Genomic DNA, 84,110 nt, shown 5'->3' with positions numbered 1-84,110 from the left:
AAGTGTCTTTATTTATAGCTGTTAATCTGTGCACTTTTAAGCAGCTAAACTCTGCACTTCTATTATGCTATAAACACTATACATCAAGTAGTAAATTATAAAAAAGCAGATTTCATTATTACCACGGATAATAATGAGATAGATATTGAAAATGTTTATAATCTTCTTTCAAAATCTTATTGGGCTAATTCTCGCAAAAAAGATTCATAACTCATAAATACCCTATAGATTAGATTGTTTATATAATTAATCTATAGGGTACATTTTATCTTACATTGTTTTACTATTAAATAAGAAATATAAATATCTGATATGGTATCCTTTATTCACAATTTGTAATATGCAAGGTATAAGCACCGCGTTCTCTAGTGATATTTGCCACATACTTTGTCCCATTTAGTATAAAAGTCACCGGATTCATAGTACTTAAAAATGATATTTCTTTTTTATTATTAATTGCCCAATTCTGAATAGTATCCACAATAGTCTTTCCAGAGGGAATTATAGTGCAATCCTGCAAATCAATTACCCAGGATTTCGATGTTATAAAATACTTTTTAAGCTTCTTAATAATCTCCATAAATCTCATATCCCCTTAATTGATATTATTATTGATCTCAGAAACTACGTTATGAAATTCAAGTGTGTATGTCAAGGTTCCAAACATTGAGTAGTATTGTTCTAATTTCACAATATAAAGTACATTATTCATTTTAATCTTAGCTGGAATACCATGCTCTATGATTTCCAAGGAAAGATGGTTCTTTTTACAATAAGTTTCGATTTCTTCTATAAATATATCTTCTGTTTGAGGTCTCTCTTGCAAATCTTCAACTAATGTTCGATTGTAGTATGACAGATTGTAATTTAATTCTTTAGCAATGCTCTTCATATATATACAATTAAGGAACCATATAAGCAGCAGTGTAGCAATATTTGCCAAAACAATATACCGGATAACCTGAGGAATAAAAAAAGCACCGGCCATAAAAATTGCACTGAACATAGATATCCAGTAGACTACGGCAACACCTGTAAAAAGGTGGAAGCCTTCTTTTCTAATAGTGCTCCGATATAGCATCCACCTAATGAACATACCGAGCAGGCAATAAGCAAGGATGATTGGAATAAGGAAAGTGCCAACAATTTGTAGGTGCTGCATATCTTTATTGATTAGCAGCTCAATAATTGCACTTAGAAATAATATTAGCCCTAGGGAAAGCCCCTTTATTGAAATTTCTCTTATATCCTCCTTTGTCATAAATTTACACCTCCAATACTTGCTCTGAGAAGGCGGAGATATTTTCTGGAAATATACGTCTCCTCACCATTATAAAATGTTGCTTTCATAAGTCCATTTGCCAATGGACTGTAGTACTCCACCTGTTTTAGGTTCATTATGACAGACTTAGAGACACGAACAAATTGTTTTGGAAGCATCTCTTCAAGTTCATATAGCCGTTTCTTGGCTTCGTAGATCTTGCTTCCGGTATGAACAAATAAGAGTTCCTGTATAGTCTCAAAGTATAAAATGTGCTCGCAAGAAATAGAATATCTTTGTTCTCCTAGAAAGCAAGGAATAGCCATTGTTTGATAGTTGCCTTTTTCAATTATCTCCTTCAATTTTATAATTCCAGGATGGTTTTCATAAACATTCAATACAGCACATTCCTCTTCTGGAGAATTTACATACTGTAATTTTACTTTCATTGCATCATCCTCCTTTACTATATAATACATGTTTTTCCATATGAATTCTACAGACCGAAGGTTAGTGGTCTGAAATCAATGGTAAGTGGCAAATCCTATTATAGTATTGGTTTATAATTAATATATAAATTTGCACTAGATATAATAAGGGGTTATAAGAATATGATAAGAATAATGTTTGTTTGCCATGGGAATATTTGCCGAAGCCCTATGGCTGAGTTTGTATTTCGCCATATGGTGGAAGAAAAAAGTATATCGGACAAGTTTTATATAGCTTCATCTGCCACAAGTAGAGAAGAAATTGGAAACTCTGTACACAAAGGTACAAAAAATAAGTTAAGTGAAGTAGGAATTTCTTGTAAGGGAAAAACTGCAGTTCAACTTACCAAGAAAGATTATGACATGTATGATTATATTATTTGCATGGAAAGTTACAATATCAAAAATGTTTTACGGATTGTTGGTGACGATAACGAAGGAAAGATTTATAGATTGCTTGATTTCTCAACTAGTACTAGAGATATTGCTGACCCTTGGTATACAGGAGATTTTGAAGAAACCTATAAGGACATTACAGAGGGGTGCACATCATTGCTGAATTATATATTGAGAAATGATGTATTATAACGTTAAGATAAATTCAAAGTGCCATCAGTGTAGTTAACTATATTGATGGTATTTTGAATTTGTTAATAGAGGTACCCTAATTATATTATCAATGCAGTTATAATTGCTAAGCAAAAGCAATAGAATAATACCCCTCACCTTGACGGGTGAGTTTTTTATCTAGGAATATGTAATATTATGGGTTATAATCTATATATAGGCTAAATAAATAATAATTATAAACAATAATGCAGTAGCTAATTAGAGGTGGGTGGGTCAGACTGGAACATAATAATATTAAAATAATAGAATTTAATTCTACATATGCTGAGGACACAGTGAAAATGTGGAGAGAGAGTATGGAGGGGGCTATAGTGATAAAGCCATTACATACTTTTAATGAAGGCATATATTTTTTAAATAATGTATTAAGCAAGGATAATATAATTTATATTGCTTTAGATGAAAGCAAAGATAAAGTAATAGGTATGCTTGCCTTTAATGAAAATGAAATAAATCAGCTGTATATACACGTTAATTATCAAAGAAAAGGAATAGGCAAAAAATTTCTTGATATTGCAAAAGGTAATTCCGCAGGAAGATTGACATTATATACTTTTGAGGTAAATCAGAAAGCTCAACGATTTTACGAAAAAAATGGCTTTAAGATAATTGGCAGAGGATATGAGAATGAGGAAAATATGGATGATATTAAGTATGAATGGGTAAGAAGTGGTTTGTTAACCTAGGTGGTAGAAACTTTATCATAACCCACAGAGGAGATTCTACATTAAAGTTTCTTCGGCATTATGGAATGTTGAACTATTTTACAGAAGTAATTACTAAGAAGTATGGGTTTAAACGAAAGCCAGATCCAGAAGCATTTCTTTACTTAATTGAAAAGTATAATATTAATAATAATACTGCATTAGCAATAGGAGATAGAGAATTTGAAATATTAGGAGGAAAGGCTGCGGGAATTAAGGTATGTCTATATAATACAAATAATGTTAGCTTTACTGAAACGCCAGATTTTTATATAGAATCACTAAAGAAATTGATTGATATAATAAATTAAAACTCATTTCAATTGTTATTCTGGGGTATCGAAATAGAATGCCAATGGAGCTTCAACTGAAACAAGAAGGGAAGAGAAGAAATGACCACATTATTATTGATTATTATTTATATAGCTTTTATTAGCTTAGGCCTTCCAGATTCCATGCTAGGAGCCGCATGGCCAACTATAAGAACGAATTTATCTCTGCCAATAGCTGGAGCGGGCTTAATCTCCATGATTATATCTGGAGGAACTATCATTTCAAGTATAATGAGTGGTAAACTAATTCGAAAACTGGGGACGGGTAAGCTAACTCTCATAAGTGTTTTTATGACTGCAATGGCTTTGCTCGGATTTTCTTTCAGTAAAAATTATCTATGGCTGTGTATAATGGCAATACCATTGGGTCTAGGAGCAGGAGCAGTTGATGCTGGATTAAATAATTTTGTGGCTCTGCATTTTTCAGCAAGACATATGAGCTGGCTGCACTGTTTTTGGGGAATTGGTGCAACAGCTGGTCCAATAATTATGTCGGCCGCTATTACCTTAAAGGGTTCATGGCAAAAGGGATATTTAACTGTTGCAGTGATACAGATCTGTTTGGTTCTAATTTTATTTATTTCCTTACCACTTTGGAGAGCATTTCATGATAATGGACAGGAAAATACAATAGAAGAAGATACAAAACAAAATTTATTTAAATTACCTGGAATAGGACCTGCACTCCTTGGTTTCTTCTGTTATTGTGCATTAGAGAGCACTGCTGGTCTATGGGGTGCAAGCTACTTGGTACAGAACAAAGGTGTTGCAGCTAGTGTTGCAGCTGGCTGGATATCAATGTATTACCTGGGCATCACTATAGGAAGATTGATAAATGGATTTATAACAGCTAAATTCAGTAACCCTGATTTAATTCGAGGTGGTCAAGCTATCATAGGTATAGGGGCTGCTTTATTACTGATTTTCAGTCAAAGCTATGTTAACCTTTTGGGATTAATTCTTATAGGAATGGGATGTGCTCCTATTTATCCTTCTATGCTGCATGAAACGCCAGAGCGCTTCGGTAAAAATAACTCCAGTAAACTCATGGGTGTGCAAATGGCATTTGCTTATATTGGGACAACCATTGTTCCGCCAACTCTTGGTCTAATTTTTGGAAGAGTTGGAATACAGTTTTACCCAATATTTATTTTGGTGCTGCTGATTATTATGTTTGTAAGTAGTGAAAAAATAGATAAAATTGCTGCTTGTAGATCAGCTAATTAAGAGAGGTATATTTTGAGAATTAGGGATTTTATAAGTTTAAGCTGGTTTGGTATAAAAACCATTATATTTAAAATGAGAAAACCCATACTTGGCACAATAATACTTACAGATTATTGTAATTTGAGTTGTAAACATTGTGCGGTAAATAATATAAATAAAGTAATGTACCCTTATGAGGACATAGTTCAAGAAATAAAGTCATTTTACAATGAAGGTATAAGAATACTATTTTTTTGTGGTGGAGAAACCATGGTTTGGGAGGATGGCAGTAAAACTATTAAAGATTTAATTAATGAAGCAAAGAAAATTGGATTTTTAATTGTAAATATAGTAACCAATGGAACAATAGATTTAAATATTCCTGAAGCAGATGTTATTTTTTTAAGTATAGATGGAGCTCGTGATACTCACAATTTTATTAGAGGAAATACCTTTGATAAAATTATGGAAAATGTGGCTAAAGCAAATAACTCTAATATTTGTGTTTATATGGCTGTTAATAATGTAAACTTTGGTGATATAGAAGAGGTATGTAAAATAGTAAAAGAAAATCCAAACTTGAATTCGGTTTCTTTTAATTTTCATACGCCCTATAAGGGTACAGAAAATTTAGCTTTAAATAGAGAGCAGAAAATAATTTCTATAAATACAATTAAGACTATGATTAAGAAACAATATCCAGTATTCAATTTATATTCAGCCTTAGATTATTACTTGGCAAATGATTGGGACAGGCCTTGCTATCAATGTATTGTGTCTGAAAATAAGAAAAGGTATGTCTGCGGCAGATGTATAGAAATAGATGGGTTATGTGAAAATTGCGGATATCTTTTTGCAGTTGAATTTTCGCTTCTGTGTAAAGGGAAACCCAAAGTTATATTAGACATGATAAAAACCTACTTGAAGTATGTATAGGAGAATGAAATTATGGTAACCAGCATATTAAGAGTACTTCTTACAAGGTCATTGAAACCTTTAATGTTTACAGATAAAGCTAGCCATGAAATGGAATTCGATACAGAGGAAATAGGGATTTATGTACATATACCCTTTTGTAAAACCCTATGTTCTTTCTGCCCATACAATAGGATTAAATACGACGAAAGTATGATAAAGCCTTATAAGGAAGCATTAATAGATGAAATAAATATGGTTGGAAGACAATATAAGAACAAGAAAACTGTTACAAGTGTGTATTTTGGCGGTGGTACTCCAGCGCTTATGATTAATGAGCTTGGTGAAATTATAGCTGCACTAAAGGAGTATTTTAATATAAGAGGTAATATTGGTATAGAGTTACATCCAAGCAATATTACTAAGGATAGCTTACTTAAAATAAAGAATATTGGTTTTGATATGGTAAGCATTGGTATACAATCCTTTCAAGCAGAATGTCTTAATACCTTAGGCAGAAAATATATTGATGGTGCGGAAAAAGTAAGATTAGTTAAAGAAGCGGGATTTAATACCATAGACGTAGATTTGATTTTTGGTATAGCAAATCAAAGTGAAGAGGATTTAAGAAATGATTTTTTAAGAGCATTTCAATTAGGAGCTACACAAGTTTCAACATATCCATTTATCGATTTTTCCTATGCAAATAATGCAAGAAAACCTTTAGGAAAAGAAGAAAAAAGACAACTTTTAAGTGTACTTAAAAGGACTAGTGCTGAGATAGGCTGTGATAGAACCGCTGTATGGACTTTTGGCAAAAAAGACAAGACTAGGTATTCATCTATTACAAGAGACGCCTTTATTGGCTTTGGACCTAGTGCTACTTCCTTAACAAAGAAATTTCTAAAACTAAATACATTTGATGTAGAAGAATATATTAAGTGTATAAAAAGTGGTAAAATTCCTACTGCAATGACAATGGAATTTAGTGAGAGAAACCGAGCTCTTTATTGGATGTTTTGGAATGCCTATACTTTAGAATTTAATAATGACGAGTTTAAAAAGTTGTTTGGGTTCAATTTAGAAAAAATGTTTAAGATAGAATTAAGAATTGCTATAGTATTAGGCTTACTAAATAAAGTGAAAAATGGCTATCAGTTAACTGAAAGGGGAACTTATTATTATCATTTATTAGAACAGAAATATACAAATAGATATATAGATAAATCCTGGAGAATAGCAAGAGAAAATCCATGGCCAAAGGAAATAAGGCTCTATTAAGGAAGTTATATTATAATTATTTATGTTAACTTTAGAACTAAGAGTCTTTTGAAATTATTATGCAGCATGCAAATTTTAGATGAGAGGTCAAAATGAAAAAGAAAAGTATAGTAATAATTAGCCTAATAATAATATTATCATTTACTTTTTACTATGTATTTAAAGTAAACTATGATACCAGAGGCTATATTGGGGCTTTATTAAATAAAATCCAAGGTAAAACATTAAATAATAAATTTCAAGTGAAAATTAAATCAGGAGATTTATGTACAGACTATAATATTGATACAGCTCTTAAAGATATTGATAAATTAGGTCTTAATACTATAGATATCCCTGTTGTTATAAATATTGCAAGTCTAACTGCAAGTGATATGTCCATTGACAATTACAGTAAGGAACAGGCCATAAAGCTTATTAAAAAATTAAATGGTAAAAAAATAAATATTATACTGGATCCTTATCCGTGGATAGAAAATGGCAGCAAGTTTGAAACTGAATGGACTCCAAATAATTTATATGAATTTTTTTATAACTGGAAAACAAAAGTATTAAAACCTTTAATTGATGAAGTTGCTGTGCCCTATCATGTAGATGCACTTAACATAGGCACAAGCTTTACAAAAATAGAATCTGAGGAAGACCGTTTCTGTGACATGGTGGATTATGTAAGAAGCTATTACAAAGGACTGGTAACCTATAGAACAAGCTGGTGGAAAACAGCCATTTGGGATGATAGTTTCACTAGAGAATATGAGAAGAAATTAAATAATAAGCTGTTTTCAAAGTTAGACTTTATATCTATAGCAGCTTATTATGAGCTTACTGAAAATAATACAAATACAGTAGATAATTTAGTGAATGCCCTGCAAAGTTCAGAAATTTATAATAGAAAACAAAATGTAAAACAAGAGATTAAAAACTTTTATAGTAAGTGGAATAAGCCCATATTTTTCGGTGAATTAGGATTCCCGCCACTTGAAAAAGCATCTGTATCACCCTGGAATCCATTTCTACAAGAAGAATCAAATGGTAAGGAACAGGCTAATTGCTTTGAGGCTTATAGAAGGACTTTTGAAAATGAGCAATGGAATTTAGGGTTTTCAATATTTGCTATTGGCAATGAGGGACCTTCCAACCATTACTATCCAAGTGATGATAGCGGTAATGTTATTAAAGGATGGTATTCTAAATAGATAATTTAAACGTAGTATTGAGAGGTGTTGTAGTTTGAAAGTTTGTATTTTAATGGGAAGTCCAAGACTCAATGGTAATACTGCTGAACTTATTAAACCATTCATTGAGGAGCTAGAAATGAATGGTGTGGAAGTGAAATATATTACACTTGTTGATAAAAATATTTTCCCATGCCGCGGCTGCTATTCTTGTCAAAATGTGACTGGTGAGTATGGTTGTAAACATAATGATGATATGCAGGAAATTGTTTCACAAATAATTCAATCAGATTGTTTCATTTTAGCAACTCCTATTTACACATGGTATTGCCCGGCTGAAATGAAGGCAATGCTGGATCGTTTTTTTGGAATGAATAAGTTTTACGGGACAGGAAGCGGTTCCCTTTGGGTGGGTAAAAAATGTGCAATCATCGCAACACACGGATATGAGGCGCAATACGGAGCGGAGCCCTTTGAAACTGGAATAAAGCGTCTTTGTGAGCATTCAAATTTAAATTATATAGGAATGTATTCAGTAAGAGATGAGGATGACAAAGCTTCATTTCAAACAGCTGAAGCTGTTAACGGCGCTATAAAATTTGCTCATAAGCTCATGACATAATAGAATTCAAATGAATAGGAAGTGTTGTGTGAATTTGTAATTTATAATCTATTTATAGACTAAGCAATGGTATCAGCATAACTATCATTTGATTTGTAGGATAATATGTTATAAATAATTGCACTGGATACTATAAATGTCCCCCCAATAATACCTTTAATTCCAAGTTTCTCACCTAACATTAGGAAAGAAACTACAGCTGAAAATACAGGTTCGAAGGAATATATTATACCTATATTGGAAGGGGAAACCTCTGTCTGGGCAAAACTTTGTACTGTATACACGAAGGAAGTTGCTATTATGCCAGTAAAAATTAAGGATAATGAGCCTTGTAAACCTATGGAGTTTAATTTTGGCAAGGTCTCAAAAATAAGGCTTGCACAAAAACCCCAAATACTAACAAAGCCAATTTGCAATAAACTAATAATTAATGGATTATGTCTTTTTACATATAAAGCTGTAAAAATAATTTGTAGGGAATAAAATACAGCACTTAATAAACAAAGCAGGTCGCCAGTATTAAAACTCATAGTTCCAGAATCTGTGCTGATTAAGTAAATTCCTGCTACAATAATAACAACACTAATTAAAACTTCTTTTGCTATTGATTTCTTAAAAATTAACCACCCTAGAATAGGAGTGAATAGCACAACTAGGGAGATGTAAAAGCCACTATTTGTTGCAGTGGTATATTTAATACCAAAATTCGCAGTTAAAAACCCCATAAATAAAAAAATTGATAGAATAAGGGCAGGAATGATTATATCCTTTTTAAAGGCACTCTTTATACGATTGAAATAAAGAATAAATAATATTAAGCTGGCAAATAAAAAACGTATACCTATAAAGAGCAAAGGTGGAACTGTTTTAAGTCCAATTTTAATAACTGGAAACTCTGCTCCCATGACAAAAGTAACAATAACTAGTAGTAATATATATTTATAATTTTTCATAAAAATTTTTATATCCTCCATCTATAACAGTAATGATTTTAAGCTATATAACCTTCCTCCAAATATTGTTAATACCCAAATTTAATTATATCATATTTCATTGTGAAGCATGATTAAGATATTATATATTTATAATACAAAATAAGAATTGTAATTCCTTTATTAGAAAGGGTGTGGATTTATCTGGGTAATTCACAATTATTAGAGGACAGTTTATTAAAGACAGGATAAAAGTAATTATTGTAGGAAAGCAGTTAGGATATTAATGAAAGGAGAGCAACTATGAAACATGAATGGAAAAAAGAAGAAAAAAATTTATATATGCCAAAACAAAAACCTGAGCTTTTAACAGTACCAAAACAAAAGTTTTTTATGATAAATGGAAAAGGAAACCCCAACAGTGAAGAATTTGCAAAAAGGGTAGCTGTCCTTTATTCAATGGCTTATGCAATTAGAATGATGCCAAAGCAAGGATATACACCAGAAGGTTATTATGAATATACAGTATATCCGTTAGAAGGAATTTGGGATTTAACAGAAGAAGGTAGGAAGTTAGCTGCATTAAATAAGGATGAGCTTGTATATACCATTATGATAAGGCAGCCTGATTTTGTGACAAGAGAAATTGTAGATAGAGCATTTGAAAATGTAAGAAAAAAGAAGCCTCATCCTCTGCTTGATGATGTTTACTTTGATACTGTTGAAGATGGCTTATCTGTACAAATGCTTCATGTAGGGCCTTATGATGATGAGCCCCAAAGCTTTGCAGTAATGAAGGAATTCATAATAAAGAATAATCTTGAAATAACTACCTTAAAACATAGAGAAATATATCTTTCTGATGTAAGAAAGGTTGAATCTGCAAAATTAAGAACAGTACTGAGATATATGGTAAGGCCAAAAGGTGTCTAGTAAATGGAGTAAATGAAAATGATGAAATTGTGAGAGAAGTGGTGACTAAAGAACATTAATATATCTTATCAGATGAAAAAAGTGCTGTCCGCCTATATTGGTGGACAGTACTATTTTTATATAGCCATATGTAAATTTGTGGTTTATAATCTATTTATAGGGTAATGAGTTAAAGGGTGATAAATTATGGAAAATAAAGAAAGCTATAAAACTGCGTATGCTGCAGCATATGCTAGGCTTCTTGAACAGTACCAACCTAAGGAAATAAGATTATTTGAAGATCCATTAGTTAAAGACTTTTTTGGTAAAACCATTTATTGCTTACTGCAGAATAGTATTATGAGAAGAGTTTTAACTTTTATGTATAATAGCTCTTCAATAGGACTTATGGGATTACAAATATGCAGAACTAAATTCATAGATGATATTCTTAAAGAAACACTAGATAATGGGATTAAGCAGCTTGTTATATTAGGAGCTGGTTTTGACACAAGAGCATTTAGAATATCCGGTATTAATAGCATAAAGGTATATGAAGTGGACTTGCCATTTATACAGGATAAAAAGAAAAGTATTTTAAAAAAACATCTTGGAGAATTACCTGACAATATCATATTTACTCCTATAGATTTTAATATTCATACACTTGATAAAGTATTAGAGAATAATGGATTAGATTTTTCAGAGCCTATTGTTTTTATATGGGAGGGCGTGACTCAATATATTACTGAGGAAGCTGTTAAAAATACGTTGAAATTTATCTCGAAAGTTTCAATTGGAAGTGTAGTATTATTTTCTTATATTCTAAAAGAAGTAATTGATAGAACCTCCAATTCAGTTGATACAGACTTTCTAACGAATTATCTTGCAATGAGTGGTAAAAAATGGTGTTTTGGTCTTAATTCAGCTGAAGCTAGTGATTTTCTAAATCAATATAATCTTAAAATACTAAAAGATGTTGGAGCTTCATATTATAAGGAAAACTATTTGATTCCAATAGGGCGTAACATACCAGTATCAGAGATTGAAAGAATAATTTATGCAAAGATAGTTTAAGTTTTGCAGGTTATGGGGAGAAACATATGAGAAGACTTATGATTGGACAATTTGATAGATTTGATGTAAAAAAGCAGAATAGAGATTTTAGAGATTACTTTTTTGGAATTGAAATTAATCAAATAGAGTCATTTTCTGAATTGCAAGTATTGAAAGATAATATTAGGAGTAGAAATTTAAATATTGGTATTCATTTTCCGTTACTAAAAAATCAATGGAGATTAAGAGATCCTCAATATCTTTCTAAAGATAAAACTACTTATGAAGAGTCAATAAAATATATGGAGAATGAATTTGAGAGGGCAGAGGAATTTAATCCTGATTATATTTTGCTTCATTATCCAAAACCAGTAATTTTAGACGATAACGTTGATTGGTCAGCCTGGAGATTTTATGATAATACTGAATATTATTATGAATCAGAGATTTCATACGAGTATTTCAAAGAAAGAAGTAAAAATTTTTTCAAGATATTCTCTGAACATGGTAAGAATTATAACTTTACCCCTGTTTTGGAGTTGGATGGATTAAACAAATATATTTATGAAACAAACCTGCTTGAGGACTTACTAAAGGAATACCCTAACATCAAATTATGCCTTGATTTCGGAAGATTACACTTACAAGATTGTATTGATGATAATTTTTCATCTAGAGAAATAATTAGACGCTATGGGAAATACACATATTTAGTACACTTATGGAATGTAAAAGTGGATACAAATGTGACAGATGCTCATTATCCAGCACTTAAATCATTAAGAGTAAAAGATGGCTGGGGTGATATGGAGGCATTTTTTAAAATTCTTAATGAGGCAAACGATAATTATAAGATTTTATTTGAGCATAAATCCAACTTAATTAGTGATGAAGAGCTGGAAGAAATTTATCAATGGGTTGGTGAGCTGATTAGCAAGCCTACATTCAAATAGCTGTGGTAGGGAGTTCAAAGATGGGTATTGAAGAAATATTGAAGCTTCTTTCTTATATTACAATTGAAGAACTATAAATGAATACATTTAAAGCACAAATCTTGGAGGTTATACATGCTTAGATACCGTAAATTTGATAAAGAAAGTGATTATGATATTATGCGCAGCATCCTTCAGCATAATTGTATGAAAACTGGACATTTATATCCGCAGTTGCATATAGGAAATTTAGATTTTGAAAGATATTCATTTGAAGAAAGCCCAGATATATTGTATAAGACAGCTTGGCTTATTTCAGATGAAAAAATGGAAATCGGGTTTATTACAATTCAAGAGGAAGAGTTTTTTATTACCGTTCTTTCAGAATTTAGACACCTGACGAATAATATACTGGATTATATTGAAGGTAAATGTTTCATGAGTAGAACTACCATTACAACAGAAGCTAATAGCAAAGATAAGTTCTTAAGTATTATATTGAAAGAGCGAGGATATATCAAAACGGATTATTTTCGCTTTTGCGGCATATGTGATTTATCTAAAATACAATTATATCCTCCTTTGCCAGGTGGATTTATCATCCGCCTAACCCAGAGGAAGGATGTAGCAAGGCGTGTGGAATTATTCCCCATTGCTGCCGGAGGAAGAGGAACAACTTTAGAAAGATATGAAAGAATGATGAATTCTCCTTCGTATGGTGATGCAATGGATTTTGTAGTTGAGACGATCAATGAAGAAATCATAGCTTATTGTACAATATGGGACGACCCTTTAAGTAAGACAGCAATATTAGAACCTGTTGCATGTGTAGAGAAATATCGGCGAAAAGGAATTATGAAAAGTACTTTATTATATGGGATGAATTTGTTGAAAGAACGTGGAACTAAATTTATATATGTTGGTACAGGAGGCAAAAATAGCGCTTCACAGGCTTTGTATAAGAGTGTTGGTTTTTTAGAATACGGGGCCAATTATGAATGGCAAAAGTCACTAAAATATTAAAACTAAAAAATACCTGGAGTTTTCTAGACAATTACTAAAGTAATACAAATACCTTGAAGATAAAAATAAGCAATAAAAAGGAGATAAAAGAGATGGGAAAAATAGCACTTTTAGTTGTTGATTTTCAAAATGCATTAGTATTATCAAAGCCTTTTTCAGCAGAAGAAATTATTAATAATATAAAAAAATTGATAGAAACTTGCAGAGAAAATAAAGTAGAAGTAATTTATGTCCAGCACTATGACAAAGAGGGTGGCGAATTAGAGCCAAATACAGAAGGATGGAAAATTTATAAGGAAATAAGTCCAAATGCAGAAGAAAAGATAATAAGTAAGCAATATAATTCTGCTTTTAAGGAAACAGGCTTAAAAGAGTATTTAGACAATAAGGGTATAGATCAATTAATAATTACAGGAATGCAAACGGAGTATTGCATAGATACAACTTGTAAAGTAGCTTTCGAATATGGGTACAAGCTAATTATTCCTGAGAAAACTAATACAACCTTTAATAATGGGAATATGTCAGCTAAGGATTTATTTGAGTTTTATAATTATAACATTTTTAAAAATAGATTTGGCATTGTAGAAAGTGTAGAAAATACAATAAAAAGGTTAATAGTGAATAAATAAACACATGGGGGATAAGGGGAAGATGAATGTTATTAAGGCTATCTTATTTGATTCGGGACGTACTTTAAATATACCTTGTACAGGACATTGGTTTATTACACCTAATTTTTTGAACATAATTTCGAAACAAAAGTTTATTTATACAGAAGAACAATTAGAAGATGCAATGAGCAAAGCCTATGAACATATTAATAAAATACCATTTGTTAAAACGGAAGAGGATGAATTTTCTATGTTTAAGGAGTTTTATGAAATTGTTTTAAAGGAGATTCAATACCCGAATATTAATGATGAAATTATTGAACTTTTAGCTTATGATAATGTTTATAATGATGATAAGTTCTTATTTTTTGATGATGTGGAGCCATCATTAAAAAAATTAAAAGAAAAATATCTATTAGGGGTAGTTTCAGATACCTGGCCATCACTAGAAAGAGTATTCATAAATAAGGATCTAAAACAATATTTTTCTACTTTCATAATGTCATCCATCTTTGGATCAAATAAAGCAGAAAAGCTTTTGTTTAAATTAGCTATTGAAGAATTAAATATAAAGCCTGAGGAAGCAATATTTGTTGATGATAGTGAATCTAATCTTATAGCAGCAAAGGAATTTGGCATGGTTGCAATATTAATAGACAGATATGAAACGCTAGGCCTTAAAAGTGAGTTTCCTATTATAAGATCTTTAAATGAATTAATAGAACAATAAATATTTTATATTGAATATTAAATCAGATTTCTAAAAAGTTAATCTGTTAGTATTACCATCTCATATCATTCATATAATAAACAAGAAATAGGATTTCTAATAAGGGGGAAGGGAATGAAGATAGTATACCGACTATTATTTGGTCTACATTTGTTTGTAGGGATAGGTGCCTTAGCAGGTGGATTAGCTGCTATTACAAATCCTTTTGGGCCTATGGGAATGTCTCTAGAACCACTAAAAAATTCACCTTTTCACAATTATTTAATACCTGGAATAATACTATTTGTTATAATTGGATTAGGTAATATTATGAGTGCCATAATGTTCCGTTTCAAATCAAGATATCAAGGGTATATAAGCAGCATTTTCAGCTGGGCTTTAATGATTTGGATTATAGTACAATGTATTATGTTAAAATCTATAGTTTCTTTACATGTTATATATTTTATTATTGGATTAATTGAGGCAGTCCTATCCATGATTATTTTGTTTGAGCAGCGCTTATTTCCAGCAAATATTATTCAGAGGCTTTCTGAAAAAAATAAAATGAGGAATTAAATTAAGGAGCAGGCTTATGGATAACAAAGAAAATAAAAATTCAAGATTATCTCCAACAATTATGCTAGCTATAGGTATCATATTCTTAATTCCCTCAATATATAATCTAATTAAGAATTTTCACCTTTACTCACTTACTGTAGATTTAATGCCATTAATTATAGGTGGTATATTATTTGCTGGTGGAATTATTAGATTGTCTAAAAAATAGGATTAAAGCTAGGGACTACTGTTAAGATGACTTAACAGGGATCCCTAGCTTTTTAACTATAGAAATGTGTAAATTTATGGATTATAATTTATATAAAGCTGTTATTTAAAAAGGAGAAAAAAATTGAAGGTAAAGGTTTATACGCTAAATGCTTTTGCAAAGATAAATAATGGAGGTAATCCGGCAGGAGTAGTTCTTCATGAAAATGGATTAACTGAAAAATATATGAAGGAAATAGCTGCTAAAGTAGGATTTTCAGAAACGGCCTTTGTACAAGAATCTAAAAATGCAGATTATAAGTTACGGTTTTTTACACCTAATAAAGAAGTGGATTTATGTGGACATGCTACTATTGCAGCTTTTTATTTATTAGCAAGTATAGGAGAAATTCAAAGTGGAGAGTACACTGAGGAAACAAAAGCTGGGGTTCTAAAGGTTCAATGCACAAAGAATAAATCTATTTTTATGAATCAGTTGAATCCAGAATTCTATGAAGCATTGGACAAGAGATATATAGCAGATTCATTGAATATAGAAGAGGAACTTATAGCAGAGCAGTTTCCTATTCAAATTGTATCAACTGGGATCAGAGATATTCTTATTCCAATTAATTCTTTAGAAGCTTTATATAAAGTAAAGCCTGATTTTGATAAGATTGCAAAAATTAGTGAAAAGCTGAATGTTACAGGCTATCATCTATTTACCTTAGAAACAGAAAATAAAGCTATTGCAAATTGCAGGAATTTTGCACCTTTGTATGATATACCTGAAGAAGCCGCAACAGGCACTTCTAGTGGTGCTTTAAGCTGCTATTTATATAAGTACGGAGTTATTAATAAAGATAATAGTAAAAACATAATTTTTAAGCAGGGATATTCTATGGGAAGGCCATCTGAAATTATAGCCTGCCTAGAAATTTCAGATGAGAAAATTATAGAAGTGAAAGTTGGTGGAACTGCTTTAAATATTAAGGAAAAGCTGATAAGTATATAAATGTGGCACGAGAACCCTCCTCGTGCCACATGACACACACTAAAGGAGGTAAATAATGAAAATATATGAAAATAAAGATCTTGACTTAAAAGCCTATGCCTTAGATTCCACTAGATGGAGTGATTTTGAAGAATTATTTGGTGAAAGAGGTGCCTGCGGGGGATGCTGGTGTATGTCATGGAGATTAAAAAAAACGGATTTTGAGAGCCAAAAGGGTATTGGCAACAAAAGCGCAATGAAGAGCTTAGTAGATAACCACGAACCAGTTGGTATACTTGCTTACATAGGAGAAAAACCAATAGGATGGTGTGCTGCTGCACCAAGAGAAAAGTATATTAAATTAGAGAATTCACGGGTATTTAAGAGGATTGATGATGAACCTGTTTGGTCTATAACCTGTCTTTTTTTATCAAAATTAAGCAGAAGAAAAGGAATTTCTACAGAGTTAATTAAGGCTGCTATTAATTATAGTAAGTTAAATGGAGCTGAAATTATAGAAGCTTATCCTTCGGTTCCTTATGATGAGAAGGTTCCAGACCCCTTTCTTTGGACAGGCATACCTTCCTCATTTTTGAAAGCGGGCTTCAAGATTGCTGAAAGAAGGTCTAAATGGAAGTTGATGATGAGATATTATATCTAATATTCCATCCATAATATAGTTATTTTTTAAAAATGTTACTTTTTAATTTAAACTTATATAGAAATTCTAACTTTAAAATTAATAGGGATAGGCAAGTAGACCTATCCCTTATTCTATTTAACTTTTAATTTATTATTTATCTTCAGTTGTTTCTCCATTATTAATTTTCTCTTCAGAATTCTCAGCATTAGTATCTGATTCTTCAATAGGTTCCTCTGAAATTTCATCAGCCTCTTCAGAAGTTTCTAGTGCAGTTTCTTCTGATGCTTCCTTTGAAACTTCTTCAGAATCTTTTTTTGATATATTTCCATTACACAATGCAATTATAGCAGAACAACCAAAGGTTAAGGCTATTAAAGTATTGCTAATATTATCAAGTTCAACTTTTGGAACACTTTTAAAGAAATTAGTTGTTAAAGCAGCAATTACAACCGCAGCAGCAGCTACAATGAACATAACCCAATTTACAGTAGTTCTTCCAGCAGAAGCTGTTTCAAAGGAAGCAATAAGTACAAAAACAAAAGATATTAATGAGAATACTAAAAATACCATGGAATTAATTTGCATTCCAAAGAAGGCGAAAAGTATAATATTAACAAAAGAAAATAAAACTAATAATGCCGTAATTATAAAGCTGAAGCTAATGCTCCAGTGAGACTTAAACAGTATTGCCTTTAATGGGTTCAATGGTTTATTTATTTCAGTCATTTAAATGACCCCCTTGTGTTATAATATTCTAACCACTATTTTATGGCATTTTTTTAATAATGTAAAGCTAAATATTATGAAGCATAAGGTATATTTGTTAATAAATACCTTAAATTATTTATTTATTATTTCCTCCAATTTTTCCGTTAAATAAGTTCTTAAATCCTTATCTCCTATAAATGTGTTGTCATCAAAGTCACTTGGTTTTACTCTAAAGAAATTCACAATTAATTTATTATCTGATATTAGATACTCATCTAAATGAAGGGGAGAAAATATAACTTCAAGCTCCTGAAAGATTGAATTAGGATGCTTTATGTTTAAGCTTTCAAGCAAGGAATTTAAATTCAACTTTTTTAATGGAGCTACCATTAAATTTGTATATTCAAGGTCTTCCATCATCCAAAGGTTATTATTATAAAATCTTCCTTCTTTTCTATTGTTTGAAGTGAAAATTTCTCTATTTTTAATAGCGCTTAATGCTCTTCTGACGGATTCCTCGTTAAATTCAGAATCATAGGCTAAGGTAAGACCTGGCATTGTTGTCACATCGTAGATAAACATTTCGGATACATTTTCTCTGTCATTCACTGCCTGCCAAAAATATAACATGGCTTCTACGGCATTTAAATTCACTTTAATGGAATTTATCATAATTAAATCTCCCTTCAAGTTAAATAGTCTAGAGATATTATACCACTAATATATATTTTATAAAACTTATGGCCCTAATAATAATTCACTTCTACGTATATATAATTACAGAGGAATAATGAACCATAATTACTTTAATTATACTTTGAAATAAAAGCTTCATTATTTTATAATAGTTCATAAATGGAGTTAAGTGATTGATAAGCAGTTAATCCATTATTATCAGCACACAGTAGAAGCATTACTAGGAGCTCAATGATTAATAATCATTGAGGGCAGTATAAACATTGCTAGGAGGTATGATGAGAATGATTAAATATTTATCAAAGTATACAGATTTTAAAGAATTTTTTTCAGAGCTAAAAGAAAATGAAATATTTATGTACTCCTATTTGGACTTTAAGTGGGATGACATCTTAGAATTGGCAGAAGCAAATAGAGTTAGAATTGAGTATATAGAAAAAGGTACTGATGAATACAAAAAATATGGTGAATGTGCAGCAAAGGTAGTGAAATTTAAAGAAAAGATATATGAATATAAAATAAATTCTAGCGATTCAATTAAAATAGAGGCAAGAACTGAAGAATCTGCCCGTGAAAAGCTTTTGAGTTATTTATTTAATAGTAATATAATAAAACTAAATAAGGTTAGTTAATAAAAACTCATAATAAGTGAGAAAAACAAGTCTGCTTATTATGAGTTTTTTTATTTCAATAATTACATAATAAAGGTATAATTATTTGTAATAATTAGTGTTTATAAAGAAATACATAAAAACGGTGGAATTGTTATGATTAAAAAACCAAAGTTAAAGATGACCATAATTTTACTTGTTCCTATTATAATGCTGTTAAATATAATAACTGCTAAGTTTCCAGGTTTAGTAGAAAAATATTATTCAAATACAATAAATAAGGTTATAAGACAAGGGTTAAGCTATATTACAAGTCCCTTTCCTAGTTCCTTTGCAGAAATTTTGCTGCCTTTATTAATTATAATTCTTATTTTGTTTATTTTTCTTATTTTAATTAATGTAAGAAAAGCTGGGTTTTTTAATAGGGCAGTTAACCTTGCAGTATATGTTTCAATTTTATATATTCTCTTTATGCTGCTTTGGGGTTTTAACTATAACAGGTATTCCTTTGATAAAATTGCAGGCTTAAAAGTAGAAAACTCTTCTGAAAAAGAGCTTTATAATTTGTGTGAAGACCTAATAAATAGAGCAAATAATTTAAGAGCCAAGGTAATAGAGGATTCTAATGGCGTTATGACCTTTAGAGGTGGTTTTAATAATGTATTTAAAAGAGAGCAAATGGGTTTTGATGCTGCATCTAAAATTTATCCGGAATTAGGAGGCAGTTATGGACCTCCAAAGAGAATATTGTTATCCGAACCTATGAGCTACACTGGGATTACAGGCATATATATACCTTATACAGGAGAAGCAAATGTAAATATTAATGAAACTGATTTTATGCTACCATGTACAGCCGCACATGAAATGGCTCATCAAAGAGGCTTTGCTAGAGAGGATGAGGCTAATTATATAGCTTATGTAGTTTGCAGCATGCATCCAGACGTTGACTTTCAGTATTCAGGAACAATGCTAGCTCTTATATATTCTATGAATGCCCTCGCAGATACCAATTATAATGATTTTAAAGAGCTTCGAAGTAAATATTCTACTGGAGTTTTAAGAGATCTTAATAATGATAGTAAGCATTGGGAAAAATATAAAGGAAATACTGAGAAAATAACAAATAAGGTTAATAATACATACCTTAAGTCAAATGGTCAGCAGGATGGAATAGCTAGCTATGGAAGAATGGTAGACTTACTGCTTGCAGAATACAGAAGCAAGAAGCTTGTTTACCAGCAATAAATTTAGATGTAATAGCTTATTACCATAAGATTAAAAGAAAGATTGAAAGATTAAGGTATAAACTTATAAACACATAGGTAAGCCTATGTGTTTATAAGTATTTATAATCTTCACCATGGGAATTATATTTGGAAGAATCTTTTAAATGATTCAATGGTAAATTCATCATATTAAGATGTCTGGTATCAATAAAGTCTGAAGCATGCACATCTCTATCAATAAAGCCAAATAGTTTATGCATTATAGGTTCTTTTCTCATATTGTTCTCCCTTCTGCTATTACTGATATTGGCCAAATAGTAATGGCTTTTTTACAATTAATAATATATTGTGTAGTTTTCTAAAAAATTATACAAATGATTTATGTGAATATTGGTACTTTCAATAAAATAAAATATATAGTACACTTATATCAATAATATAAAGAGGGGGCTTTTATATGTATGAAGGTGGATTAAGAGAAAATTATGAGTATAGAGCTGAGGCAAGAAGACAGCTTAAGGGAAAATGGGGCATGGCTGTCCTTGTTATATTAATTTCTTGGCTTATTATTAGGGCATTTAGCTCAAATGGATTTTTATCATATTCCTATGTTAACGGACAGTTTGTAAGAGAATACAGCAACGTCAATAGTTTTGCATCTTTAGTAAGCTTAATATTATCAGGACCCATAGCTTATGGAGTTGCAACTTATTTCATGAAGGTTGCTAGAAATGGTGAGCCGCTTTTAGAAGATATGTTTGGAGGTTTTAAGTATTTTATTAATACTTTTTTAGTGAATTTAGTTACTGGAATTTTAACAATATTATGGACGTTATTATTTATCATTCCAGGCATAGTTGCTGCTCTTAGATATTCTATGGCTTATTATATTATGAATGACAATCCAGGGATAACTTGTATGGAAGCAATAAACCAAAGTAAAGAGATGATGAGAGGACATAAGGGCAAGCTATTTCTGCTTACCCTAAGTTTTATTGGTTGGGCACTACTTTCAATATTCACTCTTGGTATTGGACTCTTATGGGTAGGTGCATATTATAACACAGCAAAAATTAATTTCTATGAAGATTTAAAAAGAATTAACGGTGCAAACAATTTCACGGAAACAGTTTAATTAAAAGCCTCTATCATTGCTATGATAGAGGCTTTTAAATTATTGAGGTATTGCTAAGTTGTTAATCCACTTCTTAGAAAGTATTCTTGGAAGGCCAAGTATAAGCTTATAAACTTCCTCCATAAATACTAGTGTATAAACCCAATATACCGGCAGGTGCCAAACAAGACCCCCTAAAAAAGCTAGAGGAACTCCAATAAGCCAAACACCACTTGTATCTAAGAACAGGCAGAACTTTGTATCTCCGCCACTTCGAAGTATTCCTACAATTGTAGTGAAGTTAAATACCTTAACCCACAAAAATACTGAGAATACAATAAGGTTTTTAGCAGCGTAATTATATACGGTAGGAGAAACCTTATATGCTGATAAAATAAAGTGGGAATTAAAATAAACTAATATGCCTCCAATTATAGCAAGTGAAGGACCTAGAATAATAAAGCGTTTTGCATAGATAAAGGCTTCTTTATCATCACCTTCTCCAATCTTATTGCCAATCATAACTGCACATGCATTACCTAATCCCATAAATATAACCCAAGTAATTCTTTCAATGGTACTAGATATATTTGTAGAGGCAATTACCTCAGTACCCATTCGTGCATATACCACTGAATAAAGTGTGACTCCTAAGGCCCAGATAGATTCATTCATTATTACAGGTATGGTTACTTTGAAGAAATTCTTTATAAAATCAGCTGATAGGTCCAATAATTCCTTTAGTCTACCAGCTATAACATTTTTAGTTTTATATACAACTGAAAGTAACAATACCATTTCTACAATCCTGGCAATCAAGGTCGCCAGTGCCGAACCTTGAACTCCCATTTTTGGAAGACCAAAATATCCATATACCAGGGCATAATTTAATACAGTATTTATACCAAGTGCGGTAACGCTAACGAACATTGGGATTTTAACCTGTCCAGTACTTCTTAAGGTAAAGGAGTAGGCAAAGCTAATAGAAGTAATAATATAGCTAAAGGCAATTATTCTTAAATACTGGCCGCCAAGGACAATTACATCCCTATCCTTTGAGAAGATACCTAATATTTGTTCAGGAATTAATAGCCCGCCTATGGTAAATATTAGAGCACCTAACCCTCCGGTTATTATACAGATACCTAAAACTCTTTTAATATTTTTGATATCCTTATTTCCCCAATATTGAGCTGTAAAAATAGAAGATCCGCTGGTTATTCCAAATAGTAAGAGATTTAAAAGAAAAAAATATTGATTAGCTAAACCAACGCTTGCAATAGCTCTTTCACCTAAGCCACCTATAATTATGGTGTCAACTAAATTTAAAGATGATAGTACAAGGTTTTGCAATACTATAGGAACAGCTAGTCTTAGTAAAGCTTTAAAGAATTTTTTGTCCATAAATAAAGAAAATAAGTCCATACACCCCTCCAGAAAATTAAATAGAAAACAATCACAGAAATATTGTATATTATTTTTCTAATTATTTCTATATTCAAATAAAATAGTTTTGCATTTTGTAGTTTTTTACTTGTTTCTGTATTAGAATAGTATTTAGGTCTATTTTTATAGCCTGCTTTACTTTTTATCTTTGCTTTTTAAGGGGGGATTTCTATTAATACTTTTAAGATGATTAAGAAACTTGATATATATGGTGGACTACCTTCTACCATCTATATTTTAGCTATAGTTAGAGTTGTTAATGCTATGGGTAATTTTGTTTATCCATTCTTAACGTTGTTTTTAACAGAACATATAGGGCTCAGCAATAAAGACGCAGGTAAATATTTTATGTTTAGTGCATTTGCCCAAGCAGCTGGTTCCTTAATAGGAGGAAAACTAACAGATCACTTTGGCCGTAAAAAGCTATTTCTTACTTTTCAAGGCCTTGCGGCCTGCTGCTTTGCCCCTTGCGCTTTCTTAGGCAATTCTAGACTAATTCCTATATTATTAATTACCTCAGGTTTCTTTATGAGTGCAGCTCAGCCAGCTAATTCGGCAATGATGACTGACTTAACTAATAAGGATAACAGAAAGTCAGCCTTTTCACTTCTTTACTTAGGAATCAATGTTGGCTTCTCTATTGGGCCTATGATTGCAGGCTTTCTATATAGAAATTATACCAGCCTCATATTCTTAGGTAACACAGTTTCTATAATAATATCCCTAATAATTTTAACTGTGTTTATTGAGGATACAATGCCAAGTAAGGAGGATATAGAAGAAAGCAAAGTTGCAGCTAATGATGAAGCAGCAGAAGACTCCAGCGTATTTGAGGCATTTCTTAAGAGACCATCCTTAATGTTTTTTATGGTTGGAAAGACTATAAATGCCTTTGTTTATTCAACAATAGGTTTTGTTATTCCCCTGCAAATAACTAAAGCTTTTGGAAGCGGCCTAGGGTCCAAGTATTTTGGGTTTGTAATGGCTACAAATGGTATAACTATAATTATATTAACAACCTTTATAATTAAAATAACTATGAAAGTACCACCTGTTTTAAATATTGCATTAGCAAGTGTTTTTTATGCTATAGGCTTTGGCATGCTTGGGTTTATAAATAGTTTTCCACTGTATATACTTTCAGCAGTTTTGTATACTATTGGTGAGATTCTTGAAGCCACAAATGCAGGTGTGTATATTGCAAACCATTCACCTATGAATCATAGAGGAAGATTCAATGCAGTTATACCTCTTATTACAGGAGTAGGGGCATCACTTGGACCTTATGTCTTCGGAAGATTTATTGATGCTTATGGGATACCAAAGCTTTGGATAATATGCTTTATACTTCTAATAATTTCAAGTGTCTTTATGAGATGGCTTAGAGGCTTTGAAATAAAGCAAGAAAGTAAGAGCTTAACTAAGGCATAATAAAAATAGTTCAGGGGTTTTACCTGAACTATTTTTCGATATATAAAATTCCTATTGTATTTGGGCCGCAATGGCTGGAAATTACGCAGCCAGCTTCAGTTATAATAACTTCATTTATATTAAGATTCTTTTCAAGCTCTGACTTTAAGTAACCTGCATCACCACTTAAAGAATGAGTTACCATTACTCTAGCAGGGTCTATGTTTTCTTTTTCTTTTATAACATTTGACAGCATTGTATTAAGTGCCTTATCTCTTTTTCCCATAAGCTTTTGCGCAGGTACCATACTGCCGTCAACTACTTTAACCACAGGCCTTATTTTTAGCATACCACCTATCAGGCTTTGCAGTGCAGAGCACCTGCCACCCTTATATAGATAGTCTAGTGTATCTATTATAAATTCTGTTTTAACTTTAGGGACAAGTTCTCTTACCTTTTTAGCAATTTCTGCAGCCTCCAGACCTTGATTTCTAAAATCAACAGCCTTTAAAACTAATAGTCCTATTGCGGAAGATAAGTTTAATGAGTCTACTATATGAATTCTACCTTCAGGAAGGCCACTTGCGGCAAGAATGGCACTTTGAAGGTGTGATGAAAGTTTAGAAGATAAGCCTATAAAAACAATATCCATATCCGCATCAATAAATTTTTCAAACATTTTGTAAAAGTCAGCCGGTGAACCTGCAGCAGTTTTAGGCAGACATCCATATTTTTCAACCTTCTCATATAGTTCTTTTGTAGTGATATTAACACCATCAATGAAACTTTCATCATTAAAATTAACATATAAGGGCACAACTGAAATATCTAATTTTTTAATGATATCAGGGGTGAGATCACTGGTGCTGTCAGTTATGATTTTAACTTTATTCATTTTACCCTCCTGTAGTGCTCTGGGGTACAAAACTATTATTAATTGTTTTGCCTCCTGTAGTGCTCTGGGGCACAAAACTATTATTAATTGTTTTGCCTCCTGCAGCCCCCATAATATGTATAAATAAATGCATACATATTATTATATCCCAGTTGATTTGGAAGATAAAGTATATAACATGAAACAATTTGTGAATTTTATACTTTAAAACAAAATAGCTGTCACAAAAAACTTTGATACAGCTATTCTTAACTTATACAGTAATTATAATTTTCTACGTTTTGTATACTGTGTGTGAAGAAGCTCATGGGCTTTTTCACCATAAGGCTCACCTAGGAACTCATCATAAAGCTGCTTTATATATGGATTATCATGGGATTTTCTTAGAGATTTACTTCTATCTTCAGAATAGAGACCTTCCATACGCTTCTTAATTATCTCTACATCGCCATGATTGTAAGGCTGGCCACCCCCGTTTATGCAGCCTCCTGGACAAGCCATTATTTCAATGGCATGATAATTTACCTCGCCATTTCTTATAGCTTCAAGTATTTTTCTTGCATTTCCAAGACCGTGAGCAACTGCAATATTAACATCTAAGTCATTAATTTTTACTGTTGCCTCTTTAACTCCGTCCATACCTCTTAAAGAATGGAATTCTACACTTTCTAAGGTTTCGTTGGTTAGCCATTCATAAGCAGTTCTAAGAGCAGCTTCTATAACTCCTCCTGTTGTTCCGAATATTACAGATGCTCCAGTAGATTCTCCTAATGGATGATCAAAGTCACCTTCCACTAAGGAATTAAAGTCTATGCCAGCTTCCTTAAGCATTTTTGCCAGTTCTCTTGTAGTAATAACAATATCAACATCCTGCATTCCATTATTTGAAAGTTCAGGTCTAGCTGCCTCATACTTCTTTGCGAGACAAGGCATTACAGAAACCACAACAATATTCCTTGGATCTATTCCCATTTTATCAGCAAGGTAAGTCTTTGTAATAGCACCAAACATTTCATGAGGTGACTTACAAGTGGACGGAATATCTAAAAGATCTGGGAATTGATGCTCAAAGAATTTAATCCAGCCTGGGCAGCAGCTTGTTAGTATTGGCATTCTGCCTCCATGCTGAAGCCTGTGTATAAACTCAGAAGCTTCTTCCATTATTGTTAAGTCCGCAGCAAAGTCTGTATCGAAAACTTTGTCAAAACCTAAAGATCTAAGTGCTGCAGCCATTTTACCAGTTACCACTGTTCCTGGTGCAAGTCCGAATTCTTCGCCTAGGGCAACTCTTACTGCAGGTGCAGTTTGGACAACTACATATTTCTCTTTGTTTTTTAAAGCTCTCCAGACCTTTGGAACATTATTTACTTCTGTTAAGGCAGCCGTTGGGCATACTGCAACACATTGGCCGCAGAAGGTACAAGATGTTTCGGTCATTGGAAGTCCAAATGCCGGCTGCACTACAGTTTGGAACCCTCTATCTACTCCAGAAAGTACATTAACTGTTTGAACCTTATTACACATAGTTTCGCATCTTCTGCATAGTATGCATTTATCAAGATTTCTAACTATTGATCTGCTGGAATCGTCTATTTCATAGGTGGACATTTCACCTTGGTAGGGAATATCTCTAACACCTAAATCTGCTGCTAAGCTTTGAAGCTCGCAGTCAGTGTTTTTTGGGCATATTAAGCAGTCTTTAGGATGGTCAGATAAAAGCAGTTCTACTACTGTTCTTCTAGCTCTTATTGCCCTTATAGTATTTGTTCTTACCACCATGTTATTAAAAACAGGTGTAGCACAGGAAGGTGCAAGGTTTTTCTTACCTTCTACTTCAACCATACAAACACGGCAGGAAGCGGTTTGATTAACCATCTTGGTATCATGCAGGTTTAAATGGCATAGTGTAGGAATTTTTATATTCAATAATTTAGCAGCTTCTAATATAGTGGTTCCTTCTTCTACTAGAATCCTTTTATTATTTATTGTAACAGTTACTAAACTCAAAATATTCACCTCTTCTTTATATATTATAGAAACTACCTTCTTATTATGGCTTTAACAGGACAAGAAATTTGGCAAGCACCACATTTAATACACTTGTCTTGATTAATTACATGCATGGTTTTAACTTTTCCGCTAATACAGTTTGAAGGACACTGTCTAGCGCATTTAGTACAACCTATACATTTATCTGTTATATGATACTGCAATAATGATTTGCAAACTCCAGCAGGGCAGCGCTTTTCCTTAACGTGAGCCACATACTCATCCATAAAGTATTTCATTGTGCTTAATACTGGATTTGGAGCTGTTTGACCAAGTCCACAAAGTGAAGTATCTTTAATGGTTTCTGCTAATTCTTGCAAATCTTCAAGATCTTCTTCAGTTCCTTTACCTTCAGTAATCTTAGTTAATATTTCAAGGAGTCTCTTATTTCCAACACGGCAAGGCGTACATTTTCCACAGGATTCATCAACAGTAAATTCAAGATAGAACTTAGCTATATCAACCATACAGTTATCCTCATCCATAACTATCATTCCGCCTGAACCCATCATTGAACCAATAGCATTTAAGGATTCATAATCTATTTGAATATCTAAATTTTCAGCAGGTATACATCCACCAGAAGGTCCTCCGGTTTGAACGGCTTTAAATTTACGCCCATTTTTTATTCCACCGCCGATTTCATAAATTATTTCTCTTAAGGTTGTTCCCATTGGTACTTCAACTAATCCAACATTGTTAATTTTACCTGCTAAAGCAAAAACCTTAGTACCCTTGGAAGTTTTTGTTCCCATGGAGGCATACCAATTTGGGCCATTTAAAATAATAGGGGGTATATTTGCTAAGGTTTCAACGTTATTAACACAAGTTGGTTTTTCCCACAAACCGCTTACTGCGGGGAAAGGAGGCTTTGTTGTTGGTTCTCCTCTATAACCTTCTATGGAGTGAATTAAGGCAGTTTCTTCTCCACAAACAAAGGCGCCAGCACCATATTTTATAAATACATCAAAGCTAAAATCTGTTCCCATTATGTTTTTTCCAAGGAGACCAGCTTCTCTAGCTTCTGAAATAGCTGTTTTTAATCTTTCTATAGCAAGAGGGTATTCTGCTCTAATATAAATGTAACCTTCTGAAGCTCCAATAGCATAGCCTGCTATAGCCATAGCTTCAATTACTGTATTTGGATCTCCTTCAAGTACTGAACGATCCATGAAAGCACCAGGATCTCCCTCATCAGCATTGCAAATTATATATTTTTGATTAGCTTTACTTCTTTTTGCAAATAACCATTTTTGACCTGTTGAAAATCCTCCGCCTCCACGGCCTCTTAAACCTGAATCTATCATAGTTTGTATTACATCGTCTGCAGTCATTGTGGTTATAACCTTTCCTAGTGCCATATAACCATCGCTTGCGATGTACTCTTCTATTTTTTCTGGATTTATTACACCGCAGTTTCTTAGAGCAATACGATGCTGTTTTTTATAAAAGGACATTTCATCCTGCCTTGTTACAGTTTCCTTTAATGTTGGCTCTTCATATAAAAGCCTTGCTATGACTCTTTTTTTCATGATATGCTCTTCAATTATTTCTTTTGCATCTTCTGGTTTAACCTTTACATAAAATACATTGTCAGGACTAATTTTTACTATTGGGCCTTTTTCACAAAAGCCAAAACAACCAGTAATAGATACATGTACCTTGCTTAATAGACCATTAGCTTCAATAGCTTCCTTCATGTTTGCAAGTATCTTATCACTTTGCGAAGCCTTACAGCCCGTACCTCCACAGATATGAATTTCTATTTTATCTTCATTACTTATATCAACAAAATGCTTTCTAATATCTAGTAATGGTTTTAATTCAGAGTAAATATTTTTAAGATCTTCAAAAGAGCGAATTCTATTCAACATATTATCCTCCATATACCTATTAATTGTAATCAGCTAATATTTTATCAACATCCTCTGGTTTAACATTTCCATAAACCTTGTCATTTACCATTACTACTGGTGCAAGACCGCAGGCTCCTACACATCTAAGAGAACCAATAGTAAATTTACCATCTGGAGTAGTTTGTCCAGATTTGATATTCAACTTGTTTTCAAATTCAGCTAGCACATTTCCTGAACCTCTAACAAAGCAAGCTGTACCCATACAGATATTTACTACAAATTTACCTCTTGGCTCTGTTGTAAAATAGGAATAGAAACTTACTACTCCAAACACCTGAGAAGCAGGGATATTGAGCTTTTCAGCAACAAAAATCTGCACCTCCTCTGGAAGATATCCGAAGATATGCTGTGCCTTATGAAGAACTTCAATAACAGCACCTTTTTTATTTGATAGGCTTTTAATAAATTCTTCAAGATCGGTGAACTTCTCTTCATTTAGGACATTTTTACACATTTTGAAACCTCCTTTATAATCATTAATTGTTTGTTAATTAACAAGCTATCTACTACAAAAAAATAAACGCAAAATATCTACGCCAATGAGTCCGATTAAGATTACAATATCATTATACTAAATATTATTAAAAAAATTAAGTGGTTTTTCAAAATATTTATAAAATATTTTATAATTTTACATTAGTCTATTTTTTATACCTATATATATAGGTAATAAATTAATGAATTCTTTTTATAAGTTCTATTCAAATTTGTAAAACCTTTAAAAATCATTACATTAAATGATATAAATTTAACATACTAATCTTAAAAGTAAGCACTTATTTTTTTCTTAACTATTTTATAAAAAAATTATGGGGTGATTTAACATTCCGAACTTAATAATTAATATATTATTAATTATTCGTAAATAATATTGACTAGGTATAGTCTATTTGCTATTATTTTTTAGGGGAGTGATGCTTATGAATAATATATATGATGTGATTATAGTAGGAGCAGGAGCCAGCGGGATTTTTACCGCATATGAACTAATACAGAAAAATACGAACATTAAAGTATTAATGATAGAAAAAGGAAATAGTCTTAATAAAAGAAAGTGTCCAATAGATGGTAAGAAAATAAAATCATGTATTAATTGTAAGGTTTGCAGCATAATGAACGGCTATGGTGGCGCTGGAAGTCTTTCAGATGGGAAATACAATATAACTAATAATTTTGGTGGAGAACTTTACAGTTATGTAGGAAAAGAAGAAGCTTTGAATTTAATGAATTATGTAGATGAAGTACTCTGCAAAATGGGAGGAGCAGAAGCAAAGCTATATTCTACAGAGAATTCTGATCTCAAAAGCAAGGCTCTACAATATGACTTGCATTTATTAGATGCAAAGGTTAGACATTTAGGCACTGATAGAAATGTTGGTATCCTCCAAAATATTTATGAGTATTTAGAGACTAAGGTAGATATTCTATTTAATACAGAGGTTCTTGAAATAAAAAAAGAGGAGAATTTTACTGTTATTGCTAAGGATAAAAGCTTTACTGCTAAAAATCTAGTATTAGCTACTGGTAGATCGGGTTCTAAGTGGATTTCAAGTGTATGTGAAAAGCTTGGAATTGAAACTAAAAGTAACAGAGTTGATATAGGTGTCAGAGTAGAACTTCCTGCAGCAGTTTTTGAACATATAACCAGAGATGTCTATGAAAGTAAAATTATGTATAGAACGAAGAAGTACTCAGATTTTGTTAGGACCTTCTGCATGAATCCTCACGGCGAGGTAGTTAATGAAAATACTAATGGAATAGTAACTGTAAATGGACATAGTTATGCAAATCCAGAGCTTCATACAGAAAATACCAATTTTGCACTGCTTGTTTCAAATCATTTCACTGAACCTTTTAAGAACAGCAATGAATATGGTGAATCCATTGCTAAATTAAGCAATATGCTTGGTGGTGGAGTCTTAGTTCAAAGGTTTGGCGATTTGGTGAAAGGAAGAAGAACTAATGAGCATAGACTAAATAAAAGTTTTACAAGGCCTACACTTTCAGCAACTCCAGGAGATTTAAGTCTTGTACTGCCTAAAAGACAGCTTGATGATATAATTGAAATGATCTATGCTCTTGATAAAATTGCACCAGGAACTGCTAACGAAGATACTCTATTATATGGTGTTGAGGTAAAATTTTATAATTCTATGGTTAAAGTAAATACTAAGCTAGAAGCGAAGATAGAAAATTTGTATGTTTTAGGTGATGGGTCGGGTGTTACTCATTCACTATCACAGGCATCAGCAAGCGGAGTTTATGTAGGAAGAATTTTAGCTAACAAATTTGCAATTAATAATTGAGAATGAATAATTTTTCTTAAGAAAAACTTCCATTATTCATTATTAAAAAGATAGGTTAAAGCCCTAAATGAGCTTTAACGAGTAGTTTTCGAGCGGAAGCGAGTAGGGTAAACTACTCAGTGTTCCGACTAAAGGGAGGAAAAAAATGTCAGCATTTATAGTTTTAGGAGCTCAATGGGGAGATGAAGGTAAGGGAAAGATGACGGATTACTTAGCTGAAAAAGCTCAAGTTGTAGTCAGATTTCAAGGTGGAAATAATGCAGGTCATACGGTAGAAGTAGGAGATAAGCAGTATAAGCTTCATCTAATACCTTCAGGTATTCTATATGGAAGTAAATTAAATGTAATTGGAAATGGTGTTGTTTTGGACCCAAAAGCTATGTTTGAGGAAATAGATTATCTAGAGAACTTGGGAGTAAAGGTTACTCCGGAAAATTTAATAATCAGTGATAGAGCACAAGTTATTATGCCGTATCATAAGCTTTTTGATTCCTTAAAGGAAAAAGGCAGAGGAAAAAATGATATTGGAACAACAGGTAAAGGAATTGGTCCTTGCTATACAGATAAAGCTGAAAGAAGCGGTATAAGAGTTTGCGATTTAATTCATACTGAAGTCTTCAAAGAGAAACTTGGGGAAAATATAAAGGTTAAAAATGAAATTATCACAAAGGTTTATGGAGAGAACCCTCTAGACTTTGATACTATATATAATGAGTATTTAGGTTTTGCAGAAAAGATGAGACCTTTTGTTAAGGACATATCCGTTATAGTATACGATGAAATAAAGACAGGAAAACAGGTTCTTTTTGAAGGAGCACAAGGTACGCTTTTAGATATAGACTATGGATCATATCCATATGTAACTTCCTCAAATACTATAGCAGGTGGAGTTTGTACTGGAGCAGGAATTGGACCAACAATGATAAATAGTGCTGTTGGTATAGCTAAGGCATATACTACAAGAGTAGGAAAGGGTCCATTTCCAACTGAGTTAGAAGATGAAACTGGAGATTGGATAAGAGAAAAGGGCTTTGAATATGGAGTTACAACAGGCAGAGCAAGACGCTGCGGATGGCTTGATTTAGTAATACTTAAGAGCTCTGCAAGAGTATCAGGCTTAACGAGCTTTGCAGTGACTAAAATAGATACCTTAGCTGGGCTTGAAAAAATTAAGATATGTGTTGGATATAAATTAGATGGCAAGGTAATAGATTATTTTCCAGCAAGTCTTGAAGATTTGGCTAAATGTGAACCAATATATGAAGAATTTGACGGCTGGGATGATAGTGCTTCTAAGGCTAAAAGCTTTGAAGAACTTCCTTTAAATGCAAAAAAATATTTAAGAAGAATAGAAGAATTTACAGGGGTTAAAATATCAATAGTTTCTGTAGGACCAAGAAGAGATCAAACTATTGAGGTAAGCAGCCTATAATTATATAATTTATTTTGCAGGAAGAATTTTTGAGGATTCTTCCTTTTCTTAATTTAAATTTTATAAAATGTTTTTATAAATATCTTTATTATTAAATTTAACTCTGCTATAATATAACCATATCATAGTAAAACAGTATGATTTAAATTCATAGAGGAGAGTGTAATTATGATTAATAAAGAAATGACTATTGGCGAAATAGTTAGAAATTATCCAGATTCAGTTGGGATATTAATGAGCTTTGGAATGGGTTGTGTTGGATGTCCAGCATCTCAGGCAGAAACTTTAGAAGAAGCTGCTATGGTACATGGCTTTGATGTAGAAGAATTAATTGAAGCACTAAATGCTTAATTACATATAATGCAAAGGTTATAATACATTAATGCATTATATATACATAAAGGGTACTTGGAGGTTAACTCTGAGTATCTTTTATTTTTTTGGAAATAATAAATAAGGTATAAAAGCTTATTAAAAGAAGGTGATTTAATGAAGGTTAATGGCAATATGACTATTGGAGAGGTAGTTAAAATGCATAAGGATGCTGCTGAAGTTCTAATGTCCTTTGGTATGGGCTGTATATCCTGACCTGGTGCGCAAATGGAAACCCTTGAAGAAGGGGCGCTTGTCCATGGATTGGACTTAAATGATATGATAGATGCATTGAATAAGTTAAATTAACAAAGGATGAGAAAACCTCATCCTTTTTTATATAAAATATTTACATTATTTTTCTATATTTATACTTCCAGAAGATGTATGGATTGAAACTTTATTTTTATCACTTGCTACTGTTCCTTTAAGTTCATGTCTGCTATTATTGCCAATTACGGTAATAGGGAAACTGCTTCTAATACTTCCGGAGCTAGCTGAAGCATCTAGGTAGAAGGTTGAGTTTTCAGGTAGTTTTACAGTTACGCTGCCCGAGGATGCATTAATATTAATATTGTTATCAAAGGAGGCGTATTCGGCTCGTATACTTCCAGAAGAAGAGGAAGCTTTTAAATTACCGCTAAAACCAATGAGTCTTTGACTTCCTGAGGAACTGTTTAACTCTGAGGCTTTTGTAGTAAGGCTTTCGGCAGTTAGGCTCCCGGAACTGCTGTTATAATTAAAGTCATCTGCATAAACTTGTTTAATATTTGTGCTTCCGGAGCTTAAATTACAGCTTAAGTTCTTTAGTTTTAAAGAGCTTAAATTAATACTCCCAGAAGAAGAGTCAAGCTTAAGATTACTTTCATATGAAGCTGGAACATTTACATCAAGCTTTAGGTCTGGGTTAAAGAATCCAAAAGTCAGTATATTTTTACTTTTAGTATTAATATAAAGGGTGTCGCCGCTTGAGTAACACTCTAGCTCAGGCTTAGTAAATGAGGAGCTGGTTGTAATATTTCCATAAAAATGAGCTTTTACTTCTAAGCCATCATAAGGTATTACATTAATTTGTGCACTGGACACATTAACAGAAATTGTATTTATTCCATTAATATTTACAGACTTTTCATCATTAATATTATATATGCCTTTTTCTGAATTAAATATTTTAGTATTGCTAAACAGTACTATTGCTCCAATTCCATAAGTAATAACAACTATAGCTAAAAGACATAATACAAGCTTTTTTATATTCCATCCCTTTTTAAATTTCATATCATATACCTACCTTTTTATAATACTAATATTCCATTTAATATATTTATTTGCTGCTAAGCAAAAATATTTTATGACATAAAAAAGTCCAATGCAAAAGAGAACGCCTAAGGCTATTGTCCCTATGCCTAAAAGGATAGTTAAAACAAAGGACATACTTGAAGGTAAATTTATATAATTAGGAAATAAGGGAGCAAATATAGGACTTAGAGTTACTACTAGTCCTGATACTGTGATGGATATAGCTGCAGCAGCTAAGCCAATCAAAGCAGCACCAGCTGCTACAAAAATCCATATAACAAAAACTAAGTTGAAAAAACTAAGTGCTAAAGCTGCTATAATAGAAGGAATTATACTTCTTTCATTATTTTGAAACATAGGATGTTCTATATTGTCTTTTGAATAAGAATTAAATTCTCTTTTTTCATCTTGGAAATTACCGCTGTACTGTTTTGCAATATCAGCAGGGCTTCCAAGCTCGTTAATAAGCTCTTCATCAGTTTTACCGTTTTGATGACCTATTCTAAAATGTTCTTCATAATCATATAATATGTCTTTCTTCTCTTCCAGGTCAAAGGCTGAAAGAGAAGTTTCTAGAGTTTTTAAAAATTCATCTCTATTCATTAATTTAATCCTCCTCTAAAATATTGTTAACACCTTTAGTAAGCTCTTCCCATTCGTTAATAAGCTCATCTTTGGTGGATTTGCCTAACTCGGTTAATTTATAGTATTTTCTCGGCGGACCTTCTTGAGATTCTTGAAGATAAGTTGTAAAATAACCATCTCCATTTAACCTTCTAAGTATGGGATAAATGGTTCCATCAGATATTTCTATGTTTTGGGAAATTTTATTTACAAGCTCATAGCCATAGCAGTCCTTTTTATCCAAAACTGCTAGTACACAAAGTTCTAGTATACCCTTCTTAAGTTGAATGTTCATAATATCATTCCTTTTGGTTATTTTTGTATGCCTATAGTATATCATTCAGTAGTGTACAATGCAATATAGTATATAATATTACATAATTATTAAATAATATTACTAATAATTGTTAAATGCCTAAATTACTAGTATAATTGTATAAATAGAAGTGCATAATCTGCTTACAAAGGATGGAAGGCAATGAATTACTTATTAAACGTTGATAACATAATATTGCATTTTTGCTCAGTAGTAATTAAGAATAATTTTTTTGATACAGTGATGCCCATAGCCTCAAACATAAATAATAATGGTGAAGTATGGATATTAATAGCAATTGTATTGTTGTTAAATAAAAATATTGAAGTAAAAGAAATAGGCGCAGCAATGCTTATAGCTTTATTATTAGGCTTAGTATTAGGTGAAGGTGTTCTTAAAAACCTAATTGGCAGGGCAAGGCCTACTTCGCCAGCTTATAATTATACCTTTTTAATTTCACCTCCAAAGTCCTTTTCTTTTCCATCAGGGCATACAACCTCTTCTTTTGCTGCTTTTGGAGTATGCTTTTTTAAAAAGGCAAGATATAGGTATTTTGCATTAGCTTTAGCTATAACTATAGCCTTTTCTCGAATTTATCTTCACGTTCATTATCCTTCAGATATACTTGGAGGCATAATACTAGGGCTAATTTCTGCTAAGCTAGCAGTTAATATAAGTAAGAAGTTTTTTAGAAAAAAAGTTTTGAAGGGAGAAGGTTAATGTCAGGCTTTATTTATGAAAAAGAATATGAAATTCACTATTACGAGGTAGATTATAAAAAAAGAGTTCTCATAACAAGTATAGTTGATTATTTAGAAGATGCAGCAACAAAACAATCCGATGAACTTGGCATAGGTATGGACTATTTAGTTGAAAATGACCTTGGCTGGGTACTTTTTAAATGGAATATTGATATGTATAAGTACCCAGTTTACGGGGAAAAGATACTTATAAGGACTTGTCCTTGTGCTATGAAAAAGTTTTATGCCTATAGAACCTTTGAATTATTAAATTACAAAGGTGAAAGGCTCGGAAAGGCAGAATCTATATGGTTTTTACTAAATATTAAAAAGAGAAGACCTGTAAGAGTAGGTGAGGATATACTTAGTGCTTATGGTTTGACTTCAAATGACGATGAACCCCTTGAAATAGAAAATATAAAGCCCCTTGAAAATTATAAATATGAAAAACAATTTAGTGTAAGATACAGTGACATAGACACAAATAGACATGTAAATAATGAAAAGTATATAGCCTGGGCTATAGAAACCATCCCATTAGATACAGTATTAAATTACACTTTAAAAAATATAAAAGTAACTTATGAGAAGGAAACTATCTATGGTGAGGACATAAAAGTATTAACCGAAATAGAGCAGGGAGAAAACAATATAATTTGTTACCATAAGATTTTAAATAGAGAAGAAAAAGAATTAACACTTCTTAAAACAACCTGGGAGAAAATATAAAAAATCTCCCTTTTTTATTTTATTATATTACAAGTTTTGATAAAATATTATTCGTAAGGTTATTGAATTTATAAAACATGACTGTGGTTTTAAGAAGGGAAGTTTGGTTGTGGGAGATAAACATAGACAATCAGGTATAGAACCTATTGGTAATAATACTGAACTTAAAGATACGAAGGAAAAACTAGTAAGGGTAAATAGACTTTATTCTATTTTGAGCAAAATAAATCACGCAATAGTAAGAATAGAGGATTCAAAGCTGTTATATAAAGAAGCCTGCAGGATAGCTGTAGATGACGGGCTTTTTAAGGCGGCATGGATTGGAAATATTAATGCAGTAACAAATATAGTAGAGCTTGTTGCACAATGTGGTCTTGAAAAGAATGAAGAGTGTAACCTGTCAAAGAAATTTACTAAACATACTCTTAAAGATTTTGAATTATTAGCTAAAGCAGTGAATAATAATGAGCAGGCTATTTGTCATGATGTTAAAAATGAGATGACTAGCTCCCCGCTATACAATGAACTACTGCTTTGCAATATTGAATCTTGTGCAGTGTTTCCTTTAAAATCAAATAATAGGGTTTTTGGAATTATGATGTTTTACTCTGTTGAAGATTCCTTTACAGAGCAGGAGGAGGTTAAGCTTTTCAATTCCCTTTGCGAAGATATTTCTTTTGTAGTTTCCTCAATTGAAAAGGAAGCTGAAAGAAAGCAAATTGAAGAGGATCTAAGGCAAAGTGAAGAAAGGTACAGGAAGATATTTGAGATTTCACCAGCAGCTATTCTTGTTCATTCTCAATGGATGATTGAATATGCAAATTTAGCGGCGGCAACGCTATTAGGTGCAGATAATCCGGATATATTGGTTGGGAACTGCATTTTAAATTATATTGATAAAGACTATCATCACCTTGTTATAGATCGAAAGAAAAAAATAAAAAATTATGGTGTGGCTATGCCATTTGAAGAAGAAAAGTATATAAAATTGGATGGAACAGTAATTGATGTAGAGGCAACAGGTGCGCTTTTTCCTTACAAGGATAAAAATGCTATGGTCTCTGTAGTTAGGGATATTACAGAGAGAAAAAAACTGGAACAGCTAAGAATTACATCTGAGGAAAAAGAAAGGCTCTTAACTGAGGCTAAGCAATATGATATATTAAAAACAGAGTTCTTTGCAAATCTTTCACATGAGCTTAGGACACCTATAAATGTTATTCTATCAGCAATACAGCTTTTAAATCTATATGCTGATGAAGGTACTATAGATATTAACAAAAAAAATATCAGTAAGTATATTAGTACAATGCAGCAGAACTGTTATAGACTTTTAAGACTTGTAAGTAATATAATAGACATTACTAAAATTGATACAGGCTATTTTAATCTTCAGCTCGCTAATTACAATATAGTTAATATTGTAGAGGATATAACCTTATCAGTTTCAGAATATATAGAACATAAGGGTATAACTTTAATTTTTGATACTGAAGTTGAGGAAAAGATTATGGCTTGTGATTCAGACAAAATAGACAGAATAATGCTTAACCTGTTGTCAAATGCAGTTAAATTTACTAATCCCGGTGGAATGATTATTGTTAATATCTATGACAGGGGCAATAAGGTGATAATTTCTGTTAAAGATAATGGCATTGGTATACCAAAGGAAAAACAAAAATTAATATTTGAAAGATTTCATCAAGTTGATAAGTCTCTCACTAGAAGTCATGAAGGAAGCGGTATCGGACTTTCTATAGTGAAATCTTTAGTGGAACTTCATGGAGGCAATATAAGGGTAAAAAGCGAATATAAAAAGGGCGCTGAGTTTATTATTGAACTTCCGGTGAGGTTTGTAAAATCAAAAGGGACACAATATCATAATACAAATGAAGATAATATTGAAAAAATAAACATTGAATTCTCAGATATTTATTCTTAAGAAATATAGGGACTGCTAAGCAGTCCCTATTGTTTTAAATTATATGCATCGTTATTAGATTTTTTTCTGTAAACTATTAAATAATTAATAAATGCAACTAGAGCGGCGGCAATAGAAATATAGAGGAGATATATTCCTAAGGCCTTATCTACGGATAGCGTCAAGATTGATATATAAAATAGAATCGTACCTAATTTACCAAAAATATTTGATGGTATAACTGTACCTCTTTTGTAAAGAAATAAGCCACAGAAAATCATAAATAGTTCTTTCCCTGCAATGATTATAAGCATCCATATTGGTATATAGGACTTAATTACTAGACAAGTTAATACAGTTATGAGCATTAATTTATCTGCTAAAGGATCTAGTACAATTCCCACCTTCGTAATAAGATTAAATTTTCTAGCTATATATCCATCTAGAAGATCCGTAACTCCTGCAAGTAGAAATATACCAACAGCATATAATAAGCTATTTAAATTAGGGGAAAAGAAAGCTGAAAGAAATATAGGAATTAAAATTAATCTAAAGACTGTAAGTAAATTAGGTAAATTTATAATAATCCCCTCCATTTTAAGCTTTATATATAATATGTAAAAGCTTAGGCATATGCTAATATAATAGCATATTTTTACATTATAGTATAGGGTTTCAACTTGGTTAACAGTTATATTACTTGAAATATAAGAAATTTTAAATAATAAGACTCATCAGAATTCCAAAGTATTGGATGGTCTGCTGCCTGAGTTCTAAATTCAACCTGTCGTAATAATCTTTTGGCATCCTTGGCTGCCTCTGCTATAGTCTGTTTAAATAAATCCTCTTTCATAAAATGTGAGCAGGAACAGGTGATAAAAAAACCGCCTGATTTAACCATCTTTAATCCTCTTAAATTTATATCCTTGTAACCTCTTGTAGCGCCTTTCACACTATCTCTAGATTTTGTAAAGGCAGGAGGATCAAGTATTACAACATCAAATTTTCTTCCTTCCTTAGACCATTCTGTAAGCACATCAAAGGCGTTATGACACTCAAATTTAACTATGTCAGAAAGATTATTAAGCTTAGCATTTTTTCTAGCAAAATCTACGGCGTGCTCTGAAATGTCGATACCAAGTACGCTTTTTGCTCCTGCAATTCCAGCATTTAAGGCAAAGGAACCTGTGTGAGTAAAACAATCTAAAACCTCAGCATCCTTACATAGTCTATGAATAGCAGCCCTATTTTCCTTTTGATCTAAGAAAAATCCAGTCTTTTGGCCGTTTTCTATATCAACATAATATTTAACGCCATTTTCCTTTATTTGAACCATGGTATCAAAGGGTTCAGTAAGAAAGCCCTTTGTTTGCTCCATTCCCTCTAATTCACGAACAGATACGTCGCTTCTTTCATAAATTCCCTTTGCACCATATTCTTCTATGAGAATTTTTACTATAATTGACTTATATCTATCTATACCTAGTGTTAAGCTTTGAATTACATAATAGTCCTCAAATTTATCAATAGTTAAGCCAGGTAAAAAATCTGCTTCTCCAAATACAACTCTGCAGCTGCTTGTATCAATAACCTTTTTTCTGTAGTCAAAAGCATCTTTAAGCCTCTTCTTAAAAAATTCCTCATTTATTTCCTCATTTATATCTCTGGTTAAGATTCTTATTGCAATTTTAGAAACATCATTTATATAACCTCTTCCAATAAATTCATGTTTGAAGTTAAATACTTCAACTATATCACCGTTTCCATACTCTCCATCAAATTCTTCTATTTCATCAGTAAAAATCCAAGGATGACCATTTTCTGCTTTGCGGCCCTTGCCTTTATATAAATAAAATTTACATGCCATATTAAACACTCCCTTTACTTGGTACTATAAATTAACAATTAATGTTTAATAATTTTAAATAGATACCCACTAAGGCTTTTCGCTTATAACAATTAGTTGTTAATTCATTTTAGTATTATACCACAATTAGGTATTATTATATCAGAAAATTTCCTTTGACAGAAGTAATAACCTACTTTAAACTAAAAAGAGTGGCTTGTGGTAGGAGAAACGTCTCCTTGCCACATTGCAGCACATGAAAAATGTGGCGGAAGAAACGTCCATATGCCACCTCAAGGAGAGAAATTAATGAGTATATTAACAGTAAAAAATATAAGCCATGGGTTTGGTGATAGAGCTATATTTGAAAATGTATCCTTTAGATTGTTAAAGGGGGAGCATGTTGGTTTTATTGGAGCAAATGGAGAAGGCAAATCTACCTTTATGAATATAATTACAGGAAAGCTTATGCCTGATGAAGGACAAATTGAATGGTCAAACAGAGTAAGGGTAGGTTACATGGATCAGCATGTAGTTCTTAAAAGCGGGCAATCAATTAGAGATGTATTAAAAGGTGCTTTTCAATATCTATTCGATGCAGAAACTGAAATGAATGAGCTATATGGAAAAATGGGAGAGGTTACTCCAGAGGAACTTGATAAAATGCTTGAAAGAACGGCAGTAATTCAGGACATGCTTGATCATAATGGCTTTTATGTAATAGATGCTAAAATTGAAGAAACTGCTAGAGGGTTAGGCCTTTTAGACATAGGATTAGATAATGATGTAACGAATTTAAGCGGAGGGCAAAGAACAAAGGTTTTACTTGCTAAACTTCTTTTAGAAACTCCTGATATTTTACTCTTAGACGAGCCTACAAATTACTTGGATGAGGCTCATATTGAGTGGCTTAAGAGATTTTTAAATGCTTACGAGAATGCCTTTATATTAATATCTCATGATATGCCATTCTTAAATTCAGTAATAAATCTAATATATCATGTAGAAAATAAACAGCTTACAAGATATGTAGGAAACTATGATGAATTTGAAAGAATATATGAAGCTAAAAAGAAACAATTGGAACAGGCTTATGAAAGGCAGCAAGCTGAAATTGCGAGACTAGAGGATTTTGTTGCTAGAAATAAAGCTAATGTTGCAACTGCTAATATGGCTAAATCAAGACAGAAAAAGCTTGATAAAATTGATAGAATTGAGCTTTCACAGGAAAAGCCAAAACCAACCTTTAATTTTAAAACAGCTAGGGCTTCTGGAAAGGTTATATTTCAAACTAAGGACCTAGTGATAGGATATGATAGCCCGCTTACAAAGCCCCTTAATCTATACATGGAAAGAGGACAAAAAATTGCCTTAGTAGGCTCTAATGGACTTGGGAAAACTACGTTGCTTAAGAGTTTAATGGGTCAAATTAAGCCAATAGGTGGAGATGTAGAGCTTGGAGACTATCAATACATTGGATACTTTGAGCAGGAAAGCAGAGAGGGTAATACAAATACTTGTATTGAAGAATTTTGGGAGGAGTTCCCCGGATTTACCCAATATGAAGTACGTGCGGCTCTTGCAAAATGCGGCCTAACTACTAAACACATTGAGAGTATGATAAAGGTATTATCAGGGGGAGAAGCTGCTAAGGTAAGGCTTGCAAAACTTATAAATAATGAAACTAATATATTAATTCTTGACGAGCCTACAAATCACTTAGATGTAGATGCAAAAGATGAGCTTAAAAGGGCTTTAAAAGAGTATAAGGGAACTATTTTAATAGTTTGCCATGAACCAGAGTTTTATAAAGATGTAGTAACTGAAGTTTGGAATTGTGAGGATTGGACTACTAAAATTTATTAACAGTTCCATGTGACGCACAATTTTTAGATATCATAAGTAATAACAAAAAAGCAGTAATATTTAAAAATATTATTGTTTTTTTTTGTATTTTATATTATCTGTTTTTAAAGCTGAAATAATGATATAGTGAAGAAAGCAGATATTTAAATTTATATTTGTATTTGGGGGGATTTTATGAATATAAATGTTGAAAACAAAATTGTTATATTTGCAATATATGAGAAATTGGCAAATAGGGCTCGAGAAGCTGTTCAATCAATTGGAATTGATATAGAAATTGTGCCTGTGACTTTAGAAAATTATTTAATAAAAGCAGAAGATTATAAAATTATGGGTAAAGAAATAATTATAACTAGAGGAATGATAGCAGACGATATTAGAGCTAATGTAGATATTAATGTTGTGAATATTGATATAAAATTAGAAGATATATTAAATCTATTAAATGATAGCAATTTTATAAAAAAGAAGATCGCATTGGCTATTACTGAAGATAAAATTAGTGATTCTATAATCAATATAGGAAAATTACTTGGCCTTAACATATGTAAATTTTCTAATAATATTATATTGTATAAAAAGGAAAAAGAGTTTATTGATATATTACAAAAGAATAAGATTGATATTATTCTTGGTCTAAGTCCAGGAGATAATAGCAGTCAAGATTATAAGATAATGGGTATAGATTATAAAGTTATTGATTCAGGAAAAGAAGCTATAATCGAGTCTGTTCACAGGGCTGTTGAGTTATATGAAATGACAATGAGAGAAAGATCAGATAAAGAGAAGTTTAAAACAATTATTAATCACTCTTCAGAGGGCATTTTAGCAATAGATGAAAATGGAGTTATTTCAACCTTCAACTATATATGTGAGAAATATTTTAATATAAATGAGATAGAAGTAATAGGTAAAAATATAAATGACATTTTTCCTGAATTAGAATTATTTGAAGTTATGAATAATAAAAAGGTTAAAGATAGAATTATTACCATTAAAGGCATGGATGTAATTTGTGATTTTATCCCTATAAAAGTAGAAGGCTCGGCAAGAGGTGCAGTGGCAAGCATTAAAAGAATAAATGAAATTCGTAAAGCCGAACAAGAAATTAGATTACATACTGCAGAAACTAATTTTTATGCGAAAAATACTTTTAGTGATTTGATTGGTAAAAGTAAGGAAATGAAAGAGATTATTAGATTAGCAAAAGTGTATTCGGAAGTTTCTTCAACGATTCTCATTACAGGTGAATCCGGTACAGGAAAGGAAATTTTAGCACAAGCTATCCACAATAATAGTGAAAGAAAAAAATATCCATTTGTTCCTATTAACTGTACTGCATTGCCTCCAAATTTACTTGAAAGTGAATTGTTTGGTTATTCAGAGGGCGCATTTACTGGGGCACGAAAAGGTGGAAAGCAAGGGTTATTTGAATTAGCTCATAATGGTACTATTTTTTTAGATGAAATAGGAGAAATGGATTTATCTCTTCAAGTAAAATTATTAAGGGTTATCCAAGAAAAACAAATTCTAAGAATTGGGGATAACAAAATGATTCCAGTAAACGTACGAATTATATCTGCTACTAATAAGAATTTGTATGATGAAGTTAAAAAAGGAAATTTTAGATTAGATTTGTATTATAGGCTGAATGTACTAGAACTAAACCTTTGTCCTTTAAGAGAAAGGAAAGAGGATTTAACGGGCCTAATAAATGAAATGTTGAATCAACTTAACAATGAATTAAGTAGTGAAGTTATTGGAATTGATAATGAAATATTTCAAATTTTTATTAATCATGATTGGCCAGGAAATATAAGAGAGCTGCGTAACATATTAGAGAGACTTGTGGTATTAACAAGAAAAGGTATGGTGAAGTTTGATAATGTTAAGAGTGCACTTTCAAAATTTAAGCTTACAAATGGTAAATCAAAAGTTGATAATAATAATGAATTAGAAGAAGCTGAAAGAAATTCAATTTTAAAGGCCTATGAGAAAGAAGGTTTTAACAAACAAAGAACTGCTGCTAAACTAGGAATTAGCAGAAACACCTTAAAAAGAAAACTTGTTAAATATAATATTGAATAATTAGTTATGGTTCATAATTGACAGTAAAGTGGTCAATTATGAACCGTTTTAATTTTAAAATATGTTAAGAGGCAGGATTATCAGTAACAGTTTGAGTTGGCACAATAATTGCTTATATATTTTTATCAAAGCTTAAGGAGGAATTACAATGAATACTTTAGTAAAAAGTGCAGAAGCACTTCAATCGGAATTAGTGAATCATAGGCAGTATTTTCACAGAAACCCAGAGGTTGGTCTTAATTTGCCAATAACATCTGAATATGTGTTTAAGACTCTTGAAGAGATGGGATGTAAGCCACAAAGAATAACTGACTCTGGTATAGTAGTGGTTTTGGGTAAGGGAACTATTGATAAAACTATACTTATAAGAGGAGACATGGATGCCCTAAAGATAAAAGAAGAGGCAGATTGTTTATACAAATCTGAAAATGGTAACATGCATGCTTGCGGTCATGACATGCATACAACCATGTTACTGGGAGCAGCAAAGCTTTTAAAAGAAAGAGAAAATGAAATAGAGGGATATGTTAAATTAATGTTCCAGCCTGCAGAAGAAACCATGGAAGGTGCACATTCAATGATAGAAGCAGGAGTTTTACAAAATCCTAGAGTTGATGCTGCAATGATGATACATGTTATGTCGGGTATGCCCTTTCCTGTTGGCACTATAATGGTATCAGGAACTGGTCCAACAATGGCGGGCTGTGATTGGTTTAAAATAACAATTAAAGGCAAAGGAGCTCATGGTGCTATGCCTCAAACAGGAGTAGATCCTTTAAATATAATGGCACATATTTATTTGGGACTACAAGAAATAATTAGTAGAGAAGTGGATACTACTGATACTGCTGTTCTAACTGTTGGTGTTATGGAAGGCGGAACAATAAATAATGTTATACCTGATAAAGCTGAATTAAGAGGAACCTTAAGAACATTTACTAAGAAAAATAGGGATTTTATTGTAAATAGAATTCAAGAGGTTGCAGAAGGAATTGCAAAAACTTATAGAGCAGAGGCAACTATAGAATTTTCTAATCATGCACCAGCTTTTATAAGCGATGCTAAGAGTGTTGAATTTGCTAAGGAATTTTTGGCTGAGTATTTTGGTGAGAAATCTTTTATTCCAATGGATTTAATAATGCCTGGTTCAAAAGGTATGGGCTCAGAAGATTTTGCATTTATAAGTCAAGAAGTTCCATCTATAACTATAATGATTGGAGCTGGAAATTCAAATGATGGATATATTTATCCAATGCATCACCCTAAAGTATTTTTCGATGAAGCTGTGCTTTCAAAGGGAGCTGCAGTATATGCAGGCTATGCAATAGAATGGTTAAAAAAAATAAATAGATTATTTGAAAGTGATATAATAGGGGGATAAAAATGGGGAAAAAATTATTTTATGGTTGGATTATTGTTGTTGCAACAGTGCTCTTAAATGCAATGGGTTCAGGGGTTGTATCTACACTAGCTGTTTTTTTGAGCCCGCTAAGTAAAGCTAATGGTTATACTCAAGCACAAGTATCAGCTATCGTTTCTTTATATTCTATTGGAATGTTAGTTGGCAGCATTTTATTAAGCAAGTTTGTTGGCAAGTCTGATTTAAGAAAATTAGTATTGGTCTTTGGGGTTCTTGAAGGCATATTTATTTTAGGAATGGGTTTAGTAAATAGTCTTTCAATGCTATATGTTTTTGGATTGCTAATTGGCCTAGTTGCTGTTGCTATTTCCGCACTGCCGGTTCCTATCCTTATAACTAATTGGTTCATAGTTAAGAAAGGAACTGCCCTTGGAATAGCAACAGCAGGTATTGGACTAGGTTCAGCTGTATTTGCACCTATCTTATCACTTATAATTGATAATAGCGGATATAAAACCGCTTTTATGGTTTATGGAATTATAGTAATTGCTTTAGCAGTAATATCAGCTATTATCATTCGTACCCATCCAGAAGAAAAGCAATTAAAGCCATATGGATTAAATGAAGGAGATCCTAAAGTTCAAGATTCTCAATCAACTAACATTAATGAGAGTCAGGCAGGTATGACTGTTAAAGAGGCCATAAAGACACCAGCTTATTGGTTTGTAGTTCTTTTTGTTGCAGGTTATGTAATACCTCAAGTAAGTGTTTTTCTACAGACTCCATCCTATTTAAAAACAATTGGCTATACAGGGGCAAAACTAAGTATGTTTATATCTGCTTTTGGAATATGTTCTATGATAGGGAAAGTAGTAGTTGGCTATATACTTGATAAGGCTGGATTATTAAAGGGAGGATTAATAGCCTTGGTAATGGCAGTAGTAGCAGTTGGATCTCTAATTTTAATGAAAAGCATACCTTCTGTATCAATATTATACATGGTGCTTGCAGGTGGAGGATTAATGATGAGTACAATTGCAATGCCTATGTATGTTTCCAAATTCTTTGGAACTAAGCATTATTCTACAATTTTCTCAAGCTTTATGATTCTAACTACTATTGTATCAGTTATAGGTTCTATAGTCTCAGGAGTTATAATTGATAAGTCAGGATTTGCTGCTTTATATATTTTCGATATAATATTTATGTTTGTTGGAGCCCTTGGAAGTATACTGGCTCTTAAGACAAAAAAAGCAGATTCAGTAAATAGATCTGCAGAAATGTAGCTACACATCCAATGTAATTTTTATAGGACAACTAAAATTTATTAACAATTTTTAAGGGAAGCCATTATGTTTAGGCTTCCCTCTATGATGTTTCCTTATTTTTTCTACACTTACTATATATCTTTCTCATGTTTATATTCTTCAATTTTCCACTTACATTTCCAAACTACTTTTAACATTGCTAAAGATATTACTGCAAGTAATATTGTAAATATTACCAAAGTATAGGAACCGGTATTAATTGTTGCAAACAACTCCATAAAGAAACAAATAACTTCTATAGTCAGGGCTACTTTGAAAAAATTCTTAATCCTACTGTAATGAGTGATTTTTGATTCTACATCTGTATACATTTCAAAGGGACCTTCTGATGCTTTTTTTTGTAAATATACCCATCTCCACCATTGAGATATGACTTTTACTCCTGCATCCTCCATGAAAGCTGCAAAGTCGTCTTTTTCACCATTCCAATTATCAAGCAGGTCTATTTGATAATTGTATTCTCCTGGCTCACATTTTTCAAAAGTATAAAAACCAAGAAAGAATTTTTTGAATGCCCAACCATTTAAACACATTTTTTTAAGCCATTTTTCTTCTGTGTCTTTGTCATAATATAGTTTAAATTTTAACATATATTTACACCCCCAAATCATACATCTTTTTTGCATTTCTTATAAGCTCATTTAACCTTATCACTTCGTTTTGGAATATTTCTTTTCCTGCATTTGTAATAAGGTATTCCTTTTTCTTTCTAGATTCCTTATCCTCACTATACAAGCTAATCCATCCTTTTGTAAGCATTGAATTAATAGCTCCATATAAGGTTCCTGGTCCTAATGTTACCCTTCTATCTGTCATTTCACTTACTTCTTGAATAATGCCATATCCATGATTTGGTGTACGTACAGCCAATAAGATATAAAATAAAGCTTCTGTCAAAGGTGTATTATCCAAATATATCAACCTCCAATATATCGTATGATGATATATACAATATATCATCATACGATATATTTGTCAATAATGTATTAGTAATTATATGGATAAAGTGTATTATCTTTGATATGGTATCAATGGTATGAAGGAAAATGCAAATAATCATAATCTTGAAGAATATTTTTAAGGATATAGATAATAATAATCACGTTCATAACTTTATTGGAGATGATTATTATGACAGTCGGTTCAAAGATGAAACAGACACTTGCTACACTAAATTGGATTCAAGGAACCTTAAGAATTTATGCTGACACAAGTGAAACTGCAGAAGAAAAAAATACATTTGAAAAATCAATTAAAGTAACGCAGCAGATAATTACTGATTTACAATTTAGAGTAAAAACTTTAGAGTTTGAGGAACCCCAATATAAAGGGCTATGATTAAGGTGGTGGCATAGTGAATGTACTTACGTTTTTATTAAGGTCTTTTCTTATGTTTCTTGTAACACTTTTTTTTATTAGGATTATAGGTAGTGGAAATATTTCCAAGATGACGCCATATAAATTTGTTACCTATATGGTTATTGCATTAATTGCTGCCTTAACTTCAGTAAACGTAATTTCAAACCTGACTTTTGGAATCATTGCTCTGGCTGTATGGACTTTACTTGTTATGGCATTAGATTATATATGTATCAAAAGTAAAAGCATGCACGATTTATTTATCGGTAAAGAGACTATTTTAATAAAAGATGGTAAAGTATTGGAGGATAACTTAAGTAAAATAAGGGCTACAGGTAAAGATCTTTTAGGTGAACTTCGTTCCAAAAACGCATTTAGTTTAGCTGATGTTGAATTTGCCGTGATGGAAGCAACTGGGGAGATTAATGTATTACTAAAGTCAGATAAGAAGCCTTTAACAGCATATGATCTTGAGAGAAAAATTGCACCAGCAATTGAGCCGCAAGCTGTTATACTAGATGGTAAGATAAGGGATGATGCCTTAGGAGCTGCTAATATAAATAGGGAATGGTTACAAACCGAACTAGAGAAAATTGGTGTAATACCAGAAAATGTTTTTATAGCTCAGGTTGATTCATCGGGAGCATTATATCTTGATCTTTATAATGATAAGATACAAGTTCCGCAGAATAATCTTAAAGAATTACTCTATGCTAATATTCAGAAGATCCAAGCAGACCTTACCTCCTATGCATTAGATACCAATGATGAAAAGGCTAAGGTTATGTATTCAAGAAATGCTGAAAAGATGAAAAAGATGATGGATAAATTAGAACCTTATTTACTACGTTAGAGGAGTGTGTAAATTAAATATAATACTCATATAAAAAGTATGAAGCATTACTGACTTCATACTTTTATCTTTAAGAATTTTTATATTGGGGCTCCTCACTTTGGATGTAATCAAGCCTGCCCTTTAGGTTATCTATTATTTGCTGTTGAGTTTGTGCCATATCATTAAACAATTTTTGAGCAGCCTTATCCTCAGTATCCAGCGCAAATGTTTTTAGACTTGATACAACACTCTCCGCACTTGCAATTGTCTGCTGCATCTTAACTCCTACTGTCATTCTAATCACCTCCATATTTAATATCCCCATGAGGACTAAAACTATCCATACTAATATTTATGAAGAAAGTATGCTTAACTTATTCAAATCTACAGTAATTTAAGAGTTATCCATATTATAATTTGATTTTGGTGGTATTAATTTGCTTATTTTTGAGATATTAATATTATAAGGAATTTAACAGTCGAGCAAAGACTAATATATGCTCCTTTAGGGTATATATTAGTCGACCAAAGGCTGTATATGGGCTATTTGGTTTATATTCAGCCGGCGGAAAGATTATAAGAGGTAGGCATTGGTTTCATTATAGTCGAGGATTTGATTATAATGGGATTATAACTTATCTTTTAATAGTTGAGCTAAGATTATTTAGGGTATCGTAATGGCTTCGTGTAGCCGTAAGGTTATATATAGTTATGTAGGTATCTTAAGTAATCGAACAAACCAGCTATATAGGTGACGAACTGCTTGGATATGATCGGAAGATGATAACCAAGGCATTAAGTTATCTATATTTCTGTAAGGTAGATTGTTAAGTTCTTTATTGGGACTATAGATAATTTGTCTATAGTCTCTTTATTTAAATATAAAAGGGATTAACACCGCGATGATGTAAATCTAGTAAAATCCTAGGTTTTTTAAGAAATATTAGCTATGAATTAAATGAGAAATAATTGTAAAAATAGATATGACAAGTTAAGTTTACTTAAAGGAAGGATGACAAAAATGTCAAGCAAAAAAGAAAAGAAATTATCTACTGTTCAGAAAGAGTATCAACAGTTTGCAAAGCAGAGAGAGCCTAAAAGGCCGATTCTTAAAAATTGCCTTCATGCTTTTATAGCTGGCGGCATCATATGTGCTCTTGGACAAATACTTCAAGGTGTATTTATAAAGTATTTTGGGTTTAATGAAAAAACTGCTGGAAATCCAGCCACAGCAGTTATTATTATTATTTCGGTTTTACTTACTGGTTTAGGGGTTTATGATCACATAGGCCAGTGGGCAGGTGCTGGTACAGCAATTCCTGTTACAGGCTTTGCCAATTCAATTGCTTCTGCTGCTATTGAGCATAAAACCGAAGGCTATGTTTTAGGAACTGGAGGTAACATGTTTAAGCTAGCAGGTTCTGTAATAGTCTTCGGAGTATTTTCTGCATTTGTAGTTGCACTTATTAAAATGGGTCTAACTTGGTTAGGGGTGTTGTAGATGAAAAAGGGAAGTCAATCCTTAATTTTTAATAATAATCCTATAATTTTAGCTTCCGCCGCTATTGGAGGACCTTTTGAGGCAAAAGGAGCTTTAGCTGAAGATTTTGATGTTCTTCACGATGATATTTGGCTTGGTGAGGATAGTTTTGAAAAGGCAGAAAAGAAATTATTGGAGGAATCCTGTGAAATAGTGGTTAAAAAAGGAAACATAAAAAATGAAGATGTAAATTTCTTTATAAGTGGGGATTTAATGAATCAGATAATTACAAGCAGCTTTACGGCACGTACTCTAGCTGTTCCCTTTATCGGGATTTTTGGGGCTTGTTCAAGTTCAATGGAGGGATTGGCTTTAGCATCACTTCTTGTAGATAGTAATTCCGCTGATTATGTTATAGCTGCTGCAGCAACTCATAATGCCTCAGTTGAAAAACAATTTAGATATCCTACTGAATATGGAGGGCAAAAGCCTCCAACTGCTCAATGGACAGTAACCGGAGCAGGTGCTGCTCTGGTAGCTTCCAAAGGTAACGGTCCAAGGGTTACTTCGGCAACAATAGGTAAAGTTATAGATATGGGGCTAAGTGACCCATTTAATATGGGTTCTGCAATGGCACCTGCTGCTGTTCATACAATAGAAACTCATTTTAGAGACTTAAATAGAGGTCCATCCTACTATGATCTAATAGTTACAGGTGATTTAGGATCAATTGGTCAAAATATAGCGGGAGATCTACTAGCTAAACACGGTTTCAGTATTCCAACTGAGAAATTTAAAGATTGCGGCCTTTTAATCTACAGAAAAGATCAGCCTGTTTTTGCTGGAGCAAGTGGATGTGCATGCTCAGCTACAGTTACTTATGGGCATTTCCTAAATAGAATGAAAAAGGGCGAATTAAAGAAAATATTAGTTGTTGCAACAGGGGCACTGTTATCACCAATGTCCTATCAACAAAAGGAAAGTATACCCTGTATTGCTCATGCAGTTTCCATTGAAATATAAAGAGGTGAAAATGATGATAAAAGTTATTTTGGCATTTCTAGTAGGTGGTGGAATATGTGTTATAGGGCAGATAATGATGGATGTATTTAAGCTTACCCCTGCCCATACAACTTCATCTCTTGTAGTTGTAGGTGCAATTTTAGGTGGAATTGGATTATATGATCCAATAGTAAAATTTGCAGGTGCAGGGGCAAGCGTGCCAATAAGCAGCTTTGGAAATTCACTAGTTAAAGGTGCTCTAGTGGAGGCGCAAAGAGATGGACTCATTGGTGTACTTACTGGTATTTTTGAAGTTACAAGTGCAGGCATATCTGCGGCAATTATCTTTGGTTTTCTAGCTGCTCTTGTATTTAAGCCAAGAGGCTAAATAGATTTTAAAAGGCTTTGTTTAAGGCAAAGCCTTTAATCATGTGATAAATAAACTTTCATTCTGCTATTTATTTACGAAAAAATAGACTATATTTCTTCATCTAAATCCTTGGTTACAGGATTTTCTTCAAGCAGGTTATTATCAGAATACTTTTTTTGTCTTTCTAATTTCTGTTCAAGAATTAACTTATTAAGTTTATTTTTTAATTCATCATTTTGATTTGCAAGCAGCATTACCTGCTTGCGTAAAAGCACTATTTTGTTTGTTAGATAAATGTATATCATAAAACAAAGCCCAATTAATAATAAAAACAAAATGAATAAAAACAAAATACTTGTCTCCTACAATAGCTTCCAATAATATTATATTCATTAAAAATTATAGTTTTACATAAGAAAAGAGAAGACTTAAAAAAATCTTCTCTTTTTATTTAACCAGCTATGCTTATATCCTCATATTTATAAATATAATAATCTGCTGAAGCGATTATATCGTTTTTTTGATATTCTGAATAAAGATCATGTACCGCAACAACCTTCATACCCGCCATTTTAGCACCTAATACTGCAGGAAGGATATCTTCGAAAACTATGCAATCAGTTGGCTTAACTTTGAGTTTTTCTGCTGAGAGAAGATAAATATCGGGGAAATTTTTACCTCTATTCACTTCATTTGTGGTGGTTATTACATCAAAATATCCATATACTCCGTTATTTTTTAATACTGCCTCCAAGAGTGGTACGGAATTACTAGTAGCAAGAGCTATTTTTATACCTTTTAGTTTTAAATGGTGGAGATATTCCTTAGCTCCAGATTTCAATGAAACATTATTTGCATATTCCTCAAAGGCCATACTGTTCCATTCTGCCATTATCTCTTCAATATTCTCCAGAAGGTTAAATCTTTCTTTAAAGTATTTTGCAGTATCAATAAAACTTAAATGTTCAATGTTTTCCTTTAAATCCATTGGAAGCTCATAACCTCTTTTGCTTAGAAAATCTATATCTACTTTTTCCCAAAGCCACATTGAATCTATAAGGGTTCCATCTAGATCAAATATTGCTGCCCTAATATCCTTTAACATAAACTCCTCCATATTCCTTAATAGCGCAGAAGATTGTTAATCTTCATGTATTCTATATACCTTTGAAGAACGCAGCAATTATCAATTGATGCGTTTATAAAAATTTCAATTATATTATACCATTAAAAATTTCTTTCGAAAATCTCAACTCTTTCTTTATATTTAAAGTCATCTGCCGAATAAATATTAAGCTTTTCTAAGATATCAAGCATGCAATTACTGTCGACTGCTACTTTAATTTCTGAATTTAATGCAAAATCATCTACAAATTCTTTTCCTTTTTCCCTGGGTATAATGGCCTTAGGTCCACCAACGCAGCCACCAATACAGCCCATACCTTCTATAAAGTTGGCCTTAACTATACCCTGCTGCACATCGCTAAGCATCTTTTTACATTCTTGAACTCCGTTGGCCTGAGAAGCCTTTAATAATTTGTGCTTTTCTGGGAAAAGTTTTCCCACTGCATCACTTACTGCAATAGATACCCCACCAGTACGAGCATAAAGTCTTCCGCCTTTTGAGGCATATTCTGTAGAGTAATCTTCCGCTAGTTCTTCCAGGTTAATTTCTAAGGCTTCAAAAATATCCTTAAGCTCGGAGAAGGTGAGAACATAATCAATATCGCCAAGTAGGTCCTTTTCTTTAGCCTCTGCTTTTTTAGCTATACAGGGTCCTATGAAAACAACCTTGCATTTTGGATTTAATTGCTTCATGACCCTTCCGGCAGCAATCATAGGAGATACTGAAGGGGATACATATTTAACTAGATTTTCATATACTCTTTTAAGCATACCAACCCACATAGGGCAGCAGCAGGAAGTTATTAAAAAATCCTTCTCCGTATGTACATGCTCATCAAATTCAACGGATTCCTTTAAGGTAAGCATATCAGCAAAAAAAGCTACTTCTACCATTTCGGTAAAACCCATTTCTTTAAAAGCCGTTCGCAATTTGTTAATTGAAATATCCGATCCAAACTGACCGGTAATGGCGGGAGCCACTGCAGCAATTACCGGTTCCTTTTCCATTAATAAATTTGCAAAAGGTATAAATTCTATTTTATCAACAATGGAAGCGGTGGGGCAGGCTTCCACACAAAAACCGCAATCAGTGCATTTTTCTGCATTAATTACAGAAGTATGCTTTTCTGTATCAATAAATATAGCATCAAAAGGACATGATTTTTGACAAATTGTCTTTCCATCATTATCTGCACAGTCCATAGAGCAGGTTTTAACCTTATTAACAATTTTATGAGAAGCTTCGTAGGACTTAATAGCTAATGTTAAATTTTCATAGTAATTATCACTAAAACTAATTTCAACTCCACATAAGGAAGATATAACACCAGCTAAGGCATCCTTATCTATAGTTTTATTTGATAAAATTGAGTTTATTTTTTCCTCAAAATTTCCTTTATAATAAGAGCTTATAATTTCTTTAAATAAATTACTATATTCAGCCTTCAAGTTTTTCACCCCTTACATTAAAAAAAGTAGTCATTAATATATTTTGTTAATATTGTACCTTTTTATACAAAAAAGGGGCCATCTCAAATTACAAGTTAAAATGAACATATCTTGAACATATAAAATATGGTATTTGAAATGCTTATATGTTCAAGAGGATTTTCATTTGCTTTATAATGTTTTGAGAAACCCCGCATTATTTTATTATATTGAACTTTCTTTATTATCAAGGTGCTTTATTAATGGAAGAAATTCAACCTTATCCATATAACAATTATTAGGACATGCATCTACGCAGAAGCCGCAATCAGTACATTTAGTTTTGTCTATATATAGCTTACACTGCCTTGCATCTATAGATATTGCATTAAAGGCACAATTACTTTGGCATTTAGTTTTTCCTTCTGCATCCATACAATCTAATGTGCAGTTCTTAACTCTTATAACAACCTTATTGGAAGAGATATAATTAAATATGGCAGCTTTTAACTCTCGTGAGTATTCTTCGCTAATATCACGTGAGTCTACTCCACATAGAGCGGATATTATTTTATTTAAAGTATCTTTATTTTCCTTTTGCTCAATAAGTAGATTATCAACTATAGTCTCAAAGTTATCTTCATAATAAGCCTTTACTAATATTTTAAATAACTCTTTGATATCCACATTTCCAGCTCCTTTAAGATAATATTATATTTGTACATATATTATATCATAACGTTTTCACTTAGGCCTTACAATTAACAGAAAATTAATATGAAAATAATACATAATTATAAAGAAAATGCAAAAACTAAAATAAAAAATGAATTCGGAGTGATAATTATGTCAGCTGTTTTATGGATTATGATTGGAGGAACTATTGGTTTTTTTACAGCTTCTCTTTGCAAGGCTTCAGGTAGAGCAGACAGCTTTATAGAAAAGATGGAAATAGATTTTTATCCTAATATGCTCGCAGAAGCTAGTAAAGAAATTGCTTCAGAAAATCCTAAGAAGCCGGATGAATAAATAAAAATTATTTTGAGTATTTATTCCTCTTTAATAGAGGAATTTTCCAATTACTGTAGAATTATTTATAAGGATTAAAACTGGGGGGATTTTTATGGAAACAATAGAATTATTAAAAAATCGAATGTCACTTAGAAAATATAAGAATACACCTATTAAAAAAGAACATTTGGATATTATTCTTAATAGTGCCATGAGAGCTCCTACTGCAGGCAATATGATGTTATATTCTATAATTGTAATAGAAGATCAGGAAAAAAAGAATATTCTTAGTAAAAGCTGTGACAACCAACCCTTTATTGCTAATGCTCCAATTGTACTGATATTTTTAGCTGATATGCAAAGATGGTTTGATTATTACAATTATTGCAGTGTTAAAGAATATTGTTCCTTAAAGAACATGGATTATAACGCTCCTGATGAAGGTGACTTAATGCTTGCTTTAGCTGATGCTGTAATTGCTGCACAAAATGCTGTGGTGGCTGCAGAAGCTCTTAATATAGGGTCCTGTTATATAGGTGACATTATTGAAAATTATGAAATACATAAAGACCTATTAAATCTTCCAAAATGGGTTTTTCCTGCTGCAATGTTATGTTTAGGTTATTACCCTGAGGAACAGAAAAAGATTATTAGCCCTAGATTTGATAAGGAATATATAGTTTTCAAAGAAAATTATAAAAGATTAAATAATGATGACTTCAAAGACATGTTTATTGAAAGGGAAAAAAGGCTATCGCCAGAAAATAAAGCCCAGGCTGTAAATTATGGTCAATTTATGTATGCTAGGAAAACTGGTACTGAGTTTTCTAAAGAAATGACAAGGTCAGTAAGAGAAATGCTTAAAAATTGGGGAGGAGAAAAATTATAACCTTTCAATGCTTAACTTCATAAATTATACTATAGTATATAGTTATGGAGGAAGGTTTATGATAATCGCAGTAGCAATGGCCATTATGACGGTTACGGTTATTGTTTTAATAGCCTGCTATAAATCAATAGTAACATCCATGAAAGAAAGTGACTTTTTTATAAAAAACTATAAAAAGAAATAATGAAATTATAACAGCTGGATATTTACTCCAGCTGTTTCTATGTATTTAGGATATAAAATTGGGCAAATTAGATAATAGAGAGGAGGATTTATCATGAAAAACATAAATAGAAATATAGCAATTGGAAGTATCATTGCAGCTGCAGGAATTGGAGCAGTTATTTATCCAATATTAAAAAATTCCAAGAAAAATAATATTAGAGAAAATAATTATGAATCAGAAAATGAAGCTAGTAGTCCCCAAGTTGAAGCAGAAAAGGAAGATATTAAAATTGTAAAAAGCGCAAATGATGTATTATTAAATAAAATTGGAGCCACAAAGTCTGAACTTGATGAAGCTAGGGTTCTAAATAAAACAGCGTATGATGTAGCTATAGATAAGGGTTTTAGTAAGGAACAATTGAGGATGTTTGTAAATCAAGATAGGACTAGAGATGTAGATGAGCTTGCGCTTAATAGGAAAATAAGCAATACTGTTGCAGAAAAAGCTAAAGAAAAGATAATAGAAGATACAAATAATTGGAATGGAATGTTGTGTTAAGTTTGCTGCGGAATAGTTATAGCTTTAAGGGGAAACATATATATGAAAATATTTAATAGATATATGATTATAATTAATGGAGGTAGATTTTATGAATATTGATATAAGTTCTATTACATCAAGCATAATGCCTAAAAAAAGAAGAAAGGCTCAAAATATTAAAGCGGGTGTTGGAGCTCTTGGAGTACTAGCAGGAGCAGGAATAGCATATATGGCCATAAAACAGCTGCGTTAAGCTTAGAATTATATAAAAATGTAGTTAATTTTGCATTCAAAGTCAAGTTATAGGATGTACGTGTAAGATTATGTAAGGTGCATTGAAATAGGAGTTATCCTATTTTAATGCACCTATTTTTATCTTAGAAATAACAAAAGTCCAGTATTATTGGACTTTATTACTAGAAGAATACTTATTGAGTTTTGGTCGGAGTGACAGGATTTGAACCTGCGGCCTCATGCTCCCGAAGCACGCGCGCTACCATCTGCGCTACACCCCGATACAATAATAATTATATAAAAATATTTTTAAAAATTCAAGAATTATAGCCAACTTTATACTAGATTTTCCTATTGAAACTTAAAATTCTTAAACTAATTCAAATGATGACTGCTACCAAACACTTTTGTTAATGACATAAAAATGAGCCAGGAGAAGTGCCCCCATGACTCAACTTTGTCTTATTTAAAAATCTATTTTTCTTTATCTTTATCTCCAATTCCTCTAGTAGGAACAGTAGAAATAATAAAGCCTACTAATATAGATACAAGGGCCGGAGCTGCAATATTTATATACTGAATATATCTGGTTTTATATAAAATAAGTGCTGTAGCTCCTGTAATTATTATAGAGGCAAGGAAGATCAATATTACAAACTTAGCAAATGAGCTTAGAAACTTTTCGTATAATCTATGCCTTGTTGGCCCACTAATAATGCTTTTAAAAATAAAGTAAGAAACTAATATCAATACAATATCTGCACCAGCAGAAATTAAAAAATTTCGCATTTGAAATCCTCCTTTTTGTGGTCACGACTGAGTAGTTAAAGGCTACTCGCTCCCGCTCATAAAACTACTCGTTAAAGCCCATTTAGAATAAATAATTAAACAGATGCTTATAAGTATTTTTACCAAATCTATTATTTTTACGCAGGTAAGAGAAAATAATTATTAAGATATAATAAGATATTACATTTTTATTAATTATCGGAGTTGCTTTTAAGAAGATAATATGAATAATTATACTGTTTCTTTAAAATACATATGTATAAAAATACGATAACGTTTTCAATAAAATATTAGCAATTATTGGATTTAATCCAAGAATTCTTGCGGGAGAATGTAGCTGGAACATAAAAATTTTATGTATAAATATGAATATTAATTGTTGCATAATTATAAATAAGATAGTATAATAATGCATATACTTAATAATTAACAGTTAATTTTTTAGTAAAAATATGAGAATGTAAATATTAATTATGTTTACATACAGAATTAGAGGGGGAAATAATATGAATAACAAACTTAAACAAATTATAGCAGTATCTACTATTGCAATTATGGCGCTGGGTTTTACTGCTTGCGGTAAAAAAGATGCTAGTGCGTCAAGCAATGCAGCTACAACCACAAAGGTGGATAAAATTAAGAAAGCAGGACAATTAGTTGTAGGCACAAGTGCTGATTACCCTCCTTATGAATTCCATAAATCAGTTTCAGGTAATGATGAAATCGTAGGCTTTGATATTGAAATCGCAAAGGAAATCGCCAAGGACTTAGGAGTAAAACTTGTGATTAAAGATATGGATTTCAAAGGATTACTAAACGCGTTGGAGTCGGGAAATGTTGATATGGTTTTAGCTGGAATGACACCTACAGAAGAAAGAAAGCAAAGTGTAGATTTCTCAAACATATACTATAAGGCAGCTCAAACCTTAGTAGTTAGGACAGAAGACAAAGATAAAATAAAGACAATTGATGATTTAAATGGAAAAGGTCTTGGTGTTCAAAAGGGATCAATCCAAGAAGATATAGCAAAGAACCAACTTCCAAAGGCCCAGGCAAAAGCACTAGGTAAGATTACAGATATAGCACTTGCTTTAAAAACAAAGAAAATAGATGCAGCTATAATTGAAAGCCCAGTTGCTAAAGCTTATGTAAATGCCAATAAAGACTTTTCTATTTCTGATATTGAGTTAAAAACAGAAGATGCTGGTTCTGCTGTGGCAGTTAAAAAAGGAGAAACGGATTTAGTTGATGCTATAAACAAAACTTTAGATAAGCTTACAAACAGCAAGGCTATTGATAAGATGGTTATTGATGCCAATAATTTAGTGGAATAAATATTTTATGCAGCTTAGGAGGTAGAAGCATTGGATTTTTCTTTTTTACCTAAATACTATATGTTTTTTTTAAATGGAGTTAGGTATACAATTGTTCTAGCAATTTTTACTGTGATTTTTGGTGTAATTCTTGGAGTTATTCTGGCATTAATGAGGATATCAAACAATAAGTTATTAAATTTTATAGGAGCAGCTTATGTAGAATTTATTAGAGGCACTCCTGTACTTGTTCAGGTATATATAATTTATTATGCGCTTCCAAGCCTCCTTGGCATAAATCTTCCTGATATGGCTGCTGGAATACTGGCACTATCTATTAATAGTGGAGCTTATGTGGCAGAAATAATTCGTGCGGGAATTCAAGCCGTGGATAAGGGGCAGCTTGAAGCTGCAAGATCATTAGGAATGAAATATGGAACAGCTATGAGATATATAATTGTACCTCAGGCTATAAAAAATATTCTTCCTGCCTTAGGAAATGAGTTTATTACTGTAATAAAAGAATCTTCTATAGTTTCAGTTATCGGTATACATGAACTTATGTATAATGCAGATACCGTTCGAGGAAATACCTTTAGAGCTTTTGAGCCACTGATAATTGCAGCAATCATGTATTTTGTATTGACTTATACTCTTTCAAAGCTTATGGGCATAGCTGAAAGGAGGCTTAAAACTAGTGATTAAGGTTGAAAATTTAAATAAAAAATTTGATAAGCTCCATGTACTTAAAGGTATTGATATAGAAATTAATAAAGGCGAAGTTGTTGTTGTAATAGGTCCAAGCGGATCTGGTAAAAGTACTTTCTTACGCTGCCTAAACTTATTGGAAGAGGCCACAGGAGGTAAAATATTCTTTGAAGGTACTTCTGTTATGGATAAGGCATCAGATATAAATAAGCTTAGAGAAAAGATTGGAATGGTATTTCAGCAGTTTAATCTTTTTCCTAATATGACGATTTTAAATAATATAACATTGGCACCAATAAAGGTAAAAAAAACAAGCAAGACAGAGTCTGAAGAAATTGCATACAAGCTTTTAAAGAGAATTGGCTTAGAAGATAAGGCAAAAAGCTTTCCGTCTCAGCTTTCTGGTGGGCAAAAACAAAGGATAGCAATAGCAAGGGCACTTGCAATGTCTCCTGATGTAATGTTATTTGACGAGCCTACTTCTGCTCTTGATCCTGAAATGGTAGGTGAGGTTCTGCAGGTTATGAAGGAACTTGCCAATGAGGGAATGACCATGGTGGTAGTTACTCATGAGATGGGTTTTGCAAAGGAAGTTGCAGATAGGGTTATATTTATGGATGAAGGAGTAATAATAGAGGAAGGTACTCCGGAGGAGATTTTTAATTCTCCAAAACAGACTCGAACTCATGATTTTTTAAGCAAGGTTCTTTAAGTATTTTAATAATAGCAATAAAAAATATTTGTTTTTAATTTAGAATTAGAATAATGAAATATTATAAAAAATTTAAATGATTTTTGAAGTAAGGCTGCATTTTGCAGTCTTTTTTATTTTAGAGATTTAGTTTTATTTAACCCTAATTACAGATTTAAGATATAATAAAGGGTATAAAGTTATGTGCTTGAAGATATTGTATATTTGTTTTAATATATAAATAACAAGTAAAAGTAGATTGTGATTCCTATGGGGTGAATTATGAGAAAATACAAGTTACTAATCGTTGATGACGAAATTGAGGTTAGAAAAGGTATAATAAATAAGGTTGATTGGTATATGCTTGGTTTTGAAATAGTTGGCGAAGGAGAAAATGGCAAAGAAGCCTTAGAACTATTTGAAAAAACAATGCCTGATGTCCTTCTAACTGATATAAAAATGCCATTTATGGATGGCCTTCAGCTCACCCAGTGTGTAAAAGAAAAGTATCCTACTACTAAGGTTATAGTAATGACAGGCTTTGACGAATTTGAATATGCTCATAAGGCAATAAAATTAAATGTTTCTGAGTATATTTTAAGACCCGTTGGGTCAGTGGAGCTTTCTGAAATACTAACAAAGGTGAAGAAGCAATTAGATGATGAAATTGCAGAAAAAGAGAATGTTGAAGCTCTAAGAGAGTATTATAGAAAAAGCATACCAGTACTTAAGGACAAATTCCTTACTTCTCTAATAACCACTACAATGGATAAAGATGATATTGAAGAGGGTTTAAGAAGTTATGATATTAATTTAAGGGGAAGCAGCTACATTGTTTCTGTAATTAGTATTGATGAAGTAATGCAATATAAAAATAATAGCGAAGAATTAAATAATATTACCTCTGATTTCTATGAGCATAAGGCGCTGTTTAAGTTTGCCCTTCTTAATATAGTTGATGAAATTACAGATAAAAATCATACAGGTACTGCATTTTTAAATGGAGAAGACGTTGTTATAATTAGTGCTTTCAAGGAGGAGAGAAGGGATGAGGTTTCTGGAAGCATATTGAAATCACTAGAAGAATTAAGGTTGGCTATAGAAAAATTTTTAAAATTTACAGTTACAATAGGCGTAGGCAGCATCTGCAATGATGTTATTTACATAAGCCACTCTTATGAAAATGCACTAGCTGCACTTAATTATAAGATTTTCATGGGTGGGAATAGAATTATTTGGATTGAAGATATTGAGCCTGGTAGTGTTAGTAAGGTTGTTTTTGATGAAAATAAGGAGAGAACTCTTGCCAACTGTCTGAAAGTAGGTACTGGGGAGGATATGATTGAAACCATAGATAAGCTTTTTGAGGATGTAATAGCCTTTAAGGCTTCCTACAAAGATTATCAAATATATATTATGGAAATCTTAACTACAATTTTAAAGGCAGCTAGAGACTCAAACATAGATATTGATAATATATTTGGCATAAATCATAATTTATTGGTAGAGCTTTATAGTTTAAAAAGCGTTGAGGAAGCACAGAGTTTTTTTAAAGATATATGCAGCAAAATAATGAGTAATATAGTTATGGATAGACTTGATACCTATAAGGAACTAGTACATAGGGCAAAAGAATATGTGAAGGAAAACTACAAAAGCGGTGAAGTAAATATTAATGGAGTATGTAACCATCTTCATATAAGTCCTACTTACTTTAGCTTTATCTTTAAGAAGGAAACAAAAACTACCTTTATAAATTATGTTACTCAAGTTAGAATGGAAGCAGCAAAAGAGCTGCTTAGAACTAGCAATCTTAAATCCTTTGAAATTGCAGAAAAAGTTGGATATTCTGAACCTAATTATTTTAGCTACAGCTTTAAAAAGAAATTTGGGCAATCCCCTTCTGAATATAGAAGTAGTTCCAAATAAAATTAAAACTAAGAACTATGCAAATAAAGTTTAGCAAAGCAAAGCATTATTTATAGATACTAAATCAAATGGAGAACTCTATGAAAAGGATTTCTAAAAAAATAAGTGAATATCTAAAATTCAAAAGTATTAGATTTATTATTACTTTTTCTTTTGCATGTATTGCTGCTTTGGCTGTCATATTTATAGGGGTACTGCTTTCAGGTAAGTTTTCAAAAACTGCAGAACAAAATGTGGCATTAAGCACAACCCATGTAATAGAGCAAGTTAGCTTAAATTTAGATAATTATGAAAAAAGTATGGTTGGGATAACTAATCTTATAGAAAGAAACATAAATAATGTGCCTGAGCTTCCTAATAGCAAGATTGAAGAAAAATTAGATGTAATTTTTGACACAAGAGATGATATTGTATCAATAGCCATATTTACCAATAAGGGAGAGCTAGTTGAGGGGACTCCCTTTTCTAAGCTTAAGAAAAATGTAAAGGTAACAGGACAGGAATGGTTTTATAAAGGAATATTAAGTTCAAATACTACCTTTCTATCTGCTCCCCATGTAGAAAACTTATATGATGGAAAATACAATTGGGTACTATCCTTAAGTAAACCTGTTAGTTTTTATTACCAAGGTAAAGTAACCCAGGGAGTACTTCTTATAGATCTTAATTTTAATTCAATAGAACAGCTTTGCCAAAAAGTTAATTTAGGTAAAAGAGGTTACATCTATATTTTGGATTCTAAAAATAATATTATTTATCATCCTCAGCAGGAATTGATCTACAATGGCTTAAAAAGTGAGAATAATGAAGAAGCTTATAGAAATACTTATGGAACCTTTAAACAAACCGTTAATAATGAGGAAAGATTATTAACTATTAAAAATGTAGGTTATACGGATTGGAAGGTTGTAGCTATTTCTTATATGGATGAGCTAACAGCTACAAAAAATAGTATAACTAATTTTTCAATAATAATATTATTTCTTGGAATATTATTTATAGTTATAATTTTTATAATCATTTCAGCTAAAATTACTAACCCAATTAAACAGCTGGATGAGTCCATGAAGCTAGTAGAAGAAGGTTATCTTGATGTCAAGGTAGACATTAAGGGTGATAAAGAAGTTGTTCATTTATCTAGAAGCTTTAATTTAATGATAGCTAATATTAAGCAGCTTATGCATCAAATTGTTATTGAGCAGGAATCAAAGAGAAAAAGTGAGCTTGATGCACTCCAAGCTCAGATTAATCCTCACTTTTTATACAATACATTAGATTCTATAGTCTGGATGGCCGAAAATGGAAAGAGCCAGGATGTTATAACTATGGTTACCTCATTAGCAAGGCTTTTTAGGATAAGCATAAGCAGAGGTAAAAATATTATCACAGTTAGGGAAGAATTAGAGCATGCAAGAAATTATCTGATTATCCAGAAGATAAGATATAAAAGTAAGTTTAATTTTAGTATTGAAGCAGTGGACGAAGTTTTACAATATAAAACTTTAAAATTAATTATTCAGCCAATCATTGAAAATGCGCTTTATCACGGGATTGAATATATGGTAGAAGAGGGCTTTATAAAAATAAGGGCAAAAAAAGTAGAAGAGAAGCTATTATTTGAAATTAAAGATAATGGTTTAGGCATGAAAGCTGAGGTATTAGAAAATATTTTATCCTATACTGCAAACACTAAAGGAGGAGGCTCTGGGGTGGGTGTAAAGAACGTGCATGAAAGAATACAATTAACATTTGGAAAAGAGTATGGGCTTGAAATAGAAAGTGAGCTTGAAGAAGGAACTACTGTAAGAATTTATCTTCCATTACTAAAGGATGAAGAATATGAAAAATATATATAGAATAAATAAAAAGATAATTACTTTAAGTCTTATCATAATAATAGCATTTTCTATCACTTCCTGTAACAAAAAACTTGGAAACGACAATATTGATACAAGAAAAAATATCGAATTCATAGTGAAAATGAGGAGCGGAGATTATTGGACAACAGTTCAAATGGGGGCAAATGATGCGGCTAAGGAGTTCAATGTAAATATGAATTTCATAGCTCCAGATAACGAAGAGGATATTGAAGGTCAGAAGAAGCTGATAAATGAAGCAATAGATAAGAAGGTAGATGCTATAGTACTTTCAGCTAGTGATTATGAAAAAATGTCAGGTGTAGTAAATAATGCAGCGGCAAATAAAATACCAGTAGTTTTAATAGATTCAGGAGTAAACTCTGATAAGCCAGTATCCTTTATTTCCTCTGACAATGTAGAAGCAGGTAAACTTGCTGGAGAAAAATTAATTCAGAATGTAGGTAAAAAATCCAAAGTAGCAATATTAAGCTTTGTTGAAGGCAGTGAAAGTGCAATGGATAGAGAAAAAGGTGTTATAGATGTACTTACAAATTATTCTAATGTAAAATTAGTAGCAAAAGAGTATTGCGGTTCAAATGAAGCCATGGCAAAAAGTTTAACTAAAAGCATTATATCCGTGGACAAGGATTTAAACGGTATAGTAGCTTTAAACTCAGCAGCAGCATTAGGTGCAGCAAGAGCTTTAGAAGAATTAGGGCTTTCTGGTAAAATAAAGCTCATAACCTTTGATAGCACTATCTTAGAACTTCAATTCATAGAAAAAGGAGTAATTCAAGATACAGTTGTACAAAATCCATTTAAAATGGGCTATTTGGGAGTAGAGTACGCAGCTATGGCTGCAAGAGGAAATAAGGTTCCTAAGAATGAAAATTTAGATTTAAAGGTTATTGATAAATATAATATTTATAACCCTGAAAATCAAAGGTTTATCTTTCCCTTTACAAAATAGTTCTATCATACACTATAAATATAATATATAGCTATAATATATAAAATTTAGAGCACGTAATAAATTTTATATATTATAGCTATTTCTTATTTTATTTTATATTTTTAGCCTAGGTTATTTCTTGAAATTAAAATGAAACCGTTTTAATTCAGTAGAATTTTTATATAAATACATAGAATTTTATATTATTATTCGGACAAGGCCGTGATATCATTATAACAGCAGTAAAAAATTAATATTAATAATTTTATAAGGGGGAAATATAAATGAATAAAAAAGTCATGGCTGTTGTTATGGCAGCTGCAGTAGTTCTTGCTGGTTGTTCATCAAAGGCAGGAACAACTCCAGGAAGCTCTACTTCATTACCTAAAATCGGTGTGACAATTTACAAGTATGATGACAACTTTATGTCCTTCGTTAGAAGAGCTATTGAAACAGGTGCTAAAGACAAGGCTACCTTAAACGTTGTTGACTCACAAAATGACCAATCAAAGCAAAATGACCAAGTTGATACATTACTAGCACAAGGTGTTAAATCTTTAGCTATAAACTTAGTTGATCCTAAGGCTGCTCAAACAATTGTAGACAAAGCTAAGGCTAAGAATATACCAGTAGTATTCTTTAATAAGGAACCAGATGCTTCAGTTTTAAAGAGCTATGATAAGACTTGGTACGTTGGAACTGACTCAAAACAATCAGGTATCCTTCAAGGAAAACTTATTGTTGATCAATGGAATAAGAATAAAGATAAATGGGATTTAAATCATGACAATACAATACAATATGTACTATTAAAGGGTGAACCAGGACATCCTGATGCTGAGGCTAGAACAAAATATGTTATAGACACTATAAAAGCGGCTGGTATCAATGTTCAAGAATTAGCTCAGGACACAGCAATGTGGGATACAGCTAAGGCAACTGATAAGATGGATGCTTGGCTAGCTAGGAACAATGGTAAGATAGAAATGGTTATAGCTAATAACGATGCTATGGCTCTAGGTGCTGTTGCTTCCTTAGAAAAAGTTGGTTACTTTAACGGAAGTAAATTCATGCCAGTTGTTGGCGTTGATGCCATTCCAAATGCCTTAACTGCTATTAAAGATGGAAAGATGATAGGAACAGTTTTAAATGATGCTAAAAACCAAGGTCAAGCAACTCTTGATTTAGCTATAAATGCTGCAAACGGAAAAAATCCTACAGATGGAACTCAATGGAAACTTGATGACAATAAATCAGTTCGTGTTGATTATATACAGATAACTAAAGACAACTTAAGTGTTGCTGAAGAGGCTTATAAATAAATAAGTGAATAAGAGGTACACTTTTGTAGGTGTACCTCATATCATTTTGATTAATAACATATTATTTATTAATTATCAAGGCAAGGAGGTAAAACCATGGAAAACACAACCAGGGAAAGCAACAAAGATCAATATGTACTTGAGATGGTGAACATATCTAAGGAATTTCCTGGGGTAAAGGCATTGTCTGGAGTAACTCTAAAAGTTAAGCCAGGGACAGTTCACTCCTTAATGGGGGAAAATGGTGCTGGGAAATCAACCTTGATGAAATGTTTATTTGGAATATATCATAAGGATGAAGGAGAAATTCTTCTAAATGGAAAACAAGTTGATTTCCAAAATTCTAAGCAGGCCTTAGATCATGGTGTGTCAATGGTGCACCAAGAGTTAAACCAAGTTAGACAACGTAATGTATTAGATAATATTTGGCTTGGCAGATATCCTGAAAAGGGAGTTTTCATTAATGAGCAAAAGATGTATGAAGATACAAAAAAGATTTTTAAAGAATTAGACATTAATATTGATCCAAGACAAAAAACAGGAAGTCTTTCAGTTTCACAAGCACAGATGGTGGAAATCGCAAAAGCAGTTTCCTATGATTCAAAAGTTTTGGTTTTAGACGAACCAACTTCTTCACTTACTGAAAAAGAGGTTGAGCATCTCTTTAAAATCATAGAAAAATTAAAGAGTAAAAATGTTGGAATTATATATATTTCTCATAAGATGGAAGAAATTCTTAAAATATCTGATGAAGTAACAATAATGAGAGACGGTCAGTGGATTGCTACAAAAGGTGCAAAGGAACTGACAACAGAGATGATAATAAATATGATGGTTGGCAGAGATTTATCCAATCGTTTCCCAGAAAAGAGTAATGAACCTGGTAAAGTAATTTTAGAGGTTAGAAATTTAACGGCTGAGAATCAACCATCAATTAAAGATATAAGCTTTGACCTTAGAGAGGGAGAAATTCTCGGTGTTGCAGGTCTTGTTGGGGCTAAGAGAACTGATATATTAGAAGGATTATTTGGAATTAGAAAGTTAAAGACAGGAAGTATTACTCTTCATGGCAAAAAAATTAAGAATAATAGTGCTCAAATGGCTATGAAACATGGCTTTGCAATGCTTACTGAAGAAAGACGTCTAACAGGTATATTTGATAGATTATCCATTAGTTTTAATTCTATAATAGCAAACATAGAAAAATATATAGGAGCCTTTGGGCTGCTTTCTAATAAAAATATAGAAAAAGATACTCAATGGGTTATTGATTCTATGAGGGTTAAAACACCATCACAAAGAACTGCTATCGGCAATCTTTCCGGTGGAAACCAGCAAAAGGTAATTATAGGGAGATGGCTTCTGACAAAGCCTGAAATACTAATGCTTGATGAACCAACAAGAGGAATAGATGTTGGTGCTAAGTATGAAATATATCAGCTAATGAATAATCTAGCAGCTGAAGGCAAAGGTATCATAATGGTATCTTCAGAAATGCCGGAACTTCTAGGAACTACCGATAGAATCCTGGTTATGAGTAACGGAAGACTAGCAGGAATAGTAGATACTAAAACTACTAATCAGGCAGAAATTATGAAACTCTCAGCAATGTATCTATAGGAAGGAGGAAAATAATAATGGAAAAACTAAAAGCTTCATTTAAAAATAAAAAGATTAATGATCTATTAATGAATAATGCAATTTATATTGTTTTAGTGGCATTATTTATTGTTATTATAGCAATTTCACCAGAATTTTTATCAGTCGATAACTTTAGAAATATATTAACTCAAGCGTCTACACGTATGATAATAGCACTTGGAATAGGAGGTATCCTTATTGTTCAAGGTACCGACCTTTCAGCAGGCCGTAATGTTGGTCTTGCAGCAGTAATCTCTGCATCTCTGCTTCAGGCTACTGACTATGCTTACAGAATGTATCCTCACTTACAAAAACTGCCCCTATGGGTTCCAATATTAATAGCAGTTGCAGTATGTGCAACAGTTGGTCTTTTTAATGGGATTGTAGTGGCAGTTTTTAAAGTTCCCCCTTTTATAGCTACACTTGGAACTATGCTAATAGTTTATGGATTAAACTCAACCTACTTTGACCGTCCTCCTTACGGAGCACAGCCAGTTGGAGGACTGGATAATGATTTTACACATTTTGCAGTAGGAAGCTTATTTGATAAAACTGCCTTTTCAATTCCATACTTGGTTATCTATGCGGCTATAGTAACAGTACTTATATATATCTTGTGGAATAAAACACGTTATGGCAAAAACATGTATGCTATAGGCGGTAACCCTGAGGCAGCAGCAGTATCAGGTGTAAATGTTGTTAAGTACTTAATATTAATATATGTAATAGGCGGAGCACTATTTGGTTTTGCTGGTGCACTAGAAGCTGGCCGTGTAGGTAGTGCTACAAACAATACCGGTAATATGTATGAAATGGATGCTATTGCAGCCTGCGTTGTTGGTGGCGTTTCTATATATGGAGGTATTGGTACAGTTCCAGGGATTTTAACAGGAGTATTAATATTCCAGGTTATAAATTATGGACTTGCATTTATTGGTGTTAATGCTTATATGCAGTATATTATAAAAGGATTAATTATAGTATTTGCAGTTGCAATTGATATTAGAAAATACCTTAAGAAGAAATAATATTTAAAACAAATTTAAGGGGTACTTCAAATTGAAGTACCCCTTTCATCATAAAACCAGATATGTCGTATACCTACTTCTTTTAAGCTCCTTCATTAAGGAATTTATATTGAGACATATACAAATCATAGTAAAGCCCTTTTGAAAGCATAAGTTCATCATGGGTTCCTACTTCTACAATGGTTCCATCATTTACAACCATAATCTTGTCACAGTCTCTTATAGTTGAAAGTCTATGGGCTATAACGAAGGAAGTTCTGCCATGCAATAGCTTTTGAATACCCCTTTGAACAAGCCTTTCTGTTTGTGTATCTATATTTGAGGTAGCTTCATCTAATATTAATATTCTAGGATTAGCAAGGAGAGCTCTAGCAAAGGAGATCAGTTGTCTTTGCCCTACTGAAAGCCTAGAACCTCTTTCATTTACCTCAGTATCATAGCCATTTTCAAGTTTTATTATGAAATCATGAGCACTTACTGCCTTTGCAGCTGCTATAACTTCATCGTCTGTTGCATCCAGCCTTCCATATCTTATATTTTCTTTAATAGTTGTAGAGAATAAAAAGGTATCTTGCAGCATTATTCCCATTTGGCTTCTTAAGGATTCCAGTTCCACATTCTTAACATCCTTACCGTCGAAAAGAACATCACCTACTAAAGTATCATAGAAGCGGCTTACTAAATTTACAATTGTAGTTTTACCAGCTCCTGTGGGTCCAACTAAGGCTATTGTTTCTCCAGCATTTATTTTAAAGCTTACATTGTCTAGCACTACTGTACCATCCTCATATCCGAAGGTAACATTTTTAAACTCTACCTGACCTTTTATTTTAGGCATTTTTATTGCACTGCTAATATCTATAATATCAGGCTTAATATCCATTATTTCAAAGATTCTTTCAGCAGCAGCAAGATTCATAATCAAGGTGTTATAAAAGTTGCTTATTTCAAGAATTGGTCTCCAAAACATTCCTATATACATGGTAAAGGCTATAATAGTTCCTAGAGAAATGGAATTATCACCAATAAGCTTTGCACTGTACCAGTAGACTATAACAGTTCCTACTCCCCAAGAGGTATCTACCAAAGGCCAAAATAAGTCGTTTAACTTAACGGCACTTATAAAGGAATTCATCATATCCTTTACTAATTGAAGAAAATTTCGCGAAGTCCTTTCTTCACTGGCGAAGGCTTTTACAACTCTTATACCTGAGAAATCTTCATGTGTATAGGCATTAAAGGTAGATCGCTTTCTTCTATATTCCTGCCATCTTTTTCTTGAAAAGGTCTCAATGGAAAACATACATATTCCAAGTACGGGCAAAAGAATTATAGATGCAAGAGCAAGCTTTACATTTAAATAAAACATCATTGCTCCTACACAAATTATAGTTAATACCTGTGGAATAAAGTTTGTTACACTGTTATTAAATAAATCCTGAAGGGAATTAACATCACCAATTACCCTTGCAAGTATCTTTCCTACAGGTCTATTATCGAAAAAGGAAAAAGAAAGCTTTTGAATATGAGTATATAAATCATGTCTTATTTTCAAAAGTATATCATTTGTAACGGCTGCCATCTTAATCATTCTTATTCTGGAGGCAATCATTGCTAAGAAATTGATAATAACCATAAAGACTCCTAGCATTAAGAGACCTTTGACATCATTGTTTTTAATATTATTATCAATGGCTTCCTTAAGCAAAAAAGGATTAATAATGTTAACTAGCATCACTAAAATTAGTAGAATTAAAACTATGAAAATCTTCAACTTATAGTTCTTAAGATATCCAAAAAGCCTAGCTGTCATTTCATAATTAGAGAGTCTTTTTAAATCTTCATCTTGTCTTGTGGTGTTTCTAGCCATTATACCACCTCCACTTCATCGTGTATTTCGTTAAAGTCTTTAAACTGCTCACAGTATATATCGTAGTATTTGCCCTTTTTAGCTATAAGCTCATCATGTTTTCCACTTTCAACTATATGACCATCTTCAACATACAGGATTTGATCAGCATTTTTTACCGCTGAAATTCTATGAGCTATTATAAAGGTTGTAGCAGCTTTATGACTTTCATTTAAGTTTTTAAGAAGTCTATATTCAGTTTCCATGTCTAGCGCTGAGGTTGCATCATCCAATATTAAAATATTGGAATTCCTTATAAGAGCTCTAGCAATGGATAAACGCTGTTTTTGACCACCTGATAGACCTATTCCTCTTTCACCAATCATGGTATCAAAGTTACTTTCTAATTCCTCAATAAAATCTAAAGCACAGGCTAATCTGCAGGCTTCTTTTATTTCCTCCATAGTTGCATTTTCACTTCCAAATCGAATATTTTCTTCAATACTAGCTGAAAATAAGAAAGTATCCTGCTGAACTACGGACATTTTACTTCTCAAATCTTTTAAATTTACCTGTCTAATATCATTGTTATCAATATAAATTGCACCCTCACTTACATCATAATATCTGCCTATAAGATTAACTATTGAGGATTTGCCAGAACCTGTAGTTCCCATTATGGCTACAGTGCTGCCAGCCTTTACTTTTAAATTTACATCTTTTAATACATAATCTTCTTTGTATTTAAAGGATACGTTTTTGAATTCTATATCTCCTCGAATAATAGGCAGCCTTAAGGAGTCTTCACTATCCGTAATGTTAGGCTTTATATCCATAATTTTTGCAATCTTTTTTGCAGAAGCATTAGTTTGAGCAATTAAATTTGTAAGCCAGCCAAGCATTCTCATAGGCCACACAAGCATCCAGATATATCCGCTGAAGGCCACTAAAGTACCTAAAGACATTGATTCCTTCATAACAAATATTCCACCAACTGCAACCAGCAGCACTATTGATATATTTGTTAAAAATTCAATTGGAGGAAAGTAATCTGCAATTATTCGGTTCTGCTCCATGCCTAAATTGAAGTTTTCCTTATTAAGCTTTAAAAACTTCAATATTTCATGTTTTTCTCTAGCAAAGGCCTTAACCAATCTTACACCTGCTATATTTTCCTGGGCAGCAGTATTTAATATAACGCCTTGATCGCTTAATTTTCCATAGGATTCTCCGATTTTCTTTTCAAATTTAAGTGCAAGGTAAGCTATAGGAGGCATTCCTATAAGACATACTATAGTCAGCTTCCAATTTAAAAAGAAGAGTATAGCAGAAGCTACTATGAAATATATGGCATTTTCTATAAATAATCTTATACCAAAGGAGACACTTCTCCATACATTATCTACATCTTCACCTATTCTTGACATAAGCTCTCCAGTGTTCATATTGTCAAAATAGCTAAAGGGCAGAGTTTGAATATGGTCAAATAAATCCTTTTTAATATCTATACTAATTTTTGCAGACAGTACATCAAACAGATATTCTTTAACATAACCAAGCACAGCTCTGCTTAGGGTTATAGATAAGAATCCAAGAAGGATAATCCATAAAAGATTATTTTCACCTCCTATAAATACCTTATCAGTAATTTCTTTCTGGAGATATGGGTTAAACATATCTAATGCTATGGCTAATGTCATTGCAAGTGATGGGATTATAACCATCCATTTGTATCTCCACACATATTTAAGAATTGGTTTCATTCTAATATCCCCCCTTCATACTTTAAGTTAAATTTTTGTTAGAATGAAAAAACCATGGTTATCCCATGGCTTACTAATCTTATAAGTTAGTTTCTTATAAAATTCAAATAAAAAGGCCATGGGTTTTTGCAGCCCATGACCAGTATTTCATATTAATGAAAAACCGTTTAGTATCAAGGTGTGGTCACCGATACGAAGGCAGGGCTACCATATGAAAATTTAGATAATATGCCACTAAATGCCGCACTAATTCCTTTAATGGACATAGCACTGCCATTAGCTCTGTTATTTACGCCGTTCATTTTTTGTCTTTCTACAGCTGACATATTTACTAACATTTTTCCTACCTCCTTTTATAATTAAAAATAACTTCTTAAATATAATACAACCCTTTACAACTTTTGTCAATAATTTTATAAAAAATTTGTTAAAATATTGTGTAAATTTAGAATATGTTCTTAATAATCTATTTATTATATATGATATTAAGTACAAAATTATATTATTATATTGAAATATTTTATGTAATTATGTAAAATGACATTGTAACTAATAGAATATTTTTAGCAGGGGTGCTTTTAGCTGAGAGGAAAATCCAACCCTTAGAACCTGATTTGGTTAGTACCAACGAAGGGAGCGTAACAAAATTAGCCAAATGTCTAATTCAATGTGCTGCCTTGCAGCACATTTTTTTACTTTATAGGAGGTTAAAGCCCTAAATGGGCTTTAACGGGCAGTTTGTGAACGGAAGCGAGTGGTCTTAAACTACTCAGTGTTCCGACTAAAAGGAGGAAAAAATGAAAAAAGTATTAACAATAGCTGGCTCAGACAGCTGTGGAGGAGCAGGAATACAGGCAGATTTAAAAACCATGAGTGCCTTAGGCGTTTATGGCATGAGCGTTATTACTGCTGTTACGGCACAAAATACCACAGGGGTATATGAAGTCCAAGAAATAGATAAAAAGGTTATAGAGGCGCAAATAAGGTGCATTTTTGAGGACATCGAAGTAGATGCAGTAAAGATAGGAATGGTTTCAGATGCAGAAATTATAAAGGTTATAAGAGAGCTTCTAATAAAATATAAAGCAAAAAATATAGTGCTTGATCCAGTAATGGTATCTAAGAGCGGTTATTTTCTTTTGAAACCTGAGGCAGTAAATGAGCTTAAAAATCTTATTGCAATTGCTGATATAGTTACTCCAAATATTCCTGAGGCAGAGGCTTTAACAGAGCTTAAAATTACAAGTCAAAAGGAAATGGAGCTTGCAGCATTAGATATTAATAAATTAGGTGTAAGAAATGTTCTAGTGAAGGGTGGACATAGATGCAATGATGCTAATGATGTACTATTAACAGAAGATAAGTTTCTAACTATTAATGGGCACCGAATAGCCACTAATAATACTCATGGAACAGGATGTACACTTTCCTCAGCTATTGCGTCTTATATAGCTAAGGGATTATCAGTAAAAGAAGCTGTGATTTTATCAAAGGAGTATATTACTAAGGCTATCGAAAATTCATTTCCTATTGGTAAAGGAGTAGGGCCAGTTGGTCATTTTGTAGAAGTCTATAAGAAAGCAGGAGTTTCCTATGAAGAAGATTAAAAATTCATCAATGTTTTTACTATGGGTTGGAGCTGCAATATCAATAACTGAAATCTATACTGGGGGCATTATAGCTCCCCTAGGTTTAACAAAGGGCCTTTTAGCAATTATTATAGGACACCTAATTGGTACTGCCTTTTTAGCCTTTGGAGGATATATTTCCTTTAGAGATAGCAAGAATGCAATGGATAAGGTTAGAGACTCTATGGGAAGTATTGGTGCTAAGATTATTGCACTTTTAAATATACTTCAGCTAATAGGTTGGTCGGCCATTATGATAATTCAAGGGGGGCGTGCTTTAAACAGTGTTATACCTGGCTTAAGCTTTAACTTCTCTCTTTTATTTATGGCACTGGCAGTGTTTATATGGGCTTATTCCTTTAATAACTATTCAAAACTTGTAAATGATATATCTGTAGTGGTATTAATCATTGTTTGCATATTAATGTTCTTTAAGGTTCAAGGTTCTGCCCCTGCAGCAATAAACGGTACTATGAGTTTTACTACTGCTATAGAACTTGCCATTGCAATGCCTGTATCCTGGCTTCCTCTTATAGGAGACTATGCAAAGGATGGAGAGAGCAAAGAGGGGGTGCTTATTTGGAGCTTTTTGGGTTACTTTTTTGGAAGCGTATTGATGTATGCCTTAGGTCTTTTAATCACCGTTAAATCAGGAAAGGATGTAATAGTGTTTATAGCTGGTACTGGTCTTAGTGCTGCAGCTACATTGGTGATTGTGCTATCAACTGTAACTACAACTTTCATGGATATTTTTTCAGCAGTTATTTCATCTAAACAAATTATTAAAATTAAAAATGAAAATAATTATATAATTTTGTATTCAATAATTGCAACTATTATAGCTTTTATTTTCCCAATTGAAGGCTATCAAAATTTCCTTTTAACAATTGGAAGCATATTTGTACCAGTTTATATTATTGTATTTTCAGAATATGCCTTAAAAGGGAACTGGAGCAATAAGGGTTTAAATATTATTGGTCTTTTGACTGCTGCATTGGGTACATTGATTTACAACTATTTTAATAAAGTTGCCTTTGGTATACCTACGCTATTGGTATTTGTTATTTTGATAGTTATTTATTATTTACCAAGGAAATTAATTAATAAGCCTTTAATTCAGAAAAATTAAGGTACTTGTTAACACAAATAAAAATAATAATTTTTTAAAGGAGAAGATTAGTATGATTAAAGAAGCTGCAAGTGTTATTACAAAGGTAAGAAATAAGGTTCCACTAGTACAAGCAATAACAAATTACGTTACTGTAAATGACTGTGCAAATATTTTATTAGCATTTGGGGCATCACCTGCAATGGTTGAAGCCTACGATGAGGCTTATGATTTTGCAGCAATATCTTCAGCTATATATATAAATTTAGGAACCTTAACTAAGGAACAAGAGGAAGCAGCAGTACTAGCAAGTATTTCTGCAAAGGTTAATAAGGTGCCTGTTGTGCTTGATCCAGTTGCCTGCTCAGCAATTCCACGAAAGAACTTAGTTATAAAAAGGATGCTGGAGCTTGGGAGAATTGATGTAATTAAAGGAAATGGCGGGGAAATAAAATTTTTAGCAGGACAAGCTTCAAAGACAAGGGGAGTAGATTCAGTTGATGATGGAGAAGGTCTTGAAAAGGCATGTGTAGACCTAGCTCAAAAGTACAACTGCGTTGTGGCAGCAACAGGTAAGGAAGATATTATTACAGATGGTGAAAGAGTGGCTATTATTCAAAATGGAGTAGAAATGCTTACGAAGATTACAGGAGCAGGCTGCATGCTTGGAGCTCTTTGCAGTGCTGCTGTTGGTGCAGAAAAAGACAGCTTTATTGCTGTAGTAAATGCAGTACTTTCTATAAACTTAGCAGGTGAAGCAGCTTTTAAGGAGGTTCAGCTTCCAGGGAGCTTTAGAACAAAGCTAATAGATAATGTTTATTTACTTTCTGAAGAAAGATACGCAAAGGAAGGAAAGGTAATATGGAAATAGATTATAGACTATATTTAGTTACTGATAGAGTTTTTTTAGGGAACAAGAGTTTAAAGGACGCTGTAAGTGAAGCTATAGAAGGTGGAGTAACTTTTATTCAAATAAGAGAAAAAGATATTTCCACTAGAGCTTTTTACAATATTGCGTCTGAGGTAAAAGAGGTAACTGATTATTATAAGGTTCCTCTAGTTATAAATGATAGAATAGATATAGCACAGGCCATTGATGCTGATGGAGTACATCTTGGGCAAAGTGATATGCCAATTCAAATAGCAAGAAAGATACTAGGTAAGAATAAAATAATAGGTATTTCAGTAGAAGATGTAAAAGAGGCCAAAGAGGCAGAAGGAAATGGTGCTGATTATGTGGGTGTAGGAACCGTATTTTATACTGGAACAAAAAAGGACATTAATAAGCCTATAGGACTTAATGGACTTAGAGAGGTGTGTGGTTCAATTAAAATACCTAAAGTAGCTATCGGTGGTATTAATAAATACAATCTTAAAGATATCTTAAGAGCCGGAGCAGATGGAGCAGCTATCGTATCAGCCATTTTAGGCGAAAAGGATATTAAGGAAGCTTCAAAATTATTAAAAAGTTTATTTTAAAAACATGAAAGTGAGCATTAAAATAGGAAGATTACTTCCTATTTTTTTATTTTATGGTATCCTTTTGATTTCTAGCACGTATATATAAGTAAAATTATGAACCTTAATGAGGAGGTTTTAATGTGAAAAAAATAAAGTTTATTTACATTATATTAGTAATAATATTATTATTTACAGGATGTGGCAGTAAGAGTGCCTCTAAAAACTCAGTTAGTACTGCCCCACAAGCTGCCAGCGGTTTAAATGCTCAAGACCAATCTGCTAATTCTAATTTATCTATATCCAATGAAAGTACTGCTGATAGTGCCAAAGCTACCGTTGCTACTAATACTAAGGCACCAATAAAACAGACAGATCAAGAAAAGAAAATAATAAGATTTTGTACCTTACTAATTCAAGAGGATGACCTAGGAAAGCTTTCGGACAGCATTCAAAAGAAAACCAAGGAACTTGGAGGCTACATTGAAAGTGACGATACTATGGAACAAAGACTTACTACAGTTGTAAGAATCCCTTCTGATAAGTTTGATGAATTTGTAAAGTTTACCGAGAATGGATATAAGGTTATTAGTAAAAATATAAACACCAATAATATTACAGATGCCTATGTGGATAATGATGCGAGACTTAAAAATTTAAGGGCTCAAGAAGATCAAATATTAACCATTCTTAAAAAAGCAAATACCGTGGATGAGGTTCTGAAGGTTCAAGCAGAACTTTATAGAATTAGAGGAGAAGCAGATTCTCTTGAAGCTATGAAAAAAAGCTGGGATAAGCAGGTTGATTATTCTACAATAACAATAAATGCTGATAAAAAAGCTATTGTACCAGATAGTAAGAAAACTATAATAGGAGTAAGTGAGTTTTTTAAAGCTATTGGGAAGGGCTTTTCAAATACTTCTGTTGCAATAATATTATTTCTTGAAAATTTACTTATTTTTATATTCTCTAATATTATTGTGTTAGCAATACTGGGAGCTGTGGGCTTCTTTGGATTTAGATGGTATAAGAAAAATAATAAAATAGATTCTAAATAGCCTGCTCAATATTTTTTTTAAGGATTTTGCTAAATCCAGTGTTCTATATGGAATTTTATGGAAGAATACTGATTGTTTGCATAATAATGAAAAATATTGGTAAAACTACATAAATAAATATGTAGTTTTAGGAGGCTTATAAAATGGTTAGCGACAGCAATAATAATAGTAATAATAATATGAATTCTTTAGATGATTATTTTAATTATAGCAGTTCTAATGATACAGAGATGGCTCAAGAAATTAGTAATTTAAAGGAACAATTAAGCAGTATGCAGCAAACCCTTTATGATATGCAGAGTAATTCCTATGGAGGAAGCAGTAATGAAGGCTCCGGAGAGAGCAATAATAAACAAGGTACTTCAAAAGACAGTCAAAGTAAAAATAACAATTCAAAGGATGGAGAAAAGGAAAATCCAATGCAGCAGCTTTCAAAGCAGATGAATGATTTTAGAAATGAAGCACAAAAGCAGCAGCAGCAAATCCAACAGCAGGTTCAAAAGTCCATAGAACAGGCTATGACAGCACTCAAGCAGGTTAATGAGCAATTAAAATCTAATGAGGCGCTGTCTCAAATGAATCTGTTTATGGAGCAGGCTCAGCTTCAAATGGGTTCTGTAGGAAAGCAAAGCGAAGAAAATAATAATTCAAATAAAAAAAAATAAACAAATACAATTATGACACGAGAATATAAGAAAGATGCATTTGGCTTATAACAATTATATAGCCATTAATAGGGTGCAGTTATTTCTAATATTTTCGTGTCTGTATTTATTTAGGAAAGGAATGATAGCTTGGAAAAACTAAACAGAGATTTTTATATGAGAGACAGTGTAACTGTGGCAAAGGATTTGCTTGGCAATTATCTTGTGCATAAAGTTGAAGGAAAAGAAATAATAGGGAAAATAGTGGAGGTAGAAGCTTATATGGGACCGGATGATAAGGCGGCCCACTCCTATAATAATAGAAGAACTGAAAGAAATGAAGTTATGTATGGTCTTGGGGGATTTTCCTATGTTTATTTTATATACGGAATGTATCACTGCATGAATGTAGTTGTAGAGAAAATAGGCAAGCCTCAGGCAATACTTATTAGAGCATTAGAGCCAATTTTTAATATAAATACCATGGCAGTAAATAGATACAATAAAAGTATAGAGGAATTAAGTAAAAGTGAAGTAAAGGGACTTACTAATGGTCCAGGAAAGCTTTGTAGGGCTTTAAAAATAGACAGAAAGGAAAATGCAAAAGATTTATGTGGAGATGAATTGTATATTATGTCTGATGAAAATATAGCTACCTTTGAAATGGTAAGCACTACTCGCGTAAACATAGATTATGCTGAAGAAGCAGCCTTATATCCTTGGAGATTTTATATTAAAAATAATCCATATATTTCTAAAAAATAAAATTTATTGACAAAATTTTTATTATATATGTAGTATAATAATATGTAGTTGTCTTAAAATCTTGAAGGGTGCGGTGAATATGGGATTTTTAAAAGAGTTGTTTCAAAAAGAGATTACTAAGAGAATTTTAGTTCTCTTAACCTTTATAATATTTTTGTATTTGTTAAAAGGATTAATAAATACTTTTTTATTAACCTTTCTTTTCATATATTTTATTTATAGTACGGAGAATGCAATTTCAAAAAGAATCGGGAAGTTTGTGCACGTAAGTAATACTTTATTTACTTTGATTATTTTTCTTTTGTTGGCAACAGTAATAACCTTTTTCGTATATAAATATATTCCTGTAGTTATAAATCAAATCATAATCATTATAAATCAGATGACAATGGAAATATCTGAGTTTGATTTTAAATCAAGTATACATATACCAAGATATTTATTGCCAATATATGAACAGGTTTATGCGCAAATTGATTTTAAAAATATAACTAAAGGCGGGGTTGATTTCTTACTTCAATCAGCAAAAAACATAGGTACTTGGAGCGTAAATATATTTTTATCCTTAATGCTGAGCATGTTTTTTATGCTTGAAAAAAATAAAGTTTCTGAATTTATGAGAAGATTTAAGAACAGCAGGGTTTCCGGATTCTACAAATATCTGCATGATTTCGGAGTTAATTTTCTAAACTCCTTTGGAAAGGTTATACAAGCCCAGATCATAATAGCGTTTGTAAACTCATGTCTTTCAATGATAGGGCTTAGTATTTTAGGATTTAGACAGATTTTAGGCCTTGGAGTTATGGTTTTCTTTTTCAGTTTAGTGCCTGTTGCAGGAACGGTGGCTTCTTTAGTGCCTCTTTCTATTATAGCTTATAGGTATGGCGGACTTTTAAAAATATTCTATGTACTAATACTTATAGCAGCATTGCATGCTTTAGAAAGTTATGTATTAAATCCAAAGTTAATGGCATCAAAAACTGACCTGCCTGTATTTGTTATATTTATAGTCCTAATAATCTCGGAGCATTTTATGGGGGTATGGGGCCTCTTAATCGGTATACCTTTATTTATGTTCCTTCTGGATTTATTAAATGTGAAAGAACATAAATAAATAGTTCAAAGTAATTTTTTAATAAGGAATAAAAAAACATTAAGGAGGTTTTTCATAAGAAAAGCCTCCTTAACTCTTTAATCACTTAGACTATGGGCAATTCCATTGGCTGCAGTGTATGCTGAGCTCCATGCCCATTGTAAATTAAATCCTCCACAGTCCCCATCAACATCTAGTATTTCACCGGCAAAATAAAGCTTGGGTACTATAAGTGACTCCATTGTGAGAGAATTAATTTCTTTAGTATTAATACCACCAGCTGTTACTTGAGCATTTAAGAAGCTATTAGTATCATAAACCTTAAATTTCCAACCTTTTAATAAAGAATAAAGTTTTTGCTTTTCTTTATATTCTAGACCTGAGCAAGGTTTATGAATATCATAGATTCCGGCTTCTTTTAATATAATAGGTATCATTTTTTTATTTATAATACCAATTAGAGAGTCATAAATACTTCTATAATTAAAGACGGCAAAGTGAGACTCCAAAAAATCTATTAAAGCATCCATATCCATGGTGTACATAATATCTACTTTCACTTCTATAGAATTTCCATTGGAGAGGTAATAGGAGGCATAGCGGCTTAATTGTAGTATAGGCGGCCCTGATATTCCGTAATCTGTAAATAAAATTTCTCCAAATTCTTTTCTTTTTAATTCTCCATTAACATATATTTCTGCTATTCCAATAAACTTTACTCCAGCTAAGGCTTTAAGATTTTTGTAGTCTAGCTTGAGTTGCACTAGAGAAGGAATTGGGGATACTATACTATGACCTAGTGATTTTGCCAAGCTATAGCCTAAACCGTCTGAACCTGTATTAGGTGCAGACTTACCACCACAGCATAAAATAACTTTTTCGGCTTCAAAAGTTTCCTCATTCTTTGTTTCTATTTTAAAATATTTCTCTAAAGCAGTTATTTTTTTTACCTTTGAATTAAGATATATTGGTATGTTTCTATCTTCAAGAGTTAGTCTTAGAATGTCTATTACGGAAGATGCCTGAAGAGACATTGGGAACATCTTACCATCTTCAAGTGTAACTAGGTGAAGCCCAATAGAGGAAAAAAAATCAATTGTATCATTAATTGAAAAATTACTTAAACTTGGAGCAAAAAAGTCAGGATTCTCACTATGATATCTAGATTGCTCTATGTATTTATTACTAATGTTACATCTTCCATTTCCAGTAGTTAATAGCTTCTTTGCAATTCTATCATTGCCTTCAACAATAGCAGTATCAATTCCCTTATTCTTAAGCTGCACCGCTGCCATTATTCCTGCAGCGCCACCACCTATAATAATAACTTTATGTTTCAAAATAATCTCCCTTTCAGAGTTGGTCTATTATCTTTTTATTTTACCCTAAAATTATTATTTTGAATATATTAACAAAATATTTTATATTAGAAGTTTCTATAAGCTGCAAAAGGTATAGCTATATATTTGGTTTTAGTACATAATATAATAATAAATCTAAATAAGGGAGTTGTTAAAATGCAGGCACAGGAATTGTTAAACTTTAAAAATTGGGTAGTAGTTGGTGATGTTTTAAATAGCAGTAAATATGCAAGCAGAATTCTAAGCTCACTTAAAAATGAAGGCTTTAATGTAGAAGGAATTAATCCAGGGGATACAACAGGGGGCATTTATAAAAGTTTAAAAGAAGTAAATTATGTAATTGATGTGGTAGATCTTTGCATAAATCCAATTTCAGGCTTAAAGATACTAGAGGAAATAAAAGACCTAGGAATAAATAAAGTATTAATTCAGCCCGGCGCAGAAAGTGTTGACATAAATGAATACTGCAAAAATAACGAAATTACTGCAATGGAAGGCTGCGCTTTAGTAGAATTGTCCTTTTATAAAAGGAAACAGTAATACTAATAGTTTAGGTAGCATTATTGAGCTATAACGAGTAAATCGGAGCATAAGCTGACAGGTAAAATATAACAGTTAATTAATGAAAAATATATTTAAAAATTAGTTGACAGGTCAGTAAATTTTATGTATTATATTCTATGTCGGGTCGCTAAGGCGGCAAGATAGAATTTGGCTCATTGGTCAAGCGGTCAAGACACCACCCTTTCACGGTGGTAACAGGGGTTCGATTCCCCTATGAGTCACCAAATAGTGGGCGCATAGCTCAGCTGGGAGAGCATCTGCCTTACAAGCAGAGGGTCACAGGTTCGAGCCCTGTTGTGCCCACCACTTATAAATTACTAAATATGGCCCAGTGGCTCAGTTGGTTAGAGTGCCGGCCTGTCACGCCGGAGGTCGAGGGTTCGAGTCCCTTCTGGGTCGCCATTTTTGCTGGCATGGCTCAACGGTAGAGCAGCTGACTTGTAATCAGCAGGTTGTAGGTTCGATTCCTATTGCCAGCTCCATTTTTTAATAAGGCTCATTGGTCAAGCGGTCAAGACACCACCCTTTCACGGTGGTAACAGGGGTTCGATTCCCCTATGAGTCACCAAATAGTGGGCGCATAGCTCAGCTGGGAGAGCATCTGCCTTACAAGCAGAGGGTCACAGGTTCGAGCCCTGTTGTGCCCACCA

Annotated in this window: 90 protein-coding genes, 7 tRNA genes and 1 riboswitch; of the genes, 67 read left to right on the top strand and 30 right to left on the bottom strand. The window is 32.2% G+C overall.

All coding sequences use genetic code 11. The features are described from left to right. Positions 1–322: 322 nt before the first annotated feature. Genes ACJDUG_RS14705 through ACJDUG_RS14695 form a run of 3 tightly spaced genes read right to left on the bottom strand, consistent with a single transcriptional unit; the run spans position 323 to position 1,710 of the window. A complete protein-coding gene (locus ACJDUG_RS14705; RefSeq protein WP_406770629.1) occupies positions 323–580 on the bottom strand; it encodes a DUF4318 domain-containing protein in 258 nt (85 codons plus the stop codon). A 15-nt stretch (positions 581–595) separates the two neighbouring features. Continuing rightward, the gene (locus tag ACJDUG_RS14700; protein ID WP_406770628.1) at positions 596–1,261 is read right to left on the bottom strand and encodes a DUF4318 domain-containing protein; all 666 of its coding nucleotides are present in this window, start codon (positions 1,259–1,261) and stop codon (positions 596–598) included. Beyond that, positions 1,258–1,710 (bottom strand): LytTR family DNA-binding domain-containing protein, encoded by a 453-nt coding sequence (locus tag ACJDUG_RS14695; protein WP_406770627.1) that lies wholly within the window; start codon positions 1,708–1,710, stop codon positions 1,258–1,260. The genes ACJDUG_RS14700 and ACJDUG_RS14695 overlap by 4 nt, the downstream gene beginning before the upstream one ends. A gap of 162 nt (positions 1,711–1,872) precedes the next feature. Between ACJDUG_RS14695 and ACJDUG_RS14690 the strand changes: the two genes are divergently transcribed. The 8 genes from ACJDUG_RS14690 (at position 1,873) to ACJDUG_RS14655 (ending at position 8,614) form a co-directional block, all read left to right on the top strand. Continuing rightward, a complete protein-coding gene (locus ACJDUG_RS14690) occupies positions 1,873–2,337 on the top strand; it encodes a low molecular weight protein-tyrosine-phosphatase (protein WP_406770626.1) in 465 nt (154 codons plus the stop codon). Positions 2,338–2,690: 353 nt separating this feature from the next. Beyond that, complete coding sequence (locus ACJDUG_RS14685) at positions 2,691–3,065, top strand: GNAT family N-acetyltransferase (RefSeq protein WP_406770625.1); 375 nt, start codon at positions 2,691–2,693, stop codon at positions 3,063–3,065. Further along, complete coding sequence (locus tag ACJDUG_RS14680) at positions 3,038–3,394, top strand: HAD-IA family hydrolase (RefSeq protein ID WP_406770624.1); 357 nt, start codon at positions 3,038–3,040, stop codon at positions 3,392–3,394. Before ACJDUG_RS14685 ends, ACJDUG_RS14680 begins: the two co-directional genes overlap by 28 nt. An 81-nt stretch (positions 3,395–3,475) precedes the next feature. Then, on the top strand, positions 3,476–4,642 hold the full coding sequence (locus ACJDUG_RS14675) for an MFS transporter (protein ID WP_406770623.1): 1,167 nt from the start codon (positions 3,476–3,478) through the stop codon (positions 4,640–4,642). A 72-nt stretch (positions 4,643–4,714) separates the two neighbouring features. Beyond that, complete coding sequence (locus ACJDUG_RS14670) at positions 4,715–5,557, top strand: radical SAM protein (RefSeq protein WP_406770622.1); 843 nt, start codon at positions 4,715–4,717, stop codon at positions 5,555–5,557. Positions 5,558–5,569: 12 nt separating this feature from the next. Further along, positions 5,570–6,817, top strand: a complete 1,248-nt coding sequence (locus ACJDUG_RS14665; protein ID WP_406770621.1) for a coproporphyrinogen-III oxidase family protein — start codon at positions 5,570–5,572, stop codon at positions 6,815–6,817. Between the two features lie 92 nt (positions 6,818–6,909). Continuing rightward, on the top strand, positions 6,910–8,013 hold the full coding sequence (locus ACJDUG_RS14660) for a glycoside hydrolase family 113 (RefSeq protein ID WP_406770620.1): 1,104 nt from the start codon (positions 6,910–6,912) through the stop codon (positions 8,011–8,013). A gap of 34 nt (positions 8,014–8,047) precedes the next feature. After that, a complete protein-coding gene (locus tag ACJDUG_RS14655) occupies positions 8,048–8,614 on the top strand; it encodes a flavodoxin family protein (RefSeq protein WP_406770619.1) in 567 nt (188 codons plus the stop codon). Positions 8,615–8,673: 59 nt separating this feature from the next. Here the strand turns inward: ACJDUG_RS14655 and ACJDUG_RS14650 are convergent, their stop codons facing one another. Then, on the bottom strand, positions 8,674–9,567 hold the full coding sequence (locus tag ACJDUG_RS14650; protein WP_406770618.1) for a DMT family transporter: 894 nt from the start codon (positions 9,565–9,567) through the stop codon (positions 8,674–8,676). Positions 9,568–9,849: 282 nt separating this feature from the next. On the opposite strand from ACJDUG_RS14650, the gene ACJDUG_RS14645 reads away from it, so the two are divergent. The 10 genes from ACJDUG_RS14645 (at position 9,850) to ACJDUG_RS14600 (ending at position 17,215) form a co-directional block, all read left to right on the top strand. Beyond that, positions 9,850–10,479, top strand: a complete 630-nt coding sequence (locus tag ACJDUG_RS14645) for a GyrI-like domain-containing protein (RefSeq protein ID WP_406770617.1) — start codon at positions 9,850–9,852, stop codon at positions 10,477–10,479. Positions 10,480–10,665: 186 nt separating this feature from the next. After that, on the top strand, positions 10,666–11,535 hold the full coding sequence (locus tag ACJDUG_RS14640) for a class I SAM-dependent methyltransferase (RefSeq protein ID WP_406770616.1): 870 nt from the start codon (positions 10,666–10,668) through the stop codon (positions 11,533–11,535). Positions 11,536–11,561: 26 nt separating this feature from the next. Next, entirely contained in the window at positions 11,562–12,467 is a 906-nt protein-coding gene (locus ACJDUG_RS14635) for a sugar phosphate isomerase/epimerase family protein (protein ID WP_406770615.1), read from the top strand. Positions 12,468–12,581: 114 nt separating this feature from the next. After that, positions 12,582–13,469 carry a GNAT family N-acetyltransferase gene (locus ACJDUG_RS14630; RefSeq protein ID WP_406770614.1) on the top strand — a complete coding sequence of 296 codons (888 nt, stop codon included), beginning with the start codon at positions 12,582–12,584 and terminating at the stop codon, positions 13,467–13,469. Positions 13,470–13,561: 92 nt separating this feature from the next. Continuing rightward, complete coding sequence (locus tag ACJDUG_RS14625; RefSeq protein ID WP_406770613.1) at positions 13,562–14,101, top strand: cysteine hydrolase family protein; 540 nt, start codon at positions 13,562–13,564, stop codon at positions 14,099–14,101. A 22-nt stretch (positions 14,102–14,123) separates the two neighbouring features. Then, on the top strand, positions 14,124–14,813 hold the full coding sequence (locus ACJDUG_RS14620) for an HAD family hydrolase (RefSeq protein WP_406770612.1): 690 nt from the start codon (positions 14,124–14,126) through the stop codon (positions 14,811–14,813). Between the two features lie 114 nt (positions 14,814–14,927). After that, positions 14,928–15,371, top strand: a complete 444-nt coding sequence (locus tag ACJDUG_RS14615) for a hypothetical protein (RefSeq protein WP_406770611.1) — start codon at positions 14,928–14,930, stop codon at positions 15,369–15,371. A gap of 16 nt (positions 15,372–15,387) precedes the next feature. Further along, on the top strand, positions 15,388–15,582 hold the full coding sequence (locus tag ACJDUG_RS14610) for a hypothetical protein (RefSeq protein WP_406770610.1): 195 nt from the start codon (positions 15,388–15,390) through the stop codon (positions 15,580–15,582). Between the two features lie 123 nt (positions 15,583–15,705). Next, positions 15,706–16,575 (top strand): PhzF family phenazine biosynthesis protein, encoded by an 870-nt coding sequence (locus ACJDUG_RS14605; RefSeq protein WP_406770609.1) that lies wholly within the window; start codon positions 15,706–15,708, stop codon positions 16,573–16,575. 55 nt (positions 16,576–16,630) lie between these two features. Beyond that, positions 16,631–17,215: a GNAT family N-acetyltransferase gene (locus ACJDUG_RS14600; protein ID WP_406770608.1), complete on the top strand. Its 585-nt coding sequence runs from the start codon at positions 16,631–16,633 to the stop codon at positions 17,213–17,215. A 132-nt stretch (positions 17,216–17,347) separates the two neighbouring features. Here the strand turns inward: ACJDUG_RS14600 and ACJDUG_RS14595 are convergent, their stop codons facing one another. Both ACJDUG_RS14595 and ACJDUG_RS14590 read right to left on the bottom strand, forming a co-directional pair. Continuing rightward, on the bottom strand, positions 17,348–17,923 hold the full coding sequence (locus tag ACJDUG_RS14595; protein WP_406770607.1) for a hypothetical protein: 576 nt from the start codon (positions 17,921–17,923) through the stop codon (positions 17,348–17,350). A gap of 114 nt (positions 17,924–18,037) precedes the next feature. Continuing rightward, complete coding sequence (locus ACJDUG_RS14590) at positions 18,038–18,577, bottom strand: TDE2712 family protein (RefSeq protein ID WP_406770606.1); 540 nt, start codon at positions 18,575–18,577, stop codon at positions 18,038–18,040. Positions 18,578–18,885: 308 nt separating this feature from the next. Between ACJDUG_RS14590 and ACJDUG_RS14585 the strand changes: the two genes are divergently transcribed. Both ACJDUG_RS14585 and ACJDUG_RS14580 read left to right on the top strand, forming a co-directional pair. Then, entirely contained in the window at positions 18,886–19,233 is a 348-nt protein-coding gene (locus ACJDUG_RS14585) for a hypothetical protein (protein WP_406770605.1), read from the top strand. A gap of 135 nt (positions 19,234–19,368) precedes the next feature. After that, complete coding sequence (locus ACJDUG_RS14580; RefSeq protein ID WP_406770604.1) at positions 19,369–20,460, top strand: DUF3810 domain-containing protein; 1,092 nt, start codon at positions 19,369–19,371, stop codon at positions 20,458–20,460. A gap of 91 nt (positions 20,461–20,551) precedes the next feature. Here ACJDUG_RS14580 and ACJDUG_RS14575 read toward each other — a convergent pair whose 3' ends face one another. Further along, positions 20,552–20,719, bottom strand: coding sequence for a hypothetical protein (locus tag ACJDUG_RS14575; RefSeq protein ID WP_406770603.1), 168 nt, complete (start codon positions 20,717–20,719; stop codon positions 20,552–20,554). 179 nt (positions 20,720–20,898) lie between these two features. Between ACJDUG_RS14575 and ACJDUG_RS14570 the strand changes: the two genes are divergently transcribed. Further along, on the top strand, positions 20,899–21,576 hold the full coding sequence (locus tag ACJDUG_RS14570; protein WP_406770602.1) for a DUF975 family protein: 678 nt from the start codon (positions 20,899–20,901) through the stop codon (positions 21,574–21,576). A 39-nt stretch (positions 21,577–21,615) separates the two neighbouring features. Here ACJDUG_RS14570 and ACJDUG_RS14565 read toward each other — a convergent pair whose 3' ends face one another. After that, complete coding sequence (locus ACJDUG_RS14565; RefSeq protein WP_406770601.1) at positions 21,616–22,980, bottom strand: MATE family efflux transporter; 1,365 nt, start codon at positions 22,978–22,980, stop codon at positions 21,616–21,618. Between the two features lie 207 nt (positions 22,981–23,187). Here ACJDUG_RS14565 and ACJDUG_RS14560 point away from each other — a divergent pair, with 207 nt between their 5' ends. Beyond that, complete coding sequence (locus ACJDUG_RS14560; protein ID WP_406770600.1) at positions 23,188–24,432, top strand: MFS transporter; 1,245 nt, start codon at positions 23,188–23,190, stop codon at positions 24,430–24,432. 28 nt (positions 24,433–24,460) lie between these two features. On the opposite strand, the gene ACJDUG_RS14555 is transcribed toward ACJDUG_RS14560, so the two are convergent. The 4 genes from ACJDUG_RS14555 to nuoE form a co-directional block, all read right to left on the bottom strand. Further along, complete coding sequence (locus ACJDUG_RS14555) at positions 24,461–25,306, bottom strand: DegV family protein (protein WP_406770599.1); 846 nt, start codon at positions 25,304–25,306, stop codon at positions 24,461–24,463. A gap of 264 nt (positions 25,307–25,570) precedes the next feature. After that, positions 25,571–27,313, bottom strand: a complete 1,743-nt coding sequence (locus ACJDUG_RS14550) for an NADH-dependent [FeFe] hydrogenase, group A6 (RefSeq protein ID WP_406770598.1) — start codon at positions 27,311–27,313, stop codon at positions 25,571–25,573. Between the two features lie 32 nt (positions 27,314–27,345). Beyond that, positions 27,346–29,229 carry an NADH-ubiquinone oxidoreductase-F iron-sulfur binding region domain-containing protein gene (locus tag ACJDUG_RS14545; RefSeq protein ID WP_406770597.1) on the bottom strand — a complete coding sequence of 628 codons (1,884 nt, stop codon included), beginning with the start codon at positions 29,227–29,229 and terminating at the stop codon, positions 27,346–27,348. A gap of 19 nt (positions 29,230–29,248) precedes the next feature. Further along, positions 29,249–29,725: an NADH-quinone oxidoreductase subunit NuoE gene (nuoE, locus tag ACJDUG_RS14540; RefSeq protein WP_406770596.1), complete on the bottom strand. Its 477-nt coding sequence runs from the start codon at positions 29,723–29,725 to the stop codon at positions 29,249–29,251. 466 nt (positions 29,726–30,191) lie between these two features. On the opposite strand from nuoE, the gene ACJDUG_RS14535 reads away from it, so the two are divergent. The 4 genes from ACJDUG_RS14535 (at position 30,192) to ACJDUG_RS14520 (ending at position 33,690) form a co-directional block, all read left to right on the top strand. Beyond that, positions 30,192–31,577, top strand: coding sequence for an NAD(P)/FAD-dependent oxidoreductase (locus tag ACJDUG_RS14535; RefSeq protein ID WP_406770595.1), 1,386 nt, complete (start codon positions 30,192–30,194; stop codon positions 31,575–31,577). Positions 31,578–31,722: 145 nt separating this feature from the next. Further along, positions 31,723–33,009, top strand: coding sequence for an adenylosuccinate synthase (locus ACJDUG_RS14530; protein WP_406770594.1), 1,287 nt, complete (start codon positions 31,723–31,725; stop codon positions 33,007–33,009). Between the two features lie 168 nt (positions 33,010–33,177). Then, positions 33,178–33,360, top strand: coding sequence for a DUF1858 domain-containing protein (locus ACJDUG_RS14525; protein WP_406766073.1), 183 nt, complete (start codon positions 33,178–33,180; stop codon positions 33,358–33,360). 138 nt (positions 33,361–33,498) lie between these two features. Next, positions 33,499–33,690 carry a DUF1858 domain-containing protein gene (locus ACJDUG_RS14520; RefSeq protein WP_406770593.1) on the top strand — a complete coding sequence of 64 codons (192 nt, stop codon included), beginning with the start codon at positions 33,499–33,501 and terminating at the stop codon, positions 33,688–33,690. Between the two features lie 45 nt (positions 33,691–33,735). Here the strand turns inward: ACJDUG_RS14520 and ACJDUG_RS14515 are convergent, their stop codons facing one another. The 3 genes from ACJDUG_RS14515 to ACJDUG_RS14505 are packed head-to-tail and all read right to left on the bottom strand — an operon-like array spanning position 33,736 to position 35,599. Beyond that, positions 33,736–34,659: a DUF4097 family beta strand repeat-containing protein gene (locus ACJDUG_RS14515; RefSeq protein WP_406770592.1), complete on the bottom strand. Its 924-nt coding sequence runs from the start codon at positions 34,657–34,659 to the stop codon at positions 33,736–33,738. Between the two features lie 9 nt (positions 34,660–34,668). Next, entirely contained in the window at positions 34,669–35,283 is a 615-nt protein-coding gene (locus tag ACJDUG_RS14510) for an HAAS signaling domain-containing protein (RefSeq protein ID WP_406770591.1), read from the bottom strand. Between the two features lie 4 nt (positions 35,284–35,287). After that, the gene (locus tag ACJDUG_RS14505) at positions 35,288–35,599 is read right to left on the bottom strand and encodes a PadR family transcriptional regulator (protein WP_406770590.1); all 312 of its coding nucleotides are present in this window, start codon (positions 35,597–35,599) and stop codon (positions 35,288–35,290) included. A gap of 183 nt (positions 35,600–35,782) precedes the next feature. Here ACJDUG_RS14505 and ACJDUG_RS14500 point away from each other — a divergent pair, with 183 nt between their 5' ends. The 3 genes from ACJDUG_RS14500 (at position 35,783) to ACJDUG_RS14490 (ending at position 39,031) form a co-directional block, all read left to right on the top strand. Beyond that, entirely contained in the window at positions 35,783–36,340 is a 558-nt protein-coding gene (locus tag ACJDUG_RS14500; RefSeq protein ID WP_406770589.1) for a phosphatase PAP2 family protein, read from the top strand. Continuing rightward, positions 36,340–37,089, top strand: a complete 750-nt coding sequence (locus ACJDUG_RS14495; protein ID WP_406770588.1) for an acyl-[acyl-carrier-protein] thioesterase — start codon at positions 36,340–36,342, stop codon at positions 37,087–37,089. Before ACJDUG_RS14500 ends, ACJDUG_RS14495 begins: the two co-directional genes overlap by 1 nt. Before the next feature lie 109 nt (positions 37,090–37,198). Further along, positions 37,199–39,031: an MASE3 domain-containing sensor histidine kinase gene (locus ACJDUG_RS14490; RefSeq protein ID WP_406770587.1), complete on the top strand. Its 1,833-nt coding sequence runs from the start codon at positions 37,199–37,201 to the stop codon at positions 39,029–39,031. Positions 39,032–39,057: 26 nt separating this feature from the next. Here the strand turns inward: ACJDUG_RS14490 and pgsA are convergent, their stop codons facing one another. Both pgsA and ACJDUG_RS14480 read right to left on the bottom strand, forming a co-directional pair. Next, on the bottom strand, positions 39,058–39,606 hold the full coding sequence (pgsA, locus tag ACJDUG_RS14485; RefSeq protein WP_406770586.1) for a CDP-diacylglycerol--glycerol-3-phosphate 3-phosphatidyltransferase: 549 nt from the start codon (positions 39,604–39,606) through the stop codon (positions 39,058–39,060). A 95-nt stretch (positions 39,607–39,701) separates the two neighbouring features. Beyond that, positions 39,702–40,877: a class I SAM-dependent rRNA methyltransferase gene (locus tag ACJDUG_RS14480; RefSeq protein ID WP_406770585.1), complete on the bottom strand. Its 1,176-nt coding sequence runs from the start codon at positions 40,875–40,877 to the stop codon at positions 39,702–39,704. Between the two features lie 288 nt (positions 40,878–41,165). On the opposite strand from ACJDUG_RS14480, the gene ACJDUG_RS14475 reads away from it, so the two are divergent. The 4 genes from ACJDUG_RS14475 to ACJDUG_RS14460 all read left to right on the top strand — a co-directional run bounded on the left by ACJDUG_RS14475 (position 41,166) and on the right by ACJDUG_RS14460 (position 47,456). After that, positions 41,166–42,722, top strand: a complete 1,557-nt coding sequence (locus tag ACJDUG_RS14475; protein ID WP_406770584.1) for an ABC-F family ATP-binding cassette domain-containing protein — start codon at positions 41,166–41,168, stop codon at positions 42,720–42,722. A 174-nt stretch (positions 42,723–42,896) separates the two neighbouring features. Next, the gene (locus tag ACJDUG_RS14470) at positions 42,897–44,810 is read left to right on the top strand and encodes a sigma 54-interacting transcriptional regulator (RefSeq protein ID WP_406770583.1); all 1,914 of its coding nucleotides are present in this window, start codon (positions 42,897–42,899) and stop codon (positions 44,808–44,810) included. 148 nt (positions 44,811–44,958) lie between these two features. Further along, positions 44,959–46,191, top strand: coding sequence for a M20 metallopeptidase family protein (locus ACJDUG_RS14465; protein ID WP_406770582.1), 1,233 nt, complete (start codon positions 44,959–44,961; stop codon positions 46,189–46,191). Positions 46,192–46,193: 2 nt separating this feature from the next. Then, positions 46,194–47,456, top strand: coding sequence for an MFS transporter (locus ACJDUG_RS14460; RefSeq protein ID WP_406770581.1), 1,263 nt, complete (start codon positions 46,194–46,196; stop codon positions 47,454–47,456). Between the two features lie 113 nt (positions 47,457–47,569). On the opposite strand, the gene ACJDUG_RS14455 is transcribed toward ACJDUG_RS14460, so the two are convergent. Beyond that, positions 47,570–48,088 carry a DUF2812 domain-containing protein gene (locus ACJDUG_RS14455; RefSeq protein WP_406770580.1) on the bottom strand — a complete coding sequence of 173 codons (519 nt, stop codon included), beginning with the start codon at positions 48,086–48,088 and terminating at the stop codon, positions 47,570–47,572. A gap of 4 nt (positions 48,089–48,092) precedes the next feature. Then, positions 48,093–48,458 (bottom strand): PadR family transcriptional regulator, encoded by a 366-nt coding sequence (locus ACJDUG_RS14450; RefSeq protein WP_406770631.1) that lies wholly within the window; start codon positions 48,456–48,458, stop codon positions 48,093–48,095. 171 nt (positions 48,459–48,629) lie between these two features. Here ACJDUG_RS14450 and ACJDUG_RS14445 point away from each other — a divergent pair, with 171 nt between their 5' ends. Continuing rightward, complete coding sequence (locus tag ACJDUG_RS14445; protein ID WP_406770579.1) at positions 48,630–48,836, top strand: DUF1657 domain-containing protein; 207 nt, start codon at positions 48,630–48,632, stop codon at positions 48,834–48,836. A 109-nt stretch (positions 48,837–48,945) separates the two neighbouring features. After that, positions 48,946–49,710, top strand: a complete 765-nt coding sequence (locus ACJDUG_RS14440) for a DUF421 domain-containing protein (protein WP_406770578.1) — start codon at positions 48,946–48,948, stop codon at positions 49,708–49,710. Between the two features lie 70 nt (positions 49,711–49,780). Here the strand turns inward: ACJDUG_RS14440 and ACJDUG_RS14435 are convergent, their stop codons facing one another. Beyond that, the gene (locus tag ACJDUG_RS14435; protein WP_406770577.1) at positions 49,781–50,002 is read right to left on the bottom strand and encodes a DUF1657 domain-containing protein; all 222 of its coding nucleotides are present in this window, start codon (positions 50,000–50,002) and stop codon (positions 49,781–49,783) included. 711 nt (positions 50,003–50,713) lie between these two features. On the opposite strand from ACJDUG_RS14435, the gene spoVAC reads away from it, so the two are divergent. The 3 genes from spoVAC to spoVAE are packed head-to-tail and all read left to right on the top strand — an operon-like array spanning position 50,714 to position 52,562. Continuing rightward, positions 50,714–51,193, top strand: coding sequence for a stage V sporulation protein AC (spoVAC, locus tag ACJDUG_RS14430; protein WP_406770576.1), 480 nt, complete (start codon positions 50,714–50,716; stop codon positions 51,191–51,193). Beyond that, positions 51,194–52,195 (top strand): stage V sporulation protein AD, encoded by a 1,002-nt coding sequence (gene spoVAD / locus ACJDUG_RS14425; RefSeq protein ID WP_406770575.1) that lies wholly within the window; start codon positions 51,194–51,196, stop codon positions 52,193–52,195. Positions 52,196–52,208: 13 nt separating this feature from the next. Beyond that, complete coding sequence (gene spoVAE / locus ACJDUG_RS14420) at positions 52,209–52,562, top strand: stage V sporulation protein AE (RefSeq protein WP_406770630.1); 354 nt, start codon at positions 52,209–52,211, stop codon at positions 52,560–52,562. Positions 52,563–52,651: 89 nt separating this feature from the next. On the opposite strand, the gene ACJDUG_RS14415 is transcribed toward spoVAE, so the two are convergent. The 4 genes from ACJDUG_RS14415 to ACJDUG_RS14400 form a co-directional block, all read right to left on the bottom strand. Next, positions 52,652–52,849, bottom strand: a complete 198-nt coding sequence (locus ACJDUG_RS14415; RefSeq protein ID WP_406770574.1) for a hypothetical protein — start codon at positions 52,847–52,849, stop codon at positions 52,652–52,654. A 146-nt stretch (positions 52,850–52,995) separates the two neighbouring features. Next, positions 52,996–53,649: an HAD family hydrolase gene (locus tag ACJDUG_RS14410; RefSeq protein ID WP_406770573.1), complete on the bottom strand. Its 654-nt coding sequence runs from the start codon at positions 53,647–53,649 to the stop codon at positions 52,996–52,998. A gap of 122 nt (positions 53,650–53,771) precedes the next feature. After that, the gene (locus ACJDUG_RS14405) at positions 53,772–55,118 is read right to left on the bottom strand and encodes a [Fe-Fe] hydrogenase large subunit C-terminal domain-containing protein (RefSeq protein ID WP_406770572.1); all 1,347 of its coding nucleotides are present in this window, start codon (positions 55,116–55,118) and stop codon (positions 53,772–53,774) included. A 204-nt stretch (positions 55,119–55,322) separates the two neighbouring features. Next, the gene (locus ACJDUG_RS14400; RefSeq protein ID WP_406770571.1) at positions 55,323–55,784 is read right to left on the bottom strand and encodes a 4Fe-4S binding protein; all 462 of its coding nucleotides are present in this window, start codon (positions 55,782–55,784) and stop codon (positions 55,323–55,325) included. A 159-nt stretch (positions 55,785–55,943) separates the two neighbouring features. On the opposite strand from ACJDUG_RS14400, the gene ACJDUG_RS14395 reads away from it, so the two are divergent. From ACJDUG_RS14395 to ACJDUG_RS14375, 5 genes are all read left to right on the top strand, one after another. Further along, positions 55,944–56,126: a hypothetical protein gene (locus tag ACJDUG_RS14395; RefSeq protein WP_406770570.1), complete on the top strand. Its 183-nt coding sequence runs from the start codon at positions 55,944–55,946 to the stop codon at positions 56,124–56,126. Between the two features lie 94 nt (positions 56,127–56,220). Continuing rightward, positions 56,221–56,997 (top strand): nitroreductase family protein, encoded by a 777-nt coding sequence (locus ACJDUG_RS14390; RefSeq protein ID WP_406770569.1) that lies wholly within the window; start codon positions 56,221–56,223, stop codon positions 56,995–56,997. Positions 56,998–57,055: 58 nt separating this feature from the next. Further along, positions 57,056–57,181, top strand: coding sequence for a hypothetical protein (locus ACJDUG_RS14385; RefSeq protein WP_406770568.1), 126 nt, complete (start codon positions 57,056–57,058; stop codon positions 57,179–57,181). 93 nt (positions 57,182–57,274) lie between these two features. Further along, entirely contained in the window at positions 57,275–57,721 is a 447-nt protein-coding gene (locus ACJDUG_RS14380) for a hypothetical protein (RefSeq protein ID WP_406770567.1), read from the top strand. A 91-nt stretch (positions 57,722–57,812) separates the two neighbouring features. Further along, positions 57,813–57,956, top strand: a complete 144-nt coding sequence (locus ACJDUG_RS14375; RefSeq protein WP_406770566.1) for a hypothetical protein — start codon at positions 57,813–57,815, stop codon at positions 57,954–57,956. A gap of 186 nt (positions 57,957–58,142) precedes the next feature. On the opposite strand, the gene ACJDUG_RS14370 is transcribed toward ACJDUG_RS14375, so the two are convergent. After that, positions 58,143–58,218: transfer RNA gene (locus ACJDUG_RS14370), tRNA-Pro, on the bottom strand. Positions 58,219–58,411: 193 nt separating this feature from the next. Further along, positions 58,412–58,726, bottom strand: a complete 315-nt coding sequence (locus ACJDUG_RS14365; RefSeq protein WP_406770565.1) for a hypothetical protein — start codon at positions 58,724–58,726, stop codon at positions 58,412–58,414. A gap of 506 nt (positions 58,727–59,232) precedes the next feature. Between ACJDUG_RS14365 and ACJDUG_RS14360 the strand changes: the two genes are divergently transcribed. From ACJDUG_RS14360 to mglC, 9 genes are all read left to right on the top strand, one after another. Then, the gene (locus ACJDUG_RS14360) at positions 59,233–60,060 is read left to right on the top strand and encodes a transporter substrate-binding domain-containing protein (RefSeq protein WP_406770564.1); all 828 of its coding nucleotides are present in this window, start codon (positions 59,233–59,235) and stop codon (positions 60,058–60,060) included. A gap of 30 nt (positions 60,061–60,090) precedes the next feature. Further along, positions 60,091–60,744, top strand: coding sequence for an amino acid ABC transporter permease (locus tag ACJDUG_RS14355; RefSeq protein WP_406770563.1), 654 nt, complete (start codon positions 60,091–60,093; stop codon positions 60,742–60,744). Then, positions 60,737–61,459 carry an amino acid ABC transporter ATP-binding protein gene (locus tag ACJDUG_RS14350; RefSeq protein WP_406770562.1) on the top strand — a complete coding sequence of 241 codons (723 nt, stop codon included), beginning with the start codon at positions 60,737–60,739 and terminating at the stop codon, positions 61,457–61,459. The genes ACJDUG_RS14355 and ACJDUG_RS14350 overlap by 8 nt, the downstream gene beginning before the upstream one ends. Before the next feature lie 261 nt (positions 61,460–61,720). Next, on the top strand, positions 61,721–63,367 hold the full coding sequence (locus ACJDUG_RS14345) for a response regulator (RefSeq protein WP_406770561.1): 1,647 nt from the start codon (positions 61,721–61,723) through the stop codon (positions 63,365–63,367). Between the two features lie 80 nt (positions 63,368–63,447). Then, the gene (locus ACJDUG_RS14340) at positions 63,448–65,223 is read left to right on the top strand and encodes a sensor histidine kinase (protein WP_406770560.1); all 1,776 of its coding nucleotides are present in this window, start codon (positions 63,448–63,450) and stop codon (positions 65,221–65,223) included. Beyond that, positions 65,207–66,196, top strand: coding sequence for a substrate-binding domain-containing protein (locus tag ACJDUG_RS14335; RefSeq protein ID WP_406770559.1), 990 nt, complete (start codon positions 65,207–65,209; stop codon positions 66,194–66,196). Before ACJDUG_RS14340 ends, ACJDUG_RS14335 begins: the two co-directional genes overlap by 17 nt. A gap of 266 nt (positions 66,197–66,462) precedes the next feature. Further along, a complete protein-coding gene (mglB, locus tag ACJDUG_RS14330; protein ID WP_406770558.1) occupies positions 66,463–67,500 on the top strand; it encodes a galactose/glucose ABC transporter substrate-binding protein MglB in 1,038 nt (345 codons plus the stop codon). 96 nt (positions 67,501–67,596) lie between these two features. Continuing rightward, entirely contained in the window at positions 67,597–69,120 is a 1,524-nt protein-coding gene (mglA, locus tag ACJDUG_RS14325; protein ID WP_406770557.1) for a galactose/methyl galactoside ABC transporter ATP-binding protein MglA, read from the top strand. Between the two features lie 17 nt (positions 69,121–69,137). After that, positions 69,138–70,169: a galactose/methyl galactoside ABC transporter permease MglC gene (gene mglC / locus ACJDUG_RS14320; RefSeq protein ID WP_406770556.1), complete on the top strand. Its 1,032-nt coding sequence runs from the start codon at positions 69,138–69,140 to the stop codon at positions 70,167–70,169. A gap of 82 nt (positions 70,170–70,251) precedes the next feature. Here the strand turns inward: mglC and ACJDUG_RS14315 are convergent, their stop codons facing one another. The 3 genes from ACJDUG_RS14315 to ACJDUG_RS14305 all read right to left on the bottom strand — a co-directional run bounded on the left by ACJDUG_RS14315 (position 70,252) and on the right by ACJDUG_RS14305 (position 74,119). After that, a complete protein-coding gene (locus ACJDUG_RS14315) occupies positions 70,252–72,039 on the bottom strand; it encodes an ABC transporter ATP-binding protein (protein WP_406770555.1) in 1,788 nt (595 codons plus the stop codon). After that, entirely contained in the window at positions 72,039–73,781 is a 1,743-nt protein-coding gene (locus tag ACJDUG_RS14310) for an ABC transporter ATP-binding protein (RefSeq protein ID WP_406770554.1), read from the bottom strand. The genes ACJDUG_RS14315 and ACJDUG_RS14310 overlap by 1 nt, the downstream gene beginning before the upstream one ends. Before the next feature lie 173 nt (positions 73,782–73,954). Further along, positions 73,955–74,119: a hypothetical protein gene (locus ACJDUG_RS14305; RefSeq protein ID WP_406770553.1), complete on the bottom strand. Its 165-nt coding sequence runs from the start codon at positions 74,117–74,119 to the stop codon at positions 73,955–73,957. Positions 74,120–74,339: 220 nt separating this feature from the next. Further along, a riboswitch (TPP riboswitch) is annotated at positions 74,340–74,434 on the top strand. A 144-nt stretch (positions 74,435–74,578) separates the two neighbouring features. Here ACJDUG_RS14305 and thiD point away from each other — a divergent pair. The 8 genes from thiD (at position 74,579) to ACJDUG_RS14265 (ending at position 81,556) form a co-directional block, all read left to right on the top strand. Continuing rightward, on the top strand, positions 74,579–75,388 hold the full coding sequence (gene thiD, locus ACJDUG_RS14300) for a bifunctional hydroxymethylpyrimidine kinase/phosphomethylpyrimidine kinase (RefSeq protein WP_406770552.1): 810 nt from the start codon (positions 74,579–74,581) through the stop codon (positions 75,386–75,388). Further along, positions 75,375–76,538 carry a putative hydroxymethylpyrimidine transporter CytX gene (gene cytX, locus ACJDUG_RS14295; RefSeq protein WP_406770551.1) on the top strand — a complete coding sequence of 388 codons (1,164 nt, stop codon included), beginning with the start codon at positions 75,375–75,377 and terminating at the stop codon, positions 76,536–76,538. Before thiD ends, cytX begins: the two co-directional genes overlap by 14 nt. A gap of 52 nt (positions 76,539–76,590) precedes the next feature. Next, positions 76,591–77,388 carry a hydroxyethylthiazole kinase gene (gene thiM / locus ACJDUG_RS14290; RefSeq protein ID WP_406770550.1) on the top strand — a complete coding sequence of 266 codons (798 nt, stop codon included), beginning with the start codon at positions 76,591–76,593 and terminating at the stop codon, positions 77,386–77,388. After that, positions 77,379–77,996, top strand: coding sequence for a thiamine phosphate synthase (gene thiE / locus ACJDUG_RS14285; RefSeq protein ID WP_406770549.1), 618 nt, complete (start codon positions 77,379–77,381; stop codon positions 77,994–77,996). The genes thiM and thiE overlap by 10 nt, the downstream gene beginning before the upstream one ends. Before the next feature lie 122 nt (positions 77,997–78,118). Then, positions 78,119–79,033, top strand: a complete 915-nt coding sequence (locus ACJDUG_RS14280) for a DUF4349 domain-containing protein (RefSeq protein ID WP_406770548.1) — start codon at positions 78,119–78,121, stop codon at positions 79,031–79,033. 143 nt (positions 79,034–79,176) lie between these two features. Beyond that, positions 79,177–79,698 carry a hypothetical protein gene (locus ACJDUG_RS14275; protein ID WP_406770547.1) on the top strand — a complete coding sequence of 174 codons (522 nt, stop codon included), beginning with the start codon at positions 79,177–79,179 and terminating at the stop codon, positions 79,696–79,698. A gap of 129 nt (positions 79,699–79,827) precedes the next feature. Then, positions 79,828–80,442, top strand: a complete 615-nt coding sequence (locus ACJDUG_RS14270; protein WP_406770546.1) for a DNA-3-methyladenine glycosylase — start codon at positions 79,828–79,830, stop codon at positions 80,440–80,442. A gap of 79 nt (positions 80,443–80,521) precedes the next feature. Beyond that, positions 80,522–81,556: an AI-2E family transporter gene (locus ACJDUG_RS14265; protein ID WP_406770545.1), complete on the top strand. Its 1,035-nt coding sequence runs from the start codon at positions 80,522–80,524 to the stop codon at positions 81,554–81,556. 77 nt (positions 81,557–81,633) lie between these two features. On the opposite strand, the gene ACJDUG_RS14260 is transcribed toward ACJDUG_RS14265, so the two are convergent. Continuing rightward, on the bottom strand, positions 81,634–82,875 hold the full coding sequence (locus ACJDUG_RS14260) for a BaiN/RdsA family NAD(P)/FAD-dependent oxidoreductase (RefSeq protein ID WP_406770544.1): 1,242 nt from the start codon (positions 82,873–82,875) through the stop codon (positions 81,634–81,636). A 177-nt stretch (positions 82,876–83,052) separates the two neighbouring features. Between ACJDUG_RS14260 and ACJDUG_RS14255 the strand changes: the two genes are divergently transcribed. The 7 genes from ACJDUG_RS14255 to ACJDUG_RS14225 all read left to right on the top strand — a co-directional run bounded on the left by ACJDUG_RS14255 (position 83,053) and on the right by ACJDUG_RS14225 (position 84,110). Continuing rightward, positions 83,053–83,436, top strand: a complete 384-nt coding sequence (locus tag ACJDUG_RS14255) for a CoA-binding protein (protein WP_406770543.1) — start codon at positions 83,053–83,055, stop codon at positions 83,434–83,436. Between the two features lie 173 nt (positions 83,437–83,609). Next, positions 83,610–83,684: transfer RNA gene (locus tag ACJDUG_RS14250), tRNA-Glu, on the top strand. A 6-nt stretch (positions 83,685–83,690) separates the two neighbouring features. Beyond that, positions 83,691–83,766, top strand: a tRNA-Val gene (locus tag ACJDUG_RS14245). A gap of 19 nt (positions 83,767–83,785) precedes the next feature. Beyond that, positions 83,786–83,862 (top strand) — tRNA-Asp (locus ACJDUG_RS14240). 5 nt (positions 83,863–83,867) lie between these two features. Beyond that, positions 83,868–83,942: transfer RNA gene (locus ACJDUG_RS14235), tRNA-Thr, on the top strand. Between the two features lie 11 nt (positions 83,943–83,953). Further along, positions 83,954–84,028: transfer RNA gene (locus ACJDUG_RS14230), tRNA-Glu, on the top strand. A gap of 6 nt (positions 84,029–84,034) precedes the next feature. Continuing rightward, a tRNA-Val gene (locus tag ACJDUG_RS14225) sits at positions 84,035–84,110 on the top strand.

It is taken from the genome of Candidatus Clostridium stratigraminis, from assembly GCF_045310675.1.
Classification (GTDB): domain Bacteria; phylum Bacillota; class Clostridia; order Clostridiales; family Clostridiaceae; genus Clostridium_AT; species Clostridium_AT stratigraminis.
This window is presented reverse-complemented; position numbering and strand designations above follow the sequence as displayed.

Bases quoted from the DNA above. Each gene is read 5' to 3' on its own strand.
- ACJDUG_RS14705 (WP_406770629.1), bottom strand. From the start codon at position 580: ATGGAGATTATTAAGAAGCTTAAAAAGTATTTTATAACATCGAAATCC.
- ACJDUG_RS14700 (WP_406770628.1), bottom strand. From the start codon at position 1,261: ATGACAAAGGAGGATATAAGAGAAATTTCAATAAAGGGGCTTTCCCTA.
- ACJDUG_RS14695 (WP_406770627.1), bottom strand. From the start codon at position 1,710: ATGAAAGTAAAATTACAGTATGTAAATTCTCCAGAAGAGGAATGTGCT.
- ACJDUG_RS14690 (WP_406770626.1), top strand. From the start codon at position 1,873: ATGATAAGAATAATGTTTGTTTGCCATGGGAATATTTGCCGAAGCCCT.
- ACJDUG_RS14680 (WP_406770624.1), top strand. From the start codon at position 3,038: ATGGGTAAGAAGTGGTTTGTTAACCTAGGTGGTAGAAACTTTATCATA.
- ACJDUG_RS14675 (WP_406770623.1), top strand. From the start codon at position 3,476: ATGACCACATTATTATTGATTATTATTTATATAGCTTTTATTAGCTTA.
- ACJDUG_RS14670 (WP_406770622.1), top strand. From the start codon at position 4,715: ATGAGAAAACCCATACTTGGCACAATAATACTTACAGATTATTGTAAT.
- ACJDUG_RS14665 (WP_406770621.1), top strand. From the start codon at position 5,570: ATGGTAACCAGCATATTAAGAGTACTTCTTACAAGGTCATTGAAACCT.
- ACJDUG_RS14660 (WP_406770620.1), top strand. From the start codon at position 6,910: ATGAAAAAGAAAAGTATAGTAATAATTAGCCTAATAATAATATTATCA.
- ACJDUG_RS14650 (WP_406770618.1), bottom strand. From the start codon at position 9,567: ATGAAAAATTATAAATATATATTACTACTAGTTATTGTTACTTTTGTC.
- ACJDUG_RS14645 (WP_406770617.1), top strand. From the start codon at position 9,850: ATGAAACATGAATGGAAAAAAGAAGAAAAAAATTTATATATGCCAAAA.
- ACJDUG_RS14640 (WP_406770616.1), top strand. From the start codon at position 10,666: ATGGAAAATAAAGAAAGCTATAAAACTGCGTATGCTGCAGCATATGCT.
- ACJDUG_RS14635 (WP_406770615.1), top strand. From the start codon at position 11,562: ATGAGAAGACTTATGATTGGACAATTTGATAGATTTGATGTAAAAAAG.
- ACJDUG_RS14630 (WP_406770614.1), top strand. From the start codon at position 12,582: ATGCTTAGATACCGTAAATTTGATAAAGAAAGTGATTATGATATTATG.
- ACJDUG_RS14625 (WP_406770613.1), top strand. From the start codon at position 13,562: ATGGGAAAAATAGCACTTTTAGTTGTTGATTTTCAAAATGCATTAGTA.
- ACJDUG_RS14620 (WP_406770612.1), top strand. From the start codon at position 14,124: ATGAATGTTATTAAGGCTATCTTATTTGATTCGGGACGTACTTTAAAT.
- ACJDUG_RS14615 (WP_406770611.1), top strand. From the start codon at position 14,928: ATGAAGATAGTATACCGACTATTATTTGGTCTACATTTGTTTGTAGGG.
- ACJDUG_RS14610 (WP_406770610.1), top strand. From the start codon at position 15,388: ATGGATAACAAAGAAAATAAAAATTCAAGATTATCTCCAACAATTATG.
- ACJDUG_RS14600 (WP_406770608.1), top strand. From the start codon at position 16,631: ATGAAAATATATGAAAATAAAGATCTTGACTTAAAAGCCTATGCCTTA.
- ACJDUG_RS14595 (WP_406770607.1), bottom strand. From the start codon at position 17,923: ATGACTGAAATAAATAAACCATTGAACCCATTAAAGGCAATACTGTTT.
- ACJDUG_RS14590 (WP_406770606.1), bottom strand. From the start codon at position 18,577: ATGATAAATTCCATTAAAGTGAATTTAAATGCCGTAGAAGCCATGTTA.
- ACJDUG_RS14585 (WP_406770605.1), top strand. From the start codon at position 18,886: ATGATTAAATATTTATCAAAGTATACAGATTTTAAAGAATTTTTTTCA.
- ACJDUG_RS14580 (WP_406770604.1), top strand. From the start codon at position 19,369: ATGATTAAAAAACCAAAGTTAAAGATGACCATAATTTTACTTGTTCCT.
- ACJDUG_RS14575 (WP_406770603.1), bottom strand. From the start codon at position 20,719: ATGAGAAAAGAACCTATAATGCATAAACTATTTGGCTTTATTGATAGA.
- ACJDUG_RS14570 (WP_406770602.1), top strand. From the start codon at position 20,899: ATGTATGAAGGTGGATTAAGAGAAAATTATGAGTATAGAGCTGAGGCA.
- ACJDUG_RS14565 (WP_406770601.1), bottom strand. From the start codon at position 22,980: ATGGACTTATTTTCTTTATTTATGGACAAAAAATTCTTTAAAGCTTTA.
- ACJDUG_RS14560 (WP_406770600.1), top strand. From the start codon at position 23,188: ATGATTAAGAAACTTGATATATATGGTGGACTACCTTCTACCATCTAT.
- ACJDUG_RS14555 (WP_406770599.1), bottom strand. From the start codon at position 25,306: ATGAATAAAGTTAAAATCATAACTGACAGCACCAGTGATCTCACCCCT.
- ACJDUG_RS14545 (WP_406770597.1), bottom strand. From the start codon at position 29,229: ATGTTGAATAGAATTCGCTCTTTTGAAGATCTTAAAAATATTTACTCT.
- nuoE (WP_406770596.1), bottom strand. From the start codon at position 29,725: ATGTGTAAAAATGTCCTAAATGAAGAGAAGTTCACCGATCTTGAAGAA.
- ACJDUG_RS14535 (WP_406770595.1), top strand. From the start codon at position 30,192: ATGAATAATATATATGATGTGATTATAGTAGGAGCAGGAGCCAGCGGG.
- ACJDUG_RS14530 (WP_406770594.1), top strand. From the start codon at position 31,723: ATGTCAGCATTTATAGTTTTAGGAGCTCAATGGGGAGATGAAGGTAAG.
- ACJDUG_RS14525 (WP_406766073.1), top strand. From the start codon at position 33,178: ATGATTAATAAAGAAATGACTATTGGCGAAATAGTTAGAAATTATCCA.
- ACJDUG_RS14515 (WP_406770592.1), bottom strand. From the start codon at position 34,659: ATGAAATTTAAAAAGGGATGGAATATAAAAAAGCTTGTATTATGTCTT.
- ACJDUG_RS14510 (WP_406770591.1), bottom strand. From the start codon at position 35,283: ATGAATAGAGATGAATTTTTAAAAACTCTAGAAACTTCTCTTTCAGCC.
- ACJDUG_RS14505 (WP_406770590.1), bottom strand. From the start codon at position 35,599: ATGAACATTCAACTTAAGAAGGGTATACTAGAACTTTGTGTACTAGCA.
- ACJDUG_RS14500 (WP_406770589.1), top strand. From the start codon at position 35,783: ATGAATTACTTATTAAACGTTGATAACATAATATTGCATTTTTGCTCA.
- ACJDUG_RS14495 (WP_406770588.1), top strand. From the start codon at position 36,340: ATGTCAGGCTTTATTTATGAAAAAGAATATGAAATTCACTATTACGAG.
- pgsA (WP_406770586.1), bottom strand. From the start codon at position 39,606: ATGGAGGGGATTATTATAAATTTACCTAATTTACTTACAGTCTTTAGA.
- ACJDUG_RS14480 (WP_406770585.1), bottom strand. From the start codon at position 40,877: ATGGCATGTAAATTTTATTTATATAAAGGCAAGGGCCGCAAAGCAGAA.
- ACJDUG_RS14475 (WP_406770584.1), top strand. From the start codon at position 41,166: ATGAGTATATTAACAGTAAAAAATATAAGCCATGGGTTTGGTGATAGA.
- ACJDUG_RS14470 (WP_406770583.1), top strand. From the start codon at position 42,897: ATGAATATAAATGTTGAAAACAAAATTGTTATATTTGCAATATATGAG.
- ACJDUG_RS14465 (WP_406770582.1), top strand. From the start codon at position 44,959: ATGAATACTTTAGTAAAAAGTGCAGAAGCACTTCAATCGGAATTAGTG.
- ACJDUG_RS14460 (WP_406770581.1), top strand. From the start codon at position 46,194: ATGGGGAAAAAATTATTTTATGGTTGGATTATTGTTGTTGCAACAGTG.
- ACJDUG_RS14455 (WP_406770580.1), bottom strand. From the start codon at position 48,088: ATGTTAAAATTTAAACTATATTATGACAAAGACACAGAAGAAAAATGG.
- ACJDUG_RS14450 (WP_406770631.1), bottom strand. From the start codon at position 48,458: ATGATATATTGTATATATCATCATACGATATATTGGAGGTTGATATAT.
- ACJDUG_RS14445 (WP_406770579.1), top strand. From the start codon at position 48,630: ATGACAGTCGGTTCAAAGATGAAACAGACACTTGCTACACTAAATTGG.
- ACJDUG_RS14440 (WP_406770578.1), top strand. From the start codon at position 48,946: ATGACGCCATATAAATTTGTTACCTATATGGTTATTGCATTAATTGCT.
- ACJDUG_RS14435 (WP_406770577.1), bottom strand. From the start codon at position 50,002: ATGGAGGTGATTAGAATGACAGTAGGAGTTAAGATGCAGCAGACAATT.
- spoVAC (WP_406770576.1), top strand. From the start codon at position 50,714: ATGTCAAGCAAAAAAGAAAAGAAATTATCTACTGTTCAGAAAGAGTAT.
- spoVAD (WP_406770575.1), top strand. From the start codon at position 51,194: ATGAAAAAGGGAAGTCAATCCTTAATTTTTAATAATAATCCTATAATT.
- spoVAE (WP_406770630.1), top strand. From the start codon at position 52,209: ATGATAAAAGTTATTTTGGCATTTCTAGTAGGTGGTGGAATATGTGTT.
- ACJDUG_RS14415 (WP_406770574.1), bottom strand. From the start codon at position 52,849: ATGATATACATTTATCTAACAAACAAAATAGTGCTTTTACGCAAGCAG.
- ACJDUG_RS14410 (WP_406770573.1), bottom strand. From the start codon at position 53,649: ATGTTAAAGGATATTAGGGCAGCAATATTTGATCTAGATGGAACCCTT.
- ACJDUG_RS14395 (WP_406770570.1), top strand. From the start codon at position 55,944: ATGTCAGCTGTTTTATGGATTATGATTGGAGGAACTATTGGTTTTTTT.
- ACJDUG_RS14390 (WP_406770569.1), top strand. From the start codon at position 56,221: ATGGAAACAATAGAATTATTAAAAAATCGAATGTCACTTAGAAAATAT.
- ACJDUG_RS14385 (WP_406770568.1), top strand. From the start codon at position 57,056: ATGATAATCGCAGTAGCAATGGCCATTATGACGGTTACGGTTATTGTT.
- ACJDUG_RS14380 (WP_406770567.1), top strand. From the start codon at position 57,275: ATGAAAAACATAAATAGAAATATAGCAATTGGAAGTATCATTGCAGCT.
- ACJDUG_RS14375 (WP_406770566.1), top strand. From the start codon at position 57,813: ATGAATATTGATATAAGTTCTATTACATCAAGCATAATGCCTAAAAAA.
- ACJDUG_RS14365 (WP_406770565.1), bottom strand. From the start codon at position 58,726: ATGCGAAATTTTTTAATTTCTGCTGGTGCAGATATTGTATTGATATTA.
- ACJDUG_RS14360 (WP_406770564.1), top strand. From the start codon at position 59,233: ATGAATAACAAACTTAAACAAATTATAGCAGTATCTACTATTGCAATT.
- ACJDUG_RS14345 (WP_406770561.1), top strand. From the start codon at position 61,721: ATGAGAAAATACAAGTTACTAATCGTTGATGACGAAATTGAGGTTAGA.
- ACJDUG_RS14340 (WP_406770560.1), top strand. From the start codon at position 63,448: ATGAAAAGGATTTCTAAAAAAATAAGTGAATATCTAAAATTCAAAAGT.
- ACJDUG_RS14335 (WP_406770559.1), top strand. From the start codon at position 65,207: ATGAAAAATATATATAGAATAAATAAAAAGATAATTACTTTAAGTCTT.
- mglB (WP_406770558.1), top strand. From the start codon at position 66,463: ATGAATAAAAAAGTCATGGCTGTTGTTATGGCAGCTGCAGTAGTTCTT.
- mglA (WP_406770557.1), top strand. From the start codon at position 67,597: ATGGAAAACACAACCAGGGAAAGCAACAAAGATCAATATGTACTTGAG.
- mglC (WP_406770556.1), top strand. From the start codon at position 69,138: ATGGAAAAACTAAAAGCTTCATTTAAAAATAAAAAGATTAATGATCTA.
- ACJDUG_RS14315 (WP_406770555.1), bottom strand. From the start codon at position 72,039: ATGGCTAGAAACACCACAAGACAAGATGAAGATTTAAAAAGACTCTCT.
- ACJDUG_RS14310 (WP_406770554.1), bottom strand. From the start codon at position 73,781: ATGAAACCAATTCTTAAATATGTGTGGAGATACAAATGGATGGTTATA.
- ACJDUG_RS14305 (WP_406770553.1), bottom strand. From the start codon at position 74,119: ATGTTAGTAAATATGTCAGCTGTAGAAAGACAAAAAATGAACGGCGTA.
- thiD (WP_406770552.1), top strand. From the start codon at position 74,579: ATGAAAAAAGTATTAACAATAGCTGGCTCAGACAGCTGTGGAGGAGCA.
- cytX (WP_406770551.1), top strand. From the start codon at position 75,375: ATGAAGAAGATTAAAAATTCATCAATGTTTTTACTATGGGTTGGAGCT.
- thiM (WP_406770550.1), top strand. From the start codon at position 76,591: ATGATTAAAGAAGCTGCAAGTGTTATTACAAAGGTAAGAAATAAGGTT.
- thiE (WP_406770549.1), top strand. From the start codon at position 77,379: ATGGAAATAGATTATAGACTATATTTAGTTACTGATAGAGTTTTTTTA.
- ACJDUG_RS14275 (WP_406770547.1), top strand. From the start codon at position 79,177: ATGGTTAGCGACAGCAATAATAATAGTAATAATAATATGAATTCTTTA.
- ACJDUG_RS14265 (WP_406770545.1), top strand. From the start codon at position 80,522: ATGGGATTTTTAAAAGAGTTGTTTCAAAAAGAGATTACTAAGAGAATT.
- ACJDUG_RS14255 (WP_406770543.1), top strand. From the start codon at position 83,053: ATGCAGGCACAGGAATTGTTAAACTTTAAAAATTGGGTAGTAGTTGGT.